This is a genomic window from Rhodococcus sp. ARC_M6, from assembly GCF_022810305.1.
Classification (GTDB): Bacteria; Actinomycetota; Actinomycetes; order Mycobacteriales; family Mycobacteriaceae; genus Rhodococcus_F.
In genome coordinates this window covers 115,344-229,031 of sequence record NZ_JALGQH010000003.1, presented here as the reverse complement: position 1 = coordinate 229,031, position 113,688 = coordinate 115,344, and the positions used below count along the sequence as shown (strand labels likewise).

Sequence of the window (113,688 nt, the reverse complement as noted above, 5' to 3'; positions counted from 1 at the left end):
AAGCTCAACGGTTTCATCAACGCCTTCACCAGCGACACGTTTGTCGAGAACATCGATACGAAGTCACTGGTCACGCTGGGACGATCGTTGCAGAACGTCGACGCCGGATCGGTCACGTTCCTGACCGTCCCCACCGACGGCACCAACGACTGGGGCAACGAGATCCCCCGGACCGAAGAGATCAAAGCCCTGTTCCAGGCAATTATCGACGACGAACCCTTGCCCGGTGAAGAGCGGCCCGAAGACGACGCACCGACGTCGAGCAGCACGGCGCCGTCGACGTCGAGCGCACCACTGCCCGATGCAACGACGGTCGAAGCAATGAGTGCCTACAACGTTTCCATCGACGTCTCGAATGCATCAGGAATTTCCGGCCGAGCTGCAACCGTCGCCGACGAACTCGAGACTCGGGGCTTCCATGTCGCCAATGTCGGCAATGCCGCCGCGGCGACCGGCCTGACCAACGTCAAATCCACTCAGACTGTCGTGCGATACGCGCCCGGCTATGAAGCCGAGGCCGCGACCGTGGCCTCCGCAGTTCCCGGTGCCGTCCTCGTGGTCACGCCGAGCATGGGCGAGATGGTCGAACTTGTGATCGGAAGCGATTTCTCCGGAACAGTCGTCGCTCCGGCCGACCCTGGCACAACACTCTCCGCCGAACCGAAATCCGTGGACACGAGTGCCTCGACATCGCTGTCTCCCGACATCGCCGCAGTCAATGCCGGCGACACCGCCTGTATCTGAAGAGCAGATCATTCACCTTGCGTTCACCTGTCGCTTGTGACTTGGTCTTTCACGGCACGTAGGCTCTGACCTCATGCGCGTGGCTTACAACGAACAGATGACCGAGCTTGCTGACATGCTCGGCGAGATGGCAGGACTGGCAGGGACCGCCATGGAGCGCGCCACCCAGTCGCTGCTCCAAGCTGACCTCACCCTTGCCGAGCAGGTGATCGGAGAGCACGACAAGATCACCGACCTCAGCACCCTGTGCGAGGAGCGTGCCTTTGCGCTGCTCGCCTTGCAGGCTCCCGTCGCCGGCGATCTTCGATCAGTCGTCAGCGGAATCCAGATCGTCGCCGACATCGACCGCATGGGCGCCCTCGCCCTGCACGTCGCGAAAATCGCGCGCCGTCGTCACCCCAACCATGTACTTCCTGAAGAAGTCAACGGCTACTTCGCCGAAATGGGGCGAATCGCCGTGTCCATCGGCGCAGCTGCCAAGGAAGTTCTCGAGTCTCGCGACCCCGAGCGCGCTGCACGTCTCGTCGAAGACGACGAGGCGATGGACGATCTCCACAGCCACCTGTTCACCGTCCTCATGGATCGTGAATGGAAGCACGGCGTTGCCGCTGCCATCGACATCACGTTGCTCGGCCGCTTCTACGAGCGCTTTGCCGACCACGCAGTCGAGGTCGGCCGACGAGTGATCTTCCTCGTGACCGGGAAGCTGCCGGAAGAACCCGAGAAGATCGAAAAGGTCGACAAGCTGACCGCGTACCCGAATCTGTAAAAACTCCACAAACGTGAGTTGAAGGCGGCCGTGCACCGTGCACGGCCGCCTTTCCTATCAGCGTGCGTTCAACCACTCGTCCAACGTGGGCCCGGCGGACGTCGACCCCGGTCCAGGAAGCAAAGCTCCACCGCGCATGGCTTTTCCGGCACCCGGTACCGATATCGGAATCAACAATTTTCGTTGACCACGGTGCTGCAAGATCGTGCGTGTCATCACCGGAATTTCCAGATCCTCGGGTCCGGCAAGATCTGCCGCTCGCCCCGACGGACCTTGTTCGACGCAATTCAGCAGCGTCCGGGCGACAGTCTTGGCCGCGACCGGTCGCGAGAGCATCCGCGGTACCAACGCCACTGGACCGAAACCCATGAGAGACACGGTCTTTTCACCGAACTCGAACCATTGTGTCGATCGCAGAATCGTGAACGGGATTCCCGACGCTTCCACAGCGCGTTCTTGCGCTGCCTTGCCTTGGTAGTACCCGAATGCTTTCAGTCGAGGATTGTCGCAATTGACGATCGAGAGCAGCACATGGTGTTTCACCCCGGCCTTGCGTTCGGCCTCGGCAATATTCTCGGCCGCCGATTCGAAGAACTCCACAGCCTTCTTTGCGTTGTTGGTGACGTGATCGCTGACGTCGACTACTGCGTCGACACCATCGAACGCCGCGTCCATACCCATCCCGGTGCTGATGTCGACGCCGGTCGAGCGGGCAGCAATCACCACGTCGTGGCCTGCGTCCCTTGCCGCAGTGACAACAAGTTTGCCCATCAAGCCGGTTCCGCCTAGAACTGCAATCCGCATCATTGCCTCCGTTGACACATTCTGCCCTGTTCGCGTCAGTCGCGACATGAGATAGACGAGGCAACTACCCGGAATGTGACAGCGGTCCGATCACGTTGTTCAGACCACGCTGTAGCGCCCGGCCACCGTTGCATACCAATCCGCGCAGATCTCCTCCAAGGCAGCGGTCGCCTGATGGGCATGATCTGTAAGCGCGCGGGCCAACATGCCCGGACCGGCCAGAGGCGTGACGTGCCCGTCGACGGTGTCCGTGGTCTTCATTCCCAGCAGCATGGTGGTGCCGAGTACCCGGCACCCACCGAGAACACCGGGGAGGCTGCGGCCGGAAACACTTCGTAGATCCAGGGTTTCCACCAGCAACGGAGTCCCGTCGACAGTGATCCGCTGATCCGAACGCAAGGCCCCACCGATCTCCCCCGTACGACCCAGCACAACCATTTCGTCGAGCAGAGCAACGGCGTCGGCTTCGAGTGAAATATCAATGCGCCTACTGACATTCGCGCCGCCCGCCACCACGAACGGCGCCGCCCGCCACACCAGTGCGCCGCCTGCGCCCACCCGGGCAGTTGCAGTCCACGACGCATGACCACCACGCGCGTTGTATGCCACGGTGCCCGACGGTTCGATCACCTCGAGGAAAGTGCCCGGTGCGACGTCGAATTCGATCCGGAGATCGTCACCAGCCAACAGCGTTGCACTGTGCCCTACCAAGGCAATTCGCACGTGCAGCCCGCGGGAGCTCACAAACCGTGGGGCCAGGAAGTCTCCGGAGATCAACTCCGCGGCGGTGGCGGTATCCCCGGTTCGTTCGACGACTATCCTGGTTGCCCCCGACACCGGCGCAGACGTATTCATCAGTGACTGTGAGAGTGACTGTGCCCGTGACCATGATCGTCTTCGTCAGCGTGGAAGTGCGGCGCCATCGGACCCGGATCCTGCGGAACATGACTACCGGCGCGATGAGCGGCGATGACCTGACGAATCCAGGCGCTGAGCTGATCGATGGTGGCGTGATCCTTCTGACTGAGCGCCAGGACCGGCAGTCCATCACGTGCGGCGGTCGCATCTGCGACCATCAAGACTGCGTCGACATCAACGTACGGAGCAAGGTCGATCTTGTTGACCACCAAGAGATCTGCACGCTCGATACCGGGTCCGCCCTTGCGCGCGACGTCACCGCCGCCGGCAACATCGATGACAAAGATCTGAGCGTCGACCAGAGCCGGGCTGAACGTAGCCGTCAGATTGTCGCCGCCGCTCTCCACGATCACCATGTCGAGCGGGCTGAACTCCCGCTCGAGATCTTCCACCGCAATGAGATTGGGCGTGACATCATCTCGAATTGCAGTGTGCGGGCAGGCACCGGTCTCGACAGCGACAATGCGCTCGATGGGTAGGACGTTGGCCGCACGGAGCAACCGCGCGTCCTCGTCCGTGTAGATGTCGTTGGTGACAACCGCGATCTCGAATTCAGCTGCCAATTCACGGCAGATGGTGGCGATCAGCGTGCTCTTGCCCGTCCCGACGGGACCGGCAACACCGAGTCGCAATCCTCGGGCAGCGGTCACGGTGTTCGGCGCGGGGGTGTTCAGATTGTCAAGCACGGAAAATCCTCCTGGATCGAGCGTTGTGTTCAAGTGACCATTGTTCGACCAACGGTCCGGTAGTTGCAGGTATGTCTGCGGCGCAGCCCACTTGGACTGCGGCTCGCGCAATTCTTTCGATGGTCGGGGCCACCTGCAGTAGCCACTCGACCGGTTCTGCCGGATCCACCGGCAGCAACTTCAATGCCGCCGACGCCACGGTTTGAGCGTCGTCGTACAGGCATGATCGGGCTGCCGCCGTGTCGTCCATGCCGGCGACGGCGGTGAAAACTCCCAGCGCCAACGGCCGCATCGGATGACCGGGCAGCGCCATCAGCAGTTGCACCGCATGATGCTGCGGCCACAACCTCGACGCCAACCTGGCGAGTCCCCGGCCGAGTTGGATCGACGCCTCACGCAATGGAGCGCTGGGCGTGCGGGCAAGCAGTTCGTTCGAAATGGCTTCGAGTTCGCTTGCGCTTCCGCCGCTGATTGCCCAGCGCCTCGTGACAACTGTTGCCGCAGCTTCGACGACACCAACCGTTTCGAGTCGACCCCGGATGAAATCCGGAACCTGGCTTTGACGCAGACCAGCGGCCAATGCCGGTTCCAGCCCCGACGAGTGTGCATGCCCGCCTGTCGGTAATCGTCCGTCTGCCAGCAGCATCGACGCGATCTCGGCGGACACCGGCGTCAGAACAGCGTGTAGCGCTGAGCCATCGGCACTACGTCGACGGGATTGGGCCGGATCAGGTCACCGTCGACCTTGATGGCAAACGTCTCCGGATCGACGTCGATGGATGGCAGTGCCGTGTTGTTCGGCATGTCGGCTTTGGTGAGGTGCCTGGTGGGCCGGACTCCGGTGAGAGTTCGCTTGAGACCGAGTCGATCGGCCAATCCGTCCTCGATAGCCATCGGCGAAACGAAGGTCGTGGACAGATGCGGAGCCGAACCCGGCGCCGCCGCGATGGCAGGCCGAATGAATACCGGCTGCGGCGTCGGAATCGCAGCATTGGGATCACCCAGTGGCGCAGCAACAATCGCACCACCTTTGATCACTGCGGCCGGACGAACTCCGAAGAAGGCCGGATCCCACAGCACCAGGTCTGCCATCTTCCCGGCCTCGATCGAGCCGACCTCATGGTCGATACCGTGCGCCACAGCCGGGCAGATCGTGTACTTGGCGACGTACCGACAGGCACGCTCGTTGTCGGCCGGCATGCTGGTACCCAGCTTGCCGTGCTGCGCCTTCATCACGTGCGCTACCTGCCAGGTTCGCAACGTCACCTCACCGATGCGACCCATTGCCTGGGCATCGGACGACGTGATGGAGATTGCACCGATATCGTGCAAGAAGTCCTCAGCAGCAATGGTTGTCGGCCGAATTCTCGACTCGGCGAACGCAAGGTCTTCCGGCACACGAGGATTGAGCGCGTGGCACACGATCAGCATGTCCAGATGCTCAGCCACCGTGTTGATGGTATGCGGCAGCGTCGGATTGGTCGATGCCGGAAGGACATTCGCCTCGCCGGCCGTCACGATAATATCGGGAGCGTGTCCGCCGCCGGCACCTTCCGCGTGGAAGACGTGGATACCTCGTCCGGCAATAGCGTCCAAAGTGTGCTGAACGTAACCAGTTTCGTTGAGACTGTCGGCATGCAGGGCAACCTGGAGACCGAACTCGTCCGCCGCTCGAAGCGCTGCGTCGATGGCCGCGGGCGTGGAACCCCAGTCCTCGTGCACCTTGAATCCACCGGCACCCGCGAGAGCCTCTTGACGAAGCGCCTCATGGCTGACGGTGCTGCCTTTGCCGAGGAGAAGAACGTTGAGGGGAATGTGGTCGAGCGCGCGGTGCATCATCGTCAGCGACCAGGCGCCGGGCGTCACCGTCGTTGCCTTGCTGGCCTCGGTAGGGCCGGTTCCGCCGCCGGCAACCGTGGTCGTGCCGGTTGCCAGAGCCTCGAGCATCTCGATTTCGCTGAGGAAATGAACGTGCGTGTCGATCGCGCCGGCCGTGAGAATCTTTCCCTCCCCGGCAATCACATCGGTACTGGGTCCGATGAGCAACTTCGGGTGGACGCCGTTCATGATGTCGGGGTTACCCGACTTTCCGATCGCCACGATGCGGCCGTCACGAATTCCGACGTCTGCCCGGACAATTCCCCAATGATCGAGAATCACCGCATTGGTGATGACCACGTCGAGGGCGCCCTGATCACGAGTGGTCAGGCCCTGACCCATGGATTCGCGGATACTCTTGCCGCCGCCGAACACCATTTCGTCGCCGGTCGCCGTGTAGTCGTGTTCGATCTCGATCCACAGATCGGTATCTGCCAAACGGATTTGGTCGCCTGCTGTCGGTCCGTACAGGGAGGCGTATCCACGCCGATCGATCCTGCTCACTACGTAGTCACCCCATCCAAATCGGTATCAATGTCGAATTCGAGATCGCCGACGCTGTCGAGATCACCGTCTGTCGAGTCGTCCTCGACCGCGACATCACTGATGCGCACATTCACCGGCGACGCCCGCAGTGGTTCTTCCACCTCGACACCCGGTGTACCGAAGGGCATCACCGTCTTGGGTTCCCTTGCGTGCGTGGGCAGTATATTTTCAGGCAGAATCTGCAAACCCGGGACTCGTTTGAGTCCACCGAGTTCGATCAGCGTCACAGTGCGCGAGACACCGGGTTCGAACCGTACCGATGTCCCGGACGGGATATCGAGCCGGAAACCTTCTGCTTCGTCACGATCGAATGTCAGCGCGGGATTGGCGGCCGGAAGGTGCAAATGCGAACCGATCTGAATCGGCCGGTCGCCGTCGTTGACGACTACCACCGTGATCCGCACTGCCTCCGAACCGAATTCGAGCGGCTGTGTCGAAACGCGAACCTCGCCGGGAATCATCGGATGGGTTCCGTGACGGTAACCAGCTTGCGTCCGTCCGGGAAGGTGGCTTCAACCTGGACGTTGTTGATCATCTCGGGAACCCCTTCCATGACGTCGCTGCGGGTGAGCACCTGCCGACCGGCGTTCATCAACTCCGCGACCGTCATCCCATCGCGCGCACGTTCGAGAATCCAACACGAAATCAGTGCCATCGACTCGGGATAATTCAGCAGCACGCCGCGATCACGCCGATCTCGCGCAACCATGCCTGCGACGCTCAGCAGCAGCTTTTCGGTATCTGAAGGGGTGAGGTGCATGAATTGAGGCCCTTCCGGTCGTAGAGCAGTGCCGTCGGGGTCCAACAGCGCACTGTCGGGGCGAGATTAGCATTCCCCGAAGCGTCGTCAGTATTGTCCACTTTACCGAGTACGGCTACTCGAACCGCCACAGATCACGCTTGTGCTGCTCATCGAATTATTCGCGCGCCCAACGACGCTCAGCGGTGGGGCGTCCGAGTGGGAACTATCACCAACCGCAAAAGTTTCACCCCCGTATCCGGGAGGAAACGGGGGTGAAACATGAACGTGCAGCGGCCTATCCGAAGCGGCCCGAGATGTAATCCTCGGTAGCCTTCTGCGTCGGATTGGAGAAGATCTTCTCGGTGTCGTCGATTTCGACGAGTTGACCGGGTTTGCCGGTCGCCTCGAGGTTGAAGAACGCCGTCTGGTCACTGACACGCGCAGCCTGCTGCATGTTGTGCGTGACGATGACGATGGTGAAATCCTTCTTCAACTCCGTGATCAGATCCTCGATCGCCAGAGTAGAAATCGGGTCCAGAGCCGAGCAGGGCTCATCCATGAGCAGGACGTCCGGAGACACCGCGATAGCGCGCGCGATGCACAGACGCTGCTGCTGACCACCGGAGAGGCCACCGCCGGGCTTGTCGAGGCGGTCCTTCACTTCGTTCCACAGGTTCGCGCCGCGCAGGGAACGCTCGGCAACCTCGTCGAGCCGCTTCTTGTTGCGCTCACCCTGCAACTTCAAACCGGCGACGACGTTGTCCTTGATCGACATCGTCGGGAACGGGTTCGGTCGCTGGAACACCATGCCGATGGTCTTGCGGACACCGACCGGGTCGACGTTGGAACCGTAGATGTCCTCACCGTCGAGCAGTACCGAACCCTCGACGCGCGCACCGGGAATCACTTCGTGCATGCGGTTGAGCGAGCGAAGAACGGTGGACTTACCGCAACCGGACGGGCCGATGAATGCGGTGACGCTGCGGGGTGGGACCGAGAGGCCCACATCTGCGACGGCGTGAAACTTGCCGTAGTAGATGTTGACGTCCTTGAGATCCAGACGCTTGGCCATTACCGGCTCCCTACTGAGTGGTTACAAAATGTAAGTACGAACATGAACTGAGGCCGCGTCACTTGCTGCGAACCTGAGAGAAGTGACCGATCAGCTTCGCGATGATATTGAGAATCGCGATCATCAGAATCAAGGTCAGTGCGGCGCCCCAAATTCGGTTGGTGCCGGCATCGGTGGGGTTGTTCATCTCGGCGACCATGAGCGAAGGCAAGGTGCCCATTTCGCCGTTGAACAGATCGAAGTTGATGAACGGCGCGTAGCCGACGAGGATCAGCAGCGGCGCGGTCTCACCGAGTACACGGGCCAGCGCGAGCATAACGCCCGTAATGATGCCGGGAAGTGCTGTCGGCAGAACAATTTTCGAGATGGTCTTCCACTTCGGCACACCGAGGGCGTACGACGCCTCACGCAGATCCATGGGGACGATGCGGAGCATTTCCTCGGTGGAGCGGATAACTACCGGGACCATCAGGAGCACCAGAGCAAGGGACACTGCGAAAGCCGACTTGGGGAAGCCGAACGTCGCGATCCACAGTGCGTAGATGAACAGTGCGGCCACGATGGACGGGACACCGCTGAGGATGTCGACCATGAAGGTAGTGAGCTTGCCCAGCTTGGACTTTCGGTCTGCGTACTCCACCAGATAGATGGCGACGAAGATGCCGAGCGGGATGGAGAAGACCGCACACACGAGACCTTGCATCAAAGTCCCGATCAAGGCGTGATAGACACCGCCGCCGGACGCCGACGCCGTCAGTCCACTCATCGAATTGGTGAACCACGTTGCAGACGTCAACGCGGGCAAGCCCTTTGCGACGACGGTGGCCAGGACCCAGACGAGCGGAATCAGCGCGATGAGAACTGCGAGGCTGACCAGGACCGTGGCGGTGACGTCCTTGGCGCGGCGAGCCGCTCCGACGCCCTGGAATGTGGGCGCCTTGACGGGGCGATCCAGAGTGGAAGTCATTGGTCAGTCCTTCTTTCCGGCGATTACAGCGCGGGCAGCAGCGTTGACCACGAATGTCAGCACGAACAGCACCAGTCCGGCTGCGATGTACGCGCCGGCCTGGATGTCGTTGTTGAACTCCGCATATCCGAGGGCGATCTTGGAAGCGATGGTCGATCCGCCGTCGAACAACGACCAGCCGAACGACTGCGACGTGGTGCGCAGGATCAGGTACAGTGCCATCGTTTCACCGAGCGCGCGGCCGAGGCCGAGCATCGATCCGCTGATGTAGCCGGACTTACCGAACGGAATAACCGTGGTACGAACAACTTCCCAGCGCGTCGCACCGAGCGCGAGTGCGGCTTCGATCTGCGAGCGCGGGGTCTGGATGAATACCTCGCGGGTCACTGCTGTGATCACGGGAAGAATCATGACGGCCAACACGATGCCGGCAGTGAAGATGGTGCCGCCGCCGGTGATGGAACCACTGCCGTCGGCGAAGAGCGGGAACCATCCGAAAGTCTTGTTGAGCCACACTGCAACCGGGGTGATTGCCGGAGCGAACACCAGCAAGCCCCACAGTCCGTAGACGATGGACGGGACCGCAGCGAGCAGGTCGATCGTGTAGGACAGTGGACGCGTCAGCCATTTGGGCGAGTACGACGTCAAGAAGATTGCGATGCCCAGTGCGATCGGCATCGCCAGCACCAGAGCGAACAGCGATACGAGAACAGTGACCTGGAAGAGGTCGAGGACACCGAACGCCATGGCGTTGATGTCCTGCGTGACCCACTCGCGGCTCGTCAGGAAGTTGACCTGGTTGCGGCTCAGCGCGGGTACGGCCCGCCAGATCAGGAAGGCCCCGATCGCAGCGATCACGACGGTGATGAAGATCGCCGAACCCGACGCCAGAGAACTGAAGATCCGATCGCCCGGACGCGTCACGATCTTCGCGTTGCCGGAACCTGAACCTTCGCCTTTCGACGAAGGCTCGATCTCAGGGGCTTTGGTGGATGTAATCGTGTCCTCCGTGGTGCCGTTCGGACCGCCCACCCCGGCCCCGCTGGTTGCGGGGCCGGAGGAACGAGATGTCGATGTGATGGGCGCGTCATTCATGTGCGCTCACATTCCTTCACGTTTGAATGTAGATCCATGGGCCGGTCCGTACTAGTCCGAGTGTCGGTTCAGCTGATCGCGGAGATGGACGCGTTCAGCTTGTCCTTCACATTCGCAGGTAGCGGAACGTATCCCTGCTCTGCCAGATTGGCCTGGCCCTCATTGGCTGCGCTGGTCAGGAACGACTTGACGGCAGCCGAGGTATCGGCGTCGTAGCCCTTGGAGCAGACGATGGAGTACGTGGCCAGCACCAACGGGTAGGCGCCGGCTTCGTTGGTCTTGAAGATCGACCCGAGATCGAGCGTCAGGTCGCCGGTGGCGTCGGACTTGAACTTGGCACCGGCAATCGACTTTGCCGCCGTCTCGTTGGTCAGTGCGACTGCTGCGGTGCCCGTGTTGATCTCGGCCATCGACAGCTTGTTCTGATCGGCAAACGACTTCTCGACGTACGTGATCGAGCCCGGTGCGGACTTGACTGCCTGCGCAACTCCGGCTGAACCCTTGGCGCCCTCACCGACGCCACCGGTGAAGTCGGAACCGGCGCCCGACGTCCAGGCACCGCCTGACGCTGCCTCGAGGTACTTCTGGAAGTTATCGGTGGTGCCCGAGGAATCGGAGCGGATCACCGGGTTGATCTTCAGATCGGGCAACTTTGCGCCCGAGTTGAGTGCGGCGATGGCCGGATCGTTCCAGTTGGTGATGCCGCCGTTGAAGATCTTTGCGAGAACCTCCGCGTTGAGCACGAGGTTGTCGACGCCGTCGACGTTGAAAGCGACTGCGATCGGACCGAAGACGAGGGGAAGGTTCCAGGCTTCGCCGCCGACGCAACGCGCCTTGGCCTTGTCTGCCTGCTCGTCCTTGATTGCCGAGTCGGAACCGGCGAAGTCGATCTGGCCGGCAATGAACTGAGTACGGCCGTCGCCGGAACCGCTGGGGTTGTAGGCGACGTTGACCGACTTGCCCTTGTCGTTGCACACAGCGATGTAGGTGGAGACAAACTGATCCATCGCGTTCTTCTGCGCGGACGAGCCTGCTGCGGAGATCTTTTCCTTACCTTCGCATGTAGCGGTGGAGGTGGACGTGTCCACACCACCCGACGACGCGTTGTTGTCGCTGCCACATGCGGCCAAGGTCATGGCGCCTACGGCTACTACGCCGAGCAAGGCACCACTGCGCTTGAGATTCACCTAGATCCTCCGGAAATCGCTACCGCCGTGCCCACGATCAGGCGGCGACATGAGATGCAGGCACAGAACCCGGCATCAGGCAGCGCGGCGCTGCCCATAGAGAAAAGTAGGGGGGCGCGGTGTCCGGCTGGACCACACATGGTTAACGGAGGATGAACAGACCGGAGATTTCTGCGCGTCCGCCAATAAAATTAGATATTTCGGGCATATGCCACATCGATGTGGAACCTGCCGAAGCCCAATTTTTCGTATGTATTCAGGGCAGCCGCATTGTCACCTTCAACGTACAGAAGGACGGTTCCGAGACCGCGATCACACAGATAGTGCATGCCGGCGAGTGTCAGCACCCGACCGAGACCGCGTCCTTGCGCTGCCGGATCGATACCGACGACATACACCTCGCCGAGTTCGGGTTCGTCGCCTTCCGGCGGGTGAACCTTGGTCCAGTGAAAGCCCAAGAGCGTATCCGGATCGGTGTCTGCGAATGCCAGGAACAGCCCCGCCGGATCGAACCACTCTTCGGCCGTGCGCTCATCGATCTCCGCTTGCGTCCAGCCGCCCTGTTCAGGGTGCCAGGAGAATGCGGCGTTATTGACGCGAAGAATCTCCGAATCGTCTTCGCTGCCACCGTAGGTCCTGACGACAATGCCTTCCGGCACGACGATTTCGGGAAGCCGGGGCACGTCGAGTGGCCGTCGCAGCTGCAGCAGTTCGCGGGCCACGACAAGCCCCAGAGACTGCGCAAAAGCCTTTGCTGCGTCGACGTTTCCGTGCGCCCACACGGTGGTGCCGGGGCGCCCTTCGTCGAATACCGCAGCGGCAAGGGTGGTTCCGATCCCCTGCCGTCGACGCGCGGGATCGACTACCAACTCCGCCATGTCCGGATGCTCACCCGAACCGGCTTGCAGCTGTGCGTATCCGGTGACCGCACTGCCGTCGACAATGACAAAATGTCGAGCCTGGCCGCGACCGGCTATCGCGTGACGGCCCTGCTCGGACACCGGCGCCTTACCATCGAATTCCGTGGCGCGGTCGAGCAGCGCCGACACCTGCCGAGCCTGATCCGGTTGCAGTGCATCGCTCCAACTCATGTCACACCACCGTTCCGTCCGCCGATTCATAGTCGACATCCTCGTCGTCCTCGAACCGGACCGGCGCAGCGGTGCCGTTCTTGGCCCGCGTGGGTCGAACGGCCTTGTATCCGACATTTCGGACTGTACCGATCAAGGATTCGTATTCGGTGCCAAGTTTGGCGCGCAAACGTCGCACGTGGACATCCACCGTGCGGGTGCCACCAAAGAAGTCGTAACCCCACACCTCTTGCAACAACTGCGCCCGAGTAAACACCCGTCCCGCATGCTGCGCCAGGTACTTCAGCAGCTCGAATTCCTTGTAAGTCAAATCAAGGGGCCGTCCACGCAGTCGTGCCGTGTACGTCCCCTCGTCGATAACCAATTCGCCCAGCGTGATCTTTCCCGACGCTTCCGGACTGGCCACGCCGCCGCTGCGGGCAACCAACAATCGCAATCGGGCGTCCACCTCCGCAGGCCCGGTTCCGGGCAGGAGAATGTCGTCCAACCCCCAGTCCGCATTGACGGCAACAAGCCCGCCTTCGGTGAGAACAGCCACAACGGGTACCGCAGAACCTGTGCTTCCGAGCAATCGACACAAGCCGCGCGCAGCAGCCAGATCTATGCGTGCGTCCACCAGTGCGACATCGGCAGAACTCGCTTCGAGCAGTGAGGAAACCTCAGTGGGAGCGGGCCTAACCGAGTGCGCCAGCAGCGCCAACGCCGGGAGAACTGCCTCCGGGTTGGGGTCGGAGGTGAGGAGAAGCAACTCCACACTGTCTCCTATCTAGTAGCCCGTGCACCCCTGACAGGGCGACGCCCGAGTAATTCGACCCTTTTGGTCGGTCACTACATTAGCGCGCACAGTACCGGGGCCGTCGCACCGAACCTCGGGCCGAGTCGGTCACAATGGTGCCGTGCGCAAACTGATCATCGGCATCGTCTTCCTCCTCGGCCTCGGACTGGTCGCCGATTTCGGCGCTGCCGCGTACGCCGAATACCGCGTCTCGCGCGAACTCCGAGCAGGTGCGTCACTCGACGCCGACCCCGAAGTCACGTTCAACGGTTTCCCATTCATCACGCAGGCGCTGAACGGGAAATACAAGGACGTCTACATCCGAGCGACGGGCGTTCAGAGCAATATCATCGGAGAGGTCACCGTCGAAGCGGATCTGCGCGGAGTCTCCGTGCCCTTCACCGATCTGATCAACGGAAACGTCACCCAACTTCCCGTCGACAAACTCGACGGCAGAATGGGAATCAACGCAACTGATCTCGGAAAACTCCTCGGGATCCCTGACCTGCAGGTTTCTTCACCTCCGGCCGATAAATCCGATGGCACCGGCGGGAGCGGCGGTACGGGCGCCACCACAGCCGGGGCCGTCGTCCTGACCGGAACCGTCGCCGTTGGTCCCGTCGAAACCCCGGTCAGCGTTCAAGCGAACCTGGTCCTCGACGGAGGTCAGGTCAAGATCGTTGCCAGCAACCTCTACTTCGGCCCCGAAGGCGAAGCTGACTTCTCCATCCCCACAGCACTCGAACCCGTCATCCTGGGGATGTTCAGTTACACCATCGACCCCCAGTCACTCCCCTTCAATGTGAAGCCCAATCTCGTCTACGCAGAAGGCGGTCGAATCGTGATCGAAGGAAGTACCGAAAACGCTGTCATCGACCTCGCGGAACTCCAGAACCCATGACCGGGATCACAATTCTGCTCGTCGTCCTTGTTGCCGTCGTCGCCGTCGGACTGTTTCTCAAATCGCGAAGCGGCACGGTCCGAGCCACCGCAGCGACATCCCCGAACTCAACCCCGGACCGGACCGAACTCCTTGTCGCGGCCGGTGTGCAGTCCACCGGTGGGCCCGTCGTCCTGCATTTTTCCGCGGATTGGTGCGGACCCTGCGCCGCTGTGCGCCGCGTAGTCGACCAGGTAGTGACGTCGATGGCCGACATGCCGCGACCACCCACCGATATCGAACTCGACATCGACAAACACCCAGCGCTGGCCCGGGAAATGAGTGTCCTCTCTTTGCCCACCACCTTCATTCTCGACGGCAATCTCGTCGAGAAATTCCGGGTGCCCGGAGTGCCGTCCACGACGGACCTGAGAAATGCGCTGACACCCTTTTCGACGCCCGACGATCCAAATTCCTCGATTACGGGGTAAAGTCGCGAACGTGCAAACCCGCCACGAGCTGATGCTCACCCGACGCCGCGCAGTTGACCTGTGCCGCCTCGGTGGTTGTTGCTGTACCTGTTGTTGATCACCACACCTGTCGGCTCTCGCTGACATTCGAGCTTCTGCTCACGTGATCACTCCACCGAATCGGACTTTTTTCGGTCCACAATTCTCGGTCCAGGCAAGCACCATGCAATCCAGCGCAGGAGCACTTCCGATGTCAACAACCGCAACCCAGATCCAGCAAGTAGACGTTCGTGGCCCGCGGTTCGCTGCCTGGGTCACCACCGCCGTACTGGTTCTGACGCTCATCCTCTCGACGTTCTCCCTACCCGCAGCCGCCATCCTTCTTGCGCTGCAAGCAATCGTCTTCGCGATCGGCTCGGTAGCCGGCCCCAAGCGAAGTCCCTACGGACAGATTTTCGGCAAGCTCGTCGCACCGAGAATTTCGCCCGTCACCGAACGTGAACCTGTTGCGCCACTGCGTTTTGCACAGTTCGTCGGCTTCGTCTTCGCAGTGGCCGGAACCGTCGGATTCCTTGCCGGATCCACGATCGTCGGGACAGTCGCCACCGGCTTCGCGCTCTTTGCCGCGTTACTCAATGCTGCATTCGGCATCTGCCTCGGCTGCCAGATCTACCCTCTCGTTGCTCGGCTCCGAAACACTGGAAGAGCATCGACAGCCTGAGAACGCTTCTCCCCCAACCTCCACCAAAAACGACCAAAGCAAGAACACACCGGAAGGAACACCATGGCTCGCTCCGACGTCCTAGTCTCCGCTGACTGGGCGCAGCAGAACCTCAATGCCCCCAAGACCGTTTTTGTCGAGGTTGACGAGGACACCAGTGCATACGACGGCGGCCACATCGAAGGCGCAGTCCGACTCGACTGGCGCAAGGATCTCCAGGACAGCGTCCGCCGTGACTTCCTCAACCAGGAGCAGTTCTCGGACCTGCTCTCCGCCAAGGGAATCGCCAACGACGACACCGTCGTTCTCTACGGTGGCAACAACAACTGGTTCGCCGCCTACGCCTACTGGTACTTCAAGCTGTACGGCCACCAGGACATCAAGCTCATCGACGGCGGCCGTAAGAAGTGGGAACTCGACGGACGTGAGCTGTCGAAGGACGAAGTCACCCGTCCCGCAACGCAGTACAAGGCCGAAGCACCCGACTTCTCGATCCGCGCATTCCGCGACGAGGTCATCAGCTCCATCGGCTCCGTGAACCTCGTCGACGTCCGTAGCCCCGACGAGTTCTCAGGCAAGATCCTCGCCCCCGCACACCTTCCGCAGGAGCAGGCGCAGCAGCGCGGCCATGTCCCCACGGCCATCAACATCCCGTGGAGCACCACCGCCAACGAGGACGGCACCTTCAAGTCCGACACCGACCTTGCAAAGCTGTACGCCGACAAGGGCTTCGACGACACCAAGAACACCATCGCCTACTGCCGTATCGGCGAGCGTTCGAGCCACACCTGGTTCGTCCTGCAGGAGATCCTCGGCAAGAACAACGTCAAGAACTACGACGGCAGCTGGGTCGAATACGGCTCACTCGTCGGCGCACCGATCGAATTGGGAGCATAAGAATATGTGCGGAGCACCTACTCAGGGCCAGACCCTGCCTGCCGGCGTCGACGTCGAGAAGGAAACGGTCATCACCGGCCGCGTCCTCGCAGCTGACGGCCAGCCCATTGGCGGCGCATTCGTCCGCCTCCTCGACAGCACCGGCGAATTCACAGCCGAGGTCGTCGCTTCCGCTACCGGAGATTTCCGCTTCTTCTCCGCCCCCGGCGCCTGGACCGTGCGTGCACTCTCCAGCTCGGGCAACGGCACTGCAACAGTGAGCCCCGAAGGCTCGGGCATCCACAACGTGGACGTCACAGTCAGCAAGTAATTCACAAGCTCGAAAAGAGGCCCCGTACCAGTTCGGTACGGGGCCTTTCCCATCCCTCGGCGTCCCGATTTTTCCGGTAGGTCGACGCGGTCTAAGATGACGTTGTGGTCATCTTCTTCGAGGTACTTCTCGCACTCGCATCCGTCATGATCGCTTGGTTCTCCGTGTACGTCGTGTACCGCTTGGTCACTGACGAGTCGTGAGCCAAGCTCCGGGTTCAGGGTCTGACGCGACCGCTGACGATTCCAGCACTGCAGGCGCCATCAAACGCGGCAGTGGGGATGAAGCAGTCGCGATAGCTGTCGAACGCTCCAAGACGACAGCTTCTCTCAACATTCCTACCCTTCCGGACCTTCCGTTGCCTGAGGACACCGCAAATCTGCGGCTCGGCCCGGATATCAACCCCGCCCTGCTCGCCCTTCTGCCGCTGGTCGGCGTCTGGCGCGGCGAAGGCGAAGGTCACGACCCCGAAACCGGCGACTACGTCTTCGGACAGCAAATCGTCATCTCCCACGACGGTGGCCCCTACCTGTGCTGGGAGTCCCGCTCCTGGGTTCTCGACGCCGAGGGCAAATACACCAAGCCTGACACCCGCGAAAGCGGTTACTGGCGCATGGGCGGCGACGGCATTCCGGGCAGTGTCAACGAGGAAGTAGTCGAACTACTCCTCACCCACAGCTCCGGCGTCGTGGAAATGTACTACGGCACCGCGCTCACACAGTCGTCGTGGGAACTTGCCACCGACGTCGTGATCCGCAGCCAGTCCGGCGCACACTACGGCGGCGCGAAGCGTCTGTACGGCATCGTCGAAGGCGGCGACCTCGCTTACGTCGAGGAACGAATCCTTGCTGACGGAGCTCTCGAGCCCCGCCTCTCGGCGCGTCTGACGCGCTACATCGGCTAGTTAACGAAGCGACCCCCGAGCCTTACCTGCGATTTCGCGCAGGTCCTGATCGGACTGATCGGGGGCTCAGGGGTCGGGTGGCTGCCTGGGATTCGCTAGCCGCTCGCGCGGTAGGTGAATTCCTTCAGCGATTGCGGCTAGCTGACAGTCACCTCACGCGTCCGTCTGTCATTCAATTTCAGACCACCTCCTTCCTTGTGTACTGGAGAAAGTACGCCCAGTTCAGCGAGACGGCAACGTATTTTCCGCAGAAACCTTTCCGACGCGTATCACCTGGTCAGCGCTGGTGTCAGCGGGAAGTTGATGCGTGACGACGACGACTGTCCGCGAAGGTTCGAGCAGATTTCCCTGGTGATCGAGTAGGTCGCGGATCAATTGGGCACCCGCTTCGGCATCCATGTGTTCGGTCGGTTCGTCGAGAAGCAGAATCTCGGCAGGCGAGATGAGCGCCCGCGCCAACAGCAACCGCCGGCGCTCGCCGCCCGATACTGCTCGCATGCCGCCGACCAGGACTGTGTCGAGTCCGTCGGGCAGGTCCTCCAGCCAATCGCCGAGACCGACGCGCCGGAGAACCGCTTCGGCAGCCGAGGGTGTGAGATCACCACGCGCCACCCGCAGGTTTTCGAGCACGGAAGTCTCGAAGAGATGGGCGTCCTCTGCGAAGAAACCGATGTGGCGGCGTAGTTCGGCGGGTTCGATCTCCGAGATCGCTTCGTCGCCAACGGCTACGGTCCCGGAGATTGGCGCAAGGAGTCCGGCCAGAGTCATCAGTGCTGTGGTTTTTCCGGAGCCACTTTCACCGATCAGTGCGATTCGAGCGCCCGGTCGCAAGTCGAAGGTGAGCGGTTCAGTGACGTTTCCACCGGGCCATCCAGCGCGGAGTCCAGCTGCATGGAGAGTCGCAGCGTCCGGCCACGTGTGATCGCCTTCGACAACTTCGTCATCGGCGCGGTCGAGCACGGCCATGATTCGTGCCGAGGCCAACCTAGCCTTGGTCAATGCCACTGCGGCGCTGGGCAAAACCGCAGTACCTTCGAATGCCGACAGCGGGAGCAGCACCAATATTCCGAGCGCCATCGGTGACATGTCGGTCTCGCCGTACAACAGGATGCCGATCAGAAGCGATGCCAGTACGCTGACGCCTATCGCGAGAGGTGTTGCGGCAGAGGCAAAAGCGCTCGGCGCCGCGGCCCGATCGGTGGCGTCGACAACATCACGTTCGGCGGCGACGGCGTCGCTCACCGCACTGTCCAACCGTCCGGCCACTCGGAGCTCACTGGCATGATCCAGCGCCGTAACAGCAGACTTGCTGAATCTCACTGCAGCAGCTGAACTATCGGATTCGGCCATCTGTGCAGCCCGGGCCGACAGCCACGGCGCCGCAATTCCGGAGACCGCCAGAGAGACTGCCAGAATCAGTGCCGCGGGAACGGAGATGAACAACAGGATACCGACGGCCGCAAACGCAAGAATTGCCGATACTGCAATGGGAACAAGCGCTTTCACCACCACATCGCCGACCGCGTCGACGTCGGCGCCGGTGCGTGCCAGTAAATCGCCTCGACGCAACCCGGCGGCTGCGGCCGGATCACCGGACGCCAGTCGCGAATACATTTGTGCGCGCGCTGCCGTGGTACCCCGCAACGCAACGTCATGCGTCGTCAAGCGTTCGAGATAGCGGAACACTCCTCGCGAAATACCGAGGGCGCGTACGGCAACCACAGCCACACTGAGGTCCAACACTGGTGGCATTTCCCAAGCCCGGGTGATCAACCACGCCGACAAGGCGGCCAGCGCCAACGCACTTCCGAGGGTTGCCACGCCCGCCCCGATGGCCAGCAAAACGCGTCGCGGTTGTAATTCGAGGAGACCAAGTGCACGGAGCAGTGGGTCTGGGCGGTCAGTTCTCATGTGCACGAACCTCGATGATCTGATCTGCGGCAGCAAGCACGCTCGGTCGGTGTCCGATCACGATGACGGTGTCGCCACGTTCGGCTCGCGCTCGCAGGGACGCCAACACCATCTTTTCCGAATCCTCGTCCAAGTGAGCGGTGGGTTCGTCCACGACAAGCACGGGCCTGTCCGATGCGAGGACTCTGGTCAGTGCGAGTCGCTGACGCTGCCCCAGGGACAACCCCGAACCACCGGCACCCACCACGCTGTCCAGACCTGCGGAGAGTTCCGCGACAACTACGTCGAATCCGGTTGCAACAGATGCCTTCTTCAACGCTTCGGAATCGATCGGCCCCGAGAGAAACAGGTTCTCCCGGATCGTTCCCGGAAGCAGAACCGGATGCTGTGGGAGCCACGCTACCTGCGCCCACCACTGCGAATCGTCGAGGCTACGGACATCCGATCCATCCACGGTCACCGATCCGCTGTCCGGTTCGATCAACCCCAGAAGTGCCTGCACTGCCGTTGTCTTGCCAGAGCCGTTCGGACCGGTAAGCACGGTGATTGTGCCGGGTCTTGCCGTCCCCGAAAGCTGGTACGGCGCAACACCACCACGGGAATTTACGCTCAACGCGCCAAAAGCGATGACAGCGCCGCGTGCAACAACCATGTCACTGCCACCCGCCGGCGCAGCCGATTCCGCCTCGATGATCTCGAAAGCCTTGTCCGCAGCAGCCATTCCGTCTTCTGCTGCATGGAACTGTGTCCCCACCATCCGGAGCGGCAGGTAAACCTCGGGAGCAAGTATCAACGCGACGATGCCCGGTTCGAGGGACATGTCTCCGTACACGAGCCGAAGGCCGATACTAACTGCGACCAATGCAACGCACAGTGTGGCAAGGAGTTCCAGCACCATCGATGACAGGAATGCGACACGAAGTGCAGACATCGTGGTCCGATGATGCGACTCCCCGAGTTCCCGGACTCGCTCGGCCGGACCCTCTTGACGGCCGAGCGCCCGCAACGTGGGCAACCCAGCCAGAAGATCGAGCAATTGTGAAGACAGAGTGGTCATCGCCGCGAGAGTTTTCTCGGACTTTCCCTTTGTCAGAAGCCCGATCAGGATCATGAAGATCGGAATCAGGGGCAGCGTCACGAAGATAATGACGGCCGAGGTCATGTCTTGCACGGCAATGACTATCAGCGTGATCGGTGTCAATGTCACCGACAGGATCAGCGCGGGCAGATAGCCCGTCAGATAGGGAGCGAGACCGTCGACGCCACGGGTGACAACTGTGGCAATCTCGTCGCGGCGCGGGTCGAGATCGCGAGGACTCATCGCCGTCGCCGACGCGAGTACTCCGTTCTTGATCTCCGCAACCACTCGGGTGGATGCGCGGTGGGCGAACCGCGCTTGCAGCCACGTGCCCAGTACCCGAATCGCAACAGCGCCGGCGAGCACAACCAGTTCGGTTGTCCACGAAGAAATATCGACGGTTCGGGTGGTGATGACTCCGGCCAGCACCCGGCCGATCATGAGCGCCGTGACGATAACCATCACGACGTTCACCATCGACAGGACGACTGTCAGAATCAGATATCCACGGGCAGAAGCGGAATGCTGCCAGAGCCGTGGATCGATCGGTCCCCGGCGACGCTCCCGAGTGGTGGGAGCGTCGCCTACCTCGATTGTCATTGGAATTCGACCGTCAATTCTTTCGAGGTTTCAATGTCACAATTACCACGACTTGGCTTTGAACTTCAGCCCGATCGACGGCGGAATCTGCTTGGACGAGATTCGCGCTCGGAACACCCAGTACGTCCAGCCCTGGTACAGGATCACGACAGGTGTCATGAACGCTGCAGCCCAGGTCATCACCTTGAGTGTGTACGAACTCGACGACGCATTCTCAATGGTGAGGCTGTAGGCCGGATCAAGTGTGGACGGCATGACGTTCGGGAACAGTGAGGCAAAAAGCAACACGACGGTGGCGATGACGGCCACTGTGGTGAGAACAAATGCCCACCCTTCCCTCTCGGCGCGGGTCAGGAAGACCACGCCGATCAGCGCGGCAGCTGCGAGGCCAACCAGAATCCAGGTCCAGCCCTTGCCGTAGGCGAGCTGTGTCCAGAGGACGAATCCACCGGCTACGGGAATTGCCGGAATGGCAAGCCGCGCGGCAATCTTCACGGCATCTTCGCGGACCTCGTCAGCAGACTTGAGAGCCAGGAAGACAGCGCCGTGCAGTGCGAACACCAGAGCAGTGGTCAAGCCGCCCAGCAGTGCGTACGGATTGAGCAGATCGAAGAACCCCGACACAACTTCCTTGTCGGCGTTGATCTCCACGCCCCGAACGATATTGGCGAAGGCCACACCCCACAGGACTGCGGGAACCCAGGAGCCGATGATGATGCCCCAGTCGCAGCGTCGGCGCCATGTGTCGTCGTCGATCTTGCTTCGCCATTCGATAGCGCAGATACGAACGATCAAGGCCACCAGGATGATCAGCAGTGGTAGATAGAACCCGGAGAACAAAGTTGCGTACCACTCGGGGAAGGCTGCGAACATCGCACCGCCCGCCGTGATCAGCCACACTTCGTTGCCGTCCCAGACGGGGCCGATGGTGTTGAGCGCTACGCGTCGACGTGTATCTGCCGGTACTCCACTGCCTTTGCCGACAATCGGCATGAGCATTCCGACACCGAAGTCGAATCCTTCGAGAACGAAGTAGCCGACGAACAGCACTGCGACGAGCACGAACCATACTTCTTGAAGTCCCATGATCGCCTCCTAGTACGCGAACGACAGTTGTTTGGGGTTGTCCGGATCTTCCGACTCGTCATGATCGGCATCTCCCGGCGGATGCATGTCGTGCTCCAGCGGGCCTTCCTTGGCGTATCGCACGATCAGCTTGAACCAGACGACCCCCAACGCGCCGTACAGAAGCGTGAAGGTGATCAGCGAGGCCCAGACAGTTGCCGACGCATGGTTCGAAACACCTTGATCGACAGTCAGTCTGATCATGTCCACACCGGTCGGGTTGGGATGCACCACCCAGGGTTGGCGGCCCATTTCGGTGAAAATCCAGCCGGCACTGTTCGCGAGGAACGGTGTGGGTATCGCGACGATGCTGAGGATGCCGAACCATTTCTGATCCGGGACACGACCTCGGCGAGTCACCCACAGTCCGGCAAGTGCCAAAGCTGCCGAACCTGCGGCGAGGCCGATCATCGCACGGAAAGACCAGTACGTGACAAAGAGATTCGGTCGGTAGTTGCCAGGGCCGAAGTCCTGCTCGGCCTGTTCCTGCAACTGGTTGACGCCTTGGAGTTCGACACCACTGAACTTGCCTTCAGCCAAATACGACAACACGCCAGGCACCTTGAGGACGTGGGTTACGCCGTCACAGTTGTTGTGAGTACCGATCGTGAGAATCGAGAATGACGGATCCATCTCGGTGTCGCACAACGACTCTGCCGACGCCATCTTCATCGGTTGCTGCTGGAACATCAGCTTGGCCTGCACGTCACCGGTATAAATGACTCCGATACCGGCGAAGATCATGACGATCAAGGCGAACCGAGTGCCCGGACGGTACATCGTCCGTGCGTCGGACTCGAGTTTCGTGGCCTCTGCGGGCCCTGCCGTCTTGGCGCGGCGCATGTTTCGCACCATCCACCAACCACAGATTCCCGCTACGAAGGTGCCTGCTGTCAGAAAGGCGCCGGCTACAGCGTGTGGGAATGCCGCGAGCGCAGTGTTGTTGGTCAACAACGCCCAGATGCTTGTCAGCTCGGCGCGACCCGTCTCCGGGTTGTATTCAGCTCCGACGGGGTGCTGCATGAACGAGTTGGCCGCGATAATGAAGAAGGCCGACGCGTTGACACCGATCGCAACGAGCCAAATCGTTGCCAGGTGAACCAATTTGGGTAGCTTCCCCCAACCGAAAATCCACAGCCCGATGAAGACGGATTCGAGGAAGAAGGCGACGAGTCCTTCAAGAGCAAGGGGCGCACCGAATACATCGCCGACGAATCGGGAGTACTCACTCCAGTTCATTCCGAACTGGAACTCCTGCACGATGCCGGTAGCAACACCGAGTGCAAAGTTGATGAGGAAAAGTTTGCCGAAGAACTTGGTGAGTCGGTACCAATGGTCTTTCTTGGTGACGACCCACATGGTCTGCATGAACGCGATCATCGGAGCAAGTCCGATGGTCAGCGGAACAAGGATGAAGTGGTAGACGGTAGTGATACCGAACTGCCACCGGGAGACGTCCAAAGTATCCATTGGCTACTCCGAGAGTAGGGCCCTGGGACAGGCTTCGGGGATCGAGACGCGGGCATTCGCTCGGCCCCTGCGGACACGGTACTGCTGTCCGGATTGGACCGCAGGACTTTGCTACTACCTAACGTAGTAGAGACCTGTCCGGTTTCCTATTCGCTCAAATCGGTCAAATCGGAACCGATTGCCCGTTCAACCAATTTTGCAAACTCATCAGCGACTTTGGTCCCTGGCAAAGTGAAGCCGTCAAGTGTATGAACGCGCGCAGCCAGGGTGACGCTCGAAACCATCCACACCCCGTCCGCCGCAATCAAATCTGCAGGTCGCAGCGTTTCGTAGCGACAATCGAAGCGCGCGCTACCCGCCACGTCGAACAGGGCACGCTGCGTCGTACCCATCAAGATGCCCTGAGCCGGCGGCGGTGTGATTAATGTCCTGTCCCGCAAGACCACCACCGTCGAGCGCGGGCCTTCCAGGACATTTCCCTCCGAACTGACAAAAATCACATCGTCCGCACCCAAATTGGCGGCGTAGCGCAATGCAGCCATGTTGGTTGCGTAGGACAAGGTCTTCGCCCCCAGCAGTTGCCACGGCGCCCGCGCCGACAAATCGACCGAGTATCCGCGCTCGAGAGTGATCACCGACAGACCCGACTCACGGACCTGCCGAACTCGATCAGCCACCGGGCCCACCATCACGAAGGCCGTCGGCTTGTCCCCGCTCTCACGCCCCCGAGTGAGAACCAGACGCAACGCGCCTTCCTTCTCGCTCCCCCACTCCTCGATTGCGATCTCGATCGCCAGACGCCAGTCGTCCAGAACCGGCGCCGGCAAGCCCAATGCCTCGGCACTGAGCGCCAGTCGGCTCAGGTGCGCCTCGACCACCCGTGCGCGCCCACCACGAACCAACAACGTCTCGAAGACCCCGTCGCCTCGCACGACGGCAAGGTCGTCGGCATGTAGAAAAGGTGCGTCAGCATCGAGCACCTCATGGTCGAGAGTTACCAATACGCGATCAGACATACCTCAACACTAACGACCGGAACCGCTATCTCTGCCCGCATTGAACCGCAAGGCCACCCACACTCCTAGACTGATGACGTGGTCGACAACGCTCTTGTGCCCAACAGTCCACTCATGACCTCCCCCGGTGCGGTGCCCGCCCCGGACGGATCGGTCGACGTCGGGGTCGCCTGGCATCACGGCGATCCACTCGGTGAACAAAGAACTGCGGGACGTGCCGCGGTGATCGTCGATCGCAGCCATCGATTTGTCATCGCCATTTCCGGCGAAGAACGCCTCACCTGGCTGCACACCATCTCCAGCCAGCACATCTCCGCCCTCCCCGACGGGAAGAGCGCAGAAAATCTCAGCCTCGACATCAACGGTCGCGTCGAACATCACTTCGTCCAGACAGACCTCGACGGCGTTACCTGGATCGACACCGAAGCCGATCGTGGCCCCGATTTCCTGTCCTTCCTGAAGAAGATGGTGTTCTGGTCCAAGGCCGAACCTCGCGACGGCAATGAATTGTCGGTACTGAGCCTCCTCGGCCCCGAATCGACATCAGTCCTGGAGAAGGCCGCGGCATCGGTTCCTGCGGATGTCTACGACGCCGTCGCCCTCCCCGGCGGAGGGTTCATCCGCCGCATGCCGTGGCCGACCGAGGACTCCTTCGATCTCCTCGTTCCACGCGAGCAGTTGACGACGTGGTGGAAAACGCTGACCGACGCCGGTGCCAAGCCGGCCGGAAGCTGGGCCTTCGAAGCCCTCCGCGTCGAAGCAGCACGCCCCCGCATCGGACTCGACACCGACGAGAAGACCATTCCGCACGAGGTCCGATGGATCGGCGGACCCGACGAACACGGTGCCGTGCACCTCGAGAAGGGTTGCTACCGCGGTCAGGAAACCGTCGCCCGCGTACACAACCTCGGCAAGCCTCCGCGGCACCTCGTCATCCTGCACCTCGACGGCAGCGCCGAGGCTCTGCCCGAACCCGGCGATCCCATCACCGCGGGTGGCCGCACAGTGGGCCGCGTCGGCACCGTCGTCAACCATCACGAACTCGGACCGATCGCGCTGGCCCTGATCAAACGCAACGTCCCCGCCGACACCGAACTGGTCGCCGGCCCCAGCGCAGCGTCCATCGATCCGGATTCGATCGTCGACGACAACGCTCCGCAGGCAGGTCGTGAAGCCGTCAACCGATTGCGCGGGAAATGACGGCCACCGTCGACGCCGTGTGCGTCGTGTTTGCCGAGCGTGACAGCGGCGTCAAACGCGTCACCCGAACCGCCATCGACAAACGTCCCGTCGACGGCCGCGTCCCGGTGGGTCGACTCGGCCTGGGCGGCGACCACGTATGCGATACCGAATTTCACGGCGGCCCGTATCAAGCTGTGTACGCCTACGCGAGTGCCGAAGCGAAACGCTGGTCCACGGAATTGGGCCGACCCCTCGACCCCGGCTGGTTCGGTGAGAACCTCCACATCAGCGGCCTGGACGTTTCCGACGCCGTCATCGGTGAGCGCTGGCAGATCAGTGGGCCCGACTCGTCGGATGTGCTGGAGCTCGAGGTCACCGGGCCGCGGGTGCCGTGCGGCACTTTCGGACTCTGGTCGGGCGAAAAGGGCTTCGTGAAACGGTTCACCGAGCAGTCCGACGTGGGTGCCTATCTGCGGGTGAACCGAACGGGCACCATCGCAGCCGGCGACACCGTCACCCGAGTCCACGTGCCCAGCCACCGAGCCACGGTCCGAGATGTCTTCACGGGAGCTCATCCGGACAGGCTGCGCAGCCTGCTCGGCGATCACCAAGATCTTGCGCCGAATGTGCATGAACGAATCGTCAAACACATCGAACGAGCGGAAACACAGGTGCATTCGTGAGCGTCGAACTGGTGGAAGTTGTCCGCTCCGGATTCCGTGAGTGCGTGCACCGTGGATCAGCCGTCATCCTCGACGGTAGCGGCGACGTCATTGCCGCTGTCGGCGAAGTACACACCCCCATTTACCCGCGATCGGCGAACAAACCGCTGCAGGCCGTCGCCGCCTTGCGCAACGGATTCGAGCCCATCAGTCCCGAAGAACTGGCCGTTGCGGCGTCGTCTCACGCCGGCGAAGCCGATCACATCGAACTCGTCGCGGCGCTCCTTGATCGCTACGAACTCACCGTCGATCAGTTGCAGTGCCCGTCGGATCTTCCGGGAAACGAACTCGCTCGCGCGGAAATGATCGCGGCCGGAGAGCTCCCCAGCCAGATCTACATGACGTGCTCGGGCAAGCACTCGGCGATGCTCGCCACGTGCGTCGTGAACGACTGGCCCCTCGAGACGTACATGGAGCCCACCCACCCCCTTCAGCTCGCGATCGCAGAAACGATCTTCGATCTCAGCGGCGAAGAGGAACAGGAACTCGGAATCGACGGGTGCGGTCTTCCGATCGTGCCGCTCTCGCTCACGAATCTGGCTCGGGCGTTCGGACGCCTGCCCTCCGCCGCACCGGACTCACCGGAGCGCGCGGTAGCCGACGCCGTTCGCGCCAACCCGTTTCTCGTCTCCGGAACCGGGCGCAACGATCAGCGATTGATGTCAGCAGTCCCCGGGCTCTTCAGCAAAACCGGATACGACGGGATCTACGCGGGAGCACTCCCCGACGGTTCTGCGTTTGCCCTCAAGATCGACGACGGCCACGAGCGTGCGCTCCTACCGTTGGCGACCGCTCTGCTCAAACGGATGGACACCGACTGGACCGAGGAGTTGGCCGCACTCGCGTCAGCTCCGGTGTTCGGCGGGGATGCCCGAGTAGGCACGATTCGAGCGATTTCAGGAAACTTCTGAGTAGTTTTCGGAAACTTTTGCGCAGTTCTAACAAAGTTCTGGGCACTTCTCTCAGCATCCTGGCAGCTCGCGGGCATAGTGAGAGCAAACAGACACGTCGACGGCCCCCTCGTGGAAGCGGAAGAACCTTTTCCAGGCTAGAGTGTGTGTCAGGAAACTTACACACTCAAACGGGGCCGCCAAATTCCCCAGGCCGCCCCGCGAAAGCGCGAGGGGGTCAGCCATGGGCCGCGGCCGGGCTAAGGCAAAGCAGACCAAGGTTGCACGCGAATTGAAGTACAGCGTACCGACCACGGATTTCGATAGCCTGCAACGAGAGCTCGCAGGTGGATCGACCAACTCGCATCGGAGCAGTGTCCGATCGGACCAGACTTCCGATAGGGAAGGGCATTCGCGAGAGGACGACTACGACGACTGGCGGCGTTGACCGCGCACTGCCAATTGCGCAGACTGTAAAATGAGGAAGAGCTGAGCGCTCTTCCTCATTTTTGCGTTCCTGTTCACGCGCGGTGGACCAGCTTTAGCTCACAGACAAAACTGCCCCGCCGGATCGAATCCGGCGGGGCAGCTTGTTATGTTCTGCGGCTTAGAAGCGCAGGACTTAGAAGCGCGGGTGATCTCCGGCCAGGAACGCGCGCTCTGCAGCGACGTCCGAAGCCTTCTTGATGCTTCCCAGCGTCCAGCAGTCGATGTGGCGTGCGGTGAGCACAGCCAGTGCACGATCGACGTCCTCCGGAGCCACGACGGCGACCATGCCGACGCCCATGTTGAAGGTCTGCTCCATCTCGGCGCGCTCGACACGTCCGCGCTGCGCGATCATCGCGAAGATAGGAGCCGGGCTCCAGGTGCCGCGATCGAGCTCTGCGACGAGGCCCTTGGGCATGACGCGCGCGAGGTTGTTCGCGAGTCCGCCACCGGTGACGTGGCAGAAGGTGCGCACGTCGGTCTCGGCTGCGAGCGCGAGGCAATCCTTGGCGTAGATCTTGGTGGGCTCGAGAAGTTCTTCACCCAGGGTGCGACTGAACTCGTCGACGTGAGCGTTCAGGTTCATGCGGTCGATCTCGAGGAGAACCTTGCGTGCCAGCGAATAACCGTTGGAGTGCAGTCCCGACGATCCCATCGCGATAACAACGTCACCGGGACGGACGCGGTCCGGTCCGAGCAGCTTCTCTGCTTCTACGACGCCAACGCCGGTGGCGGAGAGGTCGTAGTCACCGTCGGCCATGATGCCGGGATGCTCGGCAGTCTCGCCACCGAGGAGTGCGCAGCCGGCCTGGATGCAACCTTCAGCGATGCCGCCGACGATTTCGGCAACGCGCTCGGGGATAACACGTCCGACTGCGATGTAGTCCTGAAGGAACAGCGGCTCGGCACCACACACGACGAGGTCGTCGACAACCATGGCGACGAGGTCGAGTCCGACGGTGTCGTGCTTGTCCATCGCCTGCGCGACGGCCAGCTTGGTTCCGACGCCGTCGGTGGAGGCTGCGAGCAAGGGCTCCTTGTAGTCACCCTTGAGCGAGAACAATCCGGCGAATCCGCCGAGGCCGCCCATGACCTCGGGGCGGCTGGCCTTCTTGGCCATCGGGGCGAAGAGTTCCACCGCCCGGTCTCCGGCGGCGATATCGACTCCTGCTGCTGCATAGGAGGCGCCTGCTGTGCGGTGACTGTCCTCGGTCATCGGATTACTACTCCAGCCTTGTATTTCTCGCGAGCACGTTTTTTGTTCGTGCACAGGTATGTGTTGTGTAACCCTCGTGACGCACCAAGAGGCTCGACTCGAGTCCTCAGCGCACACAAATACCGACGATTACGCCCTTACGCTACCGGACTGAGGCCGCTGACGAGACCTCGCGGCCGATCGACCTCAGTTCTGGAGCTGCGCACCGATCGAGGAATGTAGTGCCCGCAGACTGTTCTGTCCGAGCGCGACAGTCTCCGATTGGATGTGTTTGAGGAGGTGCCCGTCGTTGACGACCTTCTCACTCGACTGGATCAGCACAGTCCCGGAACCGGTGAAATCGAACTGCTTCTCTTCACCGGTATTGGCACCGAACATGGTCCCTCGGACGGATCCCAGGAAGCTCTGCATCCAGTCCGCATCGAAGTGGTGGGACGGCGACGGGCAGTCGGCCCAACCGACTAGCGCTTGCGGATCAATACGCAGCGGGGGCTCCGCGAACATGACTGGCCCGTTGGACGACGCCAAGAACTTTCCGGTGCCCAACAGCGTCAAAAAGCCTGGCACGATGGATTGTTTGAGTTCGAGGCCGGTTTCGAACGCAAGGAGATTCGCCGCGCGGATCGTGAGATTTCCGTCGTCGAGGTCGTAGGAATTGATGTTGAATCCGCGGTCCCCGAGGATCAATTTTCCCTGCCCCTGCGCAAGCACCCAGTCGTCGGCGTAGAGCGGCGAGGAGAATCTGGCGGCCACGATCGCGGCCATACTGGTGCGTCCCAGCGGCTCGAAATTGATGTTCCCGTAGTACGCGATCATCGCGCCTTTTGACGTGAACCACGGCTGCCCCGCAAGTTCGACACAGAAGGCGTAATCGTTGCCCGGGACGTTGTCGTTGGCAGGCAGAGTCGCTGGATTGTGAATTTCGATACCCATTCGATTTCTCCCTCTCAGAACTTCTTCTCGGACGCCTGAACCCAGACCGTGCCTGTTCCGGTCATCTTCAACTGAATGGACTCCCCCGAGCCCTTGCCGACGGCTTCGCGCCAGCCGACGTTTGCCGAGATGTCGACGTTGATCTGCCCGATGTGGCAGACGTAAGCCTGAGGATCCACGACGACCTGAGGGTTGTTGGGGCCGACCTGCAACGGGATCGCGCCACCGTGCGAGAGCACCGCGACGCTTCCTTGACCGTGCAGTTGCGTCGTGAAGAGTCCTTGACCTGTCATCGCTCCTCGGACAACGCCGCGCACCCCACCTTGCGAACTCAGCGCGACGACGGAGCTTTGCAGGTAGGCGTCATGTGCAAGGAGGCGATCGGCTTCGACCGTGAGCATCGAGGAACCGTCGAGGTGGATGACGTCGACGTAGAGGCCGGCATGTCCGTAGAAGACCTCGCCCTGTCCCTCTGCGGCCATCATGTGTGCGCGTTCCCCGGACATCATCCGTCCGGCCATTCCCGCCATGCCACCCATGTTGGGCATCGCACCAGGGCCACCGCCCATGCTGTGCGGGATGAATCGGACGTCGCCGGTGTAGTAGAGCATCGATCCGGTTCGAGCCAGCACGTTCTGTCCCGGGCTGAGCGTCGACTTCACGACCTTGCTGTTCACTTGGTCCAAAGGCATGGGTCAGCGCTCCTCGGGCTGGATGTAGACGACGCCGGATCCGTCGAAGCGCAGTGAGAACGCTTCACCGCTGCCACCGCCGATCGCGGACCGCCACGTGACGTCGGTGACGAAGCTCTGATTCAGCTGGCCACGATGCGCGACAAAAGCGTCGGGATCGGCGACGAGCGGATACTGCGGGCTCACTTCGAGGGCGATAATCGGTCCGCCCTTCGACAGCAGCGCGACCATCCCACTGCCGCTGACTACCGTCGTGAACAGTCCCTGTCCCGAGCCTGCGCCGCGCAAGCCTGCAAATTTCACGTCGGTGCGCAGTTGGCCCGCCAGAGCGAGCAGTTGCGACGATTCGACGTGCAAGGCGTCGTTGCTGAGTTCGATGATCGTGATGTCCTGGGCATCGACGGCGAAGTACACGGTGCCCTGTCCACTGACTTCCATCAGAGACAGCGATTCACCGGCGGCCTTCTGCTTCAGCGCGGCTCGGAGCCCGCCACCTCCGCCCATGCCGGCATTCTTGAAGGTGACTGCACCCTCGTACGCCACCATTGATCCGCTGATCGCTTTGATGGTGTCCCCCATCAGGTCTGCGACCAGGACCCGATGCCCATCCATTCTCAATTGCGCCACGAGGGCACTATGCCAGATGTCTGCGACAGACGTTGTAGTGAGAAAGACAAAATCTGCCGCCCACACCCGGCGGACGGCAGATTGTCTTAAATCAGTAAATCAGGGACGGCTGAGTGCGCTCGCATTGTCGTTTTCACGAGTTGCGGTCGAGCCCGCTGCGCTCTCGAGCATTCCTTCGAGGACGTTCTTGCCGATCGCGGATTCGTGCGGAAGCTCGATGGGGTACGAGCCAGTGAAACACGCCGTGCACAGTCGCGTCTCAGGCTGCTCGGTGGCGGCGATCATGCCCTCGGTGGAGATATATCCGAGGGTGTCCGCGCCGATCGAACGACGAACGCCTTCGAGCATTTCCTCGAACGTGCTGGTCTGCCCGCCCGCTCCGTTTGCGATCAACTCTGCCGGCGAGGCGAAGTCGATGCCGTAGAAGCAGGGCCACTTGACCGGCGGCGACGCGATGCGGACGTGAATCTCGAGTGCACCGGCTTCCCGAAGCATCCGAATGAGAGCACGCTGCGTATTTCCGCGGACGATCGAATCATCCACCACCACAAGACGTTTCCCGCGAATAACTTCCTTCAGCGGGTTGAGCTTGAGCCGGATACCGAGCTGACGGATGGTCTGCGACGGCTGAATGAAGGTACGGCCGACGTAGGCGTTCTTCATCAAACCCTGGCCGTAAGGAATGCCGGATCCTTGGGCATAACCGACAGCAGCCGGGGTGCCTGACTCGGGAACGGGGATCACCAGGTCGCCCTCAGCGGGATGTTCCGTGGCGAGCAGACGGCCGATCTCGACGCGAGTCGAGTGAACGGAACGTCCACCGATAACGCTGTCGGGGCGAGCCAGGTAGACGTACTCGAATACACAACCCTTAGGCGTGGGATTGGAGAAGCGCGAGGAACGGACACCATCGGCATCGATGGCGAGCAGTTCACCGGGCTCGATGTCACGAACGAAGGACGCGCCGACGATGTCGAGAGCTGCGGTTTCGCTGGCGACGACCCAGCCGCGATCGAGGCGACCGAGGCAGAGCGGGCGGACACCGTGCGGATCACGCGCTGCGTACAGGGTGTTCTCGTCCATGAAGGTGAGGCAGAACGCGCCCTTCAACGTGGGGAGCAACTCCATCGCAGCCTGCTCGATGGTGCGGTCTGCGGCAGCGTGCGCCAGTAGTCCACCGATGAGGTCGGAGTCCGACGTCGCCGCGTTGGGACGCTTGTCGTTGACCAGGCCGGCTGCGCGGGTACGGCTCGCGAGCTCAGCTGTGTTGACGAGGTTGCCGTTGTGGCCGAGCGCAATGCCCGTGCCCGCAACCGTGGTGCGGAAAATCGGCTGCGCGTTTTCCCACGTCGTGGACCCGGTGGTGGAGTAACGGCAATGCCCGATGGCTACGTGTCCCGGCATTGCTGCCAGCGTCTGCTCATCGAATACCTGACTGACCAGGCCGAGATCCTTGAATACCAGCACCTGGGAGCCATCAGCTACCGCAATGCCGGCAGCTTCCTGACCACGGTGCTGCAGTGCATACAGACCATAATACGTGAGCTTCGCCACATCCTCTCCCGGCGCCCAAACGCCGAATACACCGCATTCTTCGCGGGGCTCGTTCTCGTCCTCATCGGACGGGCTCGTAGCGAGGAGATTTGGACTGTTGACCGAAAGATCGGCACGAGTCACGTGGCGCTCCCTTTGTGGGCAGGGGTTGGGGGGCATACACAGTCTACTGGCATTTTTTGTGATGCCTCGCCGCAGGGCAACCTTGCTTGAATCGAACTGATCAGTCTCCCCACGACCTCAGTGGGCGCCGCCCAGCTCGGCCTCCCGCAACCGACAACCCGTATTCGCCGAGAACGACGCAGCTTTGAACGACCCTATCCGGACGAGCCGACCGTCATCGCTGACAAGCTGCACATCATGACGCCCCGGTAGATCCACCCGCACCACCAGCCGATCAATCCCCGCCGACGACGCAAGCTCCCGTACCGCCGCCAACGACTGCGCACAACTCCTCCGGAATCGGCACATCCCAAAGCCTGCTCTGCGTATCCACCGACGAACCCGTTGCTTCCAAATGCGGCATACTGCATCCCCCCCTGACTGCGCTCCCGGTTCCAGCGCCAACGGGTCTGCGGAGCAATCTTCGCGACAGCCTCCCCCATCCGCACCAACAGATCCGTCATCTGCGCCTCCGTCTCCTCGAACGAGGGCAAATGGCGCTTCGACGATGCAACCAGCGCACTGACAACGGCAGACAACACTGCCAGGGGGTGCACAAAAGCTTGGCGTCAGCGATCAGTCGGCGCCTTCGACTCCTTCTCGACTTACCTCGATCAACAACGAGAATCGTTGCAGCGCAGCGTCGCCAACATTTTGGAAGCTCTGACCGCTTCAGCGAACACCTACGACAATGCTGATCGAACAACGGCATCGACGCTGCAAGCAAGCACTTCCCCGGCGAGAGTGAACCTCTGGTAGCCGGAACTCACAATCGCAGCAATGGCAGCCAATGCGCGATCTCGGGAGCCCGACTGCCGGAGGCGTCGACACGGCCATCAGCGGACGCGACGTTGAACTCGAGTAGTCCGGTTACCATCAGCAACCAAGTGCGAGTATCGGTTTCGACGACGTTGGGCGGGGTTCCTCGCGTGTGCCGAGGGCCTTCAATGCACTGCACCGCCACAAACGGCGGAACCCGCACCTCGACGCTCGATCCCGGCACAACCTGCTCGAGGGTGCGCGCGCTCATCTTCACCGCAGCTCCGAGTTCTGCTCGGGACGGCTTCGGCAGTTCAGGATCTTTCAGCCACGGGCCGACGGCAAGCAGTGCAGCCCTCAGTTCAGCAGGGTCGACTTTGCGGCGCGGTGTCATCGATTCACTCCTGAATGCCTGGCTGTTGCAATTCGAACGGCAAGTGCCCCACCGGCGTTGGTTGCCAGATGCAGCAGCGCCGGGGCAAGAACGCTGCCACCTCGGCGATGCAGCCACTCGAACAACAGTGCCGACGCCCCCGTGAATGCCACTGCTGCGGGGATGTTGTCGCCGGCGCTGCGGGCCGGAGCAATGTGCCACATTCCGAAGGTGAACGCATGGATCGCCTGTGCGGCCGGGAGACTGAGTTCGCGGTTCCACACTGCGGACATCGCGCTGCGGAACAACAGTTCTTCGGAGAGCACGGTGCCGAACGGGATGTGCAGAATGATCCATTCGAGGAAGTCCTCACGACCGTCGGCGCGCTCGTCGGCCGCCAGCGTTGCCCGCAACTGTGGAACTGCAAGCGCCACAGAGTAACCGGCGACAACTGCTCCACCGGCACTGGCACCGAACTGCGCACCGCCCCGAATGCCGGTGTGAGCCAGTCCCAACTCTTCGCGGGTGTAGCCGCGTGCAAGCAGTATTCCGATAGCCGACAACCCCACGGCAGTATTGACGGCCGCCCTCGCCCTGGGCGACAAACCGAACGCCGGCAGCACCACGTTGCTCCACGCGATTGCTGCGGCGGAGAGCACTAGCGGCTTCACTTCTCGGGCCCTTCCGACTTCACGGCGATCACCAACGCATCGCGTATGCGCTCGGTATCGGCGGCCGTCCATCCGTCGGGTTGAACGACACTGATCCAGCCGTCGAGTACGGAGGTTCCGTAGTTGTGACCATGACCGTCGGGAACTCCGGCAGCATTACCGAGATCGGCGGACACCTGCCAGAACGTGACGATCGGGAACCACTTCATCGACGGCGATCGGTCGAATCCCGGTATCTCCGTGAGCCATTGCGGCCTGTTGAACATCAGGTTCGGTGACCACCACACAACGGGGTCGGAGGGGTGTTGGATGAATAGCACGCGAGGATCCGGCCACGACATGCCGGCCGTCGGAATGTCCTCGGGGCGATCCGCGAACCGGACTCCAGCCAGGCCGTCGGCGTAGACGGGGGCAACTTCGGTACTACCAGGGTCGCGTCGCTCCACTATCGAGCGCCACAACGGTGTCGCGTTGGGCGGGCCGACCCACAGGATTCCATCGGCGGTTTCGCGTGCTGCTTGCAAAGTGTCGAACGCGCCGGCACCAGCCAGTACGCCGAGGCTTTCGCCGTAGACCATAAACTTGGGCCTGGTGACTTCCGGTTCCTGGAGCCATCTTTCGTGAACCCGCTCGATCAGCAGACGGCCGGCAGCTTGCGCTTTCTCCTGGTCCGCGAGAAACGAGATCCAACTAGGCAGATACGAATACTGGCTGGCGACAAGTGCGGTGTCACCGTTACCCACGAGCTCGATCGCCTGTGCCGCTGTGGGATTGACCCACCCGGTGCCCGTTGTCGGAATGACGACCAGAACCTTGCGCTGAAAAGCGCCGGTCCGCTCGAGTTCCTTGATCACCAGATCCATACGTTCGTTCGGATCCTCGGCGCTTTCCAGCCCCGCGTACACACGGATGGGATCCAGTGCCGGAACACCCGTGGCGGCTGTCAGTTCCGTGGCGTCGAGACCGCGCGAAACGAAATTGCGTCCCTCGAACCCCAATGTGTCCCAAGGAGCGACAGATTCAGGACTGCCGGATTTCATCGGGTCCTGCGGCTCAACGACCCCGTCGCGAGTGGTGGAGTTCTGCAGACTGAAGATCGAGTTGGTGGCGGCATAGATTCCGCGAACGAGGACGCCGTCGACAAGCATGAAGAACAGAACCGTCACGACCACGATGCCGACCCCGTTGGCCACCGAGCGGGACCAGCGGAACCGCTGCATGAGTACGCGGGCAATCAGTTTCACTAGATCGTGCAGCACTCGCCAGATCGAGATGAGCAGGCCACCGATGAGCAGGCTCAACCCGAGAGTTCGGATATAGCCGCTGGTGGTCGTAGATTCGGCACCGGTCAGTGCGGCTATCTCCCGCTGCCATCCGGCCGAGTACACGAGCATGATGATCGCAGCAACGATCGATGCGGCCGGAACAAACACCTTGATGGCAGTGGGGACAGGTTCAGGCAGCGGCCACCATCGTCGGCCGCGAAGCAGATACCGCTCCACGGCCCAGCCCACGGCAGTTCCGACGCCGTAACCGATTGCCGAGTTGATGCCACCGATCAAGCCTTGGAACAGCCAATCGCGTGGCAGGAGTGACGGAGTCAGCGACCAGCAGAAGAAGAACGCGGCAAAAGCGATGCCGGTGAAATCGAGCTTGAGTAGGCCCCACGCCCACTCGGTGAAGCGATTGTCGAACCTCTCCAGAGATGCCGGAACAGCCAGCCACAGGTGATATTCCTGCGGCTGGCTGTCAGCGGAAGTCAGTTCTCCGGAATCGACCATCGATCACCCGAAAAGGGCCGGCAACGTTCCTTCGAATGCCTCACGGAGCGTGGCCATCGTGACCGAGAAGTGACCCTGGATCTCGACGGAGTCGCTACCCTCATCGACAACGCCGATGCGCGTCCAGGGCAAACCGCGAGCGGTGCACATGCCCGTGAAGCGGGTTTCCTCGGTACGCGGAACAGCCACGAGGACGCGTCCCGAAGACTCGGAGAACAGTGCGACAAACGGATCTGCGCCCTCGGGAAGCAGGATGCGGCAACCGGTTTCGCCGGCCAGTGCAGCTTCGACAACAGCCTGAGCCAATCCACCTTCGGACAGGTCGTGGGCTGCGGTGACGAGGCCGTCACGCGACGACGACAGCAGGATGTCTGCGAGCAGCTGCTCACGAGCCAGATCAACCTTGGGCGGCACGCCACCGAGGTGGCCGTGCTCGACCTGCGACCAAATGGAACCGTCCAGCTCGTCGTGAGTATCGCCGAGCAGGATCAGCGTCTCGCCGGGCTCGAGTCCGAGGCCCGTCGGGATGCGTCGATGAACGTCGTCGATCACGCCGAGCACTGCAACCACCGGGGTGGGCAGAATTGCCGTGGAACCGGTCTGGTTGTAGAAGCTGACGTTGCCGCCGGTGACGGGGATGCCGAGCGTGGCGCAACCATCGGCCAGGCCGCGAACAGCCTGCTGGAACTGCCACATGACGCCCGGATCCTCGGGGGAACCGAAGTTGAGGCAGTTACTGACAGCCTTCGGCGTTGCACCCGTGACTGCCACGTTGCGGAAAGCCTCGGCGAGAGCGAGCTGGGCGCCCGTGTACGGATCGAGCGCGGTGTAGCGGCCCGAAGCGTCGGTGGACAGCGCGATTCCGCGGCCCGTCTTCTCGTCGATGCGGATGACGCCGCCGTCGGCGTTCTCGGCCAGAACGGTGTTGCCGCGAACGTAGCGGTCGTACTGCTCGGTGATCCACTTACGGCTGCACAGCGCCGGTGAAGCAATCATCTTCATCAGCGTCGCTTCGAGCTCTTCGCTCGTCTCCGGGCGCTTCAGTCCGGCCGTGGTGTTCGCGATCAGCGAGTCCTGGGTTGCCGGACGCTCGACGGGACGGTGGTAGACCGGTCCGTCGTGAGCAACGGTGCGCGGCGGTACGTCGACGACTGTCTCGCCGTGCCAGGAGATGGTGAGGTGCTCACCGTCGGTGACCTCACCGATGTCGGTGGCCAGGACGTCCCACTTCTTGCAGACCTCCATGAACTTCTCGACGTTCTCGGGGGTGACCACGGCACACATGCGCTCCTGCGATTCGCTGGAGAGCACCTCGGCGGGGGTCATGCCGGTAGCGCGCATCGGAACCCGTTCGAGGTTGATGTGCATACCGCCGTCACCGGCTGCTGCCAGCTCCGAGGTGGCGCAGGACAGTCCGGCGCCGCCGAGGTCCTGGATACCGACAACGAGGCCGGCCTTGTAGAGGTCGAGGCAACACTCGATGAGCACCTTCTCGGTGAAGGGGTCGCCCACCTGAACCGCGGGAAGCTTCTTGCGTCCGCCACCGTCGTCGTCGAATGTCGCCGACGCGAGAACCGAGACGCCGCCGATGCCGTCGAGGCCGGTGCGAGCGCCGAACAGGATGATCTTGTTGCCGGCGCCGGAAGCGAAGGCCAAGTGCATGTCTTCGACGCGCATGACGCCTGCAGCAAGTGCATTGACCAGTGGGTTACCGGCGTACGACTCGTCGAAAACGGTCTCGCCACCGATGTTGGGCAGACCGAGGGAGTTTCCGTATCCACCGACGCCGCGCACGACACCGTCGACGACGCGACGGGTGTCGGGGGCGTCAGCAGCACCGAAACGCAGCTGATCCATGACCGCGATGGGACGAGCACCCATAGCCATGATGTCGCGGACGATGCCGCCGACTCCGGTAGCCGCACCCTGGTAGGGCTCGACGTACGACGGGTGGTTGTGGCTCTCGACCTTGAATGTGACGGCCCAGCCGTCGCCGATGTCTACGACGCCGGCGTTCTCGCCGATACCGGCGAGCATGTTGGCGCGCATCTCATCGGTGGTGGTTTCGCCGAAGTATCCGAGGTGCACCTTGGAAGACTTGTAGGAGCAGTGTTCGCTCCACATGATCGAGTACATCGCCAGTTCGGCGTCCGTGGGACGGCGACCCAGGATCTCCTTGATGCGGGCGTATTCATCGTCCTTGAGCCCAAGCTCCTTGAACGGCTGAGCGGCATCGGGATCAGCCGATGCGTGCGTGACGGTATCGACCTGATGAGCAGACACTGGAGAGGGGTCCCTTCCCTACGGGAGTCAAGAGGCAAGCCGGAATGCCGCAGGACACCACAAATGTGCCCAACGAAAGAACGTGCCGGAAGACAGTCTATCGGGGATATCGGATCACTTCCGCAGACGGCAGCACCCTTCATACCGCTAGGCCTGCGAAGCCGGTCCGATCACTCTCGTTTACGGTTTCGGTAATACGGTCGGTTTTACCCTAAGTTCGGTTCCGCCCGATCCCAGAATGGAAGGTTCTTCATGCCTCAGGATGTGCGTCAGTCTGATGTCGCGGCACAATCTCAGTCAGTCACCACTCCCCTGACCCCGGCCGCAATTTTCCTGGTGGCGACGGTAAATCCCGGTGGTGAAGGCACCACGCGCGAGCTTCTTGCCGACGTCGCGGGCCTGCAGCGAGCGGTCGGTCTGCGTGTTCCCGGGTCAGGCTTGGACGTCGTGACCAGCATTGGTTCGGACGCCTGGGATCGCTTGTTCTCGGGGCCTCGTCCGGCGCTGCTGCGGCCGTTCACCGCATTGCAGGGAGACGTCCATCACGCGCCGTCGACGCCCGGCGACCTCCTATTTCACATTCGCGCGATGAGCATGGATGCCTGCTTCGAGGTGGCCCGCCAGATCACGAAGCGACTGCACGGCGCGGCAACCGTCGTCGACGAGGTGCACGGCTTCCAGTACTTCGAGAACCGCGACCTCATCGGCTTCGTGGACGGCACCGAGAATCCGTCGGGCCGCGACGCTATTGCCGCTGTGACGGTCGGCGACGAGGATCCCGAGTTTGCCGGCGGCAGCTACGTCCACATCCAGCGCTACATCCACAAGATGCGCGATTGGGAGGCAATCAGCATCGAGCAGCAGGAGAACGTGATCGGCCGCAGCAAGCTCGAGGACATCGAGATGACGTCCGACGTGAAGCCTGCAAATTCACACGTCGCCCTCAACGCGATCAAGGACGACGACGGCAACGCACTCGAAATCCTGCGCGCCAACATGCCCTACGGACGCCTCGGCGACGACGAGATCGGCACCTTCTTCATCGGTTACTGCGCCACTCCCGCCATCACCGAACGCATGCTCGAGAACATGTTCCTCGGTTTCCCTCGCGGCAACTACGACCGTCTGCTCGATTTCTCGACAGCCGTGACGGGGTCGATATTCTTCACACCGACCACCGACTTCTTCGAGACGCTTCCCGCTAGCCCCTCGGCGTAAGGAACGCACCGAGAGCGTCGGCATACATACGTATGTCTGCGGCGCCCATCAGCTCGCGAGCGGAATGCATCGCGAGCTGAGGCGCGCCCACGTCCACTGTGGACAGGCCGGTTCGCGACGCCGTGATGGGTCCGATGGTGGACCCGCACGGCAGGTCGGCCCGATGCACATAACGCTGCAAGGGAACCCCCGCCTGATCGCAGGCCAACGCGAACTCACCGGCACCGGCAGCGTCGGTGGCATACCGCAGGTTCTGGTTGACCTTGAGTACCGGACCACCGTTGATCTCGATGCGGTGGGCCGGCTCGTGACGGTCGGGATAGTTGGGGTGCGTGGCATGGGCCATATCACCCGACGCGCACACAGATCCAGCCATCGCCTGCAGGAATTCTTCGCGTCCGCCGCCGCGCCCCAACACAATTCGTTCGAGCACGGTGTTCAGCAGATCGGAGAAGGCCCCGCGATCGGACATGCTGCCAACCTCTTCGTGATCGAAGAGTGCGAGCACCGGAACATGACGCCCCGGGGATTTCGCAGCGGCCAGAAGCGCTTGCGTCCCGGCATAACACGTACCCTGGTTGTCCAACCGGGGCGCACTGACGAGCTCCTGATCGACACCCACCACCATGCTGGGCGCAAGATCATGGGTCATCAATTCCCAACCGAGCACTGAAGATTCGGGCACACCCGCCTGGTTCGCGACAAACCCGATGAAGGGCTTGGGCCTATTGCCCACTCCCCAGATTCCGTTGACGTGACGCTGCGGATCGAGCGTCACTCCCTTGCGGTCTTCGGACAGGTGGATCGCCAGCTGTGGAACACGCAGAATCGGGTCGTCGATCCGAACCAGCTTCTGCTCCACTGTGTTTCCCACGCGCACACTCAACCGGCCGGAGATCCCGAGGTCGCGATCGAGCCACGAATTCAGAAGTGCACCGCCATACGGTTCGAGACCAACCATCTGCCAACCGGCCGACGTCAGGTCAGGATGCTGCTTGACACGCAGGTTCGGACTGTCGGTGTGACCGCCGACGATCCGGAACGGTGCGGCGGGGTCGACACCTTCAGTGCTCCAGGCAATGAGCGATCCACCGCGAATCAGGTAGTACCGCCCGGGCTTTGCCGGCCACGCAGCAGTTTCCTGCAGTTCCACAAATCCGCTGTCGGCCAGTTGAGCTGCGACCGTTGCACAGACATGGAAAGGAGACGGTGACGAGTCGACGAAGCTGCACAGTCCTTGGGCATCGGCCCCGGTCAAGGAAGTCATGCCCTTCATCATGCCCGACCGCGTTCTACTCAGCCGTGGGCACCGGAAACACAAAACTGGTTGCCATCGGGATCGACAAGAGTCACCCAGCGGAAGCCGTCCATATTTTCGCGATGATGTTCCGTTGCTCCGGCTTCGATCAGGCGCGTCACTTCGGCGTCGAGATCGGCGCTGGACAGATCCAGATGGATTCGATTTTTGCCGGCAGTGGGATCCGGCACCTTCTGGAATGCAAAATTGGCACTACCGGGGACGTCGACGATGTAGAAAAAGCCGTCGTTCTCCTCCTTGATGGTGCCACCCAGCTGCTCTGCCCACCATCGCGCAAGTGGACCCGGGTCGAGGCTGTCGAACGTGATCATTTCCAGATTCAGTGTCATGGGCTCACGCTAAACCATGACACCGACACGAACATGATGCTCGAAGCATTGCTTGCGATCTACCGGCGCTGCGAGCGGCCGAGATGAGACCATCTTCGAATGAGTCCGAGATCGGCGCAAGACCGTTCTGCAGAACCACTTGTCGCGGTATTCGCCGTCGCCGGCCTACTGTTGAGCTGCCTTGGAGTCCTGGGCTGGCGCTTTGCGACGTCTTCACTGCTTACCGAGCACATCGGTATCCAACCTCCGCCACCGCCGCCAATGGAAGATGGCAAGACCGGATACATGTGGGTTGTCGATGGATACAGCTACTTCGGGGGCCCGCACTGGTTCCCGGCAACGGGATGGTTCTTGACCCTCGGAACGGCGCTCGCTCTTGTGGTGTCCACGCTATGCTTCGCTACCGGATGGCGAGCGACCCGCCATCACGAGGGAAACAAATGGTTTCTCGCGCTTGCACTTTCGGGATTCGGCGGACTCTACGGTCTGGCGGCTTCAGTTGCCGGACTAGTCTTTCCGCCTACGTTCTACTCCATCGCCCTGCCGGAACCGCGCGACCCGGCGGACCCGTATCCAGACTCGACAATCGTGCACTTTGATCTTGATCCGACTCTGATCAGTTTCACGGCAATAGGTTTCACGATCGGATTACTTCTGTCATTGCCGCTTCTCGCATCAGGCTTCAGAGCCAGCCGCACCTATTCGGAGAGCTCTGATCGCATCAAATGAGCGCAGGCCTGAAACAGCAGTTCCAGTGATTCGCCCGAAAGTCCTTCGGCTGCAAGCATGAACTTCATCGTCCACGGGTCCGACAACTCGATGTCGTCACAACCATCTACGTCAGTCAGCAACTCGAGTCCGACATTTGCGGGCGAGGCAGTGCAGTACCGCTGGACTGCAACGGATTCCGTCCGCATTCCGTTTCCCTTGTCCCTCCGAGAATCGACAGACAACAGTGCTGTCGACAACTGCCGATGGTTCAGCACAGCTCCCGAATCAGCCGCCGATCGAAACATCACATTGAGCCGTTCAACCAAACCGTCATTACTGAATGATTGAATGCAATTGCCGGACAGCCTATTCAAGCTCTCGAAACTCATCGATCGAGAGGACGTGGGAATTCTCTCCATGGTGCTACCTCCATTGGTTTCACAAACGGTGACATTTGTATCGCCCTCACTCGAAGAGCGTTCATCAACCAAGCCTCCTCGGTCATAACGATCGAGGCCAGCACACCAACTGCACCTGATACTGCCGAACTCCGGGTGCCGTACACATTCGGTCTGCTTACCATCGGGCTGGTAGTTACAGGTTACCCAAATCTGTAAAGAAAGTGCAAGCGTTTTGTTACTTTAGTCTGAAAAGTTCTTTGGGTCTATATTTGCCCGATTTCACAGAGGACTGGTTGGTTCACAAATTGGCGGAGAAGGCACGCTCGGCACGGCCTACTCCGGCAGCATCCCAGCCGTGATCGCTGCAAGGTCCGCAACGCTGCCGTCCCAGATCACCCGAAGGTGTTCGACAATCTTCTCGATCGACCAGTTCCACCAGGCAATTCATGGATCTGTGCCCAAGCCGTACACCAAGCATGACCGTTCACGTTCCCGCCGATCCACACGTCATTCCCGACAACGGTGCCACCCCCGCGCCGGCAGATCTTGCACCAAACACCACCCCTGTTCGGGAACGGATAGTCCGAGACACCGTTCCCGCCGGGTAAGTACCTTGCGTACTCGAGTATGACTACGCATCCGCACGATGCGATCCCGCACCAGACTTCAGGTTATGAACACACCGACAGCACCTTCGAAGTCCACGGCAGCGTTCTTCTTGCAGGCCGGAATAGCTTTTGCCGTCAGTTTTGTCGGCACTCTCGTCGGAATCGCATACTTGCCCATCGACGCCTGGCAGCGCGGATTCCTCGGAATGTCCCTACTCTTCCTGGTCACCAGCACATTCACCTTGGCAAAAGTGATTCGCGACCAGCAGGAGGCGTCGACTGTTCGTGTTCGCGTCGACGAAGCGCGTCTCGACAAGCTGATCGCAGAACACGATCCTTTCAAGACTGCCGCGTAGGGACCCTCCTCTGATCCGCGACAACGGATGGATGCACAGCGTGTGCCTGTTCGGATACCCCGACAAGCTCGGCAGGACTATTTAGCTGCGAGCATCGCTTCCATCTGTGTGATTTCCGCTTGCTGACCAGCGATAATTTCCTCCGCCATCTTCTCGGCGGCCGGATCGAGACCGTCGGCGATCTCTGTCTCCGACATTGCGATTGCTCCAGTGTGGTGTTCGATCATCATCGCCAACCACATCTTGTCGAACTCGGCATCCGTTGCGTTGGTCAGGGCTGTCATATCGTCATCGGACATCATGCCCTGCATCTCTGCCATCCCGACGCCATGACCCGAGTGGTCCATGCCGTCCATCGACATCGACGACGGATCGGGGCGGCCCCACTTCGTGAGTGTCTCCGTCATCTGCGCCATCTCGGGCCCCTGGGCAGCCTCAATCTTTGCGGCCAACGCAATGAGCTCGGCGTTATCAGTACGCCCCTCAACCATTTTCGCCATATCAAGAGCCTGCGAATGGTGCGGGTACATACCTTCCAGGAACTCGATATCTGTCGCATTGACGCCCGCCGGAATCGCGAACTGCCCGGCCGACACAGATGTCTCGACGGAGGTCGGGGACGCAGAATCTCCGACATCCGAACAACCGGCGATCAACAGCGCTCCCGCCGCCAACACAGGAACAAACCGAACAGCACTACGCTTGACCGAGAACATGACACCACTCCCAAAAAGATCTAACTACATACGAAACTTATTACTGTGCAACAACTTCGGATCATCGTTCCAGTCCGAAGTAGGCAGTCACCACAGTACCGACGACGGTCAGGCAAAACCCGAAATAATCGACAGAAACGATGCACCTTCATCGAATCTTCATAGTCCCGACCAGACCACCTGTCGTGCGCACCCACCTCGGCTAACCTGAATTCATGAATCCGGAATCGGTACCGCCACGGCACACCGAAGGAGCATCTCGCGTCTTGGTGGTGGAAGACGAACCGGCTTTGGCGAAGGTTGTCGCCAATTATCTTGCCCGCGAAGGATTTCAAGTTCGAATTGCCCTCGATGGACCCTCCGCAGTGGCCGCGGCGCACGAATTTGAACCTTCCCTCGTCGTCCTGGATCTGATGCTTCCAGGATTCGACGGCATGGAAGTGTGTCGTCGAATCCGCAGCTTCTCCGACGCGTACATTCTGATGCTCTCGGCCCGCGGCGACGAGTCCGACAAAGTGATGGGTCTCGCTGCTGGAGCCGACGATTATGTGGTCAAACCTTTCGGACCTCGCGAACTCGTCGCCCGCGTCAAGGCGCTTCTGCGCCGACCTCGCGCGTCGAGCCTGATGCCCGAACCATTGCAGACGCCACCCGGCCTGGACATCGACGTGCTCGCGCGCACTGTGCTCATCGACGGATCACTCGTCGACCTCACCCCCACCGAGTTCGAACTACTGGCCGCGCTGGCTGCCAGACCTGACACTGCGCTGAGCCGGAGTGACATCATTGCTGCGGTGTGGGGTTCGTCATGGTACGGAGATCAGCACATCGTCGACGTCCACATCCGAGCACTGCGGCGCAAACTCGGAGACGACGCAAGCGACCCCCGATTCATCCGCACCGTCCGCAGCGTCGGCTACGCACTGAGGGCGTCATGAAGCGACTCGGACTCCGTGGAAAGTTGCTCGTCGCCCAGATCGTTGTTCTGCTGGCATCCTGCATAACGATCGCTGCCGTGGCAATTGCCATCGGGGCGCCGCTGTTCCACAATCACCTCGCCATGGCAGGAATCGAGGACGACAACGTCCGCCTGCACACCGAAGAAGCCTTCAGTCAGACCATTTTCATGGCACTGCTGAGCGGTGTGGCGGTTGCCCTCGTCGGCGCGAGTATCGCTGCGGCAATTGTGGTTCGGCGAATCACAGCGCCGATCAGCAGACTTGCTATTGCTGCGCAGAGTGTCGCCGAAGGCGATTACGACGTCCAGATCGAGAGGTCCGACGTCGACTCGGATTTCACTCGACTGGAGTCTGCGTTTTCCGACATGGCCGAACGGCTCGATCATTCCGACAATGTCCGCAAACGCCTGCTGGCTGATCTTGCTCACGAATTACGCACTCCTGTATCAACTTTAGCGGCATATGTTGACGGCATCGAGGATGGAATCATGGAACCGGATGTCGCATCGTGGGCAGTGATGCGCGATCAACTCGAAAGATTGCGGCGCCTCGCCCATGACTTGGCCGATGTTTCCGCAGCCGACGAGCACGCCCTGGGCTTGATTATTCGGCCGGGGGATCTCAGCGACATCGTCTGCGCGGCAACAGCTGCCGCCGCACCGCGATTCGAGGATCGCGGGGTTTCGCTGGCCACCCACGTCCCCGCGTCGACGGTCACTTCGCAGGTCGACCGTCAACGAATCGAACAGATTCTGGCCAACCTGCTGGAAAATGCACTGCGGCACACACCAAGTGGCGGTACCGTCCGCGTCACTGTCGAAGAATCGGCAGACCATGTTTCCGTATCGGTCACCGACACCGGTGAAGGAATTCCCGCAGATCAACTCGAGTCCGTCTTCGACAGGTTCCATCGCGGCGACAGCTCAGACGGATCGGGGCTGGGGTTGACGATTGCCCGCAGTCTCGCAGTCGCACATGGTGGCACATTGACTGCGAGGGTTGGCAGCGACGGCACGGGTACCATCCTGGAGTTGCGCCTACCGATCAGTGCCTGATCTGCGCTCGATCTGCCTCGATCTGCCTCGATCTGCACTGAATTCTGCCCGGATGTCCGAGTCCCTGTGCCCCGACGTCGAGTGAACGTATCGCTACCCCTGTTCAACAAGGGGAGCGATACGTTCACTCGGAACGGGTGGAAGAAGAAACAGCGCCCACCGACCAGGGTTACCGGCCGATGGGCGCTGCTGAAAGCTGAAATCAGGCGTTGACGATGGAGTCCAAAGCCGAGTAGAACAGTCCGAGTCCGTCGTCACTGGGGCCGGTAAGGGCCTCGGTTGCGTGCTCGGGGTGCGGCATGAGTCCGACGACGCGACCGTTGGCGGAAGAAATGCCGGCGATACGACGCTGCGAACCGTTGGGGTTCTCCTCCGAGTAACGGAAGACGACGCGGCCTTCACCCTCGAGTTCGTCGAGAACGTTCTCGGGAGCCTGGAAGCGACCTTCGCCCGACTTGAGGGGAACCAAGATCTGGGCACCCTTTTCGTAGCGCGAGGACCATGCGGAGTTGTTGGACTCCACAGTGAGCCACTCGTCGCGGCAGATGAAGTGCAGACCCTGGTTGCGGGTCAACGCTCCGGGGAGCAAGCCTGCTTCGCAGAGGATCTGGAAACCGTTGCAGATACCGAGGACGGGCATACCGCCCTTGGCAGCTTCGACGACCTTGCCCATGGCAGGCGCGAAACGTGCGATGGCTCCACAGCGAAGGTAGTCGCCGTAGGAGAATCCGCCGGGGACGATGACTGCGTCGACACCCTTGAGGTCGGCATCGCCGTGCCAGAGTGCGACGGCTTCACCGCCGGCCAGATTCACCGCTCGAGCAGCGTCGACGTCGTCGAGTGTGCCCGGAAAGGTGATCACTCCGATGCGTGCGCTCATGCCTCGACGCGCCTGACGGTCCAATCCTCGATCACCGTGTTGGCCAGCAGGCCTTCGGCGATCTTCTCGAGTTCGGCATCTTCGACGCTACCGTCGATTTCCAACTCGAACCGCTTGCCCTGACGGACATCGGATACTCCTGCAAAGCCCAGGCGAGACAGTGCCCCGACAATGGCCTGTCCCTGGGGGTCGAGAATCTCGGCCTTGGGCATGACTTCGACGACGACACGGGCCACGTGCTGCTCCTCGGTACTAGTGCGCGAACCCAGAGGGAAACACCGGGTAGTGACGAGTTTACCGGGCGAAGCCGGGAAGCTTCGCATCGAGTGAGTCGAGAGGTGACGCCGACCACCCGTGAATGGCGCATACTCGAAATCATGCGACTGACACATTTTGGCCATTCCTGTGTACTTGTCGAATTGAACGGATCGAAGATTCTCTTCGATCCGGGCAACTTCTCCCACGGTTTCGAGGGCATCACCGGCCTCGACGCCATTCTGGTGACGCATCAGCATCCTGACCATGCGGACCCGGCGCGACTCCCCGCTCTGGTCGACGCCAATCCCGATGCAGCGTTGTACTGCGATCCGCAGACGGCAGCCAAGTTGAGTGGTCGGTGGAACGGTGTCGGGGCCGGTGACACGTTCACCATCGGCAATGTCGAGGTGACCGGAGCGGGCGGCGAGCACGCGATCATCCACCCCGATCTCCCGATGATCGACAACACCGCATTCCTGCTCGGCGACGCAGTCAATCCTGCCCAGTTCATGCATCCCGGTGATTCACTTTTTGTCCCCGAACAGACCGTCGACGTCCTTGCCCTTCCCGCGGCCGCTCCGTGGCTCAAGATCTCGGAAGCCGTCGACTATCTCCGGGCGGTGGCACCTCGCGTCGCGGTGCCGATTCATCAGGGCATCATTCGTGACGAAGCGACAGGCATTTTCTATGGTCGTTACACGGACATGGCTCCCGCCGGCACGGAGTTCCGAGTACTTGGCGAAGAGTCGAGCGTCGAGGTCTCCTAGCTACGTCTTCACTAGCTACGCCTTCACGTCGACGATGATCCAGCCGGTGCTCGTCCCGCCGGATGCGTCGGTGAGGCTGTACCGAACTCGGTCGACGCCCGCAGTCGCCGGGGCCCGGTATACAACCTTGCCACCTTCAAGCTTCACCACGCCACCGAGCAGCGACGTCGCTTCGACACCGGTCACTGAGATCGAATCCCCATTACTGTCATGATCATTCGCAACGGCGTCGATGGTTGCCGAGGCGCCGGGTCGAACCGTTGCGGTATCGAGTGCGGCGTACGGAGGTATCGCCGTCGCGGTGTAGCGACCGATGTCGTCCAGTCGAGAGGATGCAATCTGCGCTGTTTCGGCAATCGACGCGAATTCGGTGCCGTCGAATCTGGACAGATTATTGCCGCTCATGATGGTGCGCCCCTCCGGGCCACCTTCCGCATTCTCATTGTCGTCGGCATAGAAATTGTGACCGAGTTCGTGACGGAGAGTGAGGTCGAAGTTGCCGTCTACTTCACCGGAGACCTGCGCATAGCTGGCATCGAGCAAAAACTGCGAGAAGTATGCATTTCCACCGCCCGACTTGCACACAACGGTCGCTTGATCGACGGTAGTGCCGACCTGATCGGACCACTCCACCTCCAACACAGGCAGGTTTTCACACGAACCCGCATACGGATCGCTGAGCGCATCGGCGCGGAGGACCACTCGACCGAGGGTCGGCTGGATTCCGAGGTCTCTGGTCCAGATCGCTGCGATCCGAACCATCGATTCCTCGGCCCGATCCAATGCAACTGCCGGGCTTCCGCTGCCGTGGGCCGTATACCATTCTCCGCTCAGATCCAACCCGACTTCGAACTGCTTCAACGTTTTTCCGACATTCGCTGCCGAACTCGGCGCAGTCGGAAGAGTCGACAACTTGGGTAGTGGATCAATCGGGGCGGAACTGCGACTGACAACCCGCGAACCTACAAATTCGATCGAGGCACCCCGATCGAAAGTTAGCTGCCCACGCAGAGTTCCGGTTGAATCGACGATGGCGGATACGACTGCATCGCCATGTCCGTCGACGCTCCCGAGGTACGAGCGCGGCGCCGGCAATGTCGAATCAACCAAGGCGCCACCGCTTTCCTGCACTACCATCGCAAAGCTGTCACCCCGCAGGTCAACCTTGCTCAGACGGAGCGTGAGCGGAGCGCCTTGATTGTCTATGGCGGCTGTAACGATCACCGAGTTCGGTTCGGTCGGTTGACTAGTTCCGCTCGAACCGCCGTCCAGGCTGCCCGTAGACAACGAGCCTCCAAAATCGACAGGTGCTGCAATCGCGACAACGGGAACCATCACAGCACTCGCAACTGCCCCCGCCGCGACAGCAAGAATTCGATTGGTCAGTTTCGGGGGCACTCGCATGGCGACATCCAGATTCTACTAGTAGCGAAGAATTAACTGGATGGACAATAGCACCAGAAATTGCAGACGAACATGCCCAAACTACACACTCGCACTACCCGGACATCTCCGACTTGCGGTCAATACCCACAGTTCAGCCACCAAAACGAGGAGAGAAACCAGGAAAATCGGACATGCGCCCAATGTGCGACACAGTCAGCCTTCGAACGTTGCCTATCCCGCGATCAGGCCGCACCAAGTTGCGACGCAGGCGTCACCCAGCGGTACACCTGGGGCGTCGCCTCGTGAAAGAGAGCGAGATCGACCGCGTCGAGCATTGCTCGACGCGGTCCTTCATTCCCCAGCTGCTTTGCCGAAATCGACAGGCGGACAAGACCTCCACGCCTTGCAGTGCGTCCGGCACCGAGAATGAGCGCCCGGCACCACCACGGTTCGACTTTGAATCCTTCACCGATTCCCAGGACACGACCTCGCTGCGACGTCCCCCGCGCAAGGTCGTGAACCGCTCCGAGTCCGGCCATCGTCCGAAAACCTGTCTCCGGCAACACTGACATCGCCCCCGGCGAGACCATCCACCGCGGTGGGGCGAACACTCGCGTTCGCAGGCCGGCCTGTTCCAGAACTCGATCTGCCGCCAACAGACGGAGTTTCGCTTCGTGCTTCGAGAGTGTGGCGAACTCTGCGCGTCGACGCTTGGTTGCAGCTTGGTCGTAGCCGTGCAGCACTATCGCGTCGCCGCGCTCACGACGCTCACGCAGCCAGGCTGCGGTGACGGCGTCGTCGGCCAGTCGATATTTGTCTTTGAGTCTCGGGGCCACGAGGAGGGAAAGGTGCACTCCCCGGGCATCCATCTCGTCTGCGAATCCTGCAGCGAGATAGCATGTCTCATCTCTGATTCCGGATACCGACACGATCAGTTCAGCGGACATACCGACGATAATGCCGCCTAAAGATGAACAACACACTGCCGCCGAATGATCATTCGGCGGCAGTGGGCGGTCAGTTGTGCGGCAGAACAGCTTCGATGGCGGCGAGAACCTCCGGCGCATCGGGCTCGGTGCGCGGGCCGAAGCGATTCACGACGGTGCCGTCGGGTGCGATGAGGAACTTCTCGAAGTTCCAGCTGATGTCGCCGGCTTTACCTTCGGCATCAGCGGTCTTGGTCAGTTCCGCGTACAGCGGGTGCCGGTTTTCACCGTTGACCTCGATCTTCTCCATGAGGGGGAAGGTGACGCCATAGGTGGTGGAGCAGAAGGTCTCGATCTCTTCCGCGGTGCCCGGCTCCTGCCCCATGAACTGGTTGCACGGGATGCCGATGACGGTGAGTCCGCGGTCTGCATAGCCGCTGGCCAGCTTCTCGAGCGCCGAGTACTGCGGTGTGAGTCCGCACTTGGATGCCACGTTGACGACAAGCACTGCCCGGCCGTCGTATTCACCCAACGAGGTGGGTACGCCACCGAGAGTGTTGATCGTGATGTTCTGTATTGGAGTTGTCATGGGTTCCAACCTAGCCATTGGTTTCGAGAATGCGTTCGATGTCGTCCAGAACGGCGAGGCCACCGAGCGGTCCGACTCCCGTGATCCAGTACGACATATCAACGAGATGCGGATTCGGGAAGAATCCGACGTTGTCGGCGATCGTGGACGGCAAGGTGGTGGGATCGTTGGGGTTCACCGAGGTCACCATGATGATGTCGGCGTTGGCTCCGGAAACGAACTCGGGCGACAGATCGACCGAAATCGAGTTCTCCCAGTCACGAGCCGGGATGGTGAGACCGGCGCACTCGAGGGTGCTGCCGGCGAAAGACGTCGGTCCGTACAGAGTCAGGACGTCGTCTCGGGGACGAATGAGCTGGGCTGTCTTGTTTCCGGTGCCGCGCTCGGTGGCAATTTCCTTGCAGCGTGCGTTGTAATCGCCGAGCACGACGTCTGCCTGATCGGACTTGCCCAGCGCATCGGCGACAAATCGGACGTTGTCCTGCCACGGATCGGTCTGGGTCGCCATGAACACCGTCGGAGCCAGCGAGCTGAGCCGCTCGTACAGGTCCCCGTGTCGGGTTTGGGTTCCGATGATCAGATCAGGACGCAATGCGGCGATCTTCTCGAAGTTCGGCGCTGTGACGGTACCCACCGTCTCGATCTGGGCCGCCTCGGCACCGAGGTAGGCCGGAACACCGGTCGCCTCGCTGAGTACCGCTGTGCCTACCGGGGTTACACCCAGTGCCACGGATGTGTCGAGCTGAACCGGTTCGAGGACAACCACTCTCTGCGGATCCGCGGGTACATCCGTCGTTCCACGAGCGTGTGCGACTGTGTGCACCGCGTCTGCCGACGCACCGGATGCATCCGTCTTATCGTCTGCGCCGCAGGCGGTCATTGTCGCCGCCAGAGCCACGATGACAAAACCACCCACCACAAGATTCATCCGTGATCGCTTCATTCAGACTCCCCATAAAATCTTGTGTCGCCGATTCACCCGGCGACGAAAATCTTCCATCAAATAGTATGGTGAGCCTAACCTACTGAAAGTGAGCGGTGTCATGCCTTCCTCCTGCCACAGCTGCACTGCCAGTGACACGACCACCCCCTGGCCGACTTCGGTCGTCGCGAACCCACAAATGAGCCGACGCGCCGATGCCTGCACCCGGCAATCGTCGATCGCGGGCGAATCAATGGCCGCCAGAGCCGGAAGAACCCACCTGTGGGTACTGATCGAACACCCCGGGCCCTGGCCGGCGTCTGCCCCGGACGATGTCCTTCCCCGCGAGCTCTCCGATCGACTCGACTCGGTGGCCGGGCTCATCCGAGTGGTCCTGATCCGCCGCCCCAACAACAGGCAAGTCACCGCACCGACGTGTCTACTCGCCTGGTCGGACGGCATCCGCCACTGGATGCGTGAGGGTGCTGCCGAGAGCTACGACGACCTTGTCGATCTACCGTTCGAGACGATGGCGGCCGGGCTGGAACCGAGCTTCGGGCGTTCACGCCGCACTCCGTTCTTCGCAGTCTGCACCCATGGAAAGAAAGACGCCTGTTGTGCGGAACTCGGCCGTCCGATCGTGTCTGCACTCACGACGATTCCGAACGCGGATGTCTGGGAATGCAGCCATATCGGTGGAGACCGGTTCGCCGCCAACATGATTGCGTGGCCCTCAGCGCTCTATTTCAGCCGACTCGGAGCGGATTCCGCAGTGGAGGCAGTGAATTCGTATCTGGCAGGCTAACTTGCATTGCCGCACCTGCGCGGCCGTGCAGCGTTGTCCTTACCTGCGCAGGCTGCCGAGCACGCCGTCCGTAGCGCAACCGGAATCAGCGCGACCGATGTACTCGAACACGTTGCCGAGTCTGCAACCGACAACGGCACAACCGTCGATATATGCCTGGCCGAGCGAGACTTTCGCGTCGTTCTTCGCCCGGGGCTCCCACAGGGTTCGTTTGATCACGGCTGCGGCGCCGGTGGCACCGTTGAGTGGAATCAATGGGTCATCGAGCATCTCCACGAGCAAACAGATGTAGTCGCGCGCAGATCCTGACCGGAGAGCAGAATGAGACCGCCGCACGGTGGGTGCGACGGCCTCGTTCATCTAGATACGACCAGGATCACTGATCGCAGAATGGGTTCCGCGGTACGGAAGTGCTCAAACCTTTAGTGGTGACTGACAAATGACTGACTGGTTCCGGCAGGCGCGGTTTCGAGCTTGTGCTGCTCGGCTTCGTCCTCGTCGTCGAGCATTGTGGCTTCGTTGAACGGGATCTTGCCGTCCAGGACCTCGACGACGCGTTCCTTGTCGATGGTCTTGGTCCAGACTCCGATGAGGAGCGTGGCGACGGCGTTACCGGAGAAGTTGGTAATCGCTCGGGCTTCCGACATGAAGCGGTCGATACCGACAATCAGGCCGACGCCGTCGAGCAGTTCCGGACGGTGACTCTGCAAACCGCCTGCAAGCGTTGCCAATCCGGCGCCGCTGACTCCTGCCGCACCCTTCGAGGCGATGATCATGAACACCAGCAAAGAGAGCTGCTCACCGAAGGCGAGGGGCTGACCCATCGCGTCGGCAATGAAGATCGACGCCATGGTCAGGTAGATCGCGGTGCCGTCGAGGTTGAACGAGTAGCCGGTCGGAACGACGATGCCGACGGTGGTGCGCTCGACGCCGACGTGCTCCATCTTCGCGATCAGGCGCGGCAGGGCCGATTCGGAGGACGAGGTCGCGAAGATGAGCAGGTATTCGCGGGCCAAGTACTTGACCAGCTTGAAGATGTTGAATCCCGTCACCGCGCGCAGCAGGGTTCCGAGGACACCGAAGATGAAGATCAAGCAGGTCAGGTAGAAGCCGATCATCAAGGTTCCGAGCTGAACCACGGCGCTCAGGCCGGTCTGGCCCACCACGCTGGCGATGGCGCCGAAAGCACCGATCGGGGCGAGCCACAGAATCATCGTGAGGATCTTGAACACGAGCTTCTGAATGTGGCCGATTCCCTTGAGGATCGGCTCGCCGGACTTACCGAGCGACTGGATCGCGAAACCCACGAGCATCGCCACGAACAGCGTCTGCAGCACGCTACCGGCGGTAAGAGAAGACAGCATCGACGTCGGAATGATCGACGCGACAAAGTCCCACGTCCCACCCGCACTGTGGGCGGCATCGGTGAGCTTGGCAACGGAAGCCGAGTTGGGCGTGATGTTCAAGCCGCTACCGGGGTTCAGCAGGTTGCCGACACCCAAGCCGATCGCGAGAGCAACGGTCGACATGCCGATGAAGTAAGCCAGCGCGAGCCCGCCGACCTTGCCGACCTTCGCTGCAGCGCGTACCGAGCCGATTCCGAGCACAATGGTGCAGAAGATGACCGGGCTGATCATCATCTTGATCAAGCTGACGAACAACGTGCCGAGCACACCGACCGACTTGCCGAATTCGGGTGCGAGCCAACCGACGAGGATGCCGCCGATGACCGCGACGATAACGCTCATGTAAAGCCAATGCGTCTTGTCGCGCTTCGCCGGGGCGCCCTCGGGCTGTGGGGAAGCGTTTACTGTCCCTGTTGCCGTGATGCTCATGGGATGTCCTTTGGTGGGAAATCTGTGAAGTGATCGGGATCACTTTCAAGTCGTGGAGAATTCTTGCTGCAAATGCTCGAAGCGTGAAGTTTGTGTTCATAACGTTCAGGAGTGGCCGATGGTCGAACTACACAGTCGCCGACGTATGAGCGTCGCTCGGCAGATTCTGCTACTGCAGTTGGCACTGTTGACGCTGGTCATTGCCGTCGGCGGCGCCTTGGCCGTAGTCGACGAGCGTGGTGACAGCGACGACGCCATCCGTCGGCAGGTGAGTTCGATCGCGGAGACTCTTGCGCTGTCGGACTCGACCGCGCAGGCTCTGACAAGCCCCGATCCCACCGCGATCCTGCAGCCTCAGACCGAGAAAATACGCCAAGCCACGGGCGTCGACTTCATCGTGGTGATGGCGCCGGACCGCACGCGCTACACCCACACCAACCCTGAACTGATCGGGGAATTATTCACCGGCAACATCGATCGCGCATTGGCCGGCGAGACGTTCACCGAAACGTACGCCGGCTCGTTGGGTCCGTCGATTCGCGCGGTCACCCCGGTCTACGACGCGAGCGGCACGCTGGTCGGTCTGGTCTCCGCCGGTGTCACGCGCGAGGAGATCAGCAAGCAGTTCGCCCAGAGCATCCCGACCATTCTGGCCATAACCGCGGCGGGATTAATTGCGGCAGTCTTGAGTTCTTTACTCGTGAGTCGGCGGATCAGGCGCCAAACCCTCGGCCTGGCACCCGACGAACTACTCACGATGTACGAGCATCACGACGCCGTTCTGCACAGCATCGGCGAAGGGTTGGTCGTCATCGGCCGCGGGCGAGGCGGGCAAGCTCAGGTGGACATGGTCAACGACGAAGCCCGCCGCCTCCTCGACCTATCGGATGGGCGCGTTGAACTTTCGTCCCTTCCTTCCACGCTGCGTGACGTGGACGCCGGTTCGGCGAAGGATCAGGTTCATCTGACCGATGTACGCATACTGGTGGTCAATCAGCATCCGGTTGAGTGGGAGGGCAAGAGAATTGGAACAGTTCTGACAATTCGCGATCACACCGAGTTGCAGTCCGTTCTGGGCGAACTTGATTCGATTCGAGGGTTCGCAGAATCACTGCGCTCACAGGCACACGAGAGCGCCAACCGGCTTCACACCATCATCACAATGGTGGAGTTGGGACGATACGACGACGCAGTTACCTTTGCCACCAACGAGTTACGCGTCTCTCAGCAGCTGATCGATCGGTTGGTGAATGCGGTCCACGAGCCTGCACTTGCCGCCCTGCTGCTCGGCAAACTGAGTGAGGCAACCGAGCGCGGGGTGGAGTTGACCGTCACCGAAGACACTGCACTCGGCCCCGTTTCCACACTCACTGCCCGTGAACTGGTCACGCTGGTCGGCAATCTGGTGGACAATGCAATAGACGCTGCCCGTTCGAGCACAGACCCGTGGGTGGAAGTGACAGTAATGGAAGAGGATTCGATGATGGTGGTTGCCGTCGCCGATAGCGGTCCGGGAATGACACCCGATGCACTCGAAAAGGCAAAGGAGCGTGGATATTCCACCAAGTCAGGCTCTCGAGGAATCGGCCTCGCCCTGGTCTCGCAGATCGTGAAGCGTCACGGTGGCACTTTCGTGAGCGAACCGGGTCTCGGGTCCATGCTGGTCGTTCGTATTCCGATTCACCACGAGAAGGCCTCACAATGATCCGGGTACTTATCGTCGAGGACGAACCATTGATTGCCGCAGCTCATCGCTCCTACGTGGAGCGGGTTCCAGAGTTCTTGGTGCACAGTGTTGTTCACACCGGGCAGGCTGCACTGCGCGCGGTAACCGAAGCCAACGCCACCGATCAACCCATCGACTTGGTACTACTCGACATCGGACTCCCCGACGCGAGCGGTCTCGACGTTGCGTCAGCTTTGGGCGGGTTGCGCCCCAGCCCGGACATCATTGCCGTGACCTCGGCCCGAGACCTCGACGTAGTACGCAACGCTGTTGCGCGCGGAATCGTCCTCTACCTGCTCAAGCCGTTCACGTTTGCCGCTTTCCGCGACAAGCTCGAGAGGTACCGGGAGTACCGCACTGCGCTGCCCGCCGGCGAATCAGCCGTCAGCCAACACGACATCGACCGCGCGATGGCAGCACTCCGAACTTCCGACGACAGAGCAGCATCACCGAAAGGCATTTCGTCTCAGACTCTCGGATTAGTATCTGCGTGCGTACGGGCGTCGGAGAGTCCGGTGACTGCCGCCGAGGTGGCCGCATCTGTGGGTGTTTCCCGGGTGACCGCCTGGCGCTACCTCGAAAAACTGGCAGACGACGGATTACTCACCCGGGAAACCGAATACGGACGTGCGGGACGCCCCCAGGTTCGGTACCGCAGAGCCTAGTTGACACCAACTGTGTCGAGCACCCACGCGAACTCGAAGGCAACTTCTTTCCACTTTTCGTAGCGACCGCTGACGCCGCCGTGTCCGGCACTCATCTCGGTCTTGAGAAGTAGCGGAGCGTCGCCGGTCTTGGTGTCGCGGAGTTTCGCAACCCACTTCGCCGGTTCGACGTAGAGAACGCGGGTGTCGTTGATACTGGTGATCGCCAGAATCGCCGGGTAGTCCTTGGCTTCCACATTCTCGTACGGACTGTACGAGTGCATGTACTCGTAGACGTCCTTGTTGTGCAAGGGATCTCCCCATTCGTCCCACTCGATGACCGTGAGGGGCAACGACGGATCGAGGATCGACGTCAGCGGATCAACAAACGGAACGTTCGCGAGAATGCCCGCAAAGAGTTCCGGCGCGAGGTTGGCAACTGCGCCCATCAGCAAGCCGCCGGCACTGCCGCCGTCGGCAACCATCCGATCCGCAGCAGTGACACCGGTATCAATCAAATGCTTTGCGCAAGAGACGAAGTCGGTAAAAGTGTTCTTCTTGGTAAGCGTCTTGCCGTTTTCGTACCAGTGCCGACCCATTTCGCCGCCGCCGCGGACGTGGGCGACGACAAAGACAACACCGCGATCGAGTAGAGACAACCTCGCCACCGAGAACGACGGATCGATGCTCGCCTCGTAGGAACCGTAGCCGTACAACAACAACGGCGCCGGGCCTTCGGGCGCTCCGACGCGCCGAACGATCGACAATGGGATCCGAGTACCGTCTTCCGCCACTGCCCAATCGCGGCGCTGCTCGTAGTTCTTCGCATCGAAGTCTCCGAGAACGGGCTGCGACTTACGTAATGCCAGTTCACCGCTGTCGACGTAGTAGTCGTAGACCTGCCCCGGGGTGATGAAGGACGTGAAGCCGAGCCGGATGGTGGGCTGAGCCCATTCCGGGTTGGAGCCCATTCCGATACTGAACAGTTCTTCGTCGAAATCGATCTCGTGACGCTCACCGTAGCCGTCAGCTGTCAACGGCCACACTGCAACCCGAGTCAAAGCTTCGCGCCGGTAGCTCAGCACGATATGACCGGCGAATGTGTCGGCCTCCTCCAGACGCACGTCTTCGCTGTGTGCGATCAACATCGTCATGTTTGTCGGATCCGAAACCGGAGCCTCGGCCAGCACGAAGTTCTCGGCCTTCACGCCGTCCACGACGTCGTTATGGAGAATGAGGAAGCGATCCTCTCCCCCGATCACAGCGTGTTCGGCGCCGTACTCGACACCGTCCCGGCGCGGGATGATCACGCGGAAGTCACCTTCCGGGTTTGCAGATTCCAGCATCCAGCCTTCGCTGGTCACCTTGGAACCGACCCAGATCATCAGGTACTTCTCACTGCGAGTCGAACCTATCGACACCCAGTAGCGCTCGTCAGGCTCGTGGAACACCGAAACATCTTGACTCTGGGGTGTTCCCAGCTTGTGACGCCAGACGGTGTCCGGACGCCAAGACTCGTCGACAGTCATGTAGAAGACGTGACTGTGATCGAGTGCCCACGTGGCACCGGGGGCGGTATCGGGAATCTCGTCGGCGAGGAGCGCGCCGGTCTCGAGGTTCTTGAACCGCAAGGTGTATCGCTCGTCGCCGAGCACGTCCACCGAGTACGCCAGCAGAGTGCCGTCTTCGCTGATCGAGAATGCGCCCAGCGAGAAGAAGTCGTGGCCTTCGGCCTCGAGATTGCCGTCCATCAAAATCTGTTCGCCGGCCAATTCGACACCAGGCGTCAGATTGGGTGGCGTCCAGTCACTCTCGTCGGAGATAGGACAGCGGCAGTGGACGTTGTACGATTTTCCCTCGACGCTGCGTGCGTAGTACCACCACTTCCCCATGCGAGTGGGTACCGACATATCAGTTTCCTGGGTACGTGATTTGATCTCCTGGAAGATCTTCTCGCGCAACGGCTCCAGATGAGCGGTCTGCTGATCGGTGTACGCATTCTCGGACTCGAGGTAGGCAACCACCTCGGCATTTTCCTTGTCCCGCAGCCACTCGTAATCATCGACGAACGTGTGTCCGTGATGGGTACGTTCAGCGGGAACCTTCTTGGCGACTGGCGGGACGAGGCTCATGCGCTGGGACCGACCCAATCGGCGAAGGACAATCCGGAAATACGTTCGTAGGCTTCGATGTAACGCGCGCGGGTCGCGTCGACAATCTCTTGTGGTAGCGGCGGTGGCGTGGTGTCCGATGCTCGATCCCAGCCGGATTCCGCACTGGTCAGCCAGTTGCGGACGAACTGCTTGTCGAAGCTGGGCTGAACCTTGCCTGCCTCGTAGCCGTCGGCCGGCCAGTAACGCGACGAGTCCGGAGTGAGAACCTCGTCGGCAAGCACCAGGTTGCCGGCCGGGTCGAGACCGAATTCGAGCTTGGTATCCGCGAGGATGATTCCTCGGTCTGCCGCGAAGTTCGATGCGCGCGCGTACACGTCGAGCGTGTCTTCACGGAGTTGGATCGCGAGCGGCTGACCAACCTTCTCGACGACCTCAGCGAAACTGATGTTCTCGTCGTGATCACCCATGGCAGCTTTGGAAGCGGGGGTGAAGATGGGGTCGGGCAACTGACTGGCCTCGACCAGACCAGCGGGCAGGGACACACCGCAGACGGCTCCGGTGTTGTTGTAGTCGACCAGCCCGGATCCGGTGAGGTAGCCGCGGACGACGCATTCGATCTGGACCATGTTCAGCTTCTTCACCACCAGCGCACGCCCCAGAACCTCTTCGGGGATGCGATCGTCGTCGGGCTCACCGGCGAGGTGATTGTTGCCGCCGAGGACGTTGAAGAAGAACACGCTCATCGCGGTGAGAACGCGGCCCTTGTCCGGAATCGGCGTGCTGAGCACGTGGTCGTAGGCCGAGATCCGATCACTCGCGACAAGCAGCAGGTGCTCGTCGTCGATTGTGTAAAGGTCACGGACCTTGCCACCGGCCAGATGAGTGTAGGAATCAAGTGTAGGACGCACGTTGCCACCCTATCGGGAGTTACCGACTCACACAGAACCGTGGTGAGCGAAACTCGCCGTTCGGAGAGGCTCCCGGCCCGCTGACCTGGATATGCGGATTGCTTCTCACCTACAAGTGAGAGGCCACTGTCACAGTCGCCGCGGCGCTTCCGAATCAACGGGTTCCTTCAGTGCTCGCCCGGCGCCAGAGAACCGGTTTTCCCATTGGACGGGAGAGGCCCCGAAATCCGGAATTTTTGCAGCACACACTCGTATCACTTCATTCATCGCAATCAGATTCCCGCTTCACGAAAGGGTTTACAGATGCCTCGAACTTCACGCACCGCCGGTTTCCGCGCCGCCGCAACATTGGCAATCACGGGTAGCCTCCTGATTACCGGCATCGGCGGCACAGCGCTCGCCCAGGCCGATTCACTTCGGTCCGCCGGCTTCGGCTCTCTGGACTTCGGTTCGCTCGGCCTCGGCAGTTCGCAGCAGACCCCCGACGCTCCGCGCCTCGAGGGAATCGACAACTTCCGCGATGTCGCAGGCACCGGAGCCGGATATGAGGGATCCGGCTACACGGGATCCCTCGGCCAGCATCTCAACAAGGGCGTCTTCTACCGAGCCAACGCGTTCACCCCGAAGGGTGCCGATATGGCAGAGCTCGTAAAGCTTGATTTGGCAAAGGTTTACGACCTCCGTACCGACGGCGAAATCGCCAAGGTGCCGGATGTTCTGCCGCCCGGCGTCGACAGCGAACACATCTCGATCCTGGCACACGACGTGGACATAACAGCGATGATGGCCACAATCCGCACGCCCGACGAAATGCGCGGCGCCATGCAAGAAATGAACCGGATATTTGTTACCGGCGCAGTTGAGCGCGCCGGGTTGAAGACACTCCTCACCAACATGGCGGAAACCGATGGCCCGCAGGTCTTTCACTGCACCTCCGGTAAGGACCGCACGGGTTGGACCGCAATGCTGCTGCTCAGCATCGCCGGCGTCGACCAGTCCACCATCATGGACGACTACCTTCTGACCAACGAGTACTCGGTCAAAAGCATCGCAGCGGCCACCGCATACATCACCGCGACGTACGGTGCCGGCGCAGCAGCAATAGCCGCACCGGCACTCGGAGTGGAAGCCAGCTTCCTCCAAGCCGGCCTCGACCAGGTGAAGGCGGATTACGGAACCATTGACAACTACCTGACGGACGGCCTGGGACTGAGCCAGGACACCATCACGGCGCTGAAGGCCAAACTGCTCGGCTGAGTTCCGACACAGGCATCAGATACAAGGCGTATCCGAGTTCATGTCCACGACCGGACGCGAACTCGGGTACGCCTATTCTGTCGAAAACTCGCGCACAACATCGTTCTGATACGCCCAGATGACAATTTGTACCCTCGTACGCACATCGAGTTTTCGGCAGATATTGCTGATATGTGACTTCACCGTGCTCAATTCGAGTTCCATCACGTCAGCCACTTCGCCATTGCCCAAGCCTCTCGCAAGATGCTGGACAACTTCCATTTCACGCAGGCTCAGATCGTGACTGGGAAGCAATACTCCGACCGACTGCTTTCGTTTGCCGAATTCCACTATCAACCTGCGTGTGAGTCGCGGCGACAGCACCGAACCGCCTTCTGCCGCAGCAATGACTGCCGCTACCAAGTCTTTCGGATCCGTATCCTTGAGCAAGAACCCTGCCGCGCCCATGTCGAGAGCGCCGAACACGTACTCGTCGAGATCGAAAGTCGTGACAACAACGACGCGAGTATTCGGGAACTCCTTCAAAACCTCGCGGGTCGCCGTCAGCCCGTCACCGCGCGGCATTCTGATATCCATCAGCACCACGTCAGGACGAAGTAGCCGAACTTGTTTCAACGCTTCAGTTCCCGAGCTTGCATGACCGATCACCTCGATACGAGGGTGATCACGAAGGAAAAGATCGAATCCTTCCCGGACAACCGCTTGATCGTCGGCAATAAGTACTGAGATCACGCGATGATCCTCCCACTAGTCGGCATCGTCGCCCGTACTGTCCATCCACCGGTCCCATCGGGTCCGGCTGAGAATTCTCCGCCCAAGAGCGTGATTCGTTCCCTCATTCCCGGGATACCGAAGCCCTGCCCTCGCATAGAAGCCGTACTGATTCCGTATTCGTTGTCGATCGTGACGATTACCGATGCATGATCACGACAAACTCTCACGTGAACCGGACTGGTCGGCGCATGCCGAAGTGCATTCGACAGTGCCTCCTGAACAATCCGATAGCACGATACCTGCACCGCACTGTCGAGCTCGGTAAAACTGCCCTCCAGTTCGAAAGTCAACGGCGAACCCGCCGCCCGACATCCGTCGACCATTTCCGGGATATCGGCGATCATCGGCTGCGGGTAATCGGGATCCCCTTCACCCAACCGCAGGATTCCCACGATCTGACGCAAACTGTCGAGCGCTCGCTGCCCTTGGTCGATTGCTCCGTCGAGCATTGCTTGCACATCGTCCGGATGGCTCGCAAGGACCTTGTTCGCCGATTTTGTCTGGATGAGCATTCCGGTGAGGTGATGGGCTGCAACATCATGCAGTTCACGTGCCATGTTCTGCCGCTCAGACGCGATTGCATCATTCAACTTCGCCTCGTGTTCCTGCCGAAGTTGTTCGATGGCAGCACTACTGGTCGATGAATACGTACGGAACTTCGCAATGACCAGACCAAAGGCAACAAGCATTCCATAGGTGAACAGAACATTGACAATCTGCACGATGATCAAATGCTGAGGCGTTTGTACCTCGCCAAGATTATTGGTCGGCTCCAATCCGCGTACTGCGGTCACGGCCACGTCCGTCGCCATTGCCAGCACAGTCAGCAACACAAGTTTCATTCCCTGTGTGCGAATCGCCAGTGTCACGATCGCAAAAAAGTACAGCGGCGTCAAACCCATAGATCGGTCGTCCAGCAGCAACGTCAGGCCCGCTGTGCAGACCATCGCCACCAGAAATGAACCAACCGGAAATGCGCGACGTAGACAAGCGGCAAACGTAAGAATGACGATGAACATCAGCGCTTGAATAATCAGCGACGGCGAATGCAAGAGTCTCATTCCGACGTCACCGGCCAACTTTGCAGCCACAATCCCGAAGAGCCACACCACACTCAAAACGCCGAGCACTACCGCAGCGATTGCCGGATTACTCGGGGTCAACCGATTAATCTGAACCGAATACATCTGCTCCGACGGCAAAAACTGGCGGAAGTGCACTAACATCCGACTCCGTTCAACATCAAGCTCCCCCCGGCACCCGTAGAATACTCGAGCCGCAACGATTACCTGCAGCTTTTGTCAGACCGGTGTTCGAAGTACAAACGTAGCTGAAGTCCTTCGGCACCTCGAACCGTCATGGTCGCTACCGAGCAATCCTACGAGAATCGCCCGCACCGGTGAATCATTAGTTCAATGCTTCCCGGATCACGGCTGCCGTGCTGTCGAGTATCGCCCGATGAGGCCTGCGGGGTTGAGCGCGCAGACCGAAGCCGTCGCCACGATTCCGGGGGATGACATGCAGGTGGACGTGGAAAACTTCCTGCCCCGCGACAGCTCCGTCGGAGAGATGAAGATTGACGCCGTCGATCGGAAGTGGCCCGGCGCGCATGGCCGTCGCGATTTTCTGCGCAACAGCAAAGATCCTGGCGCCGTCCTCGGGATCCAGCGTCGACAATCCACTGGCATGACGTTTCGGCACAACGAGAAGATGACCTGACGTGAACGGCCGAATGTCCATGAAGGCAAGGACATTCGCGTCGTCGTAGACGACGCTGGCGGCGGCCTCGCCGGCGATGATGGAGCAGAAGATGCAGTTCATGGTGCACCTGCTGTGCGCCTTTATTAACCGCGGGCGGTTAATAAAGGCGCACAGCAAAATCGCTACAGAATCGGCGACGGCGCGTACGCCGCAGCTTCGGGGTTGGCGTCGACAAGCTTCTGTACCTCGGCGACAACAGATTCGACCTGCGCCGACGCGGCGCCGATGAAAGCAGCCTTGTCTTCGAGGGCAGCGTCGAGCGCGGCGCGATCGAGCGGCAGACGGTCGTCGGCGGCGAGGCGATCCAGAAGATCAGGTTCCTTGCCCTCTTCACGCATCGCAAGTGCCACGGCGACAGCATTTTCCTTGATGGCCTCGTGCGCGGTCTCGCGTCCGACGCCGGCGCGAATAGCTGCCATGAGTACGCGAGTGGTGGCGAGGAACGGCAGGTAGCGCGTCAGTTCCTTCTCGATGACGGCCGGGTAGGCGCCCATTTCGGTGAGCACGGTCAAGAAGGTCTCGAACATGCCATCGATCGCGAAGAAAGCGTCAGGCAGTGCAACGCGGCGAATCACCGAGCAGAAGACGTCGCCTTCGTTCCACTGAGCGCCGGCCATCTCGGCTGCCATGGAACCGTAGCCACGCAGGATGACCTGCAGTCCGTTGACCCGCTCGCAGGAGCGGGTGTTCATCTTGTGCGGCATCGCGGAGCTGCCGACCTGGCCGGGCTGGAAGCCCTCGGTGACGAGTTCGTGGCCGGCCATAAGGCGGATGGTGTGTGCGAACGACGACGGCGCGGCACCGACCTGGACGAGGGCGGAGACGACGTCGTGGTCGAGGGAACGCGGGTAGATCTGGCCGACGCTGGTCAGAACGTTGGTGAATCCGAGGTGCTCGGCGACCTTCGTCTCGAGCTGATCCAGCTTGGCTGCGTCACCGTCCAAGAGATCGAGCATGTCCTGCGCGGTGCCCATCGGGCCCTTGATTCCGCGGAGCGGGTAGCGGTCGATCAGCTGACGCAGACGAGTCAATGCCACCAGCAGTTCGTCGGCAGCCGACGCGAAGCGCTTACCCAAAGTTGTGGCCTGAGCTGCGACGTTGTGCGAGCGGCCGGCCATCACGATGGACGAGTACTCGGCAGCGCGCTCACCCAGACGGGCGGCGACGGCGATGCCGTGGTTGTAGACGTGCTCGAGGGAGCGGACGATCTGCAGCTGCTCGACGTTCTCGGTGAGGTCGCGGCTGGTCATGCCCTTGTGAACCTGCTCGTGGCCGGCGAGGGCGTTAAACTCTTCGATGCGAGCCTTCACGTCGTGGCGGGTTACACGCTCACGATCGGCGATGGACTGCAGGTCGACGTTGTCGATGACCCGCTCGTAGTCGGCAACGGCGTCGGCCGGAATGTCGATGCCCAGCTCGGTCTGAGCTCGCAACACCGCCACCCACAGCTGGCGCTCGAGCACGATCTTGTACTCAGGCGACCACAGAGCGGCAAGCTCCGGGCTGGCGTAACGGTTGGCAAGGACATTCGGGATGCGGCTCACGAGGCCTCAGTCTAACGGTGGAAAAACGGAACTGTTACCCCTGCACAGGTGGGGCCATCACATCAATCGATTCGAGAAGCATCCCGCGGGCCAAACCATGCGGGTCGGGGTCGTACTCCGCCAATGCCGCGATCATCGCGCCGTCGACCATCGCTACCAGGCGGCGCAGTTGGCCGTCGGCAGTTGAGCGGCCCGAGCGCCTCAACGCCTCGGTCAGCACTTCGTCCAATTGCGCGCGCAACCTCAACTGCACGTCACGTAACGCCGGGTGCCGAGCGCAGGCAACTGATCTTTCGTACCGCGAAATCAACCGTTCGCGGCTCTCGGGCCGACTTTCGTCCACACCGAGCAGCAGTTCCACCAGCAGATCGACGGTAGATTCGGAGCCCCGTCGACGCATGGTCACTTCGTCGACACGGGCACGCGCGGCTTCCATATCCGCCTTGCCGTTCAATTCGACGGCGCAGGCAATGAGGTCGTCGAGCGAATCGAAGTAATAAGTGGTCGATGCCAGCGGAAGGCCTGCCCGCGTTGCGACGGCGCGGTGACGGACCGCGTCGAACCCGCCTTCCAGCAAAAGCTCAGCAGCAGACGCCACCAGCGTTTGGCGACGCTTTTCTCCCTTGGGTGTTGCTGCTCCTGACACCATTCCATCGTGCCAGTTGAATAGGTACCAGCATCGGAAAATAGCGCGAACGCCCTGCTGTTTGTTACCCGAGCCACGATTCGAGGCGTCGAAGCGCCTCTTCGATGTCCGCTGTGGCACCGGCAAACGAGAGCCGGACCATCCGGTTTCCGTGCACGGTGTCGAAGTCGATTCCCGGCGCCAACGCGACTCCGGTATCGGTCAGCAACCTTGAACACCAGGCGGTCGCGCCTTCATCGCCGCAGAGATGTCCGATATCGGCGTACACGTAGAACGCGCCGTCGGCAGGAGCGAGATCGGTGATACCGAGCCTCGGCAACCCGGTAAGTAGAAGCTCACGGTTGCGCGCATAGCGCTCGACGTGGCCATCCAGTTCGACCTTCGCGTCGGCCGAGAAAGCTTCGATCGCGGCGTACTGCGAAATCGCGGGCGGGCACACAGTCATGTTCGACGCGAGTCGCTGCAGCGGTCGACGCAAGTAGGTAGGCACCAGCATCCAGCCGAGTCGCCAGCCTGTCATCGAGAAGTACTTGGACACCGAGCCGATGACAACCGATTCGCGTGATGTTTCCCAGGCGCTCGACGTCTGCTGATCGCCGTACTCGATGCCGTGGTAAATCTCGTCGGAAATCAGGAGAGTTCCGTGCTCCTCACACCAATGTGCGAGTGCTGCCAGCTCGTCGGGTGCGATGACCGTTCCGGTCGGGTTGGCGGGGCTCGCGACAATCAAACCGGCCGGCGGCGACGGCAGCGCATCGAGCATCTCGACCGTCGGCTGATAGCGCGTCGCCGGTCCACAATCGAGTTCGACGACGTTGCAACCCAACGCCGCAAGGGTATTGCGATAGGCCGGGTATCCCGGACGTGCGACGACGACGGTATCGCCTTCGTCGAATGCAGCCAGGAAGAGCAACGTGAACGCGCCGGACGAACCTGTCGTGACGACCACGTCGTCGGCGTCGACGGTGATTCCCGAACGCTCGGAGTGGTAGCCCGCGATGGCCTCACGCAACGCCAAGATTCCGAATGTCTCGGTGTACCCGAGGAGTTCCGTACCCAGAATCTCCTGCGTTGCACGCAATACCGGTGCCGGCGCCGGTGTCGAGGGTTGACCGGCCGCCAACGTGAGGACGTCGCCATGCGTCCGCTGACGTTCGGTGGCGGCTTTCCACACGTCCATGACGTGGAAGGTCTGGATGTTCGATCGACGAGATTCTGAGCGCACACCTCGACGGTAGTCGGTACCACCAATCAAACGTCAGTGGGTTCTCGTTCAGTAGTTTCGAGGTCGGAGTCCTCGGCCGGGAGAACGTCGACCTTGCTGACCGTCAGGAATGCAACCAGCGCAACGATTACACCGGCGAACACCATTGTCGTGGTGGTCGGACCCAATCCCAGCCCGCCTTCGTCGCGGCCTTGCGTCAGCAGGTCGCCGAGCGAAGCGCGCAGCGGTCTGGTGACGATGTACGCGATCCAGAATGCCAGCACCGCATTAAGTTTCAACCAATAGTGCGCCGCAGTCACCACAGCACTGACGGCACCGAACAGGATTGCCGACTTTGCATATCCCAGATTGACCTGCTCTGCGATCAGGTCACCCGCCGCCGTGCCGAGCGCAAAGGTGAAGAGAATCGCGAGCCAGTAGAACGCTTCGCGCTTCGGCGTCCGGATGCTGTGAATGGACAAAGTTCTTTCACTCGCAAACCACACTGCACATGTCACTGCCAACGCAACCGCGAAGATTCCGCCACTCACTTCCAATGGCACTCCAAAGGTGTCGGTGAGGATGTCGGTGATCAAACGTTCCCACCACACTGATCAGCACCACGACCAACCAATAGGCCCACGGCACATACTGTTTCCGCGTGAACTGGATCCCCAGGGCGATCACCAGCAGCCCGGTCATCAAGACGGCGGTCCCGGTCAATCCGATGCCGAGATCTGCATTGAGTGAATCTGCCGCAGTCTCACCAACCGTCGTACCCAGAATCTTTATGACCCAGAAATACAGAGTTACCTCGGGGACCTTGCTTGCCAGCTCACGTGTGAGAGTCATGTTGGTCAGAGTTGCAGGTACTTGTTGAAAGGAAACTGAGAACGCTCGTCGCTCTCGGCCCAGGCAGTAGAGACTGAACACATGAACTTCGCGTCGACGATTTTCCATCCATCCCAGTGGAGCGTCCGTGTCCGCTCGACTGTGGCGTCGACGCTGGTCATCGCGTTCTGTCTCGTAATCGCGGGGGTGGCTCTCGTATTCGTTCTCGCGAACTCGCTCCAACTGTCGGCAATAGACAGTTCCGATGCACGAGCCACGCAACTCGCTCAACAACTCAGTGGAGAAAGTGCCACCGATCTCGACCCGTCACTCCTCTCGACGGACAGCCAGATCGGAATCGTTCAGATCGTGGGATCTGATCACCAAGTTCTCGCCCAATCACCCGGTACCGAGAACGGATTGCTCTCGCAGCGAATTCTCGAACCTGATCAATCCGAATCCTTCGGCCGCGTCAAATTGTCCGACAACAGCGACTACTGGTTGATCGGCCGCGGTGTCGCGACCCCGACCGGGCTGGTCACGATCTTCGTGGGAGCTGATCGTGAACCTGTCGAGACCGTAGTGACCACCGTGGCAATACTTTTGGCGGTAGTCGGACCCCTCGTTCTCGCGTTGGCGGCCTTCGCGACGTACCGGCTCGTGGGTTCCGCCCTCGCGCCCGTGGAACGTATCCGGACCAGAGTCGCATCGATTTCGAGTGGTAGCCACGGCGAACGAGTGCCGGTACCGTCGGGAAACGACGAAATAGCACGAACGGCAACAACTATGAACGACATGTTGGCCCGCCTCGACGAAGGTGCGCACGCTCAACAGCGCTTTATCAGTGATGCCAGCCATGAACTGCGAAGCCCGTTGTCCACCATCACCACTGCTCTCGAACTGGCACACCGCCGCCCCGAACTACTCGACGACGCATTGATCGAGGGCGCACTGCTCCCCGAGGCCAGGAGGATGCGGCAACTGATCGAAGATCTCCTGACCTTGGCACGCGTAGACGAAAGCGACGTGAAACAAACGAAACTCACTGTGGATGTAGACATCGACGACATCCTGTTCAACGAAAAGAAGAGAGTCTCCGGAATCTCGGATATCGCCGTGACTGCAGCAATAGTGCCGGTTCGTGTCAACGGGGACCCGCGTTCACTGACGCGGTTGGTGCGCAATCTCGTCGACAATGCCGTTCGTCATGCGGAAACCCAAGTGTGGCTGAACTGTTCCGAGACCGGGGACACGGCCCACATCGTGATCGAAGACGACGGACCCGGCATCCCGGCATCCGAGAGAGAAAGAATCTTCGGACGCTTCGTAAGGCTCGACTCCCCGCGGTCAAGGGAGGGTGGCGGATCCGGACTCGGACTGGCCATCGCGTCGGACATCGCTGCCACGCACGGCGGAACCATCACGGTGACCGAAAGACCAGGCGGTGGAAGCAGATTCGACATCGCTTTCCCGACAAATCAGGATTGAGAATTTGAATCGGACGTGCATCGGTAGCCCACACCGCGCACCGTCTCGATGCTGTGTGTCCCGAACGGTGCGTCTACCTTTTTTCTCAAGTAGCCGATGTAGACCTCGACGATGTTCTCGTCCCCCTCGTAATTGGTGTCCCAGACGGATCGAACAATTTCGCTCTTGGTCACGACAACCCCACTGTTGCGCATCAGAAATTCGAGAACGCTGTACTCACGGGGAGTCAAAGACAACTCCGTCGCACCCCGGCTCACCTGATGCCTCGCAGGATCGAGCGCCAAATCGCCGACGGTCAATACCGTCGGCCGCTGCGGTGCGCCCCGCCGTACCAATGCACGCAGGCGCGCAAGAAGCACTACGAAGGAAAAGGGTTTGACCAGATAGTCGTCGGCACCGAGGTCGAAAGCATCAGCCAAGTCGTATTCCCCGTCCTTCGCTGACAGCATCAAGATCGGCGTCCAGATCCGGCGGGCTCGCAGTTCGCGAACGATCTCGTAGCCACTTTTCCCCGGCAACATGATGTCGAGGACGATCACATCGAATTCGTCGCTACCGGCAGCGACAAGTCCGTCGTCACCGTTGTGTTCGACGGCAACTACAAATCCTTCGGCGACCAACCCCGACGAATTGTCTCCGCCAGTCGTACTTCGTCCTCAACTACCAGCACTCGCACCGTAGCCCCCGCCTTTCCGAACTCAGTACAACAGATTGCGCACTGTCACCGAACGCGCATTCAGCGTTTCTTCAGCATTGGCTGGGCAGACTTCGATCCATGCTTGCATCTGTCACGTCCCCGCATGCCGTGGTCACCGAAGTGTTGACCAAGAGCACCACCGCGGAAATCGCCGTTACGGCAATCCTCGTTGCTGCCGCACTTTTCGGATTCGGATCGATTTATCGGTCAGTCGACATCCGATCGACGGTCCTTCGAGTTGTCGGACTTTCGATCGCTCTGGTGACCTTGTCGGTGCAGGTAGTTCAGGAGGGATGGCTGACAAGGTTCGACGGCCCCGTGACCGATTGGATGGTGGCCCATCGAAGCAGCGGACTCAACCACGTTGCCGTTGCTGTCACCGACCTCGGCAGCCCCGTAGCGACGACAGTCCTCGGCATCGCGGCCGGCACTTACCTCTCGTGGCGCGCGCGGTCCGTGATTCCGGGAATCGTCGTCGTCGGCACCGTCGGTGCTGCCGCCGTCGCGAGCACTGTATTGAAAGCGATTGTCGGGCGTGAACGTCCGCCGACAGCCACTCAGGTTCTCCTCGAGACCGACCACTCCTTTCCTTCCGGCCATGTCACGGGCACAGCAGCTTTGATCGGTATCGTCGTCCTCGTTGTGGCGACGCAGCACACTCCGACAGTCAAACGGCTTCTGATACTCCTGGCAGTTGCTGTCACGGCGATCGTTGCCCTCACCCGGTTGTATCTGGGCGTCCACTGGCTCACCGACGTCATTGCCGGAGCAGTGCTCGCGACTCTCGCAATCACCATCGGCGGCACAGTATTTCACTTCCTGAACAGCCGCTGGCCGGCGCAGCGCGGCGCACTCTCGTCGGCTTCTTCCTCCCCGGAGACTCGCTGCTGTTCACAGCCGGAGTTCTTGTTGCCCTGGATCATCCATTCGTCCCACTGTGGGTCCTGCTACTCACCATTCCCATTGCCGCCATCGCCGGAGATCAGTGCGGATACCTTATCGGCCGAGGTACGCGCCCGGCTGTACGGACGATCACTCCTGTCTTGGCCGGAGCCTCGGGAATGCCGTACCGAAACTTCTTGACGTACAACGTCATCGGCGGCGCGATATGGGGTGTTACCGTCCCGGTTCTGGGATACTTGCTCGGCGGAATCGACTTCGTCCGGGCCCACATCGAGATCATCCTCATCGCAGTAGTCGTGATCTCGATTCTACCGATGGCCGTGAACTACATTCTCTCACTGAGACAGTCGCCAAAGAGAGCGCCCGCGGCGGGTTCGATGTTGAGGTAGAACACATCATCGTATACGCGATGCCAATACGAGCCGGGCTGCGAGCTGCTGCCCGACTCACCCGGCTCGCGCCTGCGTTAGGAGCAGGTGCTCGCGACCTCGTCGCCCGCCATGACGGCGGCGACGAACGCGGCGGTGTCAGCCTCGGATGCCGTGATGGCGCCGCGGTGGTCCTGCCCCGGGTACACCCGGTAGTCGACCGGCACGACCTTGCACAGTTCGTCGGCCACACCGTCGACCTCGAGCTTGGACACGACCGTGTCCTCACCACCCTGCGCGATCATCGTCGGAACCTGCGGGGTAACCGCGCCCGGGTTCTGCTTCTTCAGATAGTCAACGATGGGCGCCAGGTCAGCACCAGGCCGGATGAGCTGATCCGACGGCACGGGCTCGGCCGCACTGAGCTGCGCCAAGCAGCCGGTCCGCGCGGTGGTCAGGAGCGGCTGGGCTGCATCGGTGAGCAGCGCATCGGGGTTGATAGACGGGACCGCAGCCTGCGCGCCGAGGACGATGACCGGCAGGAACGCGCCCGCCACCGCGGGAACCTGGGCGCCGGCTGCGATGGCCTGGATCAGCCCGGGGATCGCCGCGCCGCCGGGGGCCATGGCCACCGCGCCCTTGAGGTTCAACTCGGGAGCCCGCTCAGGACCGTTCTGGGCGGCGAACAGGGTGGCCTGCCCGCCCTGACTGTGGCCCATCACAAGCCAGTCCGTGCCGAGCGAGTCGTCTAGCTGACGCGCGGCTCGGACGATGTCGATGACGGTGTTCGACTCGCTGGTCCCGTTGAGATACGTGTGGCCGCCGGGGGTACCGAGGCCCTCGTAATCGGTCTGCACGACGGCGTATCCCTGCGCGACCCAGGTGTCGAGGTAGTCGGTGGCAACGGAGAAGTATCCGTGCACGGGGCCGTCGACGGTGTCCAGCGAGGGGGCGCAGGCGTCGGCGAAACCGCTGGTGCCGTGCGCCCAGCTGATCACCGGGTATCCGCCGGCAGGCTCGGGGGTGGACGGGATCGCCACGGTCCCGGACACGACGATGGGCTCACCGTCTGCGCCCTCGGAGACGTAGGTGATCAGCTGCGTGCTGGCCGCGCTCGGCAGTGCGGCGGCTGTGGTGAGTGCGCTGTGTGTCAGCAGCTGGCCTGCCTCGAGGCTCGCGGTGGCCGGCTCGGAGCCGGACGAGGAGTTCGAGCAGCCCGACACGAGCAGTGTGGTGCAGGCCGCGGCGGCGACGCCCAGCATGGTGCGACGGTTTCGATTCAGATGGAGCATATGGTGACCTTCTGTCAGATGGAGAGGAAAAAGAGGGCTCGCGTGCCTGGTTAGACGCGCGGCGTCGACTGGTCGAACACTTCGCAGGTGACATGGGCCTTGATCATGGGTGCTGCGCTCCGATCGCTCGTCGACAAAAATTCTGGATCTCGGTGACGATCGCGTCATCCGACAGGTCCGGGTCCACCCCAGCAGCGGTCGGCGTCAGCCGCCCCACCAGCGACTCGGCGATCGCTCCGACCAGGGCCGCCGCCGTGATGCCGGGATGCTGGGCGGGAATCTCGCCGGATGCGATACCTTCTCGCAGCACCGCCTCGCCCATCTCCACATACGAACCGCGGAATTTCAGCCGCTCCGCCTCGACGCTGGGGTCCACCGGCTCGAACAACAGCGACCACGCCAACTGGCGGCCGGCGAGGGCGCGTGAGGCGAACGTGGCCACGAGCGCTTCGATCTTGGCGGGCGCGGACGGACCCGCTTGCTCGACGGCGCGACCCACCGTCTGCAACTCGTGGTTCGCGGCGCTTCGGAAGACCTCGGCGAGCAGGTCGGCCCGGCCGTCGAAGTAGGAGTAGACCGATCCCACGCTGGTGTCGCACTCCTCTGCGATGGCCTTGACCTTGGCCCCGACGAACCCGTGCCGGGCCACGAGCCCGGTGGCCGAGTCCAGGTACCGCTGGCGGCGCTGTTCCGCGGCGGTGCGTGTGCGCTCAGTCGCTCGATACGCCATTAGGTGTTCCTCTTCACAAGGAAACATTGAACCATGGTTCAATGTTTGTATGCAATGCCTGCCAGGCCGACAATCCGGGAGCACACTCCTCGAATCCACCGCCCGGAAGGTCCCCACGAAGGACGCGCTACAAACTGCCCGAGAGGCGATCACCGTCAATGTGCCGCCCCGCGACACGGTTCTCTGAACCTGAAGCCGCCGATTGGTTGGTGGCTCGATTCAGAATTCCGTTGAGCCCCCTCCATTCGGATCGAGGCGGGCGAGATTGTCCGCCCCCTACGGCAGGCAACGACCGTGCCACTGGCGGCTTATCGTTATCGTATGGAAGATCCCGAAGTACTGGCCCAGTCGATCCTCGAATGGGCCGAACGCGATCCGCGCATCAGTGCCGTAATCGCCACCGGATCACGCGGACGCGGCGAGCGAGTCGACGACTACTCCGATTTCGATCTCGAAATCATCACTCCACACTGGCAGGAACTGTCTGCCGATCCGAGCTGGGTCCACAATTTCGGCGAAGTGCTCCTGTGCATGTCATTCGACCAGCTCGACAGTCTTTGGCCTGCACCGAAACTGGTTGTGTACGAGCAGGGACGTAAGTGCGACTTCATGATTGCCGGCCCGGAGCGGGTGAAATCCATGATCGACGACGGGCTCGACGCACTGTACAACCGCGGCTATACCGTTCTGTTCGATCGCGACGGCATCACCGACAAGCTACCAACTCCGGCCGGTGCACCGACGCCGAAGTTGCCCAGTGCGGCGCAGTTTCACGAAACCGTCGAGGAATTCTGGTACGAGGCAACACAAATTCCGGTCTACATAAAACGCACCGACCTGTGGGTGGTCAAGGTCCGCGACAGCACAACTAAGGAGTGCCTGTTGGCGATGCTCGAATGGCATGCCGCGACCGAACCCGACAGCCCTCCCGACACCTGGCACATCGGACATCACATGAGCGAATGGTTGCCGGCAGAGATCTGGGACCGAGTGCAGCAGACTTACGGCGGAATGAGTGTCGACGAAAGTTGGCGTTCACTTGATGCCACAGTCGCACTCTTTGCGGAGATCTCCGAAACAGTTTCCCAACGTTGTGGATTCGACTCACCTACGCCCCTGGCTACCCGGGCGAGACGACTGATCAACACCTACCGAAGTCCACACGTGCCCATATAGCCAGAACCGAATACTGCTGCATATCAATAAGTCTCATCTTCACATTTCGCAAATCTGTCCGAAATGTCCCTAGGAATCGAAATCCTGTTCGATGAGAATTAGCGCAGGGGGAATCGGGAAGCATGGCAACTGGACGGCGAGGGACTTAAAGTCGAGGTTCTCGAACTGGTCCGCACCCGCCACGACATGCAATCCCGCATGATCCACCTCGTTGTCGAAATGTTCACCCATGACACACTCCCCTACACCGGCTTTCGCACTATCCCCAGTGGCTGCACCGGTCCACCTATCTCGAGATCGGTGAATGCAGCCAACTGGTCAGCCTCGCGCGGTTGTTCATGCTCGAACCTGTAGTCGCACAGTCTTTTCACGACGGTGATATCGATATGCAGAAGGCACGGCAGGTGGCCCAGTTCTGCCAGCACCCACCCAAGAACATGCATACCGCGGACATCGAGAAGGCCCGCGACATCCTGCTGGACCTCGCTTCGAAGAAGGTTTCCGACTGCGACGGAAGTCCGCGCGGCCATCCGGCGTATCGAAAAGAAGTACGGCAACCGCGCGGATGGTGTTCCGGTCGGGGAGGATTCTTCAGCGCAACGAGTTTTACGCGTCCAAAGGTTTGTACGGTCGCGTCAGTGTCAAAGGTGACCTCGACGCCGTGAACGGCGCCCGGTTGATCGCCCTACTGTCCGGACTTTCAAAGCCGACTCCCGAAATTGACGGCGTGAAAGATCTTCGCACCCCGGCCCTTCGACGCGCCGACGGTTTCTGTGAACTCCTGCGACGCTTTGAGATGGCCGGCGTCGGACCCGTCGAAGGTGGCGTCAAACCGCACCTGACGATTACGGCTACCGCGAAAGACCTCACGGACCTGCAAGCTCTCAAGGACCTTTTGCCGTCCACCGAGGAACTCGGCTATGCGATTACCAACTGGGCCGGCCCGATCAGCCTCGACAGTGCCCGCATGCTGGCCTGCGACTGCACGGTCACCCGAATCCTGCTCGACCAGAACGGTGTTCCGCTCAATCATGGACTCGACGAGCGAACCGCGACAGTCCCGCAGCGGCGAGCTTTGGCCGTCAGGGATGGCGGATGCGCATTCCCTGGCTGCGGCACTCCGGCCGGATGGTGCGACGCCCACCATATTGTTCATTGGGCAGACAGTGGCCCAACAGATTTCGATAATCTCATACTTTTGTGCGGTCACCATCATCGGTTACTGCACCACACCGAGTGGAGTGTCGAGATCGGGGACGATCGGAAAATCCGGTTCTATCCACCGATGTCGGCGGATCCGTATCAGGTTCCGATACCGGGGAACAGTCCGCCGACAGCAGCTTGAACAACCGAATACGCGACGTGCACACCGGGGAAGAACGATGCCACCGGTGTGCACGTCGCGTTTCAAAAGCTAGTCCATGTCGTTCGCGATGATGTTCTCGATATTCCGTTCTGCCAGTGCGGTAATGGTGACAAACGGATTGACACCGACATTGCCCGGAACGAGGGCGCCGTCCATGACATAGAGCCCGGGGTACTCGGGAAGTCGTCCGTAGTTGTCGGTCGCCTTACCCAGAACACAGCCACCGAGCGGGTGGTATGTGAGCTGATCGCCCCAGGTCTGCACCGGGCCGAAGAGATCGGTCCGATAGATGGTGCCTTCCTTCTTGTTGATCTTGTCGAACATCTTCTTCGCCATGTTGATCGACGGCTGATTCTGCGAGCGTTGCCAGTTCAGCCCAACCTTGCCGGTTGTCGAGTTGTACTGGAACTGCGCACGTTCGGGGTTCTTGGCAATTGCCAGGTACAGACTCACCCAGAGTTCCGTACCGGCCGGGAAGGGTGCGATTTCTGCGAACACCGGCGCCGTGGAATCAGCCCAGTTGTCGATGCCCATCACGGGTATCGATGCTTGCTTCCCTCCGGTTGCGTCCCACATGTGGTTGGCACGGCCCACCATGACGTTTCCGTTGTGGCCCCATTCCTGGCCGACGGCTCCGGGCAGGTTCGCCAGTTGCCCTTGCGCTTTCATCGATACCAGCAGCTTGCTCGTTCCGACACTGCCGGCGGCGAAGAAGACCTTGTCTGCCGTCACGGTCTTGGTGCCGATGACATTGCCCTGCTCATTGATCTGATTCATCACCACCTGGTATCCACCACCCGTGGTTGCCGGCTTCACCTCGGTCACGACGTGCAGGGTGGTGATCGTGAGCCTACCGGTGGCCGATGCCTGCGCGAGGTACGTCTTGTCGAGGGACTTCTTACCGGCGTTGTTTCCGTAGATGACCTCGGATGCCAACGCAGACTTGGTCACCTGGCCGGCGGCTTCCTGCTTCATGTAGTTGAAGTCGTACACGTTGGGCACGAATACCGTTGAGAATCCGGATCTCTGAGCGGTCTTGCGACCCGTTCTCGCAAACTTGTAGTACTCGGTCGACTCGAACCACGCCGGGTCGATGTTGTTTACTCCCAGTGCAGCGTTTGCCTTCGGGAAGTAGGTCGAGTACATCTCGTCGGAGTCGACATCGGGCAAGATTTCCTCGAAGTAGTTGCGCTTCGGTGTCACTGCCATACCGCCGTTGACCAGCGATCCACCGCCTACCCCGCGGCCCTGGTAGACCTTGATGCCGCCAAAGTCTTCGGCATCGAGAACACCGACGTATTTGCTGATGTTCTTGTCAACCGAACCACCGGAGAAATGCGAAACCGGTTGCACTGTCCGATCTCTGAGCCACGTCGATCGACCGTCCGGGGACAGCGTCGGGCAGAAGATCTTTCCATCCGATCCCGGTGTGGTCCAGGCCTTGCCCATCTCGACCATGTGGGTGTCGATACCGGCTTGTGTCAATCGGAGTGCTGTGACGGCACCGCCGTAGCCACTGCCGATGACAAGCGCGGGCACCCGGTCGCCGTCACCCAATGCCCGACGCGGTGCGGCTGCCGCAGTTGTCCACGTGGATGACAGCGCAGCAGCACCCACAGCTAATCCTGTTGCGGCAAGGAAGTTTCTGCGCGACAGCGCCGAAGTGGTACGCCCGTGTCGATCCTTTGATCCAGTGCGAATGCTCAAGTGATTCCTTCTCGTTCGGTAGCCCCTTGCAGAGGTATACCTTCCGAAACGGAACCGGCGAAGCATTACTGATCGGTAATATAGAACAAGTGTCAATTTTTCGTAAGAAATGGCCGGCGAACACAAGGTTCACCGGCCATTGCAAGAGAAAACGAATCAGGGTAGAGCAATACGTCCCTCGACTGCACCGAGCCCGATATCGGTGCGGAAGTGCCCACCGGGAAGCTTCACGTTCGCAATCTTGGCGTACGCGTCGTCACGCGCTTCGGTGAGATCTTTGCCTACTCCGACAACACTCAGCACACGCCCGCCGGCAGAGACGACGGCACCGTCTTCACGCTTTTTGGTACCCGCGTGCAGAACACCGTCGGCGTCCGCTCCGGTGATCACGTCGCCCGTTCGCGGAGTTGCCGGGTAGTTCTCGGCAGCAATCACGACGGTGACGGCACTACCGTCACGCCACTGAAGCGGACCCACTGAATCGAGAGTGCCGGTGGACGTCGCATTGAGGAGTTCACCCAGCGGTGTTTCGAGCAGCGCCAGAACAGCCTGAGTTTCCGGGTCGCCGAATCGGCAGTTGAACTCGACTACAGCTGGGCCGCCGACACCCATGGCAAGGCCGGCGTAGAGAAGTCCGGAGAAGCCACTTCCGCGCGCAACCAACTCTGCGGCGACAGGCTTCACAACGTCGTCGACGATCTGCGTCACCATCTCGTCGGGCAACCACGGCAAAGGCGTGTAAGCGCCCATACCGCCGGTGTTGGGGCCACTGTCGCCGTCGCCGACGCGCTTGTGATCCTGCGCGGGCAGCAGCGGGACAACCGTCTCGCCGTCAACGAGACAGAAAAGGGAAACTTCAGGGCCGTCGAGGAAGGATTCGAGTAGGACGGGGTGCCCGAGTTCGAGCAGTTCGGCAGCGTGGTCGCGGGCTGCGACGCGGTCCGTGGTGACGACAACGCCCTTGCCTGCGGCGAGCCCGTCGTCCTTGACGACCCAGTTGGGTCCGAAACGATCGAGAGCTTCGTCGAGTTTGGCCGGGTTGTCGACGATCTCGCTGTGAGCGGTCTTCACACCAGCGACAGCCATCACGTCCTTGGCAAATGCCTTGGATCCTTCGATGCGGGCTGCATCAGCTGACGGTCCGAAGCAGGCGATACCAGCGGCGCGCACTGCATCGGCGACACCGAGGACCAGCGGAACCTCAGGACCGATCACGACGAGGTCGGCTTCGACTTTCTGTGCCAAAGCAGTGACGGCTTCACCTGAAGCGACGTCGACCGGGTGTTGCTCGGCGATTTTTGCGATCCCGGCATTGCCAGGTGCGCAGATCAGGGCCGTGACACCTGGATCGCGAGCAAGAGAGAGAAGGAGGGCATGTTCACGGGCTCCGGAGCCGATTACGAGTACGCGCACGTGAACAGACTACGGCCCGGCACCGCCCACTCTGTCAGTGTGTTCCACCTGGGCCTTCTTGCACCAGCCTGAACCGACTTCCCACGACGGGCGAAATATCCGGATCGAGATGACATCATATGAATATCTGAATAGGTGAACAGATGTAATGGATGTCTGTCCGTCACGAAAGGACACCAGTGAATCTGACCCGAACCAGCGTCCTGACACTCGCGGGCGCACTGCTGGTCGCATCTTGTAGTAGTCCGTCGGCCCCCTCCGACGACGGACTCGTGCTTGCCGACGGCTACGAACTTGGCGGATACAACCCCGTCGCCGGCTTCGGGGCAGCTGGCGAAGCCAAGATGTACGACGGTCTGGTCCGCCTCACCGGCGGCGCTGGAATGCCAGGTTTCGAGCCGGCCCTCGCGGCAAAAGTTCCGACGGCCAATACGGACGCCACCATCTGGACCGTCGAACTCCGTGACGGTGTCACCTTCTCCGACGGCTCTACCTTCGACGCCGCCGATGTTGCCGCCACCTACCGAGCGATCCTCGATCCGGCATCGGCGTCCGAAGCGAAGTCGTCGTTCGACATGATCAGCGATGTCGTGGCGGTAGACGAGCACACAGTCGAGTTCCGTCTCGCGTATTCCTACGCTCCACTGGTCACCAAGATGCTGATCGGCATAGTTCCTTCGCAGTCCGTCGCGACACCCGGCCTTGCTGCCGAGTCGACGCTGAACACCCAACCGATCGGCACCGGCCCGTATACATTGGTGGACCTGTCACCGGATCGTGCGGTGTTCGCGGCCAACAACAACTACTGGGGCGGCGAACCCCGGATCAAGAAACTCACACTGCTGTACGTTCCCGACGACAACACCCGAGCCCAGCGCATGGTGTCCGGCGAGATCGACGGAACCAACCTTCCTCCGCTCCTGGCCAATACGTTTGCCAATCGTGACGGCATGTCGGTCACCGCTCATCAGTCGGCAGACTGGCGTGGAGTCTCCCTGCCGACAAACAACCCTGTGGTCGGCGACAAGGGGATGCGCCTGGCTCTGAACCTCGCAGCCAACCGCCAGTCCATGATCGACAACGTTCTCGGCGGGCGCGGCCGCGTCGCCGCCACTCCGATTCCCGAGGTCTACGGCTCGTCCTACAACCCGAATGCCACGTTTGCCTACGACCCGGACCGCGCCGAGCAGATCCTCACCGACGCCGGCTGGATCGAAGGCAGCGATGGCATCCGTTCGAAAAATGGGCAGCGCGCGCAGTTCACGATCATGTACAACTCCGTGGATACCGTTCGTCGAGATCTGGCGCAGGCCTTCGCTTCCGACGCACTCGACATCGGCGTCGAGGTAGATCTGGAAGCACTGTCGTGGGATCGCATCGACCCACGAATCAACCGGGACTCCACACTCCTCGGCGGCGGCGGCGAGCCCTTCGATCCCGATACCCAGGCCTACAACGCGCTCGATTCGAAGTACATCGCGCCGGGGGTGGGGAGCATCTACAGCAATCCGAGTGACTACTCGAACCCCGTTGTCGATGCCGGACTCGACGTCGGCCGACGCAGCCTCGACCCAGCCATTCGCGACGCCGCGTACCGAGATGTGCAGCAGGCGTACGTCGATGATCCCGGCTACGTGTACCTGGTCTTCCTCGACCACACGTATGTCTCGAAAGATTCCGATTGGAAGATGTCCGGACCGGTACTCGAACCTCACGCACACGGTGTGACGTGGGGCCCGTGGTGGTCCCTACAGAGCTGGACGCAAGAACAGTGACAGCCGTCGACGTCCGAACCGGCGCCCCGGCAACACATCCGACTCGAACCAACAGCTCTCGCCGCCGGGCCATCCTCACGATGGCCGGTCGCCGGATATTGTTCGTGGTTCCCGTAATCGTGGTTGTGTCCGCCGGATTGTTTGCTGCCGCTGCGATTTCACCTTTCGATCCGCTGGTGGGCTATCTCGGTTCGCGCTACATGACCACCAGCGAGGCAGACAAAGCTCTGATCGCCTCCCAGTTGGGCTTCGACAACCCCTGGTACAGCACGTATTGGGCGTGGCTCAAGGGGGCGCTCACCGGGGATTTGGGGATCTCTCGATCGTTCAATCAACCTGTTTCCCAGGTCATTTCCGAGCGACTACCCTGGACGCTCCTTCTGGTCGGCATCAGCCTGGTGATCGCGATTCTCGTCTCACTCGCGCTGGGTGTGCTCGCCGGAATTCGCAAGGGCGGGTTCCTGGACAAAACCGTGTCCGGCCTATGCGTCGTCGTACAGGGACTCCCTCCGTTTGTCATGTCGCTCGGCGCAATTGCGCTCTTCGCATTAGCCCTCGGCTGGTTGCCCGTGGCCGGATTAACCGACGGCGGTGCCGATCCCACCGCGGGACAGGTCATTCGACACCTGATACTTCCGGTGGCAGTGCTCGCGATCTCACAGATGCCGTGGCTGCTACTGGCGGTCCGCGAGTCCGTGGTGAGTGCAGCCGGGGAAGGTTTTGTCGCGGGCGCCGTCGCACGTGGGATCCCCACGCCGACAATCACGAAGCGTCATATCCTTCCGACGTCGCTCGCTCCGTTTGTCAATATCATCGGGGTGCGTTTACCCGAACTGATCGTCGGCGCAGTATTGGTCGAGGAAGTGTTCAGTTGGCCGGGAATCGCCGGTGCCATCGTCTCGTCGGCTCGCGATCTCGACATGGCACTGCTCGCATTCCTCACCGTCGGAACAACGTTGACCGTCATGCTGGGTTCGCTACTTGCCGACGTCGTTGTTGCCGTACTGGACCCGAGAGTGAGCACAGATGGCTGAGAGACGTTTCAAGATCGCCGTCGGTGTCCTGATCCTCATCGCACTCTATGCAGCATTGGTGCCGTGGATCGCGGATGTCGACGACCGTGTCACCGACTTCGCCCAAGCACGGTTGGCGCCGTCACTCGCGCACCCGTTCGGCACGGACTCGGCTGGCCGAGACCTGTTTGTACGCATCGCCTCCGGCATTCGCACATCGCTGCTCATAGCCCTTGCTTGTGCTCTGTTGGCCACCGTGATCGGTGTAGCCGTCGGGACTACCGCGGGTTTGATCGGCGGCTGGGTAGACCGGTTTGTCATGCGCGGCACCGACGCAGTCAACGCCCTCCCCCATCTCCTGCTCGGCATCGTCATCGTCGCAATGTTCCGCGGAAGCATCGCGGCCATCGTGCTCTCGATCGCGCTCACCCACTGGACTCAGGTGGCGCGCATCATTCGCGGCGAAATCTTGAGCCTGCGCGAGCGCCCGTACATCGATGCAGCCATCCTTGCGGGCGCGAGTCGGCGGCACGTGATCATGCGTCACCTCGTCCCGGCCGCTGCACCCCAGGCGCTGATCGCAGTAGTTCTTCTCCTCCCCCACGCGGTGTGGCACGAGTCCACCCTGTCGTTCCTCGGATTCGGCTTACCACCCCATAAACCGAGTCTGGGGACACTTCTCGAAGAAGCTCGAGGCTCCCTATTGCTCGGTGGGTGGTGGACTCTGGTGTTTCCGGCAGCTGTACTCGTGATCGCAACCGTCGCAGTAGCAATCGCTGGTTCGGCGCTGCGATCAATGCTCACACCCCCACGACCATCGGAGCTGAGACTGTGACAACCGGACTACAGATCAACTCGCTCACCGTCCGAATCCCCCTGGCCGACGGCTCGGTTGTCCACGCCGCCAGCGATATCGACCTCGACGTCCCCACCGGGACGATCACTGCGCTTGTCGGCCAGTCCGGCTGTGGCAAGTCCATCATCGCGACATCGGTGATGAATATGCTGCCACCGACTGCACTAAGAACAGGCAGCATCACGGTCGGAGATATCGACGTCTTCTCCGGTACTCCGTTCCGGGGCCGGCATGCCGCGCTCGTTCCTCAATCTGCCGCAACCTATCTCACCCCGGTGCGGACCGCGCGATCACAACTGCAGGAGACGATCAACGCTCTCGGCAGCAACCACACCTGCGACGGATTGGCGAGGCGAGTCGGACTCGAACCTTCAGCCCTCGACTGTTTCCCCCATGAACTCTCGGGCGGTATGGCGCAGCGAGTTGCCATCGCCTGCGCCCTGGCCGGAGATCCGTCGGTGATCGTGGCCGACGAACCGACTGCCAACCTCGATCGCACCCTCACAGACCACGTCCTCGGGATGCTCCGCGAGTGCGCCTACGAAGGCGCCGCCGTCCTACTGATCACTCACGACCTGTCGTCCTTGATCCACAACAAGATCGCGGATCGCCTGGCCGTCATGTACGCCTCACGCATCATGGAAATCGGGCCCGCCGCGCAGGTACTGCAGGATCCACTCCACGAGTACACGCAAGACCTGCTCGGCGCCTTGCCTTCTCGCGGACTGAACCCCATTCCTGGATCACCACCGCAACTAACCGACCTCCCCGACGACTGCGTCTACTATCTGCGTCGACCGGAGTCCACCCAATCCGGCGGACCGACCGAACTTGTCACGTTCGGCGAACGCACCTACCGCACACTGCAAAAGGTGATCTGAGATGAGCTTGCACGGGCGCAACATCATTTTCGGCTACGAGCGAGGTCGGCCGGTACTCGACAGCGTCTCTCTCGAGATCCCGGCCGGACGATTGATCGGCTTGACCGGCCCGTCCGGTACCGGAAAATCCACATTGGCAAGGATTCTCGCCTCCTTGGACGCCCCGTGGTCGGGCGAAGTTCAGATCGACGGCACCCCCGTCACCGGTACCAAATTCGGTGTACCAGGCACACTGAGGGGCGCCGTCTCCATACTCTTCCAGTCTCCCCGTGCCGCAACGGATCCCCGCCAGACGCTCGCACGCATCATTGCCCAGCCTGCCGACATTGCCCGGCGAACCGTCGACATCGAAGCCCTGGCGTCAGAAGTTGGACTCACTCCCGATCTCCTGACGCGTCGCCCCCATCAGGTGAGCGACGGCCAGCTGCAGCGCGCAGCGCTCGCGAGATCATTGGCGCAGCAACCCAAGTACCTCATCTGCGACGAGGCGACAGCGATGCTCGACGCTGCGACCACCGCATCCCTCGTGCGATTGATCGAGCGTCGAGCCGCCGAAGCCGGCCTGGGAGCGTTACTCATCAGTCATGATCGTGACCTGCTCGACGCCTGCTGCGAGCAGGTGCACGACCTCACCAGCATCCGGACGTAGCGGGGGTCAGGCAGTAAGGTCGTAGAGAGTCACACCGTCTACCGTTGTGGCCGTGAAGTTCTCGGTCACCCAGGTCGATATCGCGGTCGCAGTTCCCTCGGCGTTCATGCCGCCACCCATTCCGCCGCCGCCGATGAAGAAGTGAATCTTCCCGTCTGCGACGTACTGCTGGAACTGTTCGAGCGTCGGCGACGGATCGCTACCGTTGAATCCGCCGATCGCCATTACCGGAGACTGGGTGGCAAGCTGATAGCCGGATGCGCTATTGGAACCGATTGCTGCTGCTACCCAAGTGAACTGGTCGGAGTTTTGTTCGAGCTTCGCCACCAACTCTGTGCTGGGCGTACTGCCCTGCAGCAGCCCTCCCCCAGCACCGCCTCGCATTGCACCGACGGCACCTTCAGTGGCAACTCCCGGCGCTTGGCCCATTCGAGTGGGCACCGTACCCGTTCCCGGAACTATCGCCGCACCTGCTACGTCGCCGCGGCGATTACTGCCGTCTGCCATACCGCCTGGCATACCGCCGAATCCACCACGGCCACCCATTCCACCCTCGACGCTCGGACCGGCCGAGACTATCGAACCGGTATGCGGAGTATTGATCGTGTCGATCGCATAGGCGGCCGGACCGGCCAACCCGGCGAACAATGCCGCGAGTATCACCGCTACCCCGACCCGCCCGCGGGTCACCTTCAGGATCAGCATTCCAACTGCCGCCACAATGCCTACGACCAGAATGGTCCACCTCAGCCACGGAACAAACGAAGGTGTGCGTCCCAGCAACACCCACGCCATCGCCACCGTTGCGGCCAGCGAAAAAGCCAATATGATACGGACCCAAAATGTTTCGCGGTGACGCCACAGTAGTACGGAGCCCGACCCGATCAGTGCCGCAATCGCCGGTGCCAGCGCCACCGTGTAATAAGCATGGAAGATGCCGGCCATGAAACTGAAAGTCAATCCGGTGACCAGTAGCCAGAGTCCCCACACCATGAACGACGCACGTTGCGTGTCGACGCGAGGAGCTTTGCCTCGCAATGTAATTCCTGCCACCATGAGAATCAGAGCTGCAGGGATCAACCACGCAATCTGTCCGCCCTGCGCGGATTCGAACAATCGCGTAATGCCGGTGGAGCCCCACATGCCGCCGCCTGCGGCACCTCCCGGAGCCACTCCGCCAGCAGCACCCGCTGCATCACCGGCGGACCGCATTCCGCCGCCACCGACACTGCCGGTTTCGTTGCCGCTCAACCGACCCAATCCGTTGTAACCGAAGGTCAATTCGAGGATCGAGTTGTTCTGTGAACCGCCGATCCACGGACGTGAATCGGCCGGCCACAATTCGACGATCGCCAACCACCAGCCGGCTGAGACGATCATGCCGCCGAGCGCGGCAAACAATTGCAGCACGCGCTTACCCAGCTTCGGTGGACCCGCAACCAGATAGGTCAGCGCCAACGGCGGCACGACGAGCATGACCTGCAACTGTTTGGTCAAAAATCCGAAGCCGCAGAACACCCCGACCACCACGAGCCATCTGGTACGTCCGTCCTGAATGGCACGCATCATCGCCCATACCGCCGCGATCATGATGAGAACCAGCATCGCATCCGGATTGTTGAATCGGAACATCAGTGCGGCAACAGGAGTAAGTGCCAATACCAGACCAGCCAGCAGCCCGGCGGCGGCACCGAAGTACCGGCGGACAGTGGTCCACAGCAGTGCCACCGAACCGACACCCAGCAGCGCCTGCGGCACCAGCATCGCCCAGGAATTGAGCCCGAAGATGCGGACGGACAACGACATCAACCACAGTGACATCGGCGGTTTGTCGACAGTGATCGAATTCGCCGCATCGGAGGAGCCGAAGAAGAAGGCCTTCCACGACACCGAACCAGCCTGCACGGCAGCGGCATAGAAGGAATTTGCCCAACCGGAAGCTCCGAGGCCCCAGATGTAGGCAACACCAGTACCGAGGAGAAGTACACCTAGTGCCCAGGGTTCCCAACGTACCGAATGTGACGGTTCGGGCACGGGCGTGGCGACGCTTGCCCGCTCGGCAATGACTGTCATCGATTGACTCCTACAGATTGGGTGGAACGGAAGACCCAGCGCAGTGCGATAAATCGACTCACTGTGGCAACAAGATTGGCGATCACGAGAACGGCAAGTTCAACGTGCTTGGACGCTCCCGGGGCAAGAGAATGCAAAAGGAACAGCGATCCACTGGTGAGGAAAAGCCCGAATCCGAAGACGAGCAGCCCCTGCATCTGATGCCGCGCAGAGCCTTCAACGCCGCGAACACCGAAGGTGAAAGCACGGTTGGCCGCCGTATTGAAAACTGCGGTGATGAGCAGTGAAATTGCGTTGGCCCACTGAGCGCCCATGACCGAATGCAACGCCAGGTACAGCAGTGCATAAGCCACTGTCGAGACGACACCGACGACGGCAAACCGCGCCAGCTGCCCCACCATCCCACGAGGTACACCGGGAACCAACGGTTCACGTCCGAAGCTCACCCGAAGCTCCGCCAGTGGCAATGAGCCCGTCGACAATGCCCGCCCCACGCGCACTACTCCTCTGAGGTCTGCGACGGCGGTGGCCACGATGTCGACGCGACTGTCCGGGTCGTCGACCCAGTCCACCGGAACTTCGTGAATCCGCATCCCCGCCCGCTCCGCCAACACCAACAACTCGGTGTCGAAAAACCAGCCGGTATCTTCGACCAAGGGAAGTAGTTGGCGCGCAACGTCGACGCGCATCGCTTTGAAACCACACTGCGCGTCGGAGAAGCGCGCATGCAGCGCACTGCGCAAGATGAGATTGTAACTGCGCGAGATGAACTCACGCTTGGGGCCACGGACCACCCGAGACGAACGTGCTAATCGAGAACCGATCGCGATATCCGAATGGCCGGACACCAAGGGCGCGATCAACGGCATCAGTGCGTTGAGGTCGGTGGAAAGATCCACATCCATATAGGCGACGACGTCCGCGTCAGATGCACTCCAGACCTGGCGCAGCGCCCGGCCGCGCCCCTTTTCCTCGAGATGCACGATGCGGACGTCGTCGAATTCGTCCGCCAACTTCTGCGCAATCGCCAGTGTTCGGTCGACACTGGCGTTATCGGCGACCGTGATTCGGGCCGGAAAGGGAACCTGTGTGCGGAGATGATGGCGCAGGCGCCGAACGCATGTTTCGAGCCCGGCTTCCTCGTTGTATACCGGAACGACCACGTCCAGCACTACCGTTTTCGCGGCGACCGCGTCGGCGTCCGTGCTGCCCGCAGTCTGCATGGCTTCAGTCGTCATGCGTCCCAGGATTGACCGACAGGCTTCGGCCACTCTGGATACAGACTGGGAGTTTCCTGGCAACCACTGTGCGGGATAACCTTCGAGGTATGCCTTCAGTCTTCAGCGCCATCATCAACGGAGATATACCAGGACGTTTCGTATGGGAAGACGATGACGTCGTAGCCTTTCTCACGATCGCTCCGGTCACGCAGGGCCACGTACTGGTGGTTCCGCGCGCCGAGGTCGATCAGTGGCAGGACGTCGATCCTGGACTCTTCGCCAAAGTCACCTCGGTTGCCCGCACGATGGGGCAGGCCGTGCGCAAGGCCTTCAACGCGCCCCGCGCGGGACTTCTGATCGCCGGGCTGGAAGTTCCACATCTGCATGTCCATGTTTTTCCGGCTTATGACATGGGCAATTTCGACATCAGTGGCGCGGATCCGTCGCCGTCTGCAGAGTCTCTCGAAGACGCACAATCACGACTCAAGGCTGCACTCGGGGAACTCGGTCACGCGAGCAAAGTCTCGACGCGCTGACGGTTAGCTGAGAACGCCCGGCGTAATCTCTCCGAAGTCGCGACGGTCCATTTTGTCTCGCTCACCGACCATGACCAGCCAATCCACATTCCGAACAGTCCGTTTCCGCAGTCGCACAACAACGAGTTTCGCTGCTACCGTTGGGCACTGGTCGAAGGACCAAAGGCCCAACGGGCATCAGTCGGGGATCACTCGGAGGAAACGGAACCAAATGCAGGAACGTGCCAAAATCAGTCGCCAACAGATTCTCCGTGGTGCGGCTGACCGGTTCGAAATTACTGGATACGGCAGTACCAGCATGAATGACATCGTGTCGGCATCGCGGATGACCAAGGGCGCGGTCTACTTTCATTTCTCTTCCAAAGATGACTTGGCCCAGGCCATCATCGAAGAGCAGCATCGGATATCTCTCGCGTCGTTCACCGACGTGGCCGCCACGGGAGCACCGGCGCTGGAGCAGGTCATCATGGTCTGCAACGAAATCGCTCGGCAGTTGACCTCCGATCCTGTAGTACGCGCCGGCATTCGACTCACTCTGGAACTCAACGCGACTGACGGGCAACTCGATCCGTATCTCAGCTGGATTCGAGAACTGCAACGACTGTCGGAAATCGCTCAACGCCAGGGTGACATCCGCGCCGAGATCACTCCGGAAGCGATGGGTCGCGTCATCACGTCAACTTTCATGGGTGTGCAACTGATCTCGAATATCTTGACCCGACGAGCCGACCTCGACGAACGCGTCGACGAACTATTTGCGTTACTTCTTGCCGGTGTGGTGTCGGACAAGCGCCGCAACGACATCGACGCAATTGTTCGAACCCGACTCGATTCCTACGCAGCCTGAAGTTTCGTCGCCGGAAGTTCGCCGTCTACCGACAAGTAACCGACGATCTTTCCGGCGATGAACTGATCAATCGTCATGCCCGTCGCGTGGCAGTTCAACGCGGAATGTCGCTCCCTCTCCGGGTCGACTCGTCACGGTTACCGTTCCTTGGTGAGCCGCAACCAAAGCCGACACGATGGACAACCCTAGACCTGCTCCGCCGGTCTCTCGTGTGCGAGAAGTGTCTGCCCGATAGAATCTCTCGAAGATTCGGGAAGCATCTTCCTCGCTCAAACCATGTCCGGTATCCGAAACTTCGATCACGGCATTGCTTTCGGTTGTACCCAATCGGATGGTGATCTCGGCATCAGGTGGCGTGTGTTTGATTGCGTTGCCGACAAGATTTGCGACGATCTGCCGAAGGCGCGCTTCGTCACCGATCACTTCAGGGGTGCCGGGGCCTCCGGCCATCTGCAACGTGACCGTTCTGTCCGGGGCAATCGCCCGGGCAGCCTGAACCGAATCTGCTGCAACGGCAAGGAGATCCACCTGCCCCTTCTCTAGAGGCCGCTGCTCGTCGAGCCTGGCGAGCATCAAGAGGTCTTCGACCAGCAGACCCATCCGCGACGCCTCACCTTCGATGCGATTCATCAGCGTTGCCGTGTCCGTCATAGCTCCTTGGCGATACAACTCGGCGAATCCGCGAATCGTGGTGAGTGGGGTTCGCAACTCGTGGCTGGCGTCACCGACAAACCGACGCATCTTCTCTTCCGATCGTCGCGCCGATTCCTCCGAAGCCTCTGTCGAGGAGAATGCACTCTGGATTTGAGTCAGCATTCCGTTGAGCGCCACCGACAATCGTCCAACTTCTGTACGATCGTCCCATTCCGGGACACGCCGATGCAGATCGCCGGCGGCAATAGCTGCTGCGGTTTCCTCGACTTCCACGAGCGGTCGCAGACTCCGACCGACGACAAAGTAGGCACCCCCGCCGAGCACGAGCAACACCACGATGCCGATGCCGAATTGAAGCCTGATCAAATCGTCGACGGTTTGCTCGATATCCGTGAGGCGTACCGCAATTGTTGTGGTCGTTCCGTCCCTCACGGTTGTCAGCACACGCCACTGCACATCGGAACCGTCGTTCGACCCGGTAGTAACCGGACCGTTTGTCGAATCGACGGACAAGTCGGGCTCAGTCCGCGTCGACGGTTGATCGTTGAGAATGATGATGCGTCCGTCAGCAGTCACAGTTCGGACGAAAAACGGACTTGGCGGTCTGGTATTTGGCCCGACATCGCTGGGGGGCTGGACATCTCGCGAACGCGGCTTCGCCCAACCGTCGATTGCCTCGTACAGCGTCTTGTCGGTGCGTTGTGTCAACGAGTTCTCGAGCGCGGACGTCACCGCAACTCCCGAGGCAAGCAAACCGAGACCAGCCAACACCAGCAGGGCGGCTACGAGCGTGAAACGGAGCGGAAGCCCATGCAATCGGAAAAGCCTTCTCGAAGAGGACTTTTCGGATTGCGAGTTCGTGGTCATCGTCTGGGTTCACGCATCACGTAACCGACACCGCGCAAGGTATGAATCAACGGCGTCTCACCGGTATCGACTTTTCGTCGTAGGTAGGAAACATAAGACTCGACCACACCGACCTCACCACCGAAGTCGTAATTCCAGACGTGATCGAGAATTCGCGGCTTACTCAGCACTGTTCCGGCGTTGACCATGAAGTACCGCAGCAGCGTGAACTCGGTCGGTGAGAGCGACACAAGTTCGCCGCCCTTCCACACCTCGCGCGTATCGTCGTCGAGTTCGATGTCTGCAAATTTCACCCGAGCCGACTGCTGCGGCGCGACGCCCCGTCCCGCCCGCCGCAGGATTACCCGCAGTCTGGTCACTACCTCTTCGAGACTGAAAGGCTTGGTCACATAGTCGTCGGCGCCGAGTGTGAGTCCGGTGATCTTGTCATCAAGGGCATCCTTCGCCGTGAGAAAGAGAACCGGAGCGTCCACTCCGTCCGCGCGTAGGCGGCGGAGCAGACCGAAGCCGTCCATTCCCGGCATCATCACGTCCAGGATGACGGCGTCGGGGCGGAACCCCCGCGCCACGTCGAGCCCCTCGGCGCCACCCGATGCGGTGGCTACCTCGAATCCTTGAAAGCGGAGGCTCACGGAGAGCAACTCCACGATGGTGGGTTCGTCGTCGACGACGAGAATTCTGGCTTCAACGGTCTTGTCGGTCACAGGCCCATCTTCTCCCCTCCCACTGGATTCGCACTGTGCATTCCCTGGGAGGTTCCTGTGAGCCCAGCCCAGGGTGACCGATCTGACCACTTGCATTGACTGACAAGGCCAGCTCTGTTGCTATCGTGGAGGAACGTCGAGAATGACATCCGGACGAGCGCACCGTACCCGGCCAGCGACAAGACGGTGCTGAGGAGTTTTTGTCATGGCTTGGATCGTTCTCGTCATTTCCGGTTTGTTCGAAGCCGTGTGGGCGACCGCGCTGGGTAAGTCCGAAGGATTCAGCAAGCTGGCACCCACTGTGGTGTTTGTCCTTGGCCTCATCGTCAGTATGGCCGGACTCGCATATGCCATGCGCACGCTGCCGATCGGCACGGCGTATGCCGTCTGGGTCGGCATCGGTGCCTCACTGACCGTCGGCTACGCCATGCTGACCGGCACCGAGTCGTCCTCGATCATGAAGGTTCTGTTGATCCTCGTCATCATCGGCGCAGTGGTCGGACTGAAGGTTCTGCACTAGCTCCAGTATTTGTGTGTTACCGATTACAGTTAATCTATGAACCTGGCCGAGATACTCAAGCTCCCGTTACGGGCGGGTATCGCTGCTACAAAAATTAGCCTGGGTATTGCCGAACTTACGGTGACAACGCTGCGGATGGTCGTCACCAACCCCGGTGCGGTCACCGTCGGCGCAGCGTCCCTGGCGAGTCCGCGCGGCCCCCTGCAGATGATTCAGCAGCTGTCCTCCCTGACTGCGGATGATCGGCCGATCGGTCAGGCTCTCGCCTCCGGTGGCCCGCTCGACAGACTCTTGGCACCCGGTGGTCCGGTCGACAAGTTAACCGCTCCCGACGGCACACTCGAACGCCTTCTTGCCCCCGGCGGCCCACTGGATCGAGTACTCGCCGAGGACGGGGCGTTGGAACGTCTTCTCGCACCGGGCGGACTCCTCGATCGAATGATGGCCGAAGATGGACCGCTCGAGCGACTGACTGCGCAAGACGGCGCAGTCGAACGATTGACGGCCAAAAACGGCGTCATCGATCGCGCACTCGCAGAAAACGGAATCCTCGAGACACTACTCGCCGAGAACGGCGCATTCGAACGACTCATCGCCGAAGGCGGCCCCCTCGACCAGATCGTTGCACTCTCCGACACCTTGACCTCATTGGCACCCAACCTCGAACGCATGAGTGCAAGCATCGAAATACTTCAGGAAACCGTCGAAATACTCAGCGCGGCAGTAGGTCCCCTCGGCGAGCTCGCCGGCAAACTCCCCAATCGGTGGCTCAAGGGAAAGGGCGAACGCCCGGGAACCGACCTGCCGATCGAGTCTGCATAACAGATCCGATCCGTGCGATCAGTTGTTGATCACGATATTGAGATTGATGATGATTCCACCGAAAGTCAGGATCGTGTTCGCCAGACCGAGCGTAAAACCACTGTTCAGAGCGGCAATTAATCCGTTCATTGTCGTATCCCCTTTACTGTCTTCGGGTTAGACGTACAAGATTGTGCGCTGGCGCTGAGAATAGGCCATATCGGCGACGTTCGTGCAGTTGCCGAGAAATCTTGGACCACAGTCACATCTTTACCTTCATATGTTGCAGCCCAACAGATTTAGCGCAGCCCAGCTGCTTACCCATTTTGATTCAGAATCAAACATAACAATTGCGATACAGCTCCGACGATTTACAACAATAGAAACCGATTCTGCCACAATCCACCTCTTCCGCGAAGAACATACCGCGCGGCAGCTATTTTAGTGCACAATAGACAAATGGCCCACACACAGGCCGGAACGAAAGGAAGGGTGAGCCAGTCAATGATGCCTCAATACCCCGATCGAAACATCGGGATAGCTTCCAGCACAAGATATTTCACCTCTCCATCCAAGTTGGATGCTACATCCGAAGCATTGTCGTCACTGTATTCGCATCTCGACCCGCCCACACACTTCCTCGATCAACTCTGCAAACACGCCGTCAACCTTGCCGACGACGCACACATGGCCGGCATCACCGCCACCGAATCCGATTCGACTCACCGCACCATCGCCACCACCGATCGCCTCGTCCATTCGGTCGACGCAATTCAATTCAAACTCCGCACGGGACCCGCCCTGGCATCCGCAAACTCGATATCTGTCGTACATGCACATTCTGACGAAGCCAGCAGTCGGTGGCCCCATTTTTTCAGTGCAGCAAGAACTTTCGGAATCTCGAGCTTCCTGTCAGTACCTCTGCCCGGCCACGATGGCCCCCTCGGAACTTTGAACCTTTACAGCCGCAACAACCGCGGATTCACCGCAGCCGATGTCGCACTGGTCCAACTCTTCGCCATCACCGCGGCCTACGCCCTGCGCAATTCACAGTGCCTGGCTCTGATCGGAAAGCGCGCGGCAGACCTCGAACTCGCCCTCGAATCCCGCGGAATCATCGAACAAGCCAAGGGCATCATCATGGGTACCCGACACGTCGATGCCGATCATGCCTTCTCGATCCTCATTCAGGAGTCACAGAAGAGCAACATCAAACTTCGCGTCATCGCACAGCAGCACATCGCCGCAACTGTCGGCGCGGGCCACGCCGGGACCGAAATCCTCGACTCTCGATCGGCCGACAACTAGAGTCGGAGCCGAATCATTCCTTCCAGAGGGTTCAGACAGGCCGTCGGATGCTCAGGCAACCGGCGGCCTTTCACTATGCGATCCGGACCTTCGAGCCGATGCTCTCGCACACAAAAGAGGGCACCCACCCGGCTCACTGCCCGGTGAATGCCCTCTTCATTGGAGCCTCCTGTCGGGATTGAACCGACGACCTTTCGCTTACAAGGCGAGTGCTCTACCACTGAGCTAAGGAGGCGAAAATTAGATGCGTCGCCGCGAACTAACTTTGCGGAGCCATCATATCCAAGCCATCTCAGTGGCCGCGCCCGGGTCACATTAGATACCGTTGCCCTCATGCGTACCCCCCGGAGTCGGCGAGCAGTCCGCCGCCCCTGATGTCCAAACTCACCGAAGCCCTTACCCGATTGACCGGGCACCGCCAGGCAACTGTCGACACTGTCACCTCAGCACCCGCACCGCTACAACCGATCGACTTGACCGACGACGCCGTCGTCGCAGAAGTCCTCGATCTGGCGGTGCGAGTCGGTGAGGTACTCCTCGCATCCGGAACTGCGGCCATGGATACCGCCGAGCAAGTCCAGTTCATTGCAGCGACGTATGGCCTGGCCCAATGCGATGTCGATGTCACGTACAACTCGATAGTCCTGTCCGCGTATCGCGGTCAGACGCGGCCGCCGGCAAGCACGATGAGAATCGTGCACTACCGCTCGATGGACTTCACTCGTCTGGCTGCGGTGGATCGTCTGACCCGCCGTATTCGACGCGAAGCCATCACACCCGGCCAGGCGCACGACGCACTGACTGCGATCACGACCGCACCGCACCCGTACAGTCGCTGGACCGCGACGCTGGCGTGGGCGGCCATGGCGGCGTCGGTATCCGTGCTCCTCGGCGGCGGACTCCTGGTTGCCACGGTCTCATTCCTGACGACGATGGTGATCGACCGGGTCAATCGAGTTCTGAACCGTTTCGGATTGCCCTTCTTCTTTCAACAGGTGATGGGCGGATTGATCGCCGCTGCGCCGGCCGCCACCCTCTATACCTTCCAAGAACAGTTAGGCATCACCATCCGACCGTCGTTGGTCATCGCGGCTGGGGTGGTGGTTCTGCTCTCAGGGCTGTCGTTGGTGGGCTCGGTGCAGGACGCCATCATGGGCGCACCCATCACCGCGGTTGCACGTTTCTTCGAGGTCGTGATGATGACCGGCGGCATTATTGCCGGTGTTGCCATTTCGCTGCGAGTCACCGGATTGCTCGGTTCGACGCTGCCGCCGATCAACGTCGAAGCTCTCCCGATTACCCAACTGCCCGTTCTGATGTTCTCGGGCGCTTTCGCGTCCGTGTTCTATGCCCTGGCCTGCTACGCGGAGAAGAGGGCCCTGACGGCCGCATTCCTCGGCGGTGCAGCGGGCAGTGGTGTGTCCGTGTTCGTGCAGACGCTCAATGTCGGCCCCGTGATCGCAGCGGCAATCGCCGCTACCGTCGTCGGACTCGCCGGCGGTCTGATGGCCCGCCGGGCGTTGACACCGCCGCTCGTCGTAGCGGTTGCCGGCATCACTCCACTGCTTCCCGGTCTGGCACTGTACAAAGGCCTGTACTCGCTACTCGACGATCAGGTAGTGGTGGGCTTGACGGCACTGTTGTCCGCGTTCGGCATCGGCTGTGCGTTGGCTGCGGGCGTCACGCTCGGCGAATGGGTGGCCCGCACCCTCCGCCGCCCGCGCATCCTGCTTCGAGTGGACTCACTGCGTCGTCCGATGATCCTCAAGCGCAAACGCCGCCTGCCGGTAAACGGCAATTAGTTCCGGTAAGACACGAAGAGCTGGGCACCTGTAGGTGCCCAGCTCTTCGATCGTTGTGTGGAGCGGTCAGCTCTCCGTTGTGCGCCCGGCAGCAGCTTGATCTGCTTCCATTGCTTCGCGCAAACTCTTCGGACGCATATCGGTCCAGTTCTTTTCTACGTACTCGAGGCACGCTGCTCGGCTGTCTTCGCCGAATACGACGCGCCAGCCCGCGGGGACCTCGGAGAACGTGGGCCACAGCGAATGCTGGTCCTCGTCGTTCACCAACACGTAGAAGCGTCCGTCTTCGTCATCGAAAGGATTAGTGCTCATCTCGCCTCACTTTTTACGTACGTTTCTTGTGCGCTCAGACTAGCAAGCGCACCGGTCACTTTTGGTGGGTCCGAATCGACGGTGTCATTCCGCGTGTCCGTTTCATTCCACTCTGCAAGTAGATACCGCCTGTCACGTCGTCCGTTACAGCCAATCGGTAGTCACAAGTTACGGTACGCGGAACCGGACTGATCGGGCACCAGTTTCACCCAAAACTGGCCAGTGTCTGTAGGTCAGTCCTGCCACGGCCCGAATTCGAGCAGAATGTCGATTGCCAATTTACCGTCTTGCGGGCGAACAACATGTTCGAGTGCGTACACACGTGAGCCTTCGGCTGCGCGGGCCAGATCAGAAATGCCAGGCAGAATCTCCGGTTCCGGCGGACCGCCCACACCGCGGTGATAGTTCTCGATGGAATGGCCGAGGTACACAACTCGCCCGCCGGGAGCGACCCATCCCCCGACGCGAGCCAGAGTCTCAACGAGGTCGGCCAGCGGCATGTGCAGAAAACTGACCAGGACCAGATCGACTTTGTTCTCCGGCTTCCACGACGTCGCGTCGCCAACCCTCCAGTCGACGCTCTTCTCGGCATCGCTCGACCGCGCAAGGTCTATCGCCACCGACGAGTAGTCGACGCCCCTGACCGACCACCCGTTCTGGGCCATCCAGCGAGCATGTCGCCCGTCGCCACAAGCCAGGTCGATCGCAGATCCGGGTTTCAAGCCTGCCACTCGCGTGGCGACGGTTCCTGCCGGGTCGATTCCCCACGGCTCCGTCACAGCCCGGTACCGCTCGTCCCAATCCGATGCGTCCAATTTCTTGCCCTTCAGTCTCTGCCGGCCACCGTCCGGCGACAGTGTAGAGAATCCCGGCGGCTGCCGAGCCCACCTTGTCGATCGCACCATCCACACTCGTCAGCGTGACAAAACTATACCCCCATGGGTATACATGGATGGAGCCCATAATACCCCCACCCGTATTAGGAATGACGATGACAATCACCGGAAATACCGGCAGCGCGCCACCCGCCGCACCACCTGACGAGGGAATACTTGCCCGGCTCGGCCGCACGATGGCCACACACATGCGCTGGGTGATCGGCGTCTGGCTGATCGCACTCGTTGCGCTCGGCGCCGCGGCACCGAGTGTTTTCACTTCCCTCGCCGGCGCAGGCTGGCAGGCCGACGGATCCGAATCCGTACAGGTCCGCGAGTTGGCCGAGCAGCATTTTGGCGGAAATTCCTCAGCGGCCGTCCAGGTCGTCGTGCACTCGGACACCTATCAGGTCACCGACCCCGCGATACAACAGACACTCGCTGACGCCACGGACCTGTTCACGAAAGACAGCCGTTTCGGTGCCGTCGTCGCCCCTCAACCAGGTATGACGATCAGTCCCGACGGGCATACCGGCATCCTGATCGCCGGTGCCAATGCGAGCACCGACGACATGGTGAGCGCCGTCGACCAACTCGGCAAGGAACTCACCGCACTGTCCACCGATTCGATCGAGGTCTACCCGACCGGCGCATCAGCGTTGTGGAGTGACTTCAACAAGGCCAATCACGAGGCCATGATCAAGGCCGAAATGATGTCGTGGCCAGTCACTCTCGCGATCATGGTCTTGGCATTCGGCTCTCTTGTCGCCGCCGGATTGCCCCTCCTCCTGACCCTGGCGGGCCTGGTTGCCTCAGCGGGCGGACTGGTGATCCTCAACGAGATCACGCCGATTTCGGTGTGGGCCATGAACTTTGCGATGATGTTCGCTCTCGCCCTCGGCATCGACTATGCACTCTTCCTCGTCGCCAGATTCCGTGACGCACTCGCCAAAAACCCCGATCCAAGGGCCGCCGTGGCCGAAACAATGGACACTGCAGGCAAAGCCGTCGTTCTCTCCGGATTGACAGTCCTGGTCAGCCTGTCGGCAGTTCTCATCGTTCCCGCACCGGCCGTCCGCACGATGGCCGTGGGAATCATGCTCGCCGTGATCTTCGTCCTAGCCGCAACTCTGACGCTTCTACCGGCTGTCCTCGGAAAAATTGGCGCCAAGGTCAACGGTGGATCCCTCCCGTACGCAAAACGCCAGCAGCACCGTTCCCCACTATTCGCGTCGTGGGCATCACTACTGCACCGACACCCGTGGCCTTTCGGAATCGGCGCTGTGGTCATCCTGATCGCGCTGATCATTCCGGTCTTCGGCCTCAAGGTCGCCATGCCGTCCATCGCGGTGGTTCCCGAAGACGCGCCGGTCCGCCAGGGCTACGAACTGGTACAGGAGCAATTCGGCGACGGTGCACCCGGCATGTTGCAGATCATCACCTCCCCCGACGACGCACCCGAAACTGCCCGCATCGCCGGAACTGTGAACGGCGTCGCGATGGTCACTCCCCCGCAGCCTGCCGCCGATGGATCCGACCTGGTCATGCTGCAAGCAGTTCCGAGTGTTGATCCCTCGGATCATGCGATGGGGAAGATTGTCGGCGACCTACGCGCACAACTGCCCGAATCCGCACTGGTCGGCGGCGCGCCGGCCGAGAACCTCGATCTCCAGCAAGCGTTGAACGACTATCTTCCGATCGTGATCGCCGTGATCCTGACACTCGGATTCCTGTTGCTACTGGTTGCATTGCAGGCACCACTGATCGCGATTATCGGCACGCTGGTGAGCTTGCTGTCCACCGGCGCCGCTTTCGGTGTCGCAAAGCTGATTTTCCAGGACGGTCACGGATCCGGCCTGCTCGGCTTCGAACCACAAGGCTTCTTGAACGGCTGGGGTCCGGTGTTCTTCTTCGCCATGATCTTTGCCATCGCGATGGACTACACCGTCTTCCTACTCGCGAGCGCGAAGGAGCACTATGAGCGAACCGGCGATCCGAAGATCGCTCACATCGACGGCCTCGCACATTCAGGACGCGTCATCGCAGCCGCAGCTGCCGTGATGGTGGCAGTCTTCTTTACCTTTGCCCTGGCAGATCCCTTGCCACCCAAAGAAATGGGAATCATCCTGGGTGTAGCGGTTCTGCTGGATGCTGTCCTGGTTCGACTGATCCTGCTGCCCGTGATGCTGCGCCTGACTGGCAAGGCCGCCTGCTGGTCACCGGCATGGCTGCGACGCGCCCTGCCGAAGATCAGCTTCTCGCACGGCTAGGTCGTGTACCCGAAGTCACTGCACGAACCATACCCCTGGGGGTATGGTGGACTGAAGACGACAAAGGAGAACTCCCATGGACATCGCCATCGGCACCAAGGTCAGCGGAACATTCGACGACGTCGTGGCACGCACGCGTCAGGCTCTGTCGGAACAAGGTTTCGGTGTCCTTACTGAAATCGACATGCAAGCCACCCTCAAAGCCAAGCTGGGCGAGGACATGGAGAAGTACCTCATCCTGGGCGCCTGTAATCCGACCCTCGCACATCGCGCGGTAACAGTCGACCGACAGATCGGGCTACTGCTGCCCTGCAATGTCGTCGTGCGAGAAGACACCGAGGCTGAGAACTCGTTTTTCGTCGAAGCCATGAACCCGGACCTGATGGTGCAGGTTTCCGGCGAGGCGGGCTTGGAGTCCGTTGCAGCGGATGCGGCCGTCAAACTCCGCACAGCCATCGAAGCGCTCTGATCCTGAAGGATTTCGTTCGCTGAGCGAGCACTATCCTTCACGATCAGAGCCAAAACATCCGAGAAAGGGCCATCATGACCGGCGACGAAGAGAGCCAAGCGCTCGTATTGAACAGACTGCGCCGAGCTCACGGCCAACTCGCGGGAGTGATCTCGATGATCGAGAACGGTCGAGACTGCAAGGCTGTAGTCACCCAATTGGCCGCTGTGTCCAAGGCGCTCGACCGCGCCGGATTCAAGATCGTTGCCAGTGGCCTACGCGAATGCCTGTCCGGCGACGGCGCAGACGCACAGGAGCCGCTGACCGAGGCAGAACTCGAGAAGCTGTTCCTCGCGCTGGCCTGAATCTGAACTGAGAACGCTGCAGGGCCGGACCCCCAAATCACGGGCCCGGCCCTGCAGCACAAAAACTTACGAAGCCAAGAAGTCGATCAACACCTTGTTCACGGCGTCCGGACGCTCCAAGTACCCGTAGTGGCCGGTATCCGGAATCTCCTCGTACGTCGCGGTGGCGATGCAGTCCGCAACCTCACGCGAGAGGTAGGGCGGAATCATCCGGTCGTCGGCGAAGGCAACCGACAAGCACGGACGCATAATTGCCCGGTAGTCCCGGCGGCGATCGAAGGCGCGGTCCATCGCGAGCTGCGCTCGAACACCGGGTGATGTTGAGCCGCCGGTGAATTCGAAGATATCCATCCAGTCGCGCGCCGCATGTTCATCGGCCAGAGTGGCGGGCGACAGATTCATCACCGCAGTCACGGCCGCACGATACTTTGCGGGCAGTTCGACACCACTGTCCGTCAATTCACGTTCACCCTGGGACAGGGTCTGCTGGAAATGATCCATCCGGGCATGGCCCGCGAGGAAAACCGCTTTGCGCACCAGATCAGGACGAGCCAACGTAAGTTCCTGCGCCACTCGGGCACCCATCGACGTACCGATCACAAAGGCGGGTCCACCCCCCAGATGCTCGATCAGTGCCGCGGTGTCGGCAACCATGTCAGACATCGTGATGCCGCTTGTGCTCTCACCGGAAGGCGCGATTCCGCGGTTGTCGAAGGTGCAGACGCGGTAGCCCGCTGCAACCAGTGCCGGGGTCTGATGAAGGTCCCAGACACGCCCTGGACTGCCAGTCCCCATGATGAGCACCACCAGATCCCCATCACCTTTGACCTGGTAATTGATCGGGATTCCGTTGATTGTGGCGACCGTCATGTCTGCCTTCCTCCTCATGTTCTGAAACCGTATTCGCAATGCTGGTGTGGGTTGACCGAAGCGCCCCCGCTTGCCGCAACCCTAGCGCGTCTCGCGCCCTTTCCAGGCGGCCCACAACTGTGAATATCGACCGCCCGCGGACACCAGTTCGCGGTGCGGGCCTTCCTCCACGATCCGGCCGTGTTCGAGGACGATCACACGATCAGCTGCCGCTGCCTGCGTAAGACGATGTGCAACAACCAGAGTCGTTCGTCCGGCCGTCGCCGCATCTGCCGCAGATTCCAATTCGCGAGCGCCGGCACTGCCCGCTTCCGCAGTGGCTTCGTCCAGCACTGCGACGGCGGGATCCACCAGCACCAACCGCGCCAACGCCAACTGCTGCGCTTGCGCGGCGGTGATCTCGTGGCCGCCTTCACCGACGACGGTCTCGATACCCTCACTCAGAGCCGCTACCCATTGCTCCGCGCCGACGGTTTTCAACGCCGACGCCATGTCCTCGTCCGAAGCGCCGGGGGCGGCCAAGCGCAGGTCCTCGATCAGCGGTCCGGCGAATACGTGAACTTCCTGGCTGACGATGGCGACGTGACGTCGTACATCGTCGAGGCCCGACAGCGGAACACCACCGATCGACGCACTCCCCGAGGTCGGAGTTATCGAACCGGCGGCGATGGCCGCAACCGTCGTCTTGCCGGCTCCGGTCGAACCGACCAGAGCAACCCGCTCCCCGGCGGCCACGGTGAGACCGACGCCGTGGAGTACTTCGCGGCCGTCGTAGCTGTGCCGGACGTCGACCAATGTCAGTGAACCGTCGGCGGGCACTGCGCCCGTACCGGAGGTGCGATCGGTGTCCGGAATCTCGACGACACCGACCAGACGCGCCAGGCTCGCACCGGCGGACTGCACTTCGTCGAAGGTGTACAACAGGGCACCGATCGGGTTGAACAAGCGGTGGAACAGCAGTGCCGCGGTGGTTGTCTGGCCGACGGTCACGATGTCGCCGCGAACCAGGAGAAATCCCACGACGAGGATGGCGGACAAGCCCACGAATTCCGCTCGATTGCCGCGGCCGGCAAACCTGGTGAACAAGCCGAAGACGCCGACTGACAGATCGCGAGCCTTCCTCGATGCGTCGTCGATCCGGCCCAGATGCTCCTTCTCGAGCCCGTACGCCCGGACAGTGCGAACTCCGTGCACGCTGCTGATCAAAGCCTGCGCCCGTGTCCCCATCGCCACTCGCTGAGCCGCGTAGATCGGGGCGGAGCGCGGCAGGTACCACTTCAGAGCGAGGACGTACATCGGTAGTGCCACCAGCCCGGCCAGCCCCAACCGCCAGTCGATCCCGAGCATGGTGAGCATGCTCAGAGTCACGAGCAGAAGGGATGAAACCAGGCTCGGGATCACATCGCCGACGGCCTTCGCTATCACTGCCACGTCATCGCCGACCCGCGACAGCAGGTCTCCGGTCCCGACCTTCTCGACGGTCTGCACCGGAAGCCGAAGGGCCCGACCGACTGCCCGCTCACGCAGCGTTGCCAGGATCGTCTCGCCGAGTCGTTTAACCAGATACGCCGCGACGCCGGTGAAAATTCCGCCGAGGATTGCGGCCGCAGCAATGACGATCACCACTCCGACGATGGTCGAGGTCGGCGCGTTTTCACGGACCCGGTCGACGAGAACACCGAATACGTAGAGCGGGATCAGTGCCATCGCCGACGCCACCGTCGAGGCCGCGACGGCAAGAACGGCCGCGATTCGGTGTTCGGCGAGTGCAGAGCGCAACCACCGCCAGGTTTCACGGCCACTGGCAATCGGTAGCAGTTCGCGTTCGATTGTCGTCATCGCAGCACCGCTCCTCGGTAGTTCTCGTCGGTGGCGGCAAGTTCGTTGTGAGTGCCTACCGCGGCCACAACTCCGCGGTCCAGGACGATCACCCGGTCCGTCGCTGCCAGCAGTGCGGGACTGCTGGTGATCAGGATCGTGGTGCTCTGCCCATTGCTCGGATGTCCATGACGCAGCCGCGCAATTCCTTCGGCGATCGACGCCTCCGTCACCGCGTCCACTGCCGTCGTGGGATCGTGCAGGACCATCACCGGCGTCCGGGTAAGCAGAGCCCGCGCCAATGCGACTCGCTGGCGTTGGCCACCGGACAAGCTGGCTCCGCGATCGGTGACCTCGAGTTCCAGTCCGTCGGGATGAGCGTCGACGACGTCAGCGGCCGCGGACGCGGACAACGCTTTCGCCACATCTGCCGGAGGTGCGCCGCCGGCCCTGAGATTGGATGCGAGAGTGCCACCGAAGAGATCGGAGATATGCGGTTCCACCAGAACCGTGCGCCGGGAAAGCGCCAAGTCCATGTCGGACAGAGACACTCCGCCGACGCTGACCGAACCTCGATACTCGTCCGACGCCAATTGGCCGGACAGTACCGCGGCCAACGCTTCGCCATCCTGCGGCTGGTAAGCGACGATTCCCAGCAATTCACCGGCCGCACAGTGTAAATCGACTCCGGCGAGCGTGCGAAACTCGATACCGTCGAGCATCAGATCAGTACCGTCGAGGTCCGTCACCGCGCCCACCTTCAATATCGGTTCGGCATCGAGGACCAAAGCCAACCGGTCCGACGACGCCCGGGCCACCGCAAAATAGCCGGGTAGCGAAGCAAGGAGTCCGAGCGGTTCGATGAAGAACTGCGCCAACCCGACGACGGTGATCAACTCGCCGACGGTGATCCGGCCTTGTAGCGCGAAGTAGCCCGCAAGACCGGCAATCGCGACGGCGAGCAGCGCGCTGATCGTCGTCGACAACCCGGTGTAGATCGAGGTTGCCCGCGCGGTATCGATCGTCGAGGCGAGGGCATCTCGACTGACTTTGCGATACCGCTCCGACGCGGATGCCTCCGCACCGATTCCCCGAAGTGGCCGCAATCCGCTCACCAAATCCGTCGCCGTCGCCGACGCGCGTGCAATCGACTCCTGCTGCCCTTTTGCCCGAGACGTGATCAACGGCGCAGCCAGTTGTAGCAAACCCAGAATGACGGGAGTGCCGATCAGTACGGCCAACCCCAGGGGGACGTCGATCCACAGCAAAGCGATTGCCGACGCCACCGCAGCGGTCGATGCCGCAACGGCCCGCGGGACGATGTCGGCGATCCACGACGTGTGCTCGGCGTCGGAGGTCGACACCGTCAGCAGTTCACCGGCGCGGAGGTCTGTTCGCACGCCTCGCGGATCGAGAATCCGGTGGGCGACTTCGAGCCGAAGCCGATGCGACTCCTCTTCCATCGCCTTCACGATGAACCTCGCACCGAGCCGCCAGGCCGCGGTGAGCACCAGAAACAGCACGCCGAGCACGCAGATCGAGACAATGAGAGCAGTGGTGTCCGAAGTCTCGATTGCTCGATCGATGATCACACCGATCGAGATCGGCACCGCGGTTTCAGCGATTTGATGCACACAAACCAGCACCGTGCCGATAGTCAACGGTCCCCGGTTGCGCACCAGTACTCGTCGCAAGATCGCAGCACCATTGTGTTTACCGGTGTCGGATTCACCCGAATCGGCGGAGGTACTGGCGGAGGTCGAACTCATGAAACTCCAAGCATTGACAGGAACAAGTGGGTCGAGCGACGAATCAAGTAAGTCGACCCTAATACATGAGCAACTAGCGTTGACGTGCCCAGTTCTCATAGAGTCGCAAGTAAGAACCATTGCCTGCGACGTGCAGGCAACCCCGAGAGGAACATGATGTCTGAGAACACGACCGTCGAAACCGAAGTCGAGATCGCGGACGAGGAAATCGAGACCGTGGCCGAAGAGACCGCCCGCATGGCGCAGCGTGTTGTTGCTGCCTACGCGGAGGACGCCGACGAGTGCAGGATGCTGCTCTCGATGCTCGGCATCAGCCCGGTCAGCAAAGTCGACTGAGTCTCGATCGAGTCTTTCACTATTCCCCAACGAGAAGGAACCACGTGTCTGTCAGTCCGGAATCGGCCAACCCCACCCCTTCTGACAGCGTAAGTGCACCTTCTCCGAAGAAGACCGTGTCCGGGCAGGCCGAGTTCGTCGTTGTTGCGAACCGCCTGCCCGTAGACCTCGAGCGACTCCCCGACGGCACTACCCGGTGGAAGCGCAGTCCCGGCGGCTTGGTGACTGCACTGGAACCGATCCTGCGCAGCAATCAGGGCGCCTGGGTGGGCTGGGCAGGCGTTGCCGACGCCGATATGGACCCTATCGTCGAAGACGGCCTCGAGCTCTACCCGGTGCCGCTCAGCGCCACCGAGATCAACGAGTACTACGAGGGCTTCTCCAACGCCACACTCTGGCCGCTCTACCACGACGTCATCGTCAAGCCCGAGTATCACCGCGAGTGGTGGAACGCGTACGTCGAGATCAACCGACGCTTCGCCGAAGCCACGTCCAAAGCTGCCGCCCAGGGCGCCACCGTCTGGATTCAGGACTACCAACTCCAGCTGGTCCCGAAGATGCTGCGAATGCTGCGTCCCGACCTCACCATCGGCTTCTTCCTTCACATTCCGTTTCCGCCGGTCGAGCTGTTCATGCAGATGCCGTGGCGCACCGAGATCATCGAGGGCCTTCTGGGTGCCGATCTCATCGGCTTCCACCTCCCCGGCGGCGCCCAGAACTTCCTGTTCCTCGCCAGGCGCCTTGCCGGACAACAAACTTCACGCGGAAACGTCGGCGTGCGCTCCAAACTTGGTGTCGTACAGGTGGGTTTCCGCACGGTTCGCGTCGGCGCCTTCCCCATCTCCATCGACTCCGGCAAGCTCGACGAACGGTCACGCTCCAAGGCAATTCGCGACCGTGCCAAGCAGATTCGCAAGGAAATCGGCAACCCCAAGAACATCATGCTCGGCATCGACCGCCTCGATTACACCAAGGGCATCGACGTCCGCTTGAATGCGCTCCACGAACTCTTGATCGACGGCCGGGTCGACCCAGCCGAGACCGTCATGATCCAGTTGGCGACGCCCAGTCGTGAGCGCGTCGAAAGCTACGTCCAGATGCGTGGTGACATCGAACAGATGGTCTCGCGCATCAACGGTGAGTTCAGTGAAGTCGGACGCCCTGTTGTCCACTACATCCACCGACCCGTCGACCGCGACGAGCTGATCGCATTCTTCGTTGCCGCTGACCTCATGCTCGTCACGCCTCTGCGCGACGGCATGAACCTGGTTGCCAAAGAATACGTGGCCTGCCGCAGCGATCTGGGCGGGGCACTACTGCTGAGTGAATTCACCGGTGCCGCAGCAGAACTGCGCCAAGCGTTCCTTTGCAATCCCCATGATCTTGACGACGTCAAGGATTCCATGGTGAAGGCTCTCAATCAGCCCAAGGAAGACGGTCGACGCCACATGCGTGCGCTGCGTCGTCAGGTGCTCACCCACGACGTGGACCGCTGGGCCCGCTCGTTCCTCGACGCGCTTGCACACGGCGGCGCTGCCGGACCGGCACTGATCGCACCGGACGAGGCCAACGAACCCGACGAGAACAACTGAGTCGTACACATGAGAAAACCCGGCCGAGATAACTTTCTCGGCCGGGTTCTTTTGTTTATCGGTCAGAACGGTTCGACGCTGTTCACAAGCCAGCGACCGTCGTGCTTCTCCAAGCCCATCTTGACGCGACTGCCACTCGCCACTGCTTCGGGTGAATCCTTCGACGTGGTGATCTGGTTGAGGAAGAGCATCGTCGTAGCCGTGTCCGGTCCGGCATCGAGTATGGACGTACCCTGCACCACGACCTGGACTGTCAGTGCTTTCTCCTGAGCGCCCGGAATGATCACCGACTCGATCAGCTCGGTGAACTGTCCGCGGAAATCTCCGGTCAGCCCTTCTGTGGCCGAATGCAACTGGTCGTCGACGTTGCTGTAGTCGTATTGGAACATCGCAACAGCCTGATCGGATGAAACCTGCCCTACTTCTGCTCTCGTCTGATCGATCTCCGCGATGTCCCGGGCACCGCCCGGACCAAAGTAGAGCCAGGCCGATACCGCGACCAAAGCGATTGCTACTGCACTGATTACGCAGAGGACCACTGTCAGTGGTGACACTCGCTTGGGCGGCGAAGAAATTGGGGCACCCTCTGTCGTTGACTGGGTCACGGCACAAACTCCACATTCGAGGCAAGGAGTTGCCCATCGGTATCGCACATGGTGATGCGCAGGCGATAGTTGCGTTCTTCGGGCTCAGGCTGCTCGGAGTTCTTCTGCATCGCCCGCACTGCGACAAGCGATGTCCCGCAATTTGCCTCAGCCGTCTCCAACCCGGCCTCGAGGATCTCGCCGTCCGTCTGGACACCGACCTGCCCGAGAACGCTGACAAACGAATCCTTGCGACCGTCGAGCTGCGATTGGAATTCCTTGGTCGTACCGGCCAGGAATTTGTCGAGATCCGCACCTGCGGTCTCGGAGTGCAGCGTGGTCAGGTTAAGCGCTGTGGTTCGTGCACCCGCTATGTATGCGGCCCGCTCCTCTTCGGCACTGGAGGCTTTGCTCCTGTCTACCAACAGGATCACCGACACCACCCCGAACGCGATCGCGACAGTCGAAGCAAGAGCGATCCCGCCAATTAGCTTTCGGGAGACCGGCGCCTTTGCCGACAGCGTCCCCGGCTCGACGGTCGGTACCAGTTCTGGTGTCGATACAGCTGCGGGTGTCGATACAGCTGCGGGAGCCGTCTTACTCAATCCAACCGGTGTTGGAGGATTCTCTGTCACCTTGTCCGCCGGCTTGCTTGCGGGAACTACCGTCGACGCTGCGGCGGCGTCTGTCCCGGTCGGACCGGCGCTCCGAGACGCGCGGCGACGTATCCGCTGCCCGGCCTTGGATTCTTCTTCGTTCATCAACCTTGCTGACCCTTCATGAACTCTTCGAGACTGAGGTCTCCGCCGGCACCCATTTTCGGCTGCGAGTACGTCCTTCCATCGGGTCCGATGTAAGTGCCTGTAGTCGGATCGTACCGACGTGCGCTCACGCCCGGTTCCGACGTGTAGGAACTAGGGGTCGCGGTGACCGGTTGGGGCGGCCCGGACTGCGGATTGGTACCCAAGGGCACATATCCGTTTCTGCACTGTTCCACCGTCGCTCCGCGACGACCCGGAAACTCTGCACACGGCAGGTTCCGGGCTCCGCGAACGGCGATCGGGGACTCCTGGGCAACACGGCAGAACAGATCCGACGGCGTGGCGATCGGCGACTCGTCGGCAGGACTGCGCCACTCCTCTGCCGGCAGGAAGCCAGTGGTGCACGGCGGTGGGTCGTTGACTTCGAGGTGGAAGTCGACGAGCGCGCCGTCGGCGGGGTTACCCGAACCGGCGATAGTGACGAGCGCCGCCGAGAGCGGCGGATAGATCACCAGGATCTGCTCGATAGCACTGTTGTAGATGACACCGACTTCTCCGACAGAAACCAGATTTGCCAGGAGGATCGGTAGTGTCGGCTGAAGATCCTGGAGCAGGGCGTTGGCCTCGGAAGCCGCCGCCGGCCCCTTCTGGATAACTGCCCGCAGATCCGGGTCGCTGGCCCGAAGCTGATCCGTGAATGTCACCAGGTCGCTTGTCCACGAACGGATGGCATCGCTGCTTACGATCTGCGTGTCGAGAAGCGGACCAGCCTGCTCGATCAGCGTCTTGGTTGCGTCGGAACTGTTGTTCGCTTCTTCGACGAACAAGCGTGCGGAGTCGATGAGCTTCTGCAAGTCCGGCCCGGCACCGTTGAAGGCTTTGAAGGACTCGTCGATGACAGTCCGCAGCTTGGTGTCGGAGATGCTCTGCAGCAACAGATCTGCCTGATTCAGCATCTCGCCGACATCCTGGGGGATACTGGTTCGATCGACCGGGATAACCGATCCGTTCTCCAAATGACCGGATGAGGCTATCGCACCCGAACTGTCGGTATGCGGAATCAGATCGACAAACTGCTCACCGATTGCAGACACGCTCTTGACCGCTGCATCGACGTCGTCGGGAACTTTCACGCTGCTGTCCAACGACAACTGCGCATTCACCCCTGTGCTCGACAGCTCGACAGCCTTCACTACGCCGACCGTCTGGCCACGGAAGGTGACGTTGGAGTTCTTGTAGAGCCCACCGGTAGAAGGCAATTCGACGGTGACGTCGTAGCGTCCGATCCCGACCATTGCGGGAACACGAACGTACTGTGTTGCCATCACGACCAGACCGATGACGGTCAGCACCGAGAAGATGACAAGCTGGATGCGGACGAACTTTGTGAGCATCATGGCGCTGGTGCCCCCTGAGGAAGTCCTGGAATGGTGATCGGTGGAAGACCCGGGATCGTCAAGGTATTCGGTTCTGCGGCCGGCGTTTCTGCCGACTGCTTTTCCGGCGTCTGCGCCGCTGCCGGACGAAGTGGATCGCTCAGCGGATTGCCGGCCTGCCCGGCCAGTCCGGCCTGCTTACCGAGCACACCTTCCGGGCCACCCAAAGATCCTGCCAACGGGGTACCCAGGAGGAAGTTGGCGTCGAGCCTGGGCAATGTCACGTCGATCGTCATCGCCAAGTTGGCATAGTCGCCTCGGATGACGTTGTTGATTCCGTTCTGGGGGAACGGGAACGTGAGCAGAACTCCCAGAACTTCGGTGAGTGCGTTGCCGGAATCGGCCAGGGCCTTCAGCGTCGGCGACAATGCCCGGACGTTGGTGGCAAAATCGTCGCCGCTTTCGTCGATGACCCGACTCGCTACGTCGCTGAGTCCACCCAGGGATGTCAACGCGTTGGTGATGTCCTGGCGTTGAGCCACCAGGATGTCGAGCGCCGGCGGGATACCGTCGAGTGCCTTGTTCAGTGTGTCGCGTTGCGCCTCGACGGTGCTCGCCAGCCGGTCGATTCCTTCCATCGCCGAAATGATCTCTCCGCGTTGCTTGTCCAGGCTGCCCACGAGCTGATCAAGCTGCGGAAGAAGATCGCGAACCGAATCTTCACGTCCGACCAACGCCGCATTGAGTTCTGTTGTGATGTCCTGCACCTGAGCGAGTCCACCGCCGTTGAGTACGACCGACAGCGAGGACAGCGTCTGCTCGGTGGTCGGGTATGCCCCGGCACGTTCGATGGGGATCAAGTCTCCGGCCTCGAGACGTCCTTCCGGTTCTTCCTCGACCGGGGGCGCCAACTCGATGTGCTGGGAACCCAGCAAGCTGGTCTGACCGATCTTGGCTGTTGCGTTAGCCGGCAATTGAACATCGGGATTGAGCGACACAGTCACCAGGGCATGCCAGCCCTGGACCTCGATGCCCGACACACTGCCCACCGCCACGTCGTCGACACGGACCGGTGAATTCTGCGACAGGGTAGTCACATTGGGCATCTCGATCTGAATTTCGTAGGCGCCCTCACCCCGACCTTGTGTGCCGGGCATTGGCACAGAGTTCAGCCCGTTCCATTCACAGCCGCTGGCGCCGAGAGCGACGCCGACTGCCACTGTCACTACGACGGCTTTACGTGTAGCGCGCATCAGTTGCCTCCCCCCATGTTGAAGAGCTCGGTGAGGTCCTTGGGAACAGATGTCATCGGCACACCGTCCAACGGTCCAGCAGTCGGCTGCGGCGCAGTGCGCTGCGCCGGCTGGGCCACCGCTTCCAAACCTGGCTCTGTGTAGACGATCTGCTCCGGGAAGGCTTGAACACCGGACACCGGATTGAACAGGAATCCCGGGTAATTCATGACCAGCGAACTCAGCACCGGACCGAGGTATTCCTTACACAGGTCGGCGCTGCGCTCCGCCTCAGTAGTGGCGATCGCCTGGATGGAACCACAAATCCACTGAATCGGGTTCTTGACGTTGCTGAGCGCGATCGCGCCGGTCATGCTGCCCTGTGCCGGTTTGTAAATCTGGTAGAAGTTGGCCAGCGAGGTCGGACCGGAATGCAGCACCTGTTCGATCTCCGGGCGCTTGTCCGTCAGTACCTGCGTAGCGTCGGCCAGTCGTGCAACCGATTCGCTCAGGCCGTCGCGATTGTCGTTCACGAACCGCTGGACATCTCCCACCGCCAGGTCGAGATCGCTGAGCGCAGTACCCAACTCGTCGGAGCTGCTGGCAAGAACACTCGATACGGAGGCCAGGTTGCCGCTGAACTGCACGATCTGTTCGTTGCTCGACGACAACGCGGTCACAAACGCCTGCAAGTTACGGATGGTCGAGAAGAGATCAGTCCGCCCCTCCGACAATGTGTGCATGGTGTCCGAGAGTTCACGCAGTGTCGACCGGATTGACTCGCCGTTACCTTCGAGATTGTCGCCGAGGGTGTTGATGAAACGTCCCAGTGAACCTTCGTCGTCGACGCCTTCCGGCCCGAGAGCTTCCGACAGTTTGGCGAGTTCCGCCTTGATCTCGTCCCACTCGATGGGTACGGCGGTCCGTTCGATGGGAATGTCGCCACCGTTGGGCATCTTTTCACCACCGGCGAAGACCGGTGTCAGCTGGACGAATCGTGCCGAGACCAAACTCTGAGCCACGATGAGCGCCTTGGCATCTGCCGGAATCGCGACGTCGGAGTCGACCTTCATCTCGACGTAGGTGTCACGGTCACGCGGTTCGATCTTTGTCACCTTGCCGACGTTGACGCCGAGCACCCGCACGACGTCGCCCTCGTACAGACCGGTGGTCGAGACGAAGTGTGCCGAGATCTTGTTCTTGCTCAACCCTGGAACAAACAGGTACGCAACGCCGGCGACCAGTAATGCCACGAGGGCGCCGGCTCCGATCAGAATCCACTTCTTACGCGGATCGGTGGAGGCTGTTGTCTCCGTCATTCTCCTGGCCCCCTGATTGTCGGCGGAATCCCGGGAAAGAAGTCCTCGAGGTCCGAGGGGACTTGCGCAGGATCAACGCTGGTGTCCACCAGTGTCTTCCACCAGTTACTGGGAAGAATGTTGATGATGAAAGCATCGAAGAACGGCCCGCTGGCAACGGTCTCACCGAGCGCCGTGATGTACGGGCCGAGACCGTCGAGAGCACCAGCGATGTTGTCTTTGTTCTTCTGCAGATTCGCGGTCACGGCATTCAGCTTTTCGAGAGTGGGCCCCATCTGAGCCTCGTTGTCCTGCACCAGACCCGAGAGCTGACGAGACACCGCTGAGGTGTTGACGATCAACTGACTGATCGAATCACGCCGCAGACTGAGTTCGGCAAAGAGCTTGTTTCCATCGACCAACAGTGAATCGATCTGCCCACTGCGATCAGCGAGAATCTTCGTGACATCCTCGGCGCGCGACAGCAACTGAAGCAGGCTCTCGTCCCGCGAGTTGATGCTCTGCGACAGCCTGGTCATTCCGTCGAGTGCGCCGCGTAGTTCCGGAGGTGTGTCCGCGAGAGTGTCCGAGATCGCGTTGAGTGAGTCGTTGATCTGCGCCGTATCGAGTTCGGACGCGGTGGATCCTAGATCGCCGAGTGCGTCGTTGAGCGAGTACGGAGAGTTTGTGCGTTCCAAAGGAATCGGGGTGCTGGTTCGCAGCAGTCCCGAGCCCTCGGGCCGAACTGCCAGAGACTTCCGCCCCAGCACGGTATTGGTCTTGATATCCGCTGCCGTCTGCTCGCCGAGTGCGATGCCGTCCTTGACGGTGAAGGTGACCAGCACGGTCTGATCGTCGAGTTCGACATTGCTGACCTTGCCGACGTTCACACCCGCAAGGGTCACGTTGTCGCCGGTCACCAGACCGCCGGCGTCCTTGAAGTGCGCCGAATAGCTGATGCCACCGGAGAGGAATTGAAGCTGATCGTATTGGAGTGTGGCGCCGACCGTAGCGACGGCGAGCACCACACCGATCACACCGATCTGGACAGGATTACGTTCACGGGTAGGGCTCATTCGACCTTCGCACACCTTCCCGTGGTCTGAACTGCTGTCGGCAGGACGATCGTGGTGCCGTCAGGCCCGGAGAACTTGAAAGTATTGGCACACAGGTAAAACTGGAAGAACGAACCGTAAGTTCCGACTCGGATCAGCTTCTGGTAGTCCGACGGCAGACGCCCGAGAGCGGTATTGATGTCTTCCTCACCCAAATCCAGTTGCGTCGACACCCGGTTGGTTTGGGTGATCAAGGTCTGGATGTCGGGTCGGGTTCCCTGCAGCAACGACGCGAGGTCGCCTGTTGCCCCGGCGATCGACGAAATGGAATTTCCGATCGGACCGCTGTCCTTTGCCAGCCCGCTGACCAGTTGCTGGAGTTGATCGATCGTGGTGGAGAACTGATCACCCTTGTCGTTGATCGTGCCGAGGACATCGTTGAGGTTTCCGATCACGTCACCGATCAACTGATCTCGGTCAGCCAACGTGTTAGTGAACGAATTGGTGTTGCCCAGAAGGGAAACCAACGTTCCGCCCTGACCCTGCAGCACCTGCAGCAGTGCGCCCGAAAGATCGTTGACCTGTTGCGGATCGAGCGCACGCAGGAGTGGCTTGAACCCACCCAGGAGCAGATCCAGATCAAGTG

General features: G+C 61.1%; 117 protein-coding genes, 1 tRNA gene, 1 pseudogene and 1 riboswitch (2 of these 120 running past the window's edge). Of the genes and pseudogenes, 44 read left to right on the top strand and 75 right to left on the bottom strand.

Translation table 11 applies throughout. The features are described 5' to 3' along the window. Together MTX36_RS06235 and phoU are read left to right on the top strand one after the other, a co-directional pair. Positions 1-744 carry the 3' end of an LCP family protein gene (locus MTX36_RS06235; RefSeq protein ID WP_243618838.1) on the top strand. 1,185 nt of this gene lie to the left of the window's left edge, so only the last 744 of its 1,929 coding nucleotides appear in the window; its start codon lies beyond the left edge, outside the window; it ends in the stop codon at positions 742-744. A gap of 73 nt (positions 745-817) precedes the next feature. Beyond that, positions 818-1,513, top strand: a complete 696-nt coding sequence (gene phoU, locus MTX36_RS06230) for a phosphate signaling complex protein PhoU (protein ID WP_243618837.1) — start codon at positions 818-820, stop codon at positions 1,511-1,513. Positions 1,514-1,570: 57 nt separating this feature from the next. Here the strand turns inward: phoU and MTX36_RS06225 are convergent, their stop codons facing one another. The 13 genes from MTX36_RS06225 to MTX36_RS06165 form a co-directional block, all read right to left on the bottom strand. Next, complete coding sequence (locus MTX36_RS06225) at positions 1,571-2,320, bottom strand: SDR family oxidoreductase (protein ID WP_243618836.1); 750 nt, start codon at positions 2,318-2,320, stop codon at positions 1,571-1,573. Positions 2,321-2,416: 96 nt separating this feature from the next. Further along, positions 2,417-3,172, bottom strand: coding sequence for an urease accessory protein UreD (locus MTX36_RS06220; protein ID WP_243618835.1), 756 nt, complete (start codon positions 3,170-3,172; stop codon positions 2,417-2,419). Next, positions 3,172-3,921 carry an urease accessory protein UreG gene (gene ureG, locus MTX36_RS06215; RefSeq protein ID WP_243618834.1) on the bottom strand — a complete coding sequence of 250 codons (750 nt, stop codon included), beginning with the start codon at positions 3,919-3,921 and terminating at the stop codon, positions 3,172-3,174. Before ureG ends, MTX36_RS06220 begins: the two co-directional genes overlap by 1 nt. Then, a complete protein-coding gene (locus MTX36_RS06210; RefSeq protein ID WP_243618833.1) occupies positions 3,914-4,588 on the bottom strand; it encodes an urease accessory protein UreF in 675 nt (224 codons plus the stop codon). The genes ureG and MTX36_RS06210 overlap by 8 nt, the downstream gene beginning before the upstream one ends. A 5-nt stretch (positions 4,589-4,593) precedes the next feature. Continuing rightward, positions 4,594-6,303, bottom strand: coding sequence for an urease subunit alpha (locus tag MTX36_RS06205; RefSeq protein ID WP_243618832.1), 1,710 nt, complete (start codon positions 6,301-6,303; stop codon positions 4,594-4,596). Next, a complete protein-coding gene (ureB, locus tag MTX36_RS06200; RefSeq protein ID WP_243618831.1) occupies positions 6,303-6,806 on the bottom strand; it encodes an urease subunit beta in 504 nt (167 codons plus the stop codon). Before ureB ends, MTX36_RS06205 begins: the two co-directional genes overlap by 1 nt. Continuing rightward, positions 6,803-7,105 carry an urease subunit gamma gene (locus MTX36_RS06195; protein WP_243618830.1) on the bottom strand — a complete coding sequence of 101 codons (303 nt, stop codon included), beginning with the start codon at positions 7,103-7,105 and terminating at the stop codon, positions 6,803-6,805. The genes ureB and MTX36_RS06195 overlap by 4 nt, the downstream gene beginning before the upstream one ends. Positions 7,106-7,382: 277 nt before the next feature. Continuing rightward, entirely contained in the window at positions 7,383-8,159 is a 777-nt protein-coding gene (gene pstB / locus MTX36_RS06190; RefSeq protein ID WP_033233969.1) for a phosphate ABC transporter ATP-binding protein PstB, read from the bottom strand. A gap of 58 nt (positions 8,160-8,217) precedes the next feature. Continuing rightward, a complete protein-coding gene (gene pstA / locus MTX36_RS06185) occupies positions 8,218-9,126 on the bottom strand; it encodes a phosphate ABC transporter permease PstA (protein WP_243618829.1) in 909 nt (302 codons plus the stop codon). A gap of 3 nt (positions 9,127-9,129) precedes the next feature. Continuing rightward, complete coding sequence (pstC, locus tag MTX36_RS06180) at positions 9,130-10,221, bottom strand: phosphate ABC transporter permease subunit PstC (protein WP_094271257.1); 1,092 nt, start codon at positions 10,219-10,221, stop codon at positions 9,130-9,132. Positions 10,222-10,289: 68 nt separating this feature from the next. After that, positions 10,290-11,408, bottom strand: coding sequence for a phosphate ABC transporter substrate-binding protein PstS (gene pstS, locus MTX36_RS06175; protein WP_243618828.1), 1,119 nt, complete (start codon positions 11,406-11,408; stop codon positions 10,290-10,292). A gap of 191 nt (positions 11,409-11,599) precedes the next feature. Then, complete coding sequence (gene mshD, locus MTX36_RS06170; RefSeq protein ID WP_243618827.1) at positions 11,600-12,499, bottom strand: mycothiol synthase; 900 nt, start codon at positions 12,497-12,499, stop codon at positions 11,600-11,602. A gap of 1 nt (position 12,500) precedes the next feature. Next, positions 12,501-13,253: a response regulator transcription factor gene (locus MTX36_RS06165; protein WP_243618826.1), complete on the bottom strand. Its 753-nt coding sequence runs from the start codon at positions 13,251-13,253 to the stop codon at positions 12,501-12,503. A 142-nt stretch (positions 13,254-13,395) separates the two neighbouring features. Between MTX36_RS06165 and MTX36_RS06160 the strand changes: the two genes are divergently transcribed. The 7 genes from MTX36_RS06160 to MTX36_RS06135 all read left to right on the top strand — a co-directional run bounded on the left by MTX36_RS06160 (position 13,396) and on the right by MTX36_RS06135 (position 17,456). After that, complete coding sequence (locus MTX36_RS06160; protein ID WP_243618825.1) at positions 13,396-14,175, top strand: LmeA family phospholipid-binding protein; 780 nt, start codon at positions 13,396-13,398, stop codon at positions 14,173-14,175. Then, the gene (locus MTX36_RS06155) at positions 14,172-14,645 is read left to right on the top strand and encodes a co-chaperone YbbN (protein WP_243618824.1); all 474 of its coding nucleotides are present in this window, start codon (positions 14,172-14,174) and stop codon (positions 14,643-14,645) included. Before MTX36_RS06160 ends, MTX36_RS06155 begins: the two co-directional genes overlap by 4 nt. A 10-nt stretch (positions 14,646-14,655) precedes the next feature. Beyond that, positions 14,656-14,742, top strand: coding sequence for a putative leader peptide (locus MTX36_RS30515; RefSeq protein WP_350318872.1), 87 nt, complete (start codon positions 14,656-14,658; stop codon positions 14,740-14,742). A gap of 132 nt (positions 14,743-14,874) precedes the next feature. Continuing rightward, positions 14,875-15,345 carry a DUF4395 domain-containing protein gene (locus MTX36_RS06150; protein WP_243618823.1) on the top strand — a complete coding sequence of 157 codons (471 nt, stop codon included), beginning with the start codon at positions 14,875-14,877 and terminating at the stop codon, positions 15,343-15,345. Between the two features lie 63 nt (positions 15,346-15,408). Further along, positions 15,409-16,242 carry a sulfurtransferase gene (locus MTX36_RS06145; RefSeq protein WP_094271251.1) on the top strand — a complete coding sequence of 278 codons (834 nt, stop codon included), beginning with the start codon at positions 15,409-15,411 and terminating at the stop codon, positions 16,240-16,242. 4 nt (positions 16,243-16,246) lie between these two features. Continuing rightward, positions 16,247-16,552 carry a DUF1416 domain-containing protein gene (locus MTX36_RS06140; RefSeq protein ID WP_094271250.1) on the top strand — a complete coding sequence of 102 codons (306 nt, stop codon included), beginning with the start codon at positions 16,247-16,249 and terminating at the stop codon, positions 16,550-16,552. Between the two features lie 262 nt (positions 16,553-16,814). Then, a complete protein-coding gene (locus MTX36_RS06135) occupies positions 16,815-17,456 on the top strand; it encodes an FABP family protein (protein WP_243618977.1) in 642 nt (213 codons plus the stop codon). 222 nt (positions 17,457-17,678) lie between these two features. On the opposite strand, the gene cydC is transcribed toward MTX36_RS06135, so the two are convergent. The 5 genes from cydC to MTX36_RS06110 form a co-directional block, all read right to left on the bottom strand. Beyond that, positions 17,679-19,367 (bottom strand): thiol reductant ABC exporter subunit CydC, encoded by a 1,689-nt coding sequence (gene cydC, locus MTX36_RS06130; protein WP_243618822.1) that lies wholly within the window; start codon positions 19,365-19,367, stop codon positions 17,679-17,681. After that, positions 19,357-21,045 (bottom strand): thiol reductant ABC exporter subunit CydD, encoded by a 1,689-nt coding sequence (gene cydD, locus MTX36_RS06125; RefSeq protein WP_243618821.1) that lies wholly within the window; start codon positions 21,043-21,045, stop codon positions 19,357-19,359. Before cydD ends, cydC begins: the two co-directional genes overlap by 11 nt. Positions 21,046-21,087: 42 nt before the next feature. Then, positions 21,088-22,131 carry a cytochrome d ubiquinol oxidase subunit II gene (cydB, locus tag MTX36_RS06120; protein WP_243618820.1) on the bottom strand — a complete coding sequence of 348 codons (1,044 nt, stop codon included), beginning with the start codon at positions 22,129-22,131 and terminating at the stop codon, positions 21,088-21,090. Between the two features lie 9 nt (positions 22,132-22,140). Then, positions 22,141-23,640 carry a cytochrome ubiquinol oxidase subunit I gene (locus tag MTX36_RS06115; RefSeq protein WP_243618819.1) on the bottom strand — a complete coding sequence of 500 codons (1,500 nt, stop codon included), beginning with the start codon at positions 23,638-23,640 and terminating at the stop codon, positions 22,141-22,143. 146 nt (positions 23,641-23,786) lie between these two features. Then, complete coding sequence (locus MTX36_RS06110; RefSeq protein ID WP_243618818.1) at positions 23,787-24,656, bottom strand: aminodeoxychorismate lyase; 870 nt, start codon at positions 24,654-24,656, stop codon at positions 23,787-23,789. 114 nt (positions 24,657-24,770) lie between these two features. On the opposite strand from MTX36_RS06110, the gene MTX36_RS06105 reads away from it, so the two are divergent. The 4 genes from MTX36_RS06105 to MTX36_RS06090 all read left to right on the top strand — a co-directional run bounded on the left by MTX36_RS06105 (position 24,771) and on the right by MTX36_RS06090 (position 27,898). After that, positions 24,771-25,856, top strand: a complete 1,086-nt coding sequence (locus MTX36_RS06105; RefSeq protein WP_243618975.1) for a folate-binding protein YgfZ — start codon at positions 24,771-24,773, stop codon at positions 25,854-25,856. After that, the gene (locus MTX36_RS06100; protein ID WP_243618817.1) at positions 25,853-26,521 is read left to right on the top strand and encodes an MOSC domain-containing protein; all 669 of its coding nucleotides are present in this window, start codon (positions 25,853-25,855) and stop codon (positions 26,519-26,521) included. Before MTX36_RS06105 ends, MTX36_RS06100 begins: the two co-directional genes overlap by 4 nt. Further along, positions 26,518-27,471 carry an asparaginase gene (locus MTX36_RS06095; RefSeq protein ID WP_243618816.1) on the top strand — a complete coding sequence of 318 codons (954 nt, stop codon included), beginning with the start codon at positions 26,518-26,520 and terminating at the stop codon, positions 27,469-27,471. The genes MTX36_RS06100 and MTX36_RS06095 overlap by 4 nt, the downstream gene beginning before the upstream one ends. A 223-nt stretch (positions 27,472-27,694) precedes the next feature. Then, the gene (locus MTX36_RS06090) at positions 27,695-27,898 is read left to right on the top strand and encodes a DUF3073 domain-containing protein (RefSeq protein WP_033233950.1); all 204 of its coding nucleotides are present in this window, start codon (positions 27,695-27,697) and stop codon (positions 27,896-27,898) included. 174 nt (positions 27,899-28,072) lie between these two features. Here MTX36_RS06090 and purM read toward each other — a convergent pair whose 3' ends face one another. From purM to purL, 11 genes are all read right to left on the bottom strand, one after another. Then, on the bottom strand, positions 28,073-29,152 hold the full coding sequence (purM, locus tag MTX36_RS06085; RefSeq protein ID WP_243618815.1) for a phosphoribosylformylglycinamidine cyclo-ligase: 1,080 nt from the start codon (positions 29,150-29,152) through the stop codon (positions 28,073-28,075). 186 nt (positions 29,153-29,338) lie between these two features. After that, entirely contained in the window at positions 29,339-30,085 is a 747-nt protein-coding gene (locus MTX36_RS06080) for an AIM24 family protein (protein ID WP_094271240.1), read from the bottom strand. A gap of 14 nt (positions 30,086-30,099) precedes the next feature. Next, positions 30,100-30,777: an AIM24 family protein gene (locus MTX36_RS06075; RefSeq protein ID WP_243618814.1), complete on the bottom strand. Its 678-nt coding sequence runs from the start codon at positions 30,775-30,777 to the stop codon at positions 30,100-30,102. A gap of 3 nt (positions 30,778-30,780) precedes the next feature. After that, entirely contained in the window at positions 30,781-31,389 is a 609-nt protein-coding gene (locus MTX36_RS06070) for an AIM24 family protein (RefSeq protein ID WP_094274775.1), read from the bottom strand. 114 nt (positions 31,390-31,503) lie between these two features. After that, positions 31,504-33,081 (bottom strand): amidophosphoribosyltransferase, encoded by a 1,578-nt coding sequence (gene purF, locus MTX36_RS06065; RefSeq protein WP_094271238.1) that lies wholly within the window; start codon positions 33,079-33,081, stop codon positions 31,504-31,506. 117 nt (positions 33,082-33,198) lie between these two features. Further along, a complete protein-coding gene (locus MTX36_RS30510; protein ID WP_374230439.1) occupies positions 33,199-33,345 on the bottom strand; it encodes an LppA family lipoprotein in 147 nt (48 codons plus the stop codon). Then, positions 33,276-33,662, bottom strand: a complete 387-nt coding sequence (locus tag MTX36_RS06060; RefSeq protein WP_308198197.1) for an LppA family lipoprotein — start codon at positions 33,660-33,662, stop codon at positions 33,276-33,278. The genes MTX36_RS30510 and MTX36_RS06060 overlap by 70 nt, the downstream gene beginning before the upstream one ends. 224 nt (positions 33,663-33,886) lie before the next feature. Further along, the gene (locus MTX36_RS06055; protein ID WP_243618812.1) at positions 33,887-34,273 is read right to left on the bottom strand and encodes a sterol carrier family protein; all 387 of its coding nucleotides are present in this window, start codon (positions 34,271-34,273) and stop codon (positions 33,887-33,889) included. Next, a complete protein-coding gene (locus tag MTX36_RS06050) occupies positions 34,270-34,923 on the bottom strand; it encodes a CPBP family intramembrane glutamic endopeptidase (RefSeq protein WP_243618811.1) in 654 nt (217 codons plus the stop codon). Before MTX36_RS06050 ends, MTX36_RS06055 begins: the two co-directional genes overlap by 4 nt. Beyond that, positions 34,920-36,704: an alpha/beta-hydrolase family protein gene (locus MTX36_RS06045; protein WP_243618810.1), complete on the bottom strand. Its 1,785-nt coding sequence runs from the start codon at positions 36,702-36,704 to the stop codon at positions 34,920-34,922. Before MTX36_RS06045 ends, MTX36_RS06050 begins: the two co-directional genes overlap by 4 nt. A gap of 3 nt (positions 36,705-36,707) precedes the next feature. Next, complete coding sequence (gene purL, locus MTX36_RS06040; RefSeq protein ID WP_243618809.1) at positions 36,708-38,987, bottom strand: phosphoribosylformylglycinamidine synthase subunit PurL; 2,280 nt, start codon at positions 38,985-38,987, stop codon at positions 36,708-36,710. Positions 38,988-39,239: 252 nt separating this feature from the next. On the opposite strand from purL, the gene MTX36_RS06035 reads away from it, so the two are divergent. Further along, a complete protein-coding gene (locus MTX36_RS06035) occupies positions 39,240-40,205 on the top strand; it encodes a Dyp-type peroxidase (protein ID WP_243618808.1) in 966 nt (321 codons plus the stop codon). On the opposite strand, the gene MTX36_RS06030 is transcribed toward MTX36_RS06035, so the two are convergent. Together MTX36_RS06030 and MTX36_RS06025 are read right to left on the bottom strand one after the other, a co-directional pair. Further along, positions 40,189-41,472 (bottom strand): M18 family aminopeptidase, encoded by a 1,284-nt coding sequence (locus tag MTX36_RS06030; protein WP_243618807.1) that lies wholly within the window; start codon positions 41,470-41,472, stop codon positions 40,189-40,191. The two genes, MTX36_RS06035 and MTX36_RS06030, sit on opposite strands and share 17 nt — an antisense overlap. A gap of 29 nt (positions 41,473-41,501) precedes the next feature. After that, on the bottom strand, positions 41,502-41,852 hold the full coding sequence (locus MTX36_RS06025; protein ID WP_243618806.1) for a VOC family protein: 351 nt from the start codon (positions 41,850-41,852) through the stop codon (positions 41,502-41,504). Positions 41,853-41,951: 99 nt separating this feature from the next. Between MTX36_RS06025 and MTX36_RS06020 the strand changes: the two genes are divergently transcribed. Then, positions 41,952-42,581 (top strand): hypothetical protein, encoded by a 630-nt coding sequence (locus tag MTX36_RS06020; RefSeq protein ID WP_243618805.1) that lies wholly within the window; start codon positions 41,952-41,954, stop codon positions 42,579-42,581. Here MTX36_RS06020 and MTX36_RS06015 read toward each other — a convergent pair. Further along, positions 42,551-42,769, bottom strand: coding sequence for a hypothetical protein (locus MTX36_RS06015; protein ID WP_243618804.1), 219 nt, complete (start codon positions 42,767-42,769; stop codon positions 42,551-42,553). The genes MTX36_RS06020 and MTX36_RS06015 overlap by 31 nt on opposite strands. Before the next feature lie 868 nt (positions 42,770-43,637). Here MTX36_RS06015 and MTX36_RS06010 point away from each other — a divergent pair. Next, positions 43,638-43,928, top strand: a complete 291-nt coding sequence (locus MTX36_RS06010) for a YiaA/YiaB family inner membrane protein (RefSeq protein WP_094271230.1) — start codon at positions 43,638-43,640, stop codon at positions 43,926-43,928. A 77-nt stretch (positions 43,929-44,005) separates the two neighbouring features. Here MTX36_RS06010 and MTX36_RS06005 read toward each other — a convergent pair whose 3' ends face one another. After that, positions 44,006-44,644, bottom strand: a complete 639-nt coding sequence (locus MTX36_RS06005; protein ID WP_243618803.1) for a DUF305 domain-containing protein — start codon at positions 44,642-44,644, stop codon at positions 44,006-44,008. Positions 44,645-44,859: 215 nt separating this feature from the next. On the opposite strand from MTX36_RS06005, the gene MTX36_RS06000 reads away from it, so the two are divergent. Beyond that, the gene (locus MTX36_RS06000) at positions 44,860-45,582 is read left to right on the top strand and encodes a response regulator transcription factor (RefSeq protein WP_243618802.1); all 723 of its coding nucleotides are present in this window, start codon (positions 44,860-44,862) and stop codon (positions 45,580-45,582) included. Further along, the gene (locus MTX36_RS05995) at positions 45,579-46,658 is read left to right on the top strand and encodes a cell wall metabolism sensor histidine kinase WalK (RefSeq protein ID WP_243618801.1); all 1,080 of its coding nucleotides are present in this window, start codon (positions 45,579-45,581) and stop codon (positions 46,656-46,658) included. The genes MTX36_RS06000 and MTX36_RS05995 overlap by 4 nt, the downstream gene beginning before the upstream one ends. 202 nt (positions 46,659-46,860) lie before the next feature. On the opposite strand, the gene purQ is transcribed toward MTX36_RS05995, so the two are convergent. Both purQ and purS read right to left on the bottom strand, forming a co-directional pair. Beyond that, positions 46,861-47,538 (bottom strand): phosphoribosylformylglycinamidine synthase subunit PurQ, encoded by a 678-nt coding sequence (gene purQ, locus MTX36_RS05990; protein WP_094271226.1) that lies wholly within the window; start codon positions 47,536-47,538, stop codon positions 46,861-46,863. Then, positions 47,535-47,774, bottom strand: a complete 240-nt coding sequence (gene purS, locus MTX36_RS05985) for a phosphoribosylformylglycinamidine synthase subunit PurS (RefSeq protein WP_003945817.1) — start codon at positions 47,772-47,774, stop codon at positions 47,535-47,537. Before purS ends, purQ begins: the two co-directional genes overlap by 4 nt. Before the next feature lie 141 nt (positions 47,775-47,915). Between purS and MTX36_RS05980 the strand changes: the two genes are divergently transcribed. After that, the gene (locus tag MTX36_RS05980) at positions 47,916-48,563 is read left to right on the top strand and encodes an MBL fold metallo-hydrolase (protein ID WP_243618800.1); all 648 of its coding nucleotides are present in this window, start codon (positions 47,916-47,918) and stop codon (positions 48,561-48,563) included. A 15-nt stretch (positions 48,564-48,578) separates the two neighbouring features. Here MTX36_RS05980 and MTX36_RS05975 read toward each other — a convergent pair whose 3' ends face one another. From MTX36_RS05975 to MTX36_RS05960, 4 genes are all read right to left on the bottom strand, one after another. Next, on the bottom strand, positions 48,579-49,967 hold the full coding sequence (locus tag MTX36_RS05975; RefSeq protein ID WP_243618799.1) for an Ig-like domain-containing protein: 1,389 nt from the start codon (positions 49,965-49,967) through the stop codon (positions 48,579-48,581). Positions 49,968-50,191: 224 nt separating this feature from the next. Continuing rightward, positions 50,192-50,896 (bottom strand): DUF2334 domain-containing protein, encoded by a 705-nt coding sequence (locus MTX36_RS05970; RefSeq protein WP_243618798.1) that lies wholly within the window; start codon positions 50,894-50,896, stop codon positions 50,192-50,194. A gap of 70 nt (positions 50,897-50,966) precedes the next feature. Beyond that, on the bottom strand, positions 50,967-51,464 hold the full coding sequence (locus MTX36_RS05965) for a glutathione peroxidase (RefSeq protein ID WP_243618797.1): 498 nt from the start codon (positions 51,462-51,464) through the stop codon (positions 50,967-50,969). A gap of 10 nt (positions 51,465-51,474) precedes the next feature. Further along, a complete protein-coding gene (locus MTX36_RS05960) occupies positions 51,475-52,407 on the bottom strand; it encodes an ABC transporter substrate-binding protein (protein WP_243618796.1) in 933 nt (310 codons plus the stop codon). 232 nt (positions 52,408-52,639) lie between these two features. Between MTX36_RS05960 and MTX36_RS05955 the strand changes: the two genes are divergently transcribed. Next, positions 52,640-53,191, top strand: a complete 552-nt coding sequence (locus MTX36_RS05955; protein ID WP_243618795.1) for a sucrase ferredoxin — start codon at positions 52,640-52,642, stop codon at positions 53,189-53,191. Positions 53,192-53,230: 39 nt separating this feature from the next. Here the strand turns inward: MTX36_RS05955 and MTX36_RS05950 are convergent, their stop codons facing one another. After that, positions 53,231-53,461, bottom strand: a complete 231-nt coding sequence (locus tag MTX36_RS05950) for a hypothetical protein (RefSeq protein ID WP_243618794.1) — start codon at positions 53,459-53,461, stop codon at positions 53,231-53,233. A 152-nt stretch (positions 53,462-53,613) separates the two neighbouring features. Next, positions 53,614-55,026, bottom strand: coding sequence for a cation:dicarboxylate symporter family transporter (locus tag MTX36_RS05945; protein WP_243618793.1), 1,413 nt, complete (start codon positions 55,024-55,026; stop codon positions 53,614-53,616). Positions 55,027-55,144: 118 nt separating this feature from the next. Between MTX36_RS05945 and MTX36_RS05940 the strand changes: the two genes are divergently transcribed. Both MTX36_RS05940 and MTX36_RS05935 read left to right on the top strand, forming a co-directional pair. After that, the gene (locus MTX36_RS05940; RefSeq protein ID WP_243618792.1) at positions 55,145-56,731 is read left to right on the top strand and encodes a sensor histidine kinase; all 1,587 of its coding nucleotides are present in this window, start codon (positions 55,145-55,147) and stop codon (positions 56,729-56,731) included. Further along, the gene (locus tag MTX36_RS05935; RefSeq protein WP_243618791.1) at positions 56,728-57,417 is read left to right on the top strand and encodes a response regulator; all 690 of its coding nucleotides are present in this window, start codon (positions 56,728-56,730) and stop codon (positions 57,415-57,417) included. Before MTX36_RS05940 ends, MTX36_RS05935 begins: the two co-directional genes overlap by 4 nt. Here MTX36_RS05935 and MTX36_RS05930 read toward each other — a convergent pair. Further along, on the bottom strand, positions 57,414-59,528 hold the full coding sequence (locus MTX36_RS05930) for a S9 family peptidase (RefSeq protein WP_243618790.1): 2,115 nt from the start codon (positions 59,526-59,528) through the stop codon (positions 57,414-57,416). The two genes, MTX36_RS05935 and MTX36_RS05930, sit on opposite strands and share 4 nt — an antisense overlap. Next, entirely contained in the window at positions 59,525-60,418 is an 894-nt protein-coding gene (locus MTX36_RS05925; protein ID WP_243618789.1) for a phosphoribosylaminoimidazolesuccinocarboxamide synthase, read from the bottom strand. Before MTX36_RS05925 ends, MTX36_RS05930 begins: the two co-directional genes overlap by 4 nt. A gap of 303 nt (positions 60,419-60,721) precedes the next feature. Between MTX36_RS05925 and MTX36_RS05920 the strand changes: the two genes are divergently transcribed. After that, positions 60,722-61,675, top strand: coding sequence for a tyrosine-protein phosphatase (locus tag MTX36_RS05920; RefSeq protein ID WP_243618788.1), 954 nt, complete (start codon positions 60,722-60,724; stop codon positions 61,673-61,675). Positions 61,676-61,747: 72 nt separating this feature from the next. On the opposite strand, the gene MTX36_RS30200 is transcribed toward MTX36_RS05920, so the two are convergent. From MTX36_RS30200 to MTX36_RS30190, 8 genes are all read right to left on the bottom strand, one after another. Further along, positions 61,748-62,407 (bottom strand): response regulator transcription factor, encoded by a 660-nt coding sequence (locus MTX36_RS30200; protein ID WP_243618787.1) that lies wholly within the window; start codon positions 62,405-62,407, stop codon positions 61,748-61,750. Next, complete coding sequence (locus MTX36_RS05910; RefSeq protein ID WP_243618786.1) at positions 62,404-63,675, bottom strand: sensor histidine kinase; 1,272 nt, start codon at positions 63,673-63,675, stop codon at positions 62,404-62,406. The genes MTX36_RS30200 and MTX36_RS05910 overlap by 4 nt, the downstream gene beginning before the upstream one ends. Positions 63,676-63,856: 181 nt before the next feature. Then, positions 63,857-64,270 (bottom strand): HIT family protein, encoded by a 414-nt coding sequence (locus tag MTX36_RS05905; RefSeq protein WP_243618785.1) that lies wholly within the window; start codon positions 64,268-64,270, stop codon positions 63,857-63,859. Positions 64,271-64,332: 62 nt separating this feature from the next. Further along, positions 64,333-65,754, bottom strand: a complete 1,422-nt coding sequence (gene purB / locus MTX36_RS05900; RefSeq protein WP_243618784.1) for an adenylosuccinate lyase — start codon at positions 65,752-65,754, stop codon at positions 64,333-64,335. Positions 65,755-65,788: 34 nt separating this feature from the next. Then, positions 65,789-66,400 carry a TetR/AcrR family transcriptional regulator gene (locus tag MTX36_RS05895; RefSeq protein ID WP_243618974.1) on the bottom strand — a complete coding sequence of 204 codons (612 nt, stop codon included), beginning with the start codon at positions 66,398-66,400 and terminating at the stop codon, positions 65,789-65,791. Positions 66,401-66,464: 64 nt separating this feature from the next. Next, positions 66,465-67,625, bottom strand: coding sequence for a pyridoxal phosphate-dependent aminotransferase (locus MTX36_RS05890; RefSeq protein ID WP_243618783.1), 1,161 nt, complete (start codon positions 67,623-67,625; stop codon positions 66,465-66,467). 26 nt (positions 67,626-67,651) lie between these two features. After that, entirely contained in the window at positions 67,652-68,155 is a 504-nt protein-coding gene (locus MTX36_RS30195; protein WP_374230432.1) for a hypothetical protein, read from the bottom strand. Next, positions 68,094-68,456, bottom strand: coding sequence for a hypothetical protein (locus MTX36_RS30190; RefSeq protein ID WP_308198195.1), 363 nt, complete (start codon positions 68,454-68,456; stop codon positions 68,094-68,096). The genes MTX36_RS30195 and MTX36_RS30190 overlap by 62 nt, the downstream gene beginning before the upstream one ends. 81 nt (positions 68,457-68,537) lie before the next feature. Here MTX36_RS30190 and MTX36_RS05880 point away from each other — a divergent pair, with 81 nt between their 5' ends. Continuing rightward, positions 68,538-69,923 carry a HAMP domain-containing sensor histidine kinase gene (locus MTX36_RS05880; protein WP_243618782.1) on the top strand — a complete coding sequence of 462 codons (1,386 nt, stop codon included), beginning with the start codon at positions 68,538-68,540 and terminating at the stop codon, positions 69,921-69,923. Here MTX36_RS05880 and MTX36_RS05875 read toward each other — a convergent pair. Beyond that, positions 69,914-70,599, bottom strand: a pseudogene (locus MTX36_RS05875) (response regulator transcription factor). The gene MTX36_RS05880 and the pseudogene MTX36_RS05875 overlap by 10 nt on opposite strands. 99 nt (positions 70,600-70,698) lie before the next feature. On the opposite strand from MTX36_RS05875, the gene MTX36_RS05870 reads away from it, so the two are divergent. Further along, entirely contained in the window at positions 70,699-71,703 is a 1,005-nt protein-coding gene (locus MTX36_RS05870) for a phosphatase PAP2 family protein (protein ID WP_243618781.1), read from the top strand. Beyond that, the gene (locus MTX36_RS05865) at positions 71,682-71,912 is read left to right on the top strand and encodes a hypothetical protein (RefSeq protein WP_243618780.1); all 231 of its coding nucleotides are present in this window, start codon (positions 71,682-71,684) and stop codon (positions 71,910-71,912) included. Before MTX36_RS05870 ends, MTX36_RS05865 begins: the two co-directional genes overlap by 22 nt. Positions 71,913-71,989: 77 nt before the next feature. Here MTX36_RS05865 and MTX36_RS05860 read toward each other — a convergent pair whose 3' ends face one another. Beyond that, on the bottom strand, positions 71,990-73,183 hold the full coding sequence (locus tag MTX36_RS05860) for a lipase family protein (RefSeq protein WP_374230438.1): 1,194 nt from the start codon (positions 73,181-73,183) through the stop codon (positions 71,990-71,992). Positions 73,184-73,286: 103 nt separating this feature from the next. Continuing rightward, positions 73,287-73,913, bottom strand: coding sequence for a TetR/AcrR family transcriptional regulator (locus MTX36_RS05855; RefSeq protein WP_243618779.1), 627 nt, complete (start codon positions 73,911-73,913; stop codon positions 73,287-73,289). Between the two features lie 321 nt (positions 73,914-74,234). Between MTX36_RS05855 and MTX36_RS05850 the strand changes: the two genes are divergently transcribed. Beyond that, positions 74,235-75,089, top strand: a complete 855-nt coding sequence (locus MTX36_RS05850) for an aminoglycoside 6-adenylyltransferase (protein WP_243618778.1) — start codon at positions 74,235-74,237, stop codon at positions 75,087-75,089. Between the two features lie 69 nt (positions 75,090-75,158). On the opposite strand, the gene MTX36_RS05845 is transcribed toward MTX36_RS05850, so the two are convergent. After that, a complete protein-coding gene (locus tag MTX36_RS05845; RefSeq protein WP_243618777.1) occupies positions 75,159-75,320 on the bottom strand; it encodes a hypothetical protein in 162 nt (53 codons plus the stop codon). Between the two features lie 11 nt (positions 75,321-75,331). Then, entirely contained in the window at positions 75,332-75,619 is a 288-nt protein-coding gene (locus MTX36_RS05840) for a hypothetical protein (protein ID WP_243618776.1), read from the bottom strand. Between the two features lie 35 nt (positions 75,620-75,654). Between MTX36_RS05840 and MTX36_RS05835 the strand changes: the two genes are divergently transcribed. Beyond that, positions 75,655-76,434, top strand: coding sequence for an HNH endonuclease signature motif containing protein (locus tag MTX36_RS05835; RefSeq protein WP_243618775.1), 780 nt, complete (start codon positions 75,655-75,657; stop codon positions 76,432-76,434). A 69-nt stretch (positions 76,435-76,503) separates the two neighbouring features. Here the strand turns inward: MTX36_RS05835 and MTX36_RS05830 are convergent, their stop codons facing one another. After that, positions 76,504-78,072 carry a GMC oxidoreductase gene (locus tag MTX36_RS05830; protein WP_243618972.1) on the bottom strand — a complete coding sequence of 523 codons (1,569 nt, stop codon included), beginning with the start codon at positions 78,070-78,072 and terminating at the stop codon, positions 76,504-76,506. Positions 78,073-78,318: 246 nt separating this feature from the next. Continuing rightward, entirely contained in the window at positions 78,319-79,575 is a 1,257-nt protein-coding gene (gene purD / locus MTX36_RS05825; RefSeq protein WP_243618774.1) for a phosphoribosylamine--glycine ligase, read from the bottom strand. 152 nt (positions 79,576-79,727) lie between these two features. On the opposite strand from purD, the gene MTX36_RS05820 reads away from it, so the two are divergent. Genes MTX36_RS05820 through MTX36_RS05800 form a run of 5 tightly spaced genes read left to right on the top strand, consistent with a single transcriptional unit; the run spans position 79,728 to position 84,749 of the window. Beyond that, positions 79,728-81,350 (top strand): ABC transporter substrate-binding protein, encoded by a 1,623-nt coding sequence (locus MTX36_RS05820; protein ID WP_374230431.1) that lies wholly within the window; start codon positions 79,728-79,730, stop codon positions 81,348-81,350. Beyond that, positions 81,347-82,384 (top strand): ABC transporter permease, encoded by a 1,038-nt coding sequence (locus MTX36_RS05815; RefSeq protein ID WP_243618772.1) that lies wholly within the window; start codon positions 81,347-81,349, stop codon positions 82,382-82,384. Before MTX36_RS05820 ends, MTX36_RS05815 begins: the two co-directional genes overlap by 4 nt. Beyond that, entirely contained in the window at positions 82,377-83,198 is an 822-nt protein-coding gene (locus MTX36_RS05810; RefSeq protein ID WP_243618771.1) for an ABC transporter permease, read from the top strand. Before MTX36_RS05815 ends, MTX36_RS05810 begins: the two co-directional genes overlap by 8 nt. Beyond that, on the top strand, positions 83,195-84,100 hold the full coding sequence (locus MTX36_RS05805; protein ID WP_243618770.1) for an ABC transporter ATP-binding protein: 906 nt from the start codon (positions 83,195-83,197) through the stop codon (positions 84,098-84,100). Before MTX36_RS05810 ends, MTX36_RS05805 begins: the two co-directional genes overlap by 4 nt. A 1-nt stretch (position 84,101) precedes the next feature. Continuing rightward, the gene (locus MTX36_RS05800; protein WP_243618769.1) at positions 84,102-84,749 is read left to right on the top strand and encodes an ABC transporter ATP-binding protein; all 648 of its coding nucleotides are present in this window, start codon (positions 84,102-84,104) and stop codon (positions 84,747-84,749) included. A 6-nt stretch (positions 84,750-84,755) separates the two neighbouring features. Here MTX36_RS05800 and MTX36_RS05795 read toward each other — a convergent pair whose 3' ends face one another. Beyond that, complete coding sequence (locus MTX36_RS05795; protein WP_243618768.1) at positions 84,756-86,822, bottom strand: glycosyltransferase family 39 protein; 2,067 nt, start codon at positions 86,820-86,822, stop codon at positions 84,756-84,758. Then, complete coding sequence (locus tag MTX36_RS05790) at positions 86,819-88,045, bottom strand: bifunctional glycosyltransferase family 2/GtrA family protein (RefSeq protein ID WP_243618970.1); 1,227 nt, start codon at positions 88,043-88,045, stop codon at positions 86,819-86,821. Before MTX36_RS05790 ends, MTX36_RS05795 begins: the two co-directional genes overlap by 4 nt. 104 nt (positions 88,046-88,149) lie before the next feature. Between MTX36_RS05790 and MTX36_RS05785 the strand changes: the two genes are divergently transcribed. Then, entirely contained in the window at positions 88,150-88,578 is a 429-nt protein-coding gene (locus tag MTX36_RS05785; RefSeq protein WP_243618767.1) for an HIT family protein, read from the top strand. Positions 88,579-88,789: 211 nt separating this feature from the next. Then, entirely contained in the window at positions 88,790-89,425 is a 636-nt protein-coding gene (locus tag MTX36_RS05780) for a ScbR family autoregulator-binding transcription factor (protein WP_279394249.1), read from the top strand. A 66-nt stretch (positions 89,426-89,491) separates the two neighbouring features. Here the strand turns inward: MTX36_RS05780 and MTX36_RS05775 are convergent, their stop codons facing one another. Together MTX36_RS05775 and MTX36_RS05770 are read right to left on the bottom strand one after the other, a co-directional pair. Further along, positions 89,492-90,946 (bottom strand): cell wall metabolism sensor histidine kinase WalK, encoded by a 1,455-nt coding sequence (locus tag MTX36_RS05775; RefSeq protein WP_243618765.1) that lies wholly within the window; start codon positions 90,944-90,946, stop codon positions 89,492-89,494. Next, entirely contained in the window at positions 90,943-91,650 is a 708-nt protein-coding gene (locus tag MTX36_RS05770; protein WP_243618764.1) for a response regulator transcription factor, read from the bottom strand. Before MTX36_RS05770 ends, MTX36_RS05775 begins: the two co-directional genes overlap by 4 nt. Positions 91,651-91,780: 130 nt before the next feature. Next, positions 91,781-91,843, top strand: a riboswitch (guanidine-III (ykkC-III) riboswitch). A gap of 12 nt (positions 91,844-91,855) precedes the next feature. Here MTX36_RS05770 and MTX36_RS05765 point away from each other — a divergent pair. The 3 genes from MTX36_RS05765 (at position 91,856) to MTX36_RS05755 (ending at position 94,279) form a co-directional block, all read left to right on the top strand. Continuing rightward, positions 91,856-92,170, top strand: a complete 315-nt coding sequence (locus MTX36_RS05765) for a multidrug efflux SMR transporter (RefSeq protein WP_094271192.1) — start codon at positions 91,856-91,858, stop codon at positions 92,168-92,170. A gap of 36 nt (positions 92,171-92,206) precedes the next feature. Then, positions 92,207-92,992 (top strand): ABC transporter, encoded by a 786-nt coding sequence (locus MTX36_RS05760; RefSeq protein ID WP_243618763.1) that lies wholly within the window; start codon positions 92,207-92,209, stop codon positions 92,990-92,992. Positions 92,993-93,547: 555 nt separating this feature from the next. After that, positions 93,548-94,279 carry a GAF and ANTAR domain-containing protein gene (locus MTX36_RS05755; protein WP_243618762.1) on the top strand — a complete coding sequence of 244 codons (732 nt, stop codon included), beginning with the start codon at positions 93,548-93,550 and terminating at the stop codon, positions 94,277-94,279. A gap of 160 nt (positions 94,280-94,439) precedes the next feature. Here the strand turns inward: MTX36_RS05755 and MTX36_RS05750 are convergent. Continuing rightward, positions 94,440-94,514: transfer RNA gene (locus tag MTX36_RS05750), tRNA-Thr, on the bottom strand. Positions 94,515-94,653: 139 nt separating this feature from the next. Here MTX36_RS05750 and MTX36_RS05745 point away from each other — a divergent pair. Continuing rightward, positions 94,654-96,081, top strand: a complete 1,428-nt coding sequence (locus MTX36_RS05745) for a threonine/serine exporter ThrE family protein (RefSeq protein ID WP_243618761.1) — start codon at positions 94,654-94,656, stop codon at positions 96,079-96,081. Between the two features lie 66 nt (positions 96,082-96,147). On the opposite strand, the gene MTX36_RS05740 is transcribed toward MTX36_RS05745, so the two are convergent. Together MTX36_RS05740 and MTX36_RS05735 are read right to left on the bottom strand one after the other, a co-directional pair. After that, positions 96,148-96,393: an MbtH family protein gene (locus MTX36_RS05740; protein WP_094271187.1), complete on the bottom strand. Its 246-nt coding sequence runs from the start codon at positions 96,391-96,393 to the stop codon at positions 96,148-96,150. 233 nt (positions 96,394-96,626) lie between these two features. After that, positions 96,627-97,208, bottom strand: a complete 582-nt coding sequence (locus tag MTX36_RS05735; RefSeq protein WP_243618968.1) for a bifunctional 2-polyprenyl-6-hydroxyphenol methylase/3-demethylubiquinol 3-O-methyltransferase UbiG — start codon at positions 97,206-97,208, stop codon at positions 96,627-96,629. Positions 97,209-97,384: 176 nt separating this feature from the next. On the opposite strand from MTX36_RS05735, the gene MTX36_RS05730 reads away from it, so the two are divergent. The 3 genes from MTX36_RS05730 to MTX36_RS05720 all read left to right on the top strand — a co-directional run bounded on the left by MTX36_RS05730 (position 97,385) and on the right by MTX36_RS05720 (position 100,351). Then, entirely contained in the window at positions 97,385-99,538 is a 2,154-nt protein-coding gene (locus tag MTX36_RS05730) for an MMPL family transporter (protein WP_374230430.1), read from the top strand. A 76-nt stretch (positions 99,539-99,614) separates the two neighbouring features. Further along, entirely contained in the window at positions 99,615-100,007 is a 393-nt protein-coding gene (locus MTX36_RS05725) for a DUF302 domain-containing protein (protein WP_243618759.1), read from the top strand. Between the two features lie 74 nt (positions 100,008-100,081). Next, on the top strand, positions 100,082-100,351 hold the full coding sequence (locus tag MTX36_RS05720) for a metal-sensitive transcriptional regulator (protein ID WP_094271184.1): 270 nt from the start codon (positions 100,082-100,084) through the stop codon (positions 100,349-100,351). Between the two features lie 66 nt (positions 100,352-100,417). Here the strand turns inward: MTX36_RS05720 and MTX36_RS05715 are convergent, their stop codons facing one another. The 3 genes from MTX36_RS05715 to MTX36_RS05705 form a co-directional block, all read right to left on the bottom strand. Beyond that, complete coding sequence (locus MTX36_RS05715; protein ID WP_243618758.1) at positions 100,418-101,221, bottom strand: alpha/beta fold hydrolase; 804 nt, start codon at positions 101,219-101,221, stop codon at positions 100,418-100,420. Positions 101,222-101,302: 81 nt separating this feature from the next. Beyond that, a complete protein-coding gene (locus MTX36_RS05710; protein ID WP_243618757.1) occupies positions 101,303-103,060 on the bottom strand; it encodes an ABC transporter ATP-binding protein in 1,758 nt (585 codons plus the stop codon). Beyond that, positions 103,057-104,808 (bottom strand): ABC transporter ATP-binding protein, encoded by a 1,752-nt coding sequence (locus tag MTX36_RS05705; protein ID WP_243618756.1) that lies wholly within the window; start codon positions 104,806-104,808, stop codon positions 103,057-103,059. The genes MTX36_RS05710 and MTX36_RS05705 overlap by 4 nt, the downstream gene beginning before the upstream one ends. 156 nt (positions 104,809-104,964) lie before the next feature. On the opposite strand from MTX36_RS05705, the gene MTX36_RS05700 reads away from it, so the two are divergent. Together MTX36_RS05700 and MTX36_RS05695 are read left to right on the top strand one after the other, a co-directional pair. Further along, positions 104,965-105,144 carry a hypothetical protein gene (locus MTX36_RS05700; protein WP_169632072.1) on the top strand — a complete coding sequence of 60 codons (180 nt, stop codon included), beginning with the start codon at positions 104,965-104,967 and terminating at the stop codon, positions 105,142-105,144. A 116-nt stretch (positions 105,145-105,260) separates the two neighbouring features. After that, entirely contained in the window at positions 105,261-106,736 is a 1,476-nt protein-coding gene (locus MTX36_RS05695) for a trehalose-6-phosphate synthase (RefSeq protein ID WP_243618967.1), read from the top strand. Between the two features lie 62 nt (positions 106,737-106,798). Here the strand turns inward: MTX36_RS05695 and MTX36_RS05690 are convergent, their stop codons facing one another. The 7 genes in view from MTX36_RS05690 to MTX36_RS05660 are tightly spaced (each overlapping or abutting the next) and all read right to left on the bottom strand, a layout consistent with a single transcriptional unit that may run on beyond the window. After that, complete coding sequence (locus tag MTX36_RS05690) at positions 106,799-107,341, bottom strand: twin-arginine translocation pathway signal (protein WP_243618755.1); 543 nt, start codon at positions 107,339-107,341, stop codon at positions 106,799-106,801. Next, the gene (locus tag MTX36_RS05685) at positions 107,338-108,081 is read right to left on the bottom strand and encodes a hypothetical protein (RefSeq protein ID WP_243618754.1); all 744 of its coding nucleotides are present in this window, start codon (positions 108,079-108,081) and stop codon (positions 107,338-107,340) included. Before MTX36_RS05685 ends, MTX36_RS05690 begins: the two co-directional genes overlap by 4 nt. Further along, a complete protein-coding gene (locus tag MTX36_RS05680) occupies positions 108,081-109,478 on the bottom strand; it encodes an MCE family protein (protein WP_243618753.1) in 1,398 nt (465 codons plus the stop codon). Before MTX36_RS05680 ends, MTX36_RS05685 begins: the two co-directional genes overlap by 1 nt. Further along, a complete protein-coding gene (locus tag MTX36_RS05675) occupies positions 109,475-110,710 on the bottom strand; it encodes an MCE family protein (RefSeq protein WP_243618752.1) in 1,236 nt (411 codons plus the stop codon). The genes MTX36_RS05680 and MTX36_RS05675 overlap by 4 nt, the downstream gene beginning before the upstream one ends. Next, the gene (locus MTX36_RS05670) at positions 110,710-112,008 is read right to left on the bottom strand and encodes an MCE family protein (RefSeq protein ID WP_243618751.1); all 1,299 of its coding nucleotides are present in this window, start codon (positions 112,006-112,008) and stop codon (positions 110,710-110,712) included. Before MTX36_RS05670 ends, MTX36_RS05675 begins: the two co-directional genes overlap by 1 nt. Then, positions 112,005-113,063: an MCE family protein gene (locus MTX36_RS05665; protein ID WP_243618750.1), complete on the bottom strand. Its 1,059-nt coding sequence runs from the start codon at positions 113,061-113,063 to the stop codon at positions 112,005-112,007. The genes MTX36_RS05670 and MTX36_RS05665 overlap by 4 nt, the downstream gene beginning before the upstream one ends. Further along, positions 113,060-113,688 carry the 3' portion of an MCE family protein gene (locus tag MTX36_RS05660; RefSeq protein ID WP_243618749.1) on the bottom strand. The gene runs 391 nt beyond the window's last position, so only the last 629 of its 1,020 coding nucleotides appear in the window; the start codon falls outside the window, past its right edge; the stop codon is at positions 113,060-113,062. Before MTX36_RS05660 ends, MTX36_RS05665 begins: the two co-directional genes overlap by 4 nt.

What these genes read in the sequence shown, in the direction of transcription:
- phoU (WP_243618837.1), top strand. Translation starts at nt 818, where the DNA reads ATGCGCGTGGCTTACAACGAACAGATGACCGAGCTTGCTGACATGCTC.
- MTX36_RS06225 (WP_243618836.1), bottom strand. Translation starts at nt 2,320, where the DNA reads ATGATGCGGATTGCAGTTCTAGGCGGAACCGGCTTGATGGGCAAACTT.
- MTX36_RS06220 (WP_243618835.1), bottom strand. Translation starts at nt 3,172, where the DNA reads ATGAATACGTCTGCGCCGGTGTCGGGGGCAACCAGGATAGTCGTCGAA.
- ureB (WP_243618831.1), bottom strand. Translation starts at nt 6,806, where the DNA reads ATGATTCCCGGCGAGGTTCGCGTTTCGACACAGCCGCTCGAATTCGGT.
- MTX36_RS06195 (WP_243618830.1), bottom strand. Translation starts at nt 7,105, where the DNA reads ATGCACCTCACCCCTTCAGATACCGAAAAGCTGCTGCTGAGCGTCGCA.
- pstB (WP_033233969.1), bottom strand. Translation starts at nt 8,159, where the DNA reads ATGGCCAAGCGTCTGGATCTCAAGGACGTCAACATCTACTACGGCAAG.
- pstA (WP_243618829.1), bottom strand. Translation starts at nt 9,126, where the DNA reads ATGACTTCCACTCTGGATCGCCCCGTCAAGGCGCCCACATTCCAGGGC.
- pstC (WP_094271257.1), bottom strand. Translation starts at nt 10,221, where the DNA reads ATGAATGACGCGCCCATCACATCGACATCTCGTTCCTCCGGCCCCGCA.
- mshD (WP_243618827.1), bottom strand. Translation starts at nt 12,499, where the DNA reads ATGAGTTGGAGCGATGCACTGCAACCGGATCAGGCTCGGCAGGTGTCG.
- MTX36_RS06155 (WP_243618824.1), top strand. Translation starts at nt 14,172, where the DNA reads ATGACCGGGATCACAATTCTGCTCGTCGTCCTTGTTGCCGTCGTCGCC.
- MTX36_RS06150 (WP_243618823.1), top strand. Translation starts at nt 14,875, where the DNA reads ATGTCAACAACCGCAACCCAGATCCAGCAAGTAGACGTTCGTGGCCCG.
- MTX36_RS06145 (WP_094271251.1), top strand. Translation starts at nt 15,409, where the DNA reads ATGGCTCGCTCCGACGTCCTAGTCTCCGCTGACTGGGCGCAGCAGAAC.
- MTX36_RS06140 (WP_094271250.1), top strand. Translation starts at nt 16,247, where the DNA reads ATGTGCGGAGCACCTACTCAGGGCCAGACCCTGCCTGCCGGCGTCGAC.
- cydC (WP_243618822.1), bottom strand. Translation starts at nt 19,367, where the DNA reads ATGAGAACTGACCGCCCAGACCCACTGCTCCGTGCACTTGGTCTCCTC.
- cydD (WP_243618821.1), bottom strand. Translation starts at nt 21,045, where the DNA reads ATGACAATCGAGGTAGGCGACGCTCCCACCACTCGGGAGCGTCGCCGG.
- cydB (WP_243618820.1), bottom strand. Translation starts at nt 22,131, where the DNA reads ATGGGACTTCAAGAAGTATGGTTCGTGCTCGTCGCAGTGCTGTTCGTC.
- MTX36_RS06115 (WP_243618819.1), bottom strand. Translation starts at nt 23,640, where the DNA reads ATGGATACTTTGGACGTCTCCCGGTGGCAGTTCGGTATCACTACCGTC.
- MTX36_RS06110 (WP_243618818.1), bottom strand. Translation starts at nt 24,656, where the DNA reads ATGTCTGATCGCGTATTGGTAACTCTCGACCATGAGGTGCTCGATGCT.
- MTX36_RS06105 (WP_243618975.1), top strand. Translation starts at nt 24,771, where the DNA reads ATGACCTCCCCCGGTGCGGTGCCCGCCCCGGACGGATCGGTCGACGTC.
- MTX36_RS06100 (WP_243618817.1), top strand. Translation starts at nt 25,853, where the DNA reads ATGACGGCCACCGTCGACGCCGTGTGCGTCGTGTTTGCCGAGCGTGAC.
- MTX36_RS06090 (WP_033233950.1), top strand. Translation starts at nt 27,695, where the DNA reads ATGGGCCGCGGCCGGGCTAAGGCAAAGCAGACCAAGGTTGCACGCGAA.
- purM (WP_243618815.1), bottom strand. Translation starts at nt 29,152, where the DNA reads ATGACCGAGGACAGTCACCGCACAGCAGGCGCCTCCTATGCAGCAGCA.
- MTX36_RS06080 (WP_094271240.1), bottom strand. Translation starts at nt 30,085, where the DNA reads ATGGGTATCGAAATTCACAATCCAGCGACTCTGCCTGCCAACGACAAC.
- MTX36_RS06075 (WP_243618814.1), bottom strand. Translation starts at nt 30,777, where the DNA reads ATGCCTTTGGACCAAGTGAACAGCAAGGTCGTGAAGTCGACGCTCAGC.
- MTX36_RS06070 (WP_094274775.1), bottom strand. Translation starts at nt 31,389, where the DNA reads ATGGATGGGCATCGGGTCCTGGTCGCAGACCTGATGGGGGACACCATC.
- MTX36_RS06055 (WP_243618812.1), bottom strand. Translation starts at nt 34,273, where the DNA reads ATGACACCGCGCCGCAAAGTCGACCCTGCTGAACTGAGGGCTGCACTG.
- MTX36_RS06045 (WP_243618810.1), bottom strand. Translation starts at nt 36,704, where the DNA reads ATGGTCGATTCCGGAGAACTGACTTCCGCTGACAGCCAGCCGCAGGAA.
- MTX36_RS06035 (WP_243618808.1), top strand. Translation starts at nt 39,240, where the DNA reads ATGCCTCAGGATGTGCGTCAGTCTGATGTCGCGGCACAATCTCAGTCA.
- MTX36_RS06030 (WP_243618807.1), bottom strand. Translation starts at nt 41,472, where the DNA reads ATGACTTCCTTGACCGGGGCCGATGCCCAAGGACTGTGCAGCTTCGTC.
- MTX36_RS06025 (WP_243618806.1), bottom strand. Translation starts at nt 41,852, where the DNA reads ATGACACTGAATCTGGAAATGATCACGTTCGACAGCCTCGACCCGGGT.
- MTX36_RS06020 (WP_243618805.1), top strand. Translation starts at nt 41,952, where the DNA reads ATGAGTCCGAGATCGGCGCAAGACCGTTCTGCAGAACCACTTGTCGCG.
- MTX36_RS06015 (WP_243618804.1), bottom strand. Translation starts at nt 42,769, where the DNA reads ATGCGGACGGAATCCGTTGCAGTCCAGCGGTACTGCACTGCCTCGCCC.
- MTX36_RS06010 (WP_094271230.1), top strand. Translation starts at nt 43,638, where the DNA reads ATGAACACACCGACAGCACCTTCGAAGTCCACGGCAGCGTTCTTCTTG.
- MTX36_RS06005 (WP_243618803.1), bottom strand. Translation starts at nt 44,644, where the DNA reads ATGTTCTCGGTCAAGCGTAGTGCTGTTCGGTTTGTTCCTGTGTTGGCG.
- MTX36_RS06000 (WP_243618802.1), top strand. Translation starts at nt 44,860, where the DNA reads ATGAATCCGGAATCGGTACCGCCACGGCACACCGAAGGAGCATCTCGC.
- MTX36_RS05995 (WP_243618801.1), top strand. Translation starts at nt 45,579, where the DNA reads ATGAAGCGACTCGGACTCCGTGGAAAGTTGCTCGTCGCCCAGATCGTT.
- purQ (WP_094271226.1), bottom strand. Translation starts at nt 47,538, where the DNA reads ATGAGCGCACGCATCGGAGTGATCACCTTTCCGGGCACACTCGACGAC.
- MTX36_RS05980 (WP_243618800.1), top strand. Translation starts at nt 47,916, where the DNA reads ATGCGACTGACACATTTTGGCCATTCCTGTGTACTTGTCGAATTGAAC.
- MTX36_RS05975 (WP_243618799.1), bottom strand. Translation starts at nt 49,967, where the DNA reads ATGCGAGTGCCCCCGAAACTGACCAATCGAATTCTTGCTGTCGCGGCG.
- MTX36_RS05970 (WP_243618798.1), bottom strand. Translation starts at nt 50,896, where the DNA reads ATGTCCGCTGAACTGATCGTGTCGGTATCCGGAATCAGAGATGAGACA.
- MTX36_RS05965 (WP_243618797.1), bottom strand. Translation starts at nt 51,464, where the DNA reads ATGACAACTCCAATACAGAACATCACGATCAACACTCTCGGTGGCGTA.
- MTX36_RS05960 (WP_243618796.1), bottom strand. Translation starts at nt 52,407, where the DNA reads ATGAAGCGATCACGGATGAATCTTGTGGTGGGTGGTTTTGTCATCGTG.
- MTX36_RS05955 (WP_243618795.1), top strand. Translation starts at nt 52,640, where the DNA reads ATGGCCGCCAGAGCCGGAAGAACCCACCTGTGGGTACTGATCGAACAC.
- MTX36_RS05950 (WP_243618794.1), bottom strand. Translation starts at nt 53,461, where the DNA reads ATGCTCGATGACCCATTGATTCCACTCAACGGTGCCACCGGCGCCGCA.
- MTX36_RS05945 (WP_243618793.1), bottom strand. Translation starts at nt 55,026, where the DNA reads ATGAGCATCACGGCAACAGGGACAGTAAACGCTTCCCCACAGCCCGAG.
- MTX36_RS05940 (WP_243618792.1), top strand. Translation starts at nt 55,145, where the DNA reads ATGGTCGAACTACACAGTCGCCGACGTATGAGCGTCGCTCGGCAGATT.
- MTX36_RS05935 (WP_243618791.1), top strand. Translation starts at nt 56,728, where the DNA reads ATGATCCGGGTACTTATCGTCGAGGACGAACCATTGATTGCCGCAGCT.
- MTX36_RS05930 (WP_243618790.1), bottom strand. Translation starts at nt 59,528, where the DNA reads ATGAGCCTCGTCCCGCCAGTCGCCAAGAAGGTTCCCGCTGAACGTACC.
- MTX36_RS05920 (WP_243618788.1), top strand. Translation starts at nt 60,722, where the DNA reads ATGCCTCGAACTTCACGCACCGCCGGTTTCCGCGCCGCCGCAACATTG.
- MTX36_RS05910 (WP_243618786.1), bottom strand. Translation starts at nt 63,675, where the DNA reads ATGTTAGTGCACTTCCGCCAGTTTTTGCCGTCGGAGCAGATGTATTCG.
- MTX36_RS05905 (WP_243618785.1), bottom strand. Translation starts at nt 64,270, where the DNA reads ATGAACTGCATCTTCTGCTCCATCATCGCCGGCGAGGCCGCCGCCAGC.
- MTX36_RS30190 (WP_308198195.1), bottom strand. Translation starts at nt 68,456, where the DNA reads ATGACTCTCACACGTGAGCTGGCAAGCAAGGTCCCCGAGGTAACTCTG.
- MTX36_RS05880 (WP_243618782.1), top strand. Translation starts at nt 68,538, where the DNA reads ATGAACTTCGCGTCGACGATTTTCCATCCATCCCAGTGGAGCGTCCGT.
- MTX36_RS05870 (WP_243618781.1), top strand. Translation starts at nt 70,699, where the DNA reads ATGCTTGCATCTGTCACGTCCCCGCATGCCGTGGTCACCGAAGTGTTG.
- MTX36_RS05865 (WP_243618780.1), top strand. Translation starts at nt 71,682, where the DNA reads ATGCCGTACCGAAACTTCTTGACGTACAACGTCATCGGCGGCGCGATA.
- MTX36_RS05860 (WP_374230438.1), bottom strand. Translation starts at nt 73,183, where the DNA reads ATGCTCCATCTGAATCGAAACCGTCGCACCATGCTGGGCGTCGCCGCC.
- MTX36_RS05855 (WP_243618779.1), bottom strand. Translation starts at nt 73,913, where the DNA reads ATGGCGTATCGAGCGACTGAGCGCACACGCACCGCCGCGGAACAGCGC.
- MTX36_RS05850 (WP_243618778.1), top strand. Translation starts at nt 74,235, where the DNA reads ATGGAAGATCCCGAAGTACTGGCCCAGTCGATCCTCGAATGGGCCGAA.
- MTX36_RS05845 (WP_243618777.1), bottom strand. Translation starts at nt 75,320, where the DNA reads ATGGGTGAACATTTCGACAACGAGGTGGATCATGCGGGATTGCATGTC.
- MTX36_RS05840 (WP_243618776.1), bottom strand. Translation starts at nt 75,619, where the DNA reads ATGGCCGCGCGGACTTCCGTCGCAGTCGGAAACCTTCTTCGAAGCGAG.
- MTX36_RS05835 (WP_243618775.1), top strand. Translation starts at nt 75,655, where the DNA reads ATGGTGTTCCGGTCGGGGAGGATTCTTCAGCGCAACGAGTTTTACGCG.
- MTX36_RS05820 (WP_374230431.1), top strand. Translation starts at nt 79,728, where the DNA reads ATGTCTGTCCGTCACGAAAGGACACCAGTGAATCTGACCCGAACCAGC.
- MTX36_RS05810 (WP_243618771.1), top strand. Translation starts at nt 82,377, where the DNA reads ATGGCTGAGAGACGTTTCAAGATCGCCGTCGGTGTCCTGATCCTCATC.
- MTX36_RS05800 (WP_243618769.1), top strand. Translation starts at nt 84,102, where the DNA reads ATGAGCTTGCACGGGCGCAACATCATTTTCGGCTACGAGCGAGGTCGG.
- MTX36_RS05795 (WP_243618768.1), bottom strand. Translation starts at nt 86,822, where the DNA reads ATGACAGTCATTGCCGAGCGGGCAAGCGTCGCCACGCCCGTGCCCGAA.
- MTX36_RS05790 (WP_243618970.1), bottom strand. Translation starts at nt 88,045, where the DNA reads ATGCAGACTGCGGGCAGCACGGACGCCGACGCGGTCGCCGCGAAAACG.
- MTX36_RS05785 (WP_243618767.1), top strand. Translation starts at nt 88,150, where the DNA reads ATGCCTTCAGTCTTCAGCGCCATCATCAACGGAGATATACCAGGACGT.
- MTX36_RS05780 (WP_279394249.1), top strand. Translation starts at nt 88,790, where the DNA reads ATGCAGGAACGTGCCAAAATCAGTCGCCAACAGATTCTCCGTGGTGCG.
- MTX36_RS05775 (WP_243618765.1), bottom strand. Translation starts at nt 90,946, where the DNA reads ATGACCACGAACTCGCAATCCGAAAAGTCCTCTTCGAGAAGGCTTTTC.
- MTX36_RS05765 (WP_094271192.1), top strand. Translation starts at nt 91,856, where the DNA reads ATGGCTTGGATCGTTCTCGTCATTTCCGGTTTGTTCGAAGCCGTGTGG.
- MTX36_RS05760 (WP_243618763.1), top strand. Translation starts at nt 92,207, where the DNA reads ATGAACCTGGCCGAGATACTCAAGCTCCCGTTACGGGCGGGTATCGCT.
- MTX36_RS05745 (WP_243618761.1), top strand. Translation starts at nt 94,654, where the DNA reads ATGTCCAAACTCACCGAAGCCCTTACCCGATTGACCGGGCACCGCCAG.
- MTX36_RS05740 (WP_094271187.1), bottom strand. Translation starts at nt 96,393, where the DNA reads ATGAGCACTAATCCTTTCGATGACGAAGACGGACGCTTCTACGTGTTG.
- MTX36_RS05730 (WP_374230430.1), top strand. Translation starts at nt 97,385, where the DNA reads ATGACAATCACCGGAAATACCGGCAGCGCGCCACCCGCCGCACCACCT.
- MTX36_RS05725 (WP_243618759.1), top strand. Translation starts at nt 99,615, where the DNA reads ATGGACATCGCCATCGGCACCAAGGTCAGCGGAACATTCGACGACGTC.
- MTX36_RS05720 (WP_094271184.1), top strand. Translation starts at nt 100,082, where the DNA reads ATGACCGGCGACGAAGAGAGCCAAGCGCTCGTATTGAACAGACTGCGC.
- MTX36_RS05715 (WP_243618758.1), bottom strand. Translation starts at nt 101,221, where the DNA reads ATGACGGTCGCCACAATCAACGGAATCCCGATCAATTACCAGGTCAAA.
- MTX36_RS05710 (WP_243618757.1), bottom strand. Translation starts at nt 103,060, where the DNA reads ATGACGACAATCGAACGCGAACTGCTACCGATTGCCAGTGGCCGTGAA.
- MTX36_RS05705 (WP_243618756.1), bottom strand. Translation starts at nt 104,808, where the DNA reads ATGAGTTCGACCTCCGCCAGTACCTCCGCCGATTCGGGTGAATCCGAC.
- MTX36_RS05700 (WP_169632072.1), top strand. Translation starts at nt 104,965, where the DNA reads ATGTCTGAGAACACGACCGTCGAAACCGAAGTCGAGATCGCGGACGAG.
- MTX36_RS05685 (WP_243618754.1), bottom strand. Translation starts at nt 108,081, where the DNA reads ATGAACGAAGAAGAATCCAAGGCCGGGCAGCGGATACGTCGCCGCGCG.
- MTX36_RS05680 (WP_243618753.1), bottom strand. Translation starts at nt 109,478, where the DNA reads ATGATGCTCACAAAGTTCGTCCGCATCCAGCTTGTCATCTTCTCGGTG.
- MTX36_RS05675 (WP_243618752.1), bottom strand. Translation starts at nt 110,710, where the DNA reads ATGCGCGCTACACGTAAAGCCGTCGTAGTGACAGTGGCAGTCGGCGTC.
- MTX36_RS05670 (WP_243618751.1), bottom strand. Translation starts at nt 112,008, where the DNA reads ATGACGGAGACAACAGCCTCCACCGATCCGCGTAAGAAGTGGATTCTG.
- MTX36_RS05665 (WP_243618750.1), bottom strand. Translation starts at nt 113,063, where the DNA reads ATGAGCCCTACCCGTGAACGTAATCCTGTCCAGATCGGTGTGATCGGT.